The sequence below is a fragment of the Litoribacterium kuwaitense genome, from assembly GCF_011058155.1.
Classification (GTDB): Bacteria; Bacillota; Bacilli; order Bacillales; family DSM-28697; genus Litoribacterium; species Litoribacterium kuwaitense.
In genome coordinates this window covers 1-109733 of the sequence record NZ_JAALFC010000007.1, presented here as the reverse complement: position 1 = coordinate 109733, position 109733 = coordinate 1, and the positions used below count along the sequence as shown (strand labels likewise).

The window sequence follows — 109733 nt, the reverse complement described above, 5'->3', positions numbered from 1 at the left end:
GGCTACTATAATACACAACTAAAGCCATATGTTGTTTCGTATGAGGAATCAGGTGCTTAAGCTAAACATATCTGTAAATGACACAGCGACATTCTTTTTTGTCGAACTCTCTGATCGTGTGTATACTAGAGGGAGGCACTTGTCAATCATGGAATTTTTTTAAGAGTGATTGACAGCCCGCTAGGATAAGCTACGATAGGATAGACTGTATCAAGCGATTTCACGCTCAGGAGGATGTCATGTTAACATCGGCAATTGTAATTTGTACACTTGTGCTCAATATCATGTTAGCGACTTTTGTCGTTTTTCGAGAGCGGCGAGACATCAGTGCAACCTGGGCATGGCTGCTCGTTCTCTTATTCGTTCCAGTAGTAGGGTTTGTGTTGTACTTGTTTTTTGCCCAAAATTTGAGCAGGTATCGTTTATTTGACTCAGAGGATTTTAACCAAAGGGACTACGGGGATATCGTCAGTTCACAACTGAAAAAAATTAAAGAAGGACACCTCCCTTACCGCAACGTTGATATATCTGAACACCGTGACATGATTTACATGCATTTGCTACATAATCAGGCGGCTTTTTCCGACAACAATATCTTTGAGTTTTACACGAGTGGGGACAAAAAGTTTAAGCAGTTGATTGAAGATATTAAACAGGCGAAAGAGTCCATTCATCTGCAATACTATATTTATCGCAGAGATAACCTCGGGAAAGCCGTCAGGGAAGCACTCATTCAAAAAGCAAAGGAAGGGCTGCGTGTTCGCGTTCTTTATGATGCACTTGGGTCAAGAACTTTAAATAAAGGGTTTTTTAAAGAGCTGATTAAGCACGGTGGAGAAGTTGAATCGTTTTTTCCGTCAAAGCTACGGTTTATCAACATACGATTAAACTACCGAAATCACCGTAAGATCGTCGTTATTGATGGGAAAATTGGCTATATTGGCGGATTTAACGTCGGTGATGAGTATCTTGGATTAAGTGAAAAATTCGGTTATTGGCGAGACAACCACTTGCGCGTACAAGGTACTGCTGTTTATTCCTTGCAGGCACGCTTCATTTTAGACTGGAACCAAGCCTCTCGTTATCATGATATTCGCTATCACGCGAGTCTGTTTCCTGAGCCCGTTCAAACTGGAAACATAGGTGCTCAAATTGTGACGAGCGGTCCAGACTCAGAGCTAGAGCATATTAAATATGGCTATTTAAAAATGATTTCATCAGCAAAAAAGAATATTTACATTCAAACACCATACTTTATCCCTGACGCAAGCATGCTTGATGCGTTAAGGGTCGCTTGTTTGTCCGATGTGAAGGTTCATATTATGATTCCGAATAAACCGGATCACCCATTTGTTTATTGGGCGACGTTGTCTCATCTCGGCGAATTATTAAAGCTTGGGGCCAATGTATATACGTATACGAACGGGTTTATCCATTCTAAAACGATTGTTGTTGATGGTGATATTGCTTCAGTAGGTACGGCTAACATCGATGTGCGCAGTTTTAAGCTTAATTTTGAAGTCAATGCTTTTTTATATGATGTAGGAATGGCTAAGCATTTAACGCAACAGTTTCAAGAGGATATGAAGGATTCAGAGCTCTTAACACTTGAGAAGTACGAGCAGCGCCCACGGATTGTTCGGTTTAAAGAATCGGTCTCACGTTTGCTGTCGCCTATTCTTTAACGCTTTGGTTGCGATGGGGAATGAAGCTCAACGGACCACGTATCAGGTCCCTTTAGACAAGACGATTTCGTCGTAAAGGGGCTTTTTTTGTATGGATTGGGATGTCTAATTTTGGGGGGTCATTTTTGTAGACCGAACAGTCGGTTTATGATAGTGTGTGTTTTAGGTTAATTTGAATCTAGAGGTGAGAGGCATGGAAGCTGCATTGGAAAAAGAAGGGCGATTACTTCACAACCGAACCTTTATGCTTATGCTCGTCGCAGGCATCTTCGCAATTATGGGTTATAGTACGTTTTTAACAACTGTGTCGTGGTATGCGGTGAGTGAAGTCGGGTCAGCAACGGCGATTGCGCTCGTATTAATTTCTGCAACCGTTCCAAGGCTTCTTATGATGGTATTTGGTGGCGTCGTCGCGGATAAGTTTAAAAAGACGACGATCATGTTTTATTCAAACTTAATGCAAGGCTGCATGCTCCTCATTTTATATATGTTGATTGCGAACGGCGAGTTAACATTGTCTATTTTGCTCATGCTCGCGACGGTATTCGGTATGCTTGACGCCTTTTTTGGTCCTGCGAGTACTTCACTGATTCCTAAAGTTGTTCCTAAAGCTAAATTGCAACGGGCCAATGCGATGTTTCAAGGGGTCGATCAACTCGCTTTTATCATAGGCCCGATTATTGCCGGAATGATGATGGAGGCGTATTCTGTTCCTCTAAGCTTTTTTGTGGCAATGGTGCTCGTGTTCTTCTCCGCGATCTTTGTTTTTCCGCCATTTATTAAGGAAGCTGATGTCGAGAAGACGACAAAACAGACGCCTATTCAAGATTTTAAAGAAGGCGTTCAGTATATTCGTAAATCGACCTATCTCATTATAGGCATTCTCGTTTTAATCACGCTTAATTTTTTCGTATTTGGGGCGTTGCATATTGCCATTCCATTGCTTGTTGAGACACTAGGGGGCTCACCGATTCACTTGAGCTTTATGGAATCGAGTCTCGGGGTTGGCATGTTGCTTGGCACCATTTTGCTCAGTGTGTTTACATTAAGAAATAACAAAGCATCCGTCAGCGTTTTCGCCTTATTAAGTACAATACTACTATTTATCGGGTTTAGTCGAATTGACAGCTTACTATGGCTCGTTGTCCTTATCTTTTTTATTGGCTTTTCTATTGTGTTCGTGTTCGTTCCTTTTTTCACAATTGCTCAAGAAAATACAGAAGGGCATGTGATGGGACGGGTGATGAGTATTATCTTTTTGGCGATGAATGGATTTGACCCGTTGTCCTATGCGATCATTGCTGGTTTAACAGCAGTCGGACTCTCTGTGCAAAGTGTTTTATTGGGCCTTGGAATCGCAGGACTCCTTGCCTGGTTGGTCATTTTCACAAGGTCAAAAGCATACCGAGCCATGGCGTAGCTATATTCCAAGAAACTGAAGCTTGATTCGCTCAAACGATAGCGGGTCAAGTTTTTTATTTTGTGGGCGTAAGGGAAGTGAGAGTGTAACAAACAGGTCACGCCAATTATGACCTTGATTGATGACTCCTTTCACTGCCGGGGTGACTCTTTTATCAAGTACGATTAAAACACCAATAAGCAGCTTCGCCTATAGGTCTAGGTGAAGGTGAAAAGGAGCCCATATGAATGAACGTAGCGAAAAAACAGTCGGATTGGGATCTTGAATCGGTTCAGAAAGCCATTGATCGGTTATATGATTCTGCCAAACGTCGCAAGGATGTATTTTATGGACAGCCAGAAGGAGATTTGTCTGGATTAAGGTATGTGTTGCAGTGGAAAATGACTGAGGCACCGAGAGCGACAATGAATGTTCACGAGTCATGGGAGAAAGCCTGCAATGCAGCGGAAGACATGCCAAAGTGCACGAAGAGGTCATTGGCGACATGCGCTTATCGTTTTCCACAAGTTCTCGTGAGGTATTCATTAGACGACAGCCCATTTGTCGAAGTGAATAGTGAATGGGTTCTTTTTGCAGAAGAGAAGATGGATGAAAGGACGAAAGAATATAGCATATCGCCCGCTTATGCGTGGTTTAACAGAACGCAATTATGGGCTTGGGACGTCGTAATGATGCAGGAGGTCATGCGAAAGGCATTGATTTCTGCTTCAAACATTCTTTTAAAAAAAGCGCGACTGATGTGAACTTTTCTTCATACTTTTCCATTGTTGATATGGACAGCACATCACCACTTGATTCCATGGAGAAACAAGAGAGATTTAAAGCATATTGAAGCATCTTATCGATTGAATCATAAGATGCTCCTGCTACACGTTATCAAGACATGCGAAGACCAGCCGGGCGGGGGCGTTTCCGCGTTTTTGAATGGTGAGTCATTTTTTTGTGTAAGTGTGCTTTAAATAAGTGCATGACGAGTAAATGGACTTTTGCCTGGGTGTATTTATATAACGTCCATGGCAAAGAGGGCTGGAAGTCGTGTATAGCGATTAAGCCTTGCTCCGAGTGAGGAATGTGGCGGAATTCCATCCGGCCATATTGGTGCTGATCGACAGCAGCAAACAGTCCGCCACTGATTGTGTACAACGCTCTGGTGGGCGTGCTCCACTCAGCACAAAATGTAAGCGTCAGGAGTGGCTCCTTGATTCCAATGCCGTAAATCGCATATTTGTTTCCTTCGGCCTGTGTTCGCAAAAGAGGTCGTCCAACTCGAGCCAGCCAATGCATATAATCATGTGCTATCCCGCTTGCTTGACAATGATGAGAGAAAGGGACTCTTTGTACTGAACGGACGGAGGGAGTGTGACGATGACCGGGTTTTGCAATGGCATTTCCCGTTGTTTTAACGGTCGCTTGTCGAATGGCCTCGTTCAGCGGCACGTTTTTTTCTACTTGTTCGTGACTGCTTAAAAGGGGTGTTGTCAGGCTTTGGGAGCTTCCCCATCGTTTTGCCATTCGAATCGGCAGGCTGATCCAATATTTATTGACCTTCATCGATGCAGCTGTACGAAGAATCAGTTCGCGATAGGTGATGGCTTCAGAGCCTGTAAGTTGCACGTTTTTGGAAAACATATCCTTACTTCCTAAAGATGCTAAAATAGTATGAATGACTTCATCCATTGTTACAGGACAACCGTAAGTTTCTGTCGTAGATGGGAGCAAGATGAAAGGGCGAGACTGAATCCAATGTTCCACTGTGGACATGAGAGCCGACTGTCGTCCAATGATTGCCTCTGTACGTATCGTTGTGACGGGAGTGCCATATGCGCGCAGCACTTGCTCGACTTCAAGTCGGCTCTTTTCATACCGTCTTTGTTTCGCGGGGCTTTCCGGAATGTGTTCAATAAGATAAATGATTTGCTTGACGTGATGCTTCTTTGCTGCCCGGGCAAAATTGTCAGCGAGAATAAGATCCATATCCTCATATCGGGCTTGTGTCAGTGTTGCATTAGAGTTACGAGAGTGCACTAAATACACGGCGTAGTCAGCGTTCTGCAATGATCGCTCTGCATCTTTTACAGAAAACAGATCGCACGAGCGCCACGTAAGGTGAGGGATATTTCCACGGTTCAAGCCACTCCTTGAGAGTGCAGTTACATCATATAAGTTAGACAAAGGCTGAAGTAAATGCTTGCCAACGGAACTGCTTGCACCTGCGACAACAACTTGAGGTCTTGGTAAAGATTGTGCCACAAAATGATCTCCTTTCTTTAAGTGAGCTAAGGTTAGTATACCTTGAAAGGAGAAAGAGCTCACGGAAATCGCCGTGCAGCCACTTTTTTAAATGGCATAAAGATGCAAAAAAGTTGCTTAAATTGGATGTTTTTTTTCAGGCGAAACACCTTAACATATGATATAATTAATTATACACACATGAACGTTTAAAGTATGTTGAACGAAGGACGGTCTGATCTTAGCAACAGGCCGTCCTTTTTTATGGATACGGGTGGCGTGCGTGTGATTTCATCACGCAAAGGGGGATTGAGCCTCAGGGAAACCTGAAGCCTATACAGATGACAACATTACACAAACCTGGATGGTATGCGAGACATATAGCACCTCACTTGCCGAAGAAAGCGTTTAAACCTGTCCCACAAAGATTATGGGGTGGCGCCGCTTATTTGGTCATTACTTTAGCCATTGCTTTTCTGATGGGCTGGTTTGATTTGCACATTACGCTGAATCTATTAGGCGCAGCATTGCTTGGCGCATGCTTTGCAGGTCTAGGATTTCTTGGTCATGAAATTTTGCATGGAGCGATTGTCAAAAAGCGTTGGCTACGAAATTTTTTGGGAGCTGTTGCATTTTGGCCATTAAGCACTGGGCCTAAGCTTTGGAGAATGTGGCACAACCGCGGTCACCATGTTCATACGCAGCATGATGATGAAGACCCTGATTCGTGGCTCAGTTATGATCAGGTTCATAAGCGTCGATTGACGCGCTTATTGTACCGTATTCCGTTTCCGATTCGAGCGGTCATTGCGTTTGCGTCACTGGCGATTACCTTTTCTTTTCATTCGACAAAAATGTTTATCAAATACATTAAGTCCTTTAAACGGGAAGAACAAAAAAGCGTCTGGATGCAGTTTATATTACCTTGGGCTGCGTGGATCGGTCTTTTGTTCGCCCTTGGCTTTGAAAAATGGCTCTATATATACCTGATTCCGCTTCTTATTGCTAACTTTATTGTCATGGCATATATTTCTACAAACCATCGGTTAAACCCTTTAGGAGATGTGAATGATCCGCTCGTCAACAGCTTATCTGTCAATGTGCCTAAATGGGTGGACGTGATTCATTTTAATTTTTCACACCATACTGAGCACCACCTTTTTCCTGGGATGAGTGCTAAGTATTATCCGATCATTAAGCAGCACTTGAAAGAAAAGTGGCCCGATCGATACAATGAAATGCCCCTTGGAGAGGCGTTGCTCGCACTTTATCAGACGCCTAGGGTGTATTTTAAGCAAACCGAGCTCATTGATCCAAACCGTCAACACGTTTACGGGTCACTACGCAATGGGCTTGATCCGAAAAATATTAAATATAGAAACATTAAAAACGACGACGACTCGTCAAATGATACAATGAAAAAATAAATAGAACGATACAAAGGTTCGGAAATTCTTTTTCCGAACCTTTTTCTGCGCATACCGTAGGGGATGAGCTAAATAATGGACGGGGGGGCATGAGCGGATGGAAGACGAAAAATTGACAGTTTTTAATGAGCAACGTGAAGCGATCGGTACGGCTTCGAGAGAGTGTGTGCACCGTGATGGTTTATGGCACGAGACATTTCATTGCTGGCTCGTCTATGAGGAAGATGGAGTCGTGTACATTGGTTTCCAGCAACGATGTATGGAGAAAAAGGATTACCCGGGGTTGTACGACATTTCGGTAGCAGGTCATTTGCTGGCAGATGAGACAGTGGAACATGGTGTCCGAGAAATGGAGGAGGAATTAGGGCTAAAAGTTCATTTCAAGGAGCTTGTCAAGGTTGGCGTCATACCTGAGGAGCTGAATAGTAAGGAAATGACCGATCGTGAGTGGTGTCATGTGTATCTGTATCCAAAAAAAGCCGACCTGTCACAGTTCCGTTTTCAAAAAGAAGAAGTGTCTGGGTTCTTTTGGGCGAATGGAGAACATGTTGCTGCGCTTTGGAAAGGGCAAAATCACTCTATTCAACTAGTGGGTGCCGTGGTCGATGAAAAGACGAATCAAGTCGTTTCGTGTAGAAGAGAAGCTGGTAAAGAAGCGTTTGTCCAGCATTCAGAGCGTTATTTTGCAGAGCTGCTTGCAGGTATACAAGCGATCTTCTCCGTGTAAGTGGATGAAATACTTGTGAACGCTGAAGAGGCTAGGGCGGGACAGGCGAGAAGAAGCTAAAATGATTTAGGCTCCCGATAGGAGAGGGAGCCTGTCTTATTGTTTACTTCGTCTTTTCTTCAATCGATATGCCAGAAGCACAATAGTGCGTTTTTATGGTTGCGGAAAATTCTTCGACATCTGGAGCATCCACACAAACTTGCTGCGCTTTTTGCACGACGGACATCACTTCATGAAGCTCACCTTCAATGACTGTTTCCATAGGACCAATAACATAGGAAAGACCGGAGCCTTTCACGACATCGAGAATGTGATCGATCCCTCCATGTGTGTGGGCATCTTTTCCGTTCGGTAATATTTGTAGTCCAACCGTCATTGTTGCCATGCTGCTCACCCTTTCTGCAAAATAGACTTGCTTTTCGCATACCCTTAGATTGCCCGAGGTTAAACGTTTATAATCAATGAAATGTAAAAAAACCTCAATAAGATGGCAGTAGTTTAGCCTGTGAGCAAACGATCGCGTCCGCCGTTTTCGGCTGGCTCGTCCTTTCATGAATGAAGGTTTTCTTCGCACTTTTACTACCGTGACAAACGTTTACAAGCCAGGTTGAAAATATTGCTTTCTCTAAAAAAGAGTGTAGGGAAAGCCTGGAAAGACTTTGCCTACACTCTGAAACCTCACGAAAAGGAGGTTTTAGCGTTATTAGAAGCTAGCAGATTGCTTTTCAGCGATGTCACCAGCAAAAGGTACTTTCGTCCAGTTGCCTTGATAAGCTAAGACCATGAGCGCGATCCAAGCAACGAGCTGAACAAAGTAAACGATAAACCCGACAAGCGGAATAAAGCTTAGAACGGTCAGCGCACCAAAGACAACTATCGATTGCATCGCATGAAACTTGACGTACCGGCTTTCCTTTTCAATGATAAAAAAGATAATCCCCGTAATAAAGACACCGAGATAGCATAACAATCCAGCTACCTTAGGATCCAAGCCAGTGGACGATTTTGGCAAAGGCTGTTCTCCCATATTCATCCCTCCCTATATATCAAAGTGTTACTTTTTTAATTCTGCCAAGATTTTCATAAAGAAACAAGGGTAAAATGTTCGATTGATTATATTTTAATTGGCAACAGAGGTCTGACAATGTAAATGTATGCGATGAATAAGGAGAATCATTCGTTTTTTTTAAGCCGGTTAATGAAACGATTGCTACTACATGATTTAGACAGCTTGTGTGATCAATTAAAAAGGTCTGGATAGACTTCTTTTGCTAACATTTCCATACCGTCGATGGTGTTATAGCTGTAACCAAATAGATAGTTGTAATCCACACTATAGATTTGCCTGTTTTTAATGGCTTTCATGCTTGATAATTTTGGATTTGCATAAAGGGCGTCTTTGATGTCTTCAACAGCAGCTTTATTAGAGTTTAAAATGGGGAGAATGAAAATATCTGGGTCATCTTCAATGAGTGTTTCAATACTCACTTCACCGGTTTCTCCTTTGTAAATATTCTCCATATTAATCATGTTAAATGCGTCGTTGAAAAAAGTTTCATCTCCAGCTGGATATACATTTACTTCGTCGGGATTACTCATATGCAAATACACAAACGTTTTTTTCTCGTCAATACTTTCAAGTTTTGACGTAATCTTTGCTTGTTTTTCCTTTAATTTGTTCATAAATTTAGAGGCTTTATCTTGTACATTAAAAATGGTACCGAGATTTTCAATATCTTGATAGAGTGATTCATACGTACCGCCGGGAATGGAAGACTCAAGCGCGTACGTCTTAATTCCGAGATCGTTCAGGCTGTCTACAGTCCCAACACCCCATTCAGCGCTTTCAAATAAACCTCCTCGCCCGTAAACAAAGTCTGGATCTGTTCCAAGCGTGACTTCCTTACCGACATATTCTTCACTAAGAATATTTAATTTTTCGTACTCTTCTTCAACTTCTTTGTCTGGAATTCCGAAGCTCGCACCTACGCCGACGATCTTGTCGCCTAACCCTAAATGCAATAGAATTTCTGCAGCGGGTCGGGTATTCACCATAATACGCTCAGGAGCTTGTTTAAACACTTGGTCTTTTTCTTTCCAAGCATTGGCGCCTTCCGGTTTTGTATAATTTTGCATCGTTACGGGGTAGTGCGCATTAGGTTTTACGTCTGGTTCTGCTTCGGTACGGTCGTTCGTTGAGACACCACAAGCTGTTAATGTAAGAGCGATTGCAACCGCTGCTCCATAGAATAAACTTTTCATCATTGTTCTCCTGCATTATAAGCCATATACAAAACCTAAACCATGAGTAATTGGATTGACGTATGTTTGGCATTTAATTTGATATAGAGCTTCAATCGTTTCAGGTGTTAACACTTCTTCAGGTGTGCCGTGCGCATACACTTCACCATTCTTCATTGCATACACGTAATCACAGTAATGGGCGGCTGTCTCTAAGTCATGGAGAGCAGCGAGTACGCCGATATGTAGTTCCTTGACACATGTTAAAATTTCTAGCTGATAGCGAATATCTAAATGATTTGTCGGTTCATCTAAAATTAAAAATTGCGGCTGTTGGGCGATGGTTCTCGCTAAAATGACACGTTGTTTTTCACCGCCTGACAATGATAAAAAGCTCCGGTCTTTATAATCAAGGAGATTCGTTTGCGATAATGCCTGATCGATAATGTCCAAATCGTCCTGCCGATCTCGTTCAAGCATTTTTTTATGCGGCGTTCTACCAAGTAAGACCATCTGCTGAACAGTTAAGTCAAAGCTCATTTCATTAAATTGACCGACAACTCCTAACTGCTGTGATACTTTTTTTTCGGACGCCTTTAATACGTTAAGATCATCTAAATGGACGCTGCCGTGTCGAGGAGCTAAGCTTTTATAAATGCTTTTTAATAATGTCGATTTTCCACATCCATTTGGTCCGATCAGACCGACAAACTGCTGTTGTTTCACTAAAATTGAACAATTGTTGACGATGTCCTTTTTACTAATTGTGACACTCATATCTTTTGCAACTAATTCCATTGTTCACCCTCCGAAGTTGTAGCCTTTTTTCACAATCATATAGATGAATAATGGCGACCCGATCACGGATGTAATAATGCCGATGGGAAGCTCGACATTGTTGAGGGCTATTCTTGAGAGGATGTCTGCCCAAATTAAAAACAATCCTCCTAAAAACAATCCTCCTAATAACAATGCTCCCGGCATCAGACGTTTATGGTCTGAGCCGAAAATCCCTCTGCATATATGAGGAATGATTAAACCAACAAAGCCAATCATGCCTGAGAAAGCGACCATAGTACCGGTGATCAGGGCAGCACCAATCATATAAAGCTTACGGAAAGTACTTAAATTAATTCCAAGGGTAATGGCTGATTCATCACCTAGCAGCATCGTGTTGAGCACACGATATTGGAAAAGAAACAGGAAGCACCCAAGCAAAATGACAACAGTCATGATCGGCACTTTGCTCCAGGCAGCCGAAGCGAGGCTCCCCATTGACCAGAACGTAACCGACTTAATCCCTTCTGCATCGTTGGCAAAGAAGATAATCAGACTTGAAAAAGAGCCACATAAAGCACCAATCACGACCCCTGAAAGGACGAGCTTTACGGAAGTAGCCTTTCCACCGATGCTTGATAAGACAAGCACCGCAATTGAGGTGATTATCGCGCCGGCGAAAGCACCTGATGCGATGCCGATGTGGGACAGGAAAGTTCCACTGCCTATACCGACTAGGATCGCAAATGTCGCCCCAAGAGAAGCTCCTGATGAAATCCCGAGAATATATGGATCTGCCAGTGGGTTTTGCACGACCGCTTGCATGACCACTCCACATAATGTAAGCCCCATGCCGATAAGAAGGGCAAAGATCACTCGAGGCATTCTAATTTGTGCAATGATATTCATAAAGGAGTCGCTTTCGACAAGATCCATCGAGCCTAGCCAACCATTTGTTAACGTGTGCAGCACAATCTCCATCGATTGCCGGAAAGGGATAGACACTTGACCAATAGAGACAGAATAAACGGCTGATATAAGAATCGAGACGATTAAAAGAAAGATAACGGCGTAGTAAATCGCTGCCGACTCAATCATCTTTGTCGACACTTTATCCAATAACACACCTCCATTCGCAATTAATGATAATGATTATCAATATCGATTATAAGTGAAGTAAGCGATAGTTACAACGATGATTTTTGATTTTTTGTTGAAAGGTACATTTGACTTTGGGACGTAACATGTTGTCTGTGATAAATTTGCGAAAAATATTAAATTCATTCGGACTGTACAGTGGGGACGAGTATCTATAGACATATTTGCTGAGGCAGGAGCTAGAATTGTGAAACATAAAGATCTGTGGTTAGAATGATAGCAAGGGCCAGGTTGAAGTTGGTTCATCGATGAAAGCCTGTGTTTAGCGATTGATACAGCAGACAATATTAATGAATGGGTGCAGGCAATATGGTAGAACAAAAAACGGTGCGGTTGGGGGAAAAATAGCGCCAACATCAGCGTTTCATTAGGGGAAAAGCAAGGTCGTAGTGGCAACACATTTTTTGAATACAGTTGATATTGTGAGGGGATTGTATTGAAGGTTTTAGTCACGGGTTTTACTGGTAAAGTTGGCTTACAAGTGGCTTACTATTTAAAGGATCAAGATATTCCTATGGTATGTGCGGTGAGAAATGTTGAAAGGGCAAAAGCTAAATTTGGTCAATCATACAATTACGTCCATCTTGACTTTTCTGATCCAAGTACGTTTGATGAGGCACTTGAAAAGGTTGACCGCATTTTTTTAATGTACCCTCCTGGTGACAAGCTACAATTTGAGACATTCCTAGCAAAGTCAAAGGATAAAGACATTAAACATATCACCTATCTATCGTTAAAAGACGTGCAATTCATGCCGTTTATACACCATTACAAAATGGAAAAGCTAATTACAGGTTACAAGATTCCTTATACATTTGTACGCGCAGGTTATTTCATGCAAAACTTAAGTGACTTTCTTTGTCAGGAAATTAAGGAAAGGGGTCGGATTTTTGTTCCGGCAGGCTATGGAAAAACAAGTTTTGTGGATACTAGGGACCTTGCTGAAATCTCTGCTTTGTCGCTAGTGCATGAAGGGGAGCATGAAAACCAAAAGTATGTGATTACTGGAAATGAAGCCCTTGATTTTTTAGTGTCGCAAAAATAATGACTGACATTCTGGGCGTGAAAATTGAATACACAAACCCTTCCGTCAAGGAATTTAAAACGTATATGAGAAAAAAAGGTGAAGATGAAGGGTTTGTCAATGTTGTCATTGGTATTCATATGGCAACAAAGCTTGGCCTAGCAAAAGGGGTAAAGCATGATTACAAAAAAATAACGGGCAAAGATCCTACAAATATTAAGCAATATATTGCTGATTTTAAAGAGGATTGGCTATAGCTGAAGTGTGTAGTACACCTCAGTGACCGAGGAAAACTGCGAAGCTTCAAAGCGATACAAATGATAGCGATTTCAAAGAATGGCAGAGCATGGTAAGATAGACGTACAATCGTTCGGTTGGACTCAAAATAGGGGCAATATCGGCGTTTCATCCCTTAAAGAAAGGGGGTGATTGCCAATGACAGTATTCGAAACACTATTCTTAATGATCAGTTTCAGTACTTTAGTTGTAGCCATACTGTCATTTCACCAAAAGAAATAAGCCCCCTTTGAGAACCTGAGCCGGTTTTTGAGGCGGGGCTTATTTCCCTCTTAGACGCCGATCACCCATTGTAGGGAGCCAAGCGATTGGATCGACCGGTTCGTGCGACAACACGGATCGGTCTTTTTTTAGTATACGTGATCTATATGCTTAGTATACCTTAGCGGGTGAGGTGGAGACAACCTTCCATGTTGGGTAAATTTTTTATTTATTTAAGATATGGTATTGCACGACTTTAAATAAAGCACGTGCAAAGTCGTAGCTGTCATTCATATATTCTGTATGCACAATTTTGACGCCGATGTCGCGCGCGTGTTCTTGCCCTTCTATGTGAATGTCGGTCATGACTTCCATATTTTCGATGAGTGAGAGCAGGTCCATCACAACGATCGCCTCGTGTCCGTTCGCCTTTTCTTCTGTCATCACGTCTTTAAAGTCGGGACCAAGCCATCGGTCAGTCATTAAACTGCGATACGCAGTTCGCCATGTCGATAATTCAGCTTGATGCCCTATAGAAGCTGCACATTCGTTCAGTTGCTGGACATATAGAGAGTGGTTTGCAGCTGTACCAGGCTGGCTATGTGCTGTGAAGATCACCACTGGATGAGTGTCGTTTCCGAGCCATTGCAGAGCTCTTTGTAACCGATCGACCATACAGTGAATGACCGCCGGATGATGATACCAATGCTCAATATGATGTACGTTGATCTGTATGCTTGCTTTTATACTGAGCATCTGAACGCGCTTTTGGTACCAGACCAACCCTGTTTTTGAAGAAAGGGGATTTAATCCAAGTGTCCAAAGGTCTTGAATGCCCTGATGCTCAAAGCGTTGAATCGCATCTTCAATGAAGGGAAAACTATGTTTATAGGCAACCTCCACATGAAGTTCTTCCTGAAATGCATCATTCCATTGTTGTTCTATGGCTTTTGCTAACCGTTGCGAATTTGCGGCCAGAGGATGACAGCGGCCGAGCTCATCATACTTTTGCCGAATCTCCTCTACTTGCGCATCACTCGGTTTTTTACCTTGGTGAATATGTGTATAATACGTCTCTAGTTCAGCTCGATTCACAGGACCTCCGTAGCCCATGAGTAAAAGTCCCCGCACTTTTGTCATCCTTCCTGTTCTTTCAGTTGTTGGCTGAGTGATTTGACAGTATCCATGACAAATGGATTTGGCGATGAGATGTCCTTAGCATCCATTTCAATGACACGGTTTTGTTTGACCGCAGTCAACGTTTTCCAGCCGGGAGACTCAATGAGGTTTTTAAATTCATCACTCACATTTCCCCAATTGACTAAGATAATATAGTCTGGATCAACTGCAAGCATTTGTTCAATATTGATCGGAGAGGATGAATCATAACCGAGCTCATCCGATGCAGAGACGCCGCCGACGTGGGAGATGATATCATAGGCGATGCTGGAGGGTCCTAGAACGTACGGACCGGTTGTCGAGCCAACTTGTGATACGGCCATGATTGAAGGAGAGCCTTCAGCTTGCTCAATGTTGTCTTTCGTCTGCTCCATTCCTTCAATCAATGCCTGTCCTTTGTCTTCTTCGCCAATGGCTTCGGCGATGACGGTGAGCTGCTCTTGTATCCTATCAATGGTATGCCAGCTGTCAAAAGTGAGCGTCGGAATATTTGCTTCTTGGAAAAATTGCAACGCGTCTGATTCAGCACCGTGGGTCGTCGTCAATAAAATAAGGTCGGGGTTAAACGCCAGCACTTCCTCTGGATCAAGACGGGTCGCCCCTTTGACCCGTCCGTCAATTTGCTCAGCCTCATTAACAAAATGAGATAACGCTTCATTGTCAATGCTTTGCGAGGCGACGACTACACGACCAGGTTCGGTGAGAGCCAATACAGCTTGCGCGGTGTCTAAGGAAAGAGCCGCAATGTTATCCGGTTTTTCTTCTAACGTTATCGTTTGCTCACCAAAGGTAACGGTTCGTGGCGTCCATTGATCATCGATCGCTTGTGCATCTGTCGCTTTGTCAGCGTCGCTCTGTTCATTTTTTGATGCGCTCTGTGGTTCGTTTTTCCCTTGGATTGCCTGTGACTGACAGGCTGCTAAGAGTATGATCATACATAGTAATATCGTGGTATAAGAGGTTACTTTCATCAATAGATTCTCCTCGTTCGTTGTAGTTATTCGATGACTCTTAATGGGATCACAGCTGTCGTGTGATGGTCTTCGTAAATTTTCGTGTACACATGATAGGTCTCTTGTAATCTTTTTGTTGTAATGACATCTTTTGGAAAGCCGAGGTGGGTGAGCTGTCCGTTTTCCATCAGCGTCAGCCGGTCGCAAAAACGGTAGGCGTATGACAGGTCATGGATCGCTAGTAACACGAGACGACCTTCCTCAGCCAGCTCTTTCATCATATCCAATAGCTGCAATTGAAAGTAAAGGTCTAACGCTGAGGTCGGTTCATCAAGGATGAGTATTTGTGCGTCCTGTGCAATCGCCTTAGCCATTGCGACGAGTTGCTTTTGCCCTCCGGAAAGGGTCGCAACGATGCGGTCTTGCAAATGAAGAATGCCTACTCGATCCAACGCTTTCTTGACGATTTTCTCGTTTTCTAGTCTATTTGATTTGTAGGGAAAGCGGCCCATATAAACGGCATCGAACACCGTAAACGGAATGTCCAACTCAAGCGACTGAGGCACATAGGAGAGGAAACGGGCTCGCGCTTTCGCACTCATTTGTTTTAACGATTGACCGTGCCACTGAATGCTGCCTCGATAACGAACAATGTGCGATATGGCTTTGATCAGCGTCGATTTTCCTGCCCCATTTGGCCCGATAAAGCCGAGCACTTCACCAGGATAGACAGAGAAGCTGACATTTTTAATTATCGGTCGTTTATTGATGGTGACATCAACGTTTTTTACGTTTAACACAGTTACATCCGCCCCCCTTTAGATGTCAAGATGAGCAGCAGAAAAATGGGTGCACCAATTAAAGCACAGACAATACCGACTTGGAGGGTAATACCAGGGATAGTGCGTGACACTAAATCTGCACAGACGAGAAAGCTGGCTCCGCCGATTGCGCTTGCTGGCAGGAGCAGGCGGTGATCGGAACCGAGCGTCAACCGAAGAACGTGCGGGATGACGAGGCCGACGAAGCCGATGGTACCACTGACGGCGACGGCGGTGCCCGTCAAAAAAGCAGCTAAAACGAGCAATACAATCCGAATTTTCTCAACAGCGACGCCAGTCGTTTTCGCCTGATCTTCTCCGAGCATCATCATGTTCAGTATTTTGGCAAAAAGAAAGATGCACCGGTCGCTAAGAGAATAAACGGGGCAATTAAAAACACGTGTGTCCACGTTCGTGCTTCCAGTCCACCTTGCAGCCAGAAGATGATGCTGCGCAATTCTTGTTCATCAGCGGCATTGGCGACAAATACACTAACAACGGCAGATAAAAATAAATTGATGCCGAGCCCGGTTAAAATGAGCATACTCGTATTTTTTTGCAGGCTTGTATTCCAGACAGCCATGACAACGAATAGCGCTCCAAGCGCGCCGATAAATGCTGCGAGCGGCAGAATCCATGGGCTGATTGATACCCAGCCAAAAAACAGGACGAGCACTGCGCCTAAGGATGCACCGCTAGAGACGCCGAGATAACCTGGTTCAACGAGTGGGTTTCGAAACACCCCCTGCATCAGCACGCCCGATACGGACAACGCTGCTCCAACAAACGCCCCTACAATAATCCGCGGTAAACGAATGTCATTGAGAACGATCGCTGCCTGTGCGGATAATGGCGTGTTTACATCAACATTTGCCCAGGACAGCCAGCTCGTGAGCACTTGTTGCCACGTAAGCGGATAAGGCCCAAGCATGCTTGAGACGAGCATTGTCATAAAGAGGATAATCACTAAAACAAAAAGGAAAAGACGATGCTTTTGATTGACGACGCCATTCATTTAATCACCTGCAATAAAATTAACTAAAGTTAAAAAAGTTTCCTTAAGGCAACTTAAATCGTATTATAAATCAAATCAATAGATTGTCAATGGGGACGAGTGATGATCAAGTAAAATCAGCCCATTAAAAAACGGCCGTTCCCCTTAAAGTTTGAGAAAGCCGTTTCGAAAAATGAATAAGGTGATTTGTTTAGCAAAGCTCTTCTAAACGTTTTTGAGTACTCTGAGTCCGTGAAGTCCCTCGGTGTCCACCACAAAGGGAAGGGCGGATTTGGTTTGGACTTCCATGTGGAAACAGAAGCCAACGTATATGTGAATCACTATTGTTAAGAAGCTCGTCATTGAGCTTGTCCGGTTCAAAGCTTAATACACGGCTTCCGGCCGTAGCTCATGTCCATAAGGAACGACTGCTTTATGTCACAAGGAGTTCGTGAAGCTCATGTTTGCGTTCTTTAAAAAGATATGAATGCGTAGCCATGAACTTATTGATGATCGCCGATGACGACATATCCTGTTTCTCATTCTCTAACCATGTAAGGATTGGTTCCGTCTTGGATCATTTTAAGCGGTGACAAATGGACCATCTTTCATCCGCTACCTTCTATTCATCAGGCAAAACGATGGTCAGTTGCGGCCAAGTTTGCCGCCAATTTTTTCTGAGCACACGCGTTTTGTATGCAGGGGTTAAATCGGCTCGTTCACGAAATAAAGGCGTTGGTCTGACAACCCCTTGTAACAAATCGTCGATGCCGTGTGGCGCATTAAGAAGCACTTCTTGCTGCTCGTCTAAAGTGAGGCCCACGGCTGTAACGGTTTCAGGGAACTTTGCCATCGCATCCGTACTTGAAGTGTAGGGAGGGAGTTCATTTTTCAAATGCATTCTTGCTTGATTTTTAACGGACCAAGGAACTCCAGGGTGAATATGGCGGAGTCTATGTTCAAGCATTTTTTCAATCGACTCGCCAGTATTGTTTCGGTCAAAATAAATGACGTCGATATCGTCGACCGGTGTTCGCTCAGGCATGTCATACATGGTGTCCCAAATGCTGCTTCGAACCACACCAGCGCACACCCACCAATCGGGAAGGTTGAGAGATTGAACGCTATGTAGAATGTCTAGAAGCCAACGATCCTCTTTGATTTTTTGCAGAATGGAACCTTTATTATAAGCTGGCAAAAAAGCCCCTCCTTCATAGGGATATTCAGGAAAACCTTACCTCCAATTCTATCATGTTCAACAATCTTTTTGAAGCGGCCTCAGTTGACGCTGTCTTCGTTCTAACGCTATACTAGTTTTTGTGACTCGCGCGTTTTTTTAGTAGACGAAGGCGTTTTTTGAAGGGATGAACTAGATGATCGAACGAAATGAACGGATGGTTCAAGCGGCGTTAAAGCGTTTTTCAGCGCAAGGCTACGATGCGACGTCAATGGATCAGATTGCGAAGGACTGCGAAATGTCAAAGGCTTCGCTGTATAAGTTTGTGGCTACAAAGGAAGAACTGCTCATTCACGTCGTCGAATATTGTAAACGTCATATGCTTTGCAACGTGCAACAGTTTCATAGAGAAACTGAGCTGACGGGGCGTGAGCGTTTTAGAGCCTGCCTCGAAGTTGAGATTGAAAACGCGCTCTCATACCATCAGCTCATCATTTTGCAGCATCGTGAAGTGCGTTTTCAGCATAATGAAAAAGTGAAGAACCTCTTAGTTGATTCGAAGCACCGTTTGATGCGTTGGCACCGAACGTGTTTATTAGAAGCATATGAAGACCGGTTAGAGGGGCATGTGTGGGACGCGATTGTTATGCTGCAAGGGATGATACGTGAATTTCTAATGTTGTTGACATACGGACGCTTGGATTTATCCGTGCAAAAGATCGCTCACTTTATTGAACAGCGAATGTATGAGCTTGCTATGGCTGCAAAGCTGGAAGCGCCGGTGCTTGATGATCACGGGCTTGAGAAGCAGCTTGGCGGGGAACCGACGGATCATCGTGTTTCAAGTAAAAAACTGATGATCGAAAGGTTAGCGCCAATAAAACGCCATACGGCAGGCGATGAGGAATTGCAAGCAGCAGTCGCTATGGTCGAGCACGAAATAGCGGCAGACCAGCCGCGACACTTTTTACTAGAGTCACTTTTAAGCTATTTAAAAACGAAAACACAGCAGGCGACAGTCCTATGGTCACTCGATGTACTGCTCGATTTAGTAGAAAAAGAACGAATGCACGTAAGGGAGGCAGATGATGACAAACGATACGACACATGAACGGCCATTGAAAACATTTCCGATCGTGGCTGTTTTAATTATAGGCGCCTTTGTAGCGATTTTAAATCAAACCTTACTCGTCACCGCCTTGCCTCCAATTATGGATGATCTAGGTATTACGGAAAACACCGCGCAGTGGCTGACAACGGTCTTTATGCTTGTGAATGGTATTATGATCCCAATTACCGCATTTTTAACAGAAACGTTTACGACAAGGCGTCTGTTTTTAGTGGCGATGGGGCTTTTTGCTACCGGGACATTTATTGCGATGGTATCGCCTAATTTTTCAATACTAATGGTTGGACGGGTCGTTCAGGCAAGTGGCGCCGGAATTATGATGCCACTCATGCAGACGACGTTCTTTCGCATTTTCCCGCTGGAAAAACGGGGACAAATCATGGGGCTCGTCGGTCTTGTGATCGCCTTTGCGCCGGCGATTGGCCCGACGCTTTCCGGATATTTAATAGAGCACCTTCCGTGGCGGTCTGTGTTTTACGTCGTCTTCCCAATTGCTGTCATTGACTTAATCATTGCTTATTTTGTGATGAAAAATGTGACGGTGCAGACGTTTCCTAAGATTGATATTCTCTCGATCGTTCTATCAACACTTGGCTTTGGTGGTTTATTGTACGGGTTTAGTACCGCAGGTTCAGAAAATGTGTCGTTCTTGAATACAGGACTGCCTCTGATCGTTGGTGCGGTCGCGCTCGTTTGGTTTATTTACCGGCAGTTGAATTTAAAGGAACCGATTTTAGAGTTTCGTGTGTTTAAAGTGCGTATTTTTACATTATCAACGATCATCTCAATGATTGTGTTTATGACGATGATTGGTGTTGAGACGATTTTGCCGATTTACATGCAAAAGATGCTCGGGTTTTCTCCGCTCGAATCCGGCTTGATGCTTTTGCCTGGAGCGATCTTTATGGGGCTATTGTCGCCAATCACAGGTCGCATCTTTGATAAATTTGGCGCGCGACGCCTTGCCATTATTGGCTTAATGCTCGTCACTGTCGGAACCGGATTTTTGACACAGTTGACGGCGACGACAAGCTTTATGTATTTAGTGGTGTTTTATACATTACGGATGATTGGGACGGCGATGGTTATGATGCCCGTCACGACAGCCGGCTTAAATGCTATGAGCACGAAGCAGCTGCCGCACGGAACGGCCATGTCTAATACGATGCGGCAAATTTCCGCTTCGGTCGGTACAGCGATGCTCGTGACGATCATGACAACGATGGCAAGCAATGACTCTGTTGCAGGCCAAGTTCACGGCGTGTCGATGGCACTTTGGGTGGCGACCGCACTGACGTTTGTTGCCGGCATCATGTCACTTTTTATCCATGACCGTGAGCGTGCGTCGAAGCCGGTCGTGAGCGGCTCGGTGAAAAGTACGAGTTAAAGGATCTGCTTAAGGAAACGATGCATTTGAGGTAGGATTTCCTATCAGGGCAACATTTGCTATAGTAAGGTGAACTAACTATTGAATGGAGTCGTGATCGAAATGCAAAAAAGAAGAACAAGTCTGTGGCTGTATACATTACTGATCATGCTTCTTTCTGTCGGCGTGCTTGCCGGGTGCACGAGTGAAGCACCTGCACCTGAAAATAGCGAAAGCCAGAGTGAAGAAGCGAGCAATGAAGAGAATCAGAAAGAGCAGGGCGAAGAAAAGACAACTGATGAAAACAACAACAGTGAAAATGATGAGTCCGGTGAAGCTACAGTCGATACATCAGATGCAGTCAACGTGACGATGACGATGGAGGGCGGCGGCGAGGTTGTGATGGAGCTCTACCCGAACGTCGCACCAGAAACAGTGGACAATTTTACGAAGCTCGTCACGGAAGGTTTCTACGACGGGTTGACCTTTCACCGTGTCATCCAAGGCTTTATGATTCAAGGTGGCGATCCGAATGGGGATGGCACAGGGGGTCCAGGGCATTCGGTCAAGGGTGAGTTTGCGAGCAATGGCTTTGAAAACAACTTGTTGCATGATCGCGGCGTGCTGTCGATGGCGCGGGCGCAAGACCCTGACTCAGCCGGTTCACAGTTTTTCATCATGGTAGCAGAACAACCAAGTCTTGACGGTGATTATGCAGCGTTTGGCAAGGTGATTGAAGGAATGGACGTCGTCGATGAGATCGTAGCTGTCGAAACCGATGGGAAAGACAAGCCGGTTGCAGGGCAGGAGCAAGTTATTCAATCGATGGAAGTAACGTCAGGAAAGTAAGGTTTGGCTTCGGTCGCAGGGAGCGTACGAAAAATATCTGCCAAACATCAGGCACATGAACAAGCTTGGATCATTTTCAAAGGTGAATGATCCAAGCTTTTTTCTGTCGGAATTCCACTTAATATTTTCTTCTGCTAAAAATGTCTTTAACAAATGCTTCTTTAAAAGCCGCCACTTGAAGCGTGTTTGACATAAGCCCGTTTGATGTCTACATATGTCTGTCTTGCGCCTTCGTTTGAATTGAGATCATCCCTAAAGAAGATAAGGTTATGCCATAACTCTTTTTGAAAGGCTACGACATGGATAAAATGCGTTTTTTCTTCGTATGTGTCATCTGTAAATTTTGCTAGGACGATTTCTTCTGGCCTGTTCACTCTTAACCGTAAAAATCCAACCCGCTTTAACGCGCTGAAAAACGCTTGATCTACATTCTGTATATCATCAACGCCAACCATCATGTCCAAAATCGGTTTGGCAGCCATCTATCGAATGGCTGTACTGCCAATATGCTGGATCCGGCTTTCCTCAATATTGACTTGCTGCATAATGTCTTTTTTCACTCTCAGAAATTCCTCATGCCATTCGGGCGAATAATCGACTAACTTCACTTCATTTCTTTTTAACCCTAGTTTCACGAATGCAGCCCCTTTCAAGAGTGGTCACGCCTCTTTTTCAAAAACTCATCTGAGGGCACGCAATGTTATGTTGACTCATCCACAATAGAAATCCCAAGCATGCGTGCAAAGCCGACGGCCTGTTCGGAGGTCAGTTTAAGGCCGCGAAGCTGATCGATGCTAACCGTTAAGCGGTCGAACGTACACGTACTTAAATCAATCCCGTTCATATCGACTTCACTAAAATTCGCATCTTCGAGCTGGCAGTGTTGAAAGGCTGTTTTTTGCAGTGTCGCTTCAATAAAATCGCCTTGCTCCAATGAGCTGTTCAAAAATATCAAATGCTTTCCACTCATAAAATTAAACGCGACCATTTTACCCATACAATCCTCAAAGCGGACATGGCGCATTGTCGAGCCGCCAAACTGAGCACCGGTCATTTTGCATTGTTTAAACTGGACACGGTGCATGACGGCATCCTGAAAATCAACGTTCGAAAAGTCGCACCGTTCAAAAACGACGTCTTGAATATCAACGCCGTGCCAAACATTTCTGCTAAACTGAACGCTGGAAAAATACGATTGTTCAATGTATCGTTTGGATGCTTCTGTTTCAAAAATAGCGCCTTTCGTTTGTGAAACGCCATGTAACAGGAGTTCATCGTCATCGAGATTCATGTCAGGCGCGGAGAACTCGACAGGCAGGCGGGGGGTCATCAGTTTCATATTTAAGCCTCCAGACGGTGTCAGGTTATCTCACAGTGTAGCATAGACGTTTCGAAAAAGGCAGATATTTATAGCTCTGAAATGTAATATATATTCGACGTAATGTCATTTATACATTACATTTTAGTTGTTGTCAGAAGGAGGTCGGAAGGTGAGAAATCGTGTGAAATTGGCACGTATGCAGGCAGGATATACTCAAATCGAATTGGCGCGGAAGGCCGGTGTCACCCGGCAGACGATCAGTTTGATTGAAAAAGGAGAATACAACCCGTCGCTACGGCTTTGTACTGACATATGTCATGCTGTAGGTCAAACGTTAAATGACCTTTTTTGGGAAGAAGGAGGCGGTAGTTGATGTATCAAATGAAAGATGAGCGATTAAAATGGCAGCAGCTTAAAAATACGCGTACGGCATTTACGTTTCAATCGATCGCCATTCTCGGACTCGTCATTTATCGAGGTGCAGTTGACGGCGCTCAGGCAGCATTTGCTGATCCACTGTGGCTCGTGTTCGTCGGAACGATCGTCTTGCTTACGTATTTAAATATGCGCATATCCGTACAGGTTGAGCAGACCGAAACGGGGAAGCCGCCAGGACCTTATTGGGTGAAAGTAGTGGTTGCATTAGGAGTTGGTTTGATCGGCGCGTTGATTTATCTTGTGGCGACACCAGATTGGACACTTTTTCTCGTCTTTTTGATCGGAGCGGTAATCTTTATTTGTTTTCTGGTCCCGTTCTCGCTGATTCATTACTGGCGACTGAAGGAAATCCACGATGAAGACGAGTGAGCAGCATGAAAAAAAGCCCTAGGGAAGGGCTCTACAGCGTATGGACAAAGTCTATGAAGGCATTCTGCGTGTCTCTAATCGTTTTCACGGTGTACACAACGTTGATGTTAGACATCCCCAACATTTTTTCATCGCAAGAAAAGGATGGCGAGGAAACCGACGGCGAAACAGTAATAGGCGAAATACTTTAAGTTGCCGCGTTCCATGATTCCCATAAACCAGCGTAGCGAAAAGTATGAAGCAATGGTTGCCGCAATGAAGGCGAGGGAGTAAGACAGCCAAATCGAAGACCAGTCTTTTTCCATCAATGTATCAATCGACAAAATCATTGACCCTAAGCTGACCGGGATATACAACAGAAAGGAGAAGCGTAGTGACAGGTCTCGTTTCATGCCAAGCAGCATCGCGGCGACAATCGTCGCGCCTGAGCGGCTAATGCCCGGGATAAGGGCGACGGCTTGCGCCAGCCCGACAATAATCGCATCTTTCCACGTCAATTGTCCTTCGTTTCTCCGTCCGCGTAAATTACGAATGATCCACAGCGCGATCCCGGTGACGATCAACGTTGCGCCGACGAGCCAAGCTTGATCGAGCCGTTCATCGATGAAATCACCGAACACGACACCGATGACGCCGGCTGGAATCGTCGCGACGATAAGGTAGAGCACCATATCAAAATCATCCCGCTGCGCTTTGTCACGTGTCGCCACATAGCTGACCGCGTTTTTAGCTAAACGGATAATGTCGTGCCAGTAAATGATGACGACCGCGATGAATGAGCCGAAGTTTAAAAGGATTAAAAGGTCTAAGCCTTCATTTGTCAATTGAATCAAGTTCTGCAGCATCACTAAGTGTCCACTGGATGAAATCGGAATCGGTTCAGTGAAGCCTTGAAACAATCCTAGCAATACGTATTTAATAACGAGCCATAATTCTTCCATATTCCTGTTCCTTCCTCTATGTAAAATGGCAATATGATACACTAAGGGTACTCATCATTTTCCAATCAATCAACCCCCAGTTAAGGGCAGACTTATGCGAAGGTTGCGATCGTTACACAAGCCAGGTGATTGTACGGCACAAAGCAAATCGCCCCATCGCAAGTGGATTTAAGCTTTTGAGCGTCATTTCACTTGTTTTCTATCAAATTTTAATTGGAGGATATCTTTTGTTGTATCCTTCTGTCATTCACCTCATCATCGTTTCGTCATCTACATATGTAAGCATACAGACAAAAACGCAACATCCACTTATCGATTTCTTAACAATGTCTTAATTCGTTATCCTACGTAAGAAGAATGTTGACTTTTACATTTGTCTGCAGAAGTTGATGTTGGCAGTGTTAACAATGATTTGAGTGTTAAGCAGGAAGAAAAATAATCGTACACTTTATCAGATTTTCGCCTGCATGAAGGGGATGCGCAACCTGTGTATATGTATAAAAAATAGATGACAAATATCACCTAACTTTAAGAGGAGGCTCCCTACGTTGAAAAATCATAACCAAACTTACGATATGGAAGACATCACCTTTGACCTGCATACGCACCATGAACGATGCGGTCATGCCACAGGATGTATTGAAGATTATGTGAAAGCGGCGATTGACCGCGGCTTAGATTATATCGGTATCTCAGATCATTCTCCCCATTTTTATAGTGAAGAAGACCATCTATTTCCGAAAGTGACGATGCCGATCAGTGCGTTTGACTCATATATCAAGGAAGTATTGGCTCTAAAGGAGAAGTACGCTGACCGCATTCACGTCCTTCTTGGCATGGAAAGTGATTATTTGGAGCTTTATGAAGCGCCTTACCGAAAGATCATCCAACAATATCCGTTTGATTATGTCATCGGTTCAGTGCATTACGTTCATGATATTAATATTTTCGCGCGCGGGCGCTGGGACGGTTTTTCCGAAGCGGAGGCGATCCGTGAAAAAGAAGAGTATTACCGCTTAATTCAGCTGTCCGCTCGCAGTGGTATGTTCCACATTCTCGGTCATATCGATGCAATGAAAGGCTTCTATCCTGCCTTTTCAGACATCCCGGCGACGAAGGCCGTCGAAGATACCCTTCGCATCATTGGCGAGGAAGGTGTGGCGATTGAGGTGAACACATCCGGAAAAATGAAGGATGTCGGCGGCTGGTATCCGTCTCATGAGATGCTTGAACGCGCACTTTATTATAATGTCGAAGTGACGTTTGGCTCAGATGCCCACGTGCCAGAACGAGTCGGCGACGATTTTGAGAATGTAGCGATGACATTGAAAGAAGTAGGCTATCAGCATATGGTCTTTTTTGTTGGCGGGGAGAAAAGAAAGGTTCGTTTATAAGGAACGTTTCTTGATTGAAAGATGCAGGCGGGGAGGAAATCGAGATGAAGGTGAAGTCGTATCGTGGCGCAACGTCTTTTTTGCAGGACAATCAAGTGTTTTTAGAACGGGAGGAAGCGGTTAATAGCTTGATGCTTGGCTTGGCACAAAGGGCAGTTGAACAGGAAGCTGTCGGGCAGCCGTCGCTTGCTTTAGGGTGCTGGCGCGTACAAACAGATGAAGAGGCGCCGGTACTATTCATTTTGTTAAGCAGCAAAAATGCCGTTGTGGCTAGTGGTGACGCAGCAGTCACAGGAGAAGCGCTCGATCACGCCGTAAAGGTCCTTCTTCAGAGCGGTCGGGAAATCCCCGGTTTTGTCGGTCCCCGACCGTTGACAGATCAGCTTGCTGAACAATGGAAAGAGCGAACGGGGCAACAACTGTCGCTCGCGATGAACCAGCGCATTTACGAGCTAGAAACGGTCAACCCTCAGCCAGGCGCAGGCACGCTCGTCAAAGTGGGGCAGACACAATTGCCTCTCGCCGCCAAATGGACGTACGATTTTGCGAGTAAGATCGATGAGACGACGCAAAAAGAGGCAGAAGAGATTGTCCAAAGAAGCTACGAAGAAGGCGAGTTGTACTTTTGGGAAGTTGGCGGCGTCCCGGTATCCATGGCAAAGGCTGCCCGCCCGACCGCCAATAGCATCACCATCAGCCTCGTCTACACCCCGCCCGAACGAAGAAACAAAGGCTACGCGTCGTCTTGTGTCGCCGCTTTGAGTCAGAAAATGCTTGATCTCGGCTACACGTATTGTGTGCTTTACACCGACCTTGCCAACCCGACAAGCAACCACATTTACCAGAACATTGGCTACAAAGCGGTTTGTGATTCTGTGCATTATCGTTCAGGGATATAAAAAACGTGTAGGTGAGAACGATGCTATTTAACCGAGAAAACCCTCACGTTGAAGCACATGTGAACGCGTAGCCTGAAAGGCATGCATCGCTTTGGAGCGTCAGGTCGTTCAGTCGTAGGTAGCGCAATCAATGAATGTGTTCAATAAACTCGGCACAAGAAGAAGGAGGGCACGTGATGAGACTGAAAAACGTCACCTTTTTAAATGAAGATATGTCATTTGAAACGCGAGACTTTTCAATCAAAAGCAATACAATCAGTTTTGATGTAAGTCACGGAGATCAAGAGGAGTCTATGGACTGCGAGGATTATTTAGTCATTCCAGGCCTAATCAATGCCCATTTTCACAGTTATTCTCCTCTAGCCAAAGGTTTAATGAAAGAAATGCCGCTGCAAGATTGGTGTAATGATACAGATCAAGGAAAAATACAACAAGCGCTGTTTGATTACTTGGATCATGAATTGTCAGAACAAGACTTTGTGTATCTTGCGCAAAAAAGCTACATGGACATGGTTAAAAGTGGTGTGAGCTTTGTCAGTGATTCTGACCCGAAGACGCCTCAATTATTAAGTGAGGGAATGAACGAGATTGGCATTAGAGGAATCATTGATACATATGAGGACATCGGTGATTATCATCATCAAACGGATGGGAATATCTTGTTTGGGTCACACTTATTAGAAGAAGAGGATATGACTCATGATGAATTGCTTCGTGTGAAGGGCATCAAGGATCAGTATCATCCTTTGATGATGACACATTGTTTGGAAAATGAATGGAGAGCAAATATCGTTTCATCGAAATTCGGTAAATCAAGTATCGACCTTTATCATGAAATGGATATACTTGATGACAAAACAGTTCTTTTTCATTGTGTATATATGTCCGAAAAAGACATCGATGTAGTCGCTGCATCTGGGAGTTCTGTTGTCCATTGTCCCCTGTCAAACTTGGATACAGGCGCAGGGGTGGCCAATGTTCATCGTATGCTTGAAAAAGGTGTGAATGTTTGTTTAGGTACGGATTACTCGCACACAGATGTATGGGAGTTAATGAGACTAACCTACTACCTATTAAAGATCAATCACCGTGTGAACAAATATGCTGCCGAAGATATTTTTAGAATGGCCACTGTAAATGGCGCAAAGGCGTATCAATTACAGGATCGTATAGGGCAGATTAAAGAAGGTTATAAAGCGGACTTGGCTTTTATTAAAAAAGATTCAGACCTAGAGCCACTGCTGAACGATGTGAACTTTTCGACGAACCTTTATAATGTATTGTTTTACAGTAAAAGTGATTCAGTTCAGCACGTCATGATTGACGGCAAGTGGATCATGAAAGATAGAAAACTCGTGACGGTAGACGAAGAAAAGGTTGTAAGCCGTTATCAGCAAATTGCCGAAGGTTTTTTACACTATTTACACAAGTAAGCTCATGAATGTTAGTGAATTGAGAAAAGGAGATACGAGAGATTAGTCTCGTGTCTTTTTTACGGAGGAATTGCACTCGTGGAAATCTTAAGTCGTGTAAACGGGGTTGAACGCAGCGGAGACTGTCCTTGTAGTGGAGTCTCTTTTTATATAAGCAAATGCAAAAGCGATCGTCTCAGACAGATCGCTTTTTTAAACGCTTTCATTAATCGGCTTGCATACCGCCGTCAACGTTGTAAAGGGAGCCGGTGACAAACGATGCTTTATCGGAGGCCAGGAATAGGACGATTTCTGCGACTTCTTGGGGTGCGCCAAAACGGCGGAAGGGGATGCCTTGCTTGATGGCTTCGCCGGAGACGTCAGGCTGTCCTGGAGACAGATTGTTTTGAATGTCGACGAGCATTTGTGTATCAATGGCGGCAGGGGCGACGGCGTTGACGCGAATGTTGCTTCCTGCGGCTTCCAGTGCGGCGGTCTTTGTCAGTCCGGCAACGGCGTGCTTTGAGGCGATATAGCCGGCCATTCCCGGTGAGCCGATGTATGCAGCGTTGGAGGCGGTATTAATGATACTGCCGTAGCCTTGCGTTTTCATCTGGCGTATCACGTGCTTCATTCCTAAAAAAACACCCGTCGTATTAATGCTCATAATCGTGTCAAACGTCTCTTTTTCCAAATCTGTCATCTCTCTCGCCGGTCCGTTGATGCCGGCGTTGTTAAAAAAGACGTCGATTTTTCTGAAGGTGTCTACAGTCTGTTTCACGTAATTTTCAACGTCAGCTTCCTTGGTGACGTCAGCCTGGATCACTGTGACATCGTCACTCGTTCCTTTTAATGCCGCTTTGGCTTGCTCGAGCGCCGCTTCGTTAATATCGACGAGCGCGACTTTAGCACCATTGTCTAAAAACAATTGCGCCGTCGCCATACCTATACCACCTGCACCGCCTGTGATCAGAACGACTTTTCCTTCCATGTGATCGTCTTCTCCTTTCTATTATCAGTTTTTTTGATCAATTTCATTGTAGAGGCGTTATAGAGCGATGACAACGATGAGTGTGTTAGGTCAATGGACGGGCGACGAATGGAGGGGAAAGCGACAAAATACAATATAACCATTTACTTATATAAAGTTTTAGTTATATAATGAACCGGAGGAGGATTGATGCTTGTGAATACAGTTGATCAAGTCGCGAGCAGCTTAAAAGTACTCGGTGATCCGACGAGACTGCTGATGATGAAGGTCTTGTCTGAGCAGGAGTATTGTGTCTGTCAGCTGGTCGAGATGTTTCAAATGAGCCAGCCAGCGGTCAGTCAGCATTTGAAGAAGCTTAAAGCATTTGACTTCGTGACGGAGCGAAGACAAGGACAATGGCGGTTTTATCAGGTGAATCCCGCTTCAGAACAGGTCGAGCTTGTACAGAAAATCTTGTTCCACTTAGATACGAATGCACCTGAAGTTCAGCAATTGTTGGCACGGGCGCAGCCAATGAATTGTTCGTAAAGGAGTTTTTGCCTTTGAGTTCAGCCATACTCGCATGTATTATATTTTTACTCACATTGGTTTTCGTCATTTGGCAGCCGAAAAACTTAAATATTGGCTGGTCAGCGTGTGGCGGTGCAGTGCTCGCCTTACTTTTCGGCGTCGTCGATATGGGCGATGTCGTCGATGTCACCGGAATTGTCTGGAATGCGACGCTGACTTTTATCGCAATTATTATTATTTCTTTTATCTTGGATGAGATTGGCCTGTTTGAATGGGCGGCACTCCATATGGCACGTGCGGCACGGGGAAAGGGACTGTTGATGTTTGTATACATGTGTCTCTTAGGTGCGCTCGTTGCGGCTTTTTTTGCGAATGATGGGGCAGCCTTGATTTTAACACCGATCGTACTGGCGATGGTGCGGGCGCTTCGCTTTGAAGAGCGGATCGTGTTTCCGTTTGTTATCGCAAGTGGATTTATCGCGGATACGACTTCGCTGCCGCTTGTCGTCAGCAATTTAGTCAACATCGTTTCCGCAGATTACTTCGGGATTGGCTTTATTGAATATGCGACAGTGATGATCGTTCCGAACCTCTTTTCAATCGCGGCGAGTGTCATTGTGCTTTTTGTCTATTTCCGCAAGCGGCTTCCGCGAACATACGACCTATCGCACTTAAAACAACCTGCCGAAGCGATTCGCGATATTCATTTGTTTCGTCTTTCATGGCTTGTGCTGTCGTTGTTATTCGTTGGCTACTTAGCGAGCGAATGGATCGGCATCCCGGTGTCGTTCATTGCCGGACTGGTTGCCGTGCTATTTTTAGTGCGGGCACAAAGAAGCCCGACCGTTTCGGCGAAAACGGTGCTGCAGGGCGCGCCGTGGAATATTGTGTTTTTCTCCATTGGGATGTATGTCGTCGTCTACGGCTTGCGAAATGCTGGTTTAACGGACGTGCTGTCTAGCCTGATTGAAGAGATGGCGAGTGCCGGCTTGCTTGCGGCAACGGTAGGGATGGGCTTTTTGGCGGCTGGCTTGTCCTCGGTGATGAACAATATGCCGACCGTGCTCATCGATGCGATTGCGATCGGTGCGACCGATACGGCAGGGTTGACGAGAGAGGCGCTCATTTATGCGAATGTGATCGGAGCGGATTTAGGGCCGAAGATCACGCCGACTGGATCACTCGCGACGTTGCTCTGGCTTCACGTCTTGTCCAATAAAGGTGTGAAAATCTCCTGGGGGACATATTTTAAGACTGGCATTGTGATTACCATTCCTGTTTTATTGATCACATTAATTGGTCTATATCTCTGGCTTTTAGCGTTAAACGTACTTACTTAAAAAAGAGGTGTTTTGATGACGAAGAAAAAGCTGTATTTTTTGTGTACTGGCAATGCTTGTCGCAGCCAAATGGCGGAAGGGTGGGGCAAGCACTACATTGGTGCCGAATGGGACGTCTATAGCGCTGGAATCGAAGCGCACGGGCTGAACCCGAAAGCGGTGACGGCGATGCAGGAAGTAGGCATTGATATTTCACAGCAAACGTCAGATGTCATTGACACAGATTTGTTAAAAGAGGCCGATTTGGTCGTCACCCTTTGCGGCGACGCGGAGGAAAAATGTCCGATGACCCCGCCACACGTGAAACGCGTCCATTGGGGATTTGACGATCCGGCGAAAGCGACCGGTACCGATGACGAGAAGTGGCAAGTGTTTCAAAGGGTGCGCGACGAGATCGGGAAGCGGATCAAGGCGTTTGCGGAGACAGGTGAGTGACGGTATTTTTTAATTAGAAAGCCACCAACGCGTTGCACTTGGCAGCGGCGTGGTGGCTTTTTTGCGTGTTTACTTACTATATTGATCTAAAAGCTGTTGCAATGCTTCTTTTACATCCCCTTGATAAAGCCCGCCATGATAACAGATGAGCTCATCAATCTCTAAGTCGCGCAGGCGTCGGACAGAGTGGATGGCTTCCTCCATATTCATCGTGAATTGTGGGTTGGCGATGTTGAGTTCGCCAGCTTCGATCACGACGGCATCACCTGCGAGCAATGTTTTCGTTGCAGGGAGATATATCGAGATGTGATGTGGCATATGTCCTGGGGTTGGGATAATCTCGATCCCACCGCACCAAGGTAAGCGTTCGTCAGTGGAGATGGTTTGATCGACTGGTACTGGTTCAATGGCCTTTAATGATTGGATAAACTGGTCTGCCCACGGCTTCATATCTTCCGGTAACTGACCGTACGAGGCTTGCGCCTGCTCGAGGCGCAAGGACGTTGTTGTCCCGTCGAGATAAGGAGCTTCTTCTTCTGTCGCAATGATCTCAAAGTGTGGATATGCACGCTTGATGGATGCGAGTGTCCCGATATGGTCAATATCGTGATGCGTGACGATTACTTTTGTGATGGTTTGAAACGAGACGTCGTGTTTTTGTACCGCAGCTTCCAATCTGGGCAGAAAGCCGGGGTATCCACAGTCGATGAGAATGTGTTCATTGCCAGTGGAGAGCAGGACTGGTGTGATCGTCTCTAGTGCACCATTGTTTGTAAATGTGATTGGTAATAAGCGATACGGTTTCATTGATGTGTCCTCCTGAATGTTGGTTTGATCTATTAAAACGGCTTCTTTTTTGCCCGAGGCCAAAGCGGGCGTTTCACGTAATGAATCATCGTTTGGAAGACGATGTGCCACTGCTCTTCGGTTAGCTTCCCGATTGGCGTAGCAGAAGACAACCGCGCTTTTTTCGCAGCATCTTCAGCTGTGGTGGTGTGAAGATGCGGCGGAGTGCGTACTCGTACGGTGCCATTGGCTGCCGTAATGCTTCTTGAACGAGCCCAAGAAAGGGACCGAGCTGTCCTGGTGCAACGAGCTCTTTTTGCTTTCGCTGAATCGACAATAGTGCCGAATCAACGCGGGGTGGCGGTGAAAACACGTGCCTTGAAATATCACGCTCATACCTAAGATTAAATCGCATGCGCCAGAGAAGGACATCAGCATCTTTTATCATGCGCGACGTAAACCGTTTTGCCGCGCCTTTTTCCATGACAATAACACCTTTTTTAAGCTGGGTTGCCTGCGGCGCGAGCAACAGGTTCATGATCGGGGTCGTAATCGCGTACGGGATGTTTGAGACGACAACAAATGGCTTCTTTGGCGGTCGAAATTGCAAAATGTCTTGCTTGACAATTTGAAGGTTGGGCAGGTGTGCTGTCTCCTCCTTAAGCTTTTGAACGAACGTGTCATCATATTCGACGGCGATGACGCGCTGTGCTTTTTTCGTTAACGGGATGGTTAATGCGCCTGTACCCGCCCCGAGTTCAAGCACAGTATCGCCTTGTTGCACGCTTGCTTGCCGAATGATTTCACGTATGGTCGGCACATGATGCATCAAATGCTGACCCGAAAAATTAGGAGGTTCGCCTCTACTCAGCTTTTTGTTGCTGTACCGATGTTTTTTCTTTGTCATTACATGCTCTTCCTTTCTGTCTTAAAATCACAGGACTTCTGCCTGTGACAGAAGAGCAAAAAGGAAGTCAATGATGGTGTTGACGATTAAATCCCCCCATCGATCATGGGTGAGACGACATGCTGCCTCTACGCTGTCGTCGTCAATGCAATTTCGGAAAGGGTAACAATGAAACACAAAAAAGAAAGGCAGCATAAGCCACCTTTCTCTCTCATCTCATCTATAAAGTGATTGTTTGTGAGGTATCGATAAAAGGGCAGACTGATCCCGTTTGCTCTGCTAGCACAGGCAGAGCCTTTGAACGTATGAAATTACTGGTTCAAAGTAGGGAAACGCAACCGCACAGTAAACACCCTTTTTATTCCTCCTCAAATGGTTTTTTAATACAGTTATCATACGCAGAAAAAAGATAAAGCGTCAAGGGTTCTTTAGAAATTTGCGTACTTTTTTAGAGCGCTTGATCGTCCACGTGGTCAAGCCATGCTTCAATATCGCTTAAAATGGCGGACACACAGCCTTGTTCGAAAGGCGACGTCAGATCCGCCGCTTGAACGAGTTCAAGGAAGGAGCGGCTTCCGCCCAATTTACATAAGTTAAGGTAGCTTTGCCAAGCCGCGTCACGATCGTCATTCATTCGCTTCCAAAACTGGAGGGCACAAATTTGCGCCAACGTATAGTCGATGTAATAGAAAGGAATTTCGTAAATGTGCAGCTGCCGTTGCCAGAGACCGCCCTTGTCTAAGTACGCGTTGTCACCATAATCTCGGTGCGGAAGGTACGTTTTTTCCAGCTCGCGCCACGCTGCTTTTCGCTGTGCAGGTGTTAAGTCCGGCTGCCCATAGACGATATGCTGAAACTCATCGACAGCGACGCCGTATGGGATAAAAGTCAATGCTGAGGCAAGATGGCTGAATTTATATTTTTCCGTGTCTTCTTTAAAGAACAGCTTCATCCACGGCCAGGCGAAAAATTCCATGCTCATCGAATGAATTTCGGCCGCCTCCGACGTCGGAAACTGGTATTGCGGAATATTCAAGTCACGGCTCTGGAACGTTTGAAACGCATGGCCCACTTCATGAGTCAAGACGTCGACGTCACCGGCCGTCCCATTAAAATTGGCAAAAATAAACGGCGATTGGTAGTTGTTAATGTATGTACAGTAGCCGCCGCTTTCTTTCCCTTTCCGGCTTAGCACATCGAGTAGTCCGCGCTTGCGCATAAACTTGAAAAAGGTGTCCGTTTCCTCAGACAGCTCTTCATACATCTTCTCGCCATTCTGCAAAATCCACTCAGGATCGCCTTTCGGGGTCGGATTGCCGGATGTAAACTCAAAACTCTCGTCGTAAAACATCAGCGTGTCGACACCGATTCTTGTTTGCTGGCGTGCTTTTAGCTTTTGGACGGCGGGGACGATGTATTCCTTTACTTGATCTCGAAACACTTTGACCATATCCTCGTTGTAATCTGTACGTTCCATCCGGGCATAGCCAAGCTCAATAAAGTTGCTGTAGCCGAGCTTTTGTGCGGCTTTCGTCCGCACTTTGACGAGATCATCGTAAATGCGATCAAGCTGTGCTTCATGCTGCGACATAAAGTCTGTCCGCGCCTTCACTGCCGCTTGGCGTACGCTCCGGTCTTTGTCCTGTTCAATGGTGCGAGTTGGCTTAGCGTGCGCTCTTCTCCTTTGAAGGGGATGCTCGCCGACGCGATCAGCTGAGCATATTCTGTCGTCAGCTTGTTTTCCTGCTGAAGCTCGGGGATGATGTCGGGATGAAACGTCTTCGTCTTCACTTCAGCGAGGCGAAAGAGCTGTTTTCCCCATTTTTCTTCAAGCGCACGCCGATATGTAGCAGTGACGAGCGCTTGCTCATACGCGTTAAAATATTCCTCAAGCTCGGGCATGAGGTCGTCTAAGTACGCCTTCTCTTGCTTATAAAATGCATCATTCGTGTCGATCGAGTGCCGGATGTAAACGAGGTTTTGCTGGGTGTCGACATGATTGAGCAAGTCGTTCATCTCGGTCATGAGCCGATCCTGTTCCTCTAAGCTGGCCGCTTTTTTAAAGGCTTCTGTAATGCGCGTGCACGTAGTGGCAATTTTCTCTTTATCGAGTCGTTCGTACTGCATGTCTTGAAATGTCGTCATTTGTGTTCGCTCCTTTCAAAATAAACCTCTTTCCTTTTTTTCGCCTTTAGAAAGCGATTATCCTGCTCTTGCGGAAGCGTGAAGAGCTGTGTACAATAAAGATAATTCATTAGAAGGAGGTGGGGAGATGATGTTTACTGGATTTGGCATGACGGCATTTGAAGCATTTTTGTACATTCGTCGTGCGATTTTTTCAACAGTTGGTGTTCAACAGGATACGTATGCCCTTTTTGAAAACCAAATGTTGGAAAAAATCTAGTAAGAGACATCTGCCCCACGAACGGAATAACGGTCGCTTCAATGAAGTGACTCGTATGGGACGGCTGATTCTTCAGGCGTCTTTTTTGTGCATTTTTTTAGTGGAAAACTTTGTTCATATCCAACGAAGGAGCTCGGCTTGAACAAAAAAGCCGTCCTTTCGTTCTGAAGGCAGCGGTCTTTTGCTAAAAAGCAAATGGAGGAAACCGCAATGATTGCATGCAGTGTACAGAAAGTGACGCAAACCTTTGGTGCAGAGACGATTTTTACCGACCTTTCCTGTGAAATTCAGGAAGGCGAACGGATTGGTTTGATTGGACGAAATGGTGAAGGGAAAACAACACTATTACAGCTAATGGCAGGGACAGCACAGCCAGCGAGCGGCACGGTGTCGTGGAAGAAGGGGATGAGCGTCGGCTTGCTTGCGCAAATGCCGGACGAAGACGACGATACGCCTGTGTATGATGTGCTGCAGCGCGTGTTTGCGCATCTGACGAACTTGAAAAAGCAGATGGAAGCATTGGAAACGACGTTGGCGACCCCGTCTGCACAAATGGAAAAACAGCTCAAAACGTATGGTGAATTGCAGGAGCGCTTTATGCAGGAGGGCGGCTATGAAATGGATGCGCAAGTCAGACGCGTTGCCGCCGGGTTGGATATGAGTGAACTGCTTGAGAAAACGTGGGGAGCATTGAGTGGGGGAGAACGGACGAAGGTCGGCTTAGGTCGCTTACTGCTCGCGCGCCCTGGTTTACTGCTGCTTGACGAACCGACCAACCATCTTGATTTGCCGGCGATCGAATGGCTGGCTGAGTGGTTAAAAAATTACGAAGGAACGGTTGTCATTATTTCGCACGATCGTTATTTCCTCGATGACACGGTGCAAAAGATTTTTGAGATTGACCAAGGCGAACTCATTGTGTATTCGACCAATTACTCGGGCTTCGTAAAGGAAAAAGAGGCGAGGTTGCTGAGGGAATTTCAACAATTCGAAGATCAGCAGAAGAAGATAAAGAAAATGAGGGAGACGATTAAGCGTTTGAAAGATTGGGCAAACCGGGCGAATCCGCCGAATGCAAGCATGCACCGGCAGGCGAAGAGCATGGAAAAAGCGCTCGCGCGGATGACAAAAGTGAAAAAGCCCGTATTGCAAAAAGCGATTGACGGCACATTTGATCATAGCGAGCGTAGCGGGAAGGATGTGCTCGTGCTCGAAGATGTGCAGCACGCTTATGGGGACCGCGAGATTTTACGAGCAGCGTCTCTGCATGTTCGCTTCCAAGAGCGTGTCGCCATCGTCGGCGCTAACGGGAGCGGGAAATCGACGTTACTCAATATCGTTCGCGGCCGGCTTCAGCCGGACGGTGGGCTCGTTCAGACTGGCAGTCGACTACAGGCAGGATACTTGTCCCAGCACATGGATGAGCTGGATGACGACAATACGGTGCTGGCGGAATTTCGCGACAAAATCACGGTGACTGAAGGCGAGGCGCGCCATATTTTAGCCAAATTTTTATTTTACGGTCCGGATGTGTTTCAAAAGGTTGGCGATTTAAGCGGCGGTGAGCGCATGCGCCTCCGTCTCGCTCAACTCATGAACGAAAAACACAACTTGCTCGTGCTCGATGAGCCGACGAACCACCTCGACATTGATTCAAAGGAAGTACTGGAAGAGGCACTTGCCCTTTTTGAAGGGACGATCATCGCTGTCTCCCACGACAGGTATTTTCTTGAGCATATGTTTCCGGTTACGTATTGGTTGGAAGACGGCGTGTTGACACGGTATGAAGGCGGATACTCGTACGCGCGGAAGAAGCGGCTGACGTCTTAAGAAAAGAAAGAGGAATGGACAGAGAGTGCTTCGTCCATTCCGCTTTCATGTGTGTAAGGGGCTAGCGTTTTCTTGAATCCAAGTGACGATTTCATCAAAAGCTGGTTTTGCCGTTGTAAGATAAACTTGAAAATCTTCTGCATCATCGGGGTGAGGATGAAAATGAATTTGATTCTGTTTTAAAAATATGAGTGTTGCAATGAAGGCGGTTCGCTTATTTGCGTTATAAAAAGGATGGTTTTGATTTAAACTTTGTAAAAGCGCCGCTGCTTTTTCATAAATAGAAGGGTATGCATCTTGTTCAAAAGCAGTTTGCATCGGTCGGTGGATGGCTGATTCTAGCATTGCTGGGTCTTTAACGCCTATTTGTTCAGAAGGTGTGTGCTGCTTAATTAACATGGCATTGATTGTAATGATCTGTTTTGCGTTCAAATATTTGGTCATCGCTTACCTATTGGCTAAATTCCTGAGCATTTCATCATAGTCTTCAATCGCACTTTCAACATCTTTTAAGAATTCTGATGTAATTCCATCAATTTGATATGATTCGTGTTTCTTAAACGTCACTCTTCCGTTCTCTTCAAGGGAGAACGAGACCACATCACCTTTTTGCGCGTCGAGGTGATTTAACACCTCTTTTGGTAAAGAAACACCGTCGCTATTTCCAACCTGAATGATTTTCCTTTGCACTTGTTTCACCGCCAAAATGAGTCCCTCCTTAGCAGTATATTTAAAAACCAGTAAAATCATACATCCGTAATTGGTTATTACTGTTATAACGATAATAACATGAATTTTGTTCATATGTTGAGGAAATATTTTCACAGCTGAACGAAAAACACAACTTGCTCGTGCTCGATGAGCCGACGAACCACCTCGACATTGATTCAAAGGAAGTACTGGAAGAGGCACTTGCCCTTTTTGAAGGGACGATCATCGCTGTCTCCCACGACAGGTATTTTCTTGAGCATATGTTTCCGGTTACGTATTGGTTGGAAGACGGCGTGTTGACACGGTATGAAGGCGGGTACTCGTACGCGCGGAAGAAGCGGCTGACGCCTTAAGAAAAGAAAGCGGAATGGACAGGGGAGTGCTTCGTCCATTCCGCTTTCATCATTTCCCTTTGCCCTTGTTTTACCGCCTAGTGTTCAAATGAAAAATCATATCCTGTGTAGTTAAAAGTATTGACAAAGCCCATATTCTCAGCGACTGCAACGGACGGCTTATTGGCGTCCATACAATCCCAGTATGGAACCAAATGATTTTCAAAACAATTCTTTACAAAATGGTGGGCGATCGATTGCGCCAGTTTTTTACCTTGGTGAACTTCTAAAGTTTCAATATCTATGCAATGTATATTTTCAAATACAAAACCTGAAAAACAGACACTCACAATGTCGTTTTTATAAATAATACAATAGCCGTTCCCCTCCCTAAAAAAACGATCGGGTGTTGACCAAAACGCTAATATTTTTTCGTGTAGAAATGCAATGTTCTTTATTGAATTATCTTTGTTTTCATAGAGAGACTTTGTCATTTGATGAACTGTATATTCTGATTCAAGTACAGGCTCTATTTTATGTTGATCATTCTTTTCTTTTAACATATATACTTTTTGAAGCCAACTGCCTAATTGGCGATGGGTAAATAACTTTTCGATCGTGGCATTCCATTTCTCATGATTGCCGATCGCTTCAAACCATTTTAACCCTAAGCTCTTTGCTTCTGGCATGATTACATCGTCAATAAAAGCGTTGATTTCTTCGTTGAATGCCGCATTACTTTCATCGCCAATAAATATAAAGCCATCGTGATTGCCTAACCAAATCAGCCCCGATGTAGGTGTAGTCGTATGATCTACAAAGATACGCCCTGGATTGATTCCAGCAATAATTGCTCTCGCCTCTATTTGTCCTTGTTCATTGATGATTCCTAGACATTTATGAAAATCACTTTTCGTTAATTCTGAAATCATATGTTCATTACCTCCTAAAAGCTCTTATGTTCATTACCTTTTCCATAGCCTTGTGTTCGCCCGAAGTCACACGCATGGAGACGGAAGATTGCTATTGTCATAGAAGTGAGAGGTTCCCACTTTAAGCAAAGTTATGTGGTGAGATGTTCGCGCATACCTTTTTGAATTAAAAAGCTAAGCCCCCATCAAATATCAAACCTGTGGCTCTGCAAATCGACACACCCTTTGTTTGTAAAGGTCACGCCTTCTTCCTCAAGAAGGACGCGTTGTGTATACTGCCCTTCATCATCTTTGATGGCGATTTCACCTTTAATGTTAACGACGCGATGCCACGGCAAACGATGCTTTTGGCTCATGGAGTGTAGAATGCGGACGACCTGTCTCGCTCCGCGCGGTGAACCAGCTGCCTTTGCAATCTGTCCGTAACTCATGACGTAGCCTTCAGGAATCTGTTTAATGATGTTGATGACTTTGGCTGTAAATGGTGTCACAGACTGTCCCCTCCATTTTTTCGTGTTTTCTCTATTGTACTGGTTTTTGGAAAATAGGGGGAAGTTTGCAGCCAATAATAAAATGATCGTGCATCCTAAATGGTAGGGGCGAACTGGCTGTATTATAATTTGAAAAAAGGAGGTAGAGGACATGAAGGCTAGGCACATCGTTTCGTTGATGATCTTATCTGTTGCAATGGTCGCTTTTCATCCCAACGTATATGCAGCGCCAGCAGACCTTGATGGGCATTGGGCACAAGAGGAAGTCGAGCACTTAATCAATCAACAGGTTGTATCGAGTGAAGAGGCGTTTCAGCCAAATGGTGTTGTGACGCGAGGGCAGGCGGCGGTCTGGCTGTTTAATATGGTTGAAGATGTGACTCACGTCAATGGCGACAATCCGTATTCTGATGTAAAGACAACAGACCCTTTTTACGATGACGTTCGCGCATTAAGTGACGCGAAGATTCTCGCTGGTTATCCGGACGGCACTTTTCGTCCACAGGAAGTGGTCACCCGCGCGCAGGCAGTGAGTATGCTGTCTAAAGCGTTCGGAGGCGAGTTATCATACGAGCAAGAAGCTGCGGATTATGAAGATGCGTTAGAACATTGGGGCAAAGCAGCTATTCAGGCGATGTCGGAGAGTCGTATTGTCGACCGGTCGTTTGGACAACATTTTCGCCCAGATGAAGGTATCACGCGTGCTGAATTTGCTGTAATGCTGGCACGGGTAGACCATCCGGCGTTCCGGGCGGAAGAGCATGGCAATACGGCGAACAATTTACAAAATGACGGTCGAATGGCTCGGCAAGGCGAGTGGCTATATTTTTCACCCATTGTCAATTCGACCATTTCACCTGACGCAAGCCACCTCGTTCGTCAGCACATTGACACGAAGAAATACGAGCGACTAGGGGACATCGTCGCCAATGATATCAATGTGATTGGCGATCAGCTGTATTTGATTGCGATGGTCTCGGAAAACCCGCTGAACAAAGAAGAGAGATTGTATCGGATGAACGTAGACGGCAGCGAGCCGGCTGAATATACGAACCTCTCAGGCACGCCGAGCCAGCTCACTGCAATTGGCGAGTGGCTTTATTTCTTAGAAAGCTGGGAAGCCAAGCCCACCCAATTACGACGAATGAAAGCGGACGGTACTGCACTCGAAACGCTTGCTGAAGGCGTAGAAAACTACGTTCTTGCAAAGCCGTACTTGTTTTACGAAAAGGACGATCAGTTTCATCGCATGCGCATGGACGGCAGTGAAGAGACTGAACTGTTTTCCAGCAAATATCACTTAGCGGGGATGAGTGAGAACAAACTTCTGTTGCGGGATGAGGCATCTCTATATGCAGCGGACAGCACCGGGCAAATGGATTTAATATTTGACGTGAAGAACGAAGAGGAAAGAAGACTGAGTGCGGTCAATGCAAATGATGGAACGTACTACGTCGGCGATTGGTTTGGCGATTTAACGATGGCAGATCTACGTCTCTTCTCGGTGACCGAACGAGAAAAACGAACGCGTCTCGAAGGCATTGAACCTGGAGATCTGTACGTATTTGACCACGCCCTCTACTTCGGAATCAATGGCGGCGACGGAAACTTGCCGTTAGCTAAAATGAATAAAGACGGCACATTGACTGAATTGATGCCAGGTTTATAGATGTGGTAAGGCTAGCCTGCATGGGGATTCACTGTTAGATTTTTTCAAGTGAAGGCGAGTAACGGTCGTCATCCTTTTTGGTGTGATTGTTTGTAAAGGTTTTAATACAAATTTGAAGGAATCTTCTTTCGTGTAGCGAAAAGTAATAGTGGTGGATGTTTCTCTCTGGTAGCGCGTTCTTTCGGTTTAGAAATATCACGGTGACAATATTTTATGTTACATAGGAGCCCTTCTAACGCTAAAGCATTTCCGTTTTTAAAGGGTATATTTGAAAGCGGTTTATCTGACCGCCATCGCTACTCGTTCGTAACATAACGAAAAAAATACCAATAAAAAGGGTGATTGATATGAAAGTAGGATTAAGCTCATACAGTCTTGTTCGCTTGATTCGTGATGAGGAAATGACGATTTTAGACGCGGTCGACTGGGTAGCAGAAAACGGCGGCGAGCATATGGAAATTGTTCCTTTTGGCTTCACTTTGGTGGATCATTTCGCTTTAGCAGATCAAGTGAAGGAAAGAGCCGCAGAGAAAGGGATCGAGCTTTCTTGTTATTCGATTCTTGCAAATCTTCTTCACGAAGATGATGCCGCTTATGAAGAAGAGGTGGCCAGAATTAAAGAGCATGTCGATGTCGCCAATCGACTTGGCGTTAAGCTTATGCGCCATGACGTAACGGCATTTCGCATGACACCGGATGAAATGACGATCCATCATTTTAATGACTTTTTACCACGTATTGTTGAAGGGTCCCAGCGCATTGCGGATTATGCGGCGCAATATGGCATTACGACGACGATTGAAAACCACGGCTTTAGTGTCCAGCAGAGTGACCGCGTGCAGACGGTAATCCGTGCGGTCGATCGGGAAAACTTTAGATCGACGCTTGATGTCGGTAACTTCTTATGTGCAGATGAAGACCCATTGGTCGGCGTGCGCAAAAACCTTCCGCTAACAGTCAATGTTCATTTCAAAGATTTTTACATTCGTCCTTTCTATGAAAATCCAGGCGGTGGTGCGTGGATTCGCACGGTTAATGAGAACTACTTACGGGGTGCGATTGTTGGGCATGGTGACATTCCGATTCGCCAAGTCATTCGTCTCATCAAGGACTCAGGGTATGACGGTTATTTAACGATCGAATTTGAAGGCATGGAGCATCCGTTTGAGGGCTCAAAAATCGGCATGGACAACGTGCGCCGCTTCTGGAATGAAGCACCGGAAAAAGAGAGCAGCACACAGTCTGTTTAATCAAGTAAGCAATCTCACGAAAACACCATCCATATTGGAGGAAGTACGCTCCTCTTATGGATGGTTTTTAATCATGAGTTACATCGGTCGATCGTTTGAAATGTTTTGTCTTACGCCAATAGGTTTAACGGCGTGAGAGAACAAACCGGCCATAATAACAGCAGCAAGTACGAAAAACAGGGCATTCACGAGACCGATCTCATCGCCAATAAAGCCGAGAAAGGGCGGACCGACGAGAAAAGCCATATATCCAGCGCTTGAGACGGCCGCGACGCGAACAGCGAGGCCGCGCGGGTCATCTCCAGCTGCCGACAGTGCGAGCGGAAAGCCAAGCGCCGCGCCAAGTCCCCAAAATACCGCACCGATTACTGCCGTCGTACCGCTGTGCCCAAAAATCATGACCGATAATCCGATGACTGCAGATAATACTGTCGCGCGAAGCATAATGACTCTGCCGAATCGATTTAATAGCCCATCCCCTGTCAGCCGACCGATCGTCATAGCTCCTAAAAATACCCCTAAAATGATTGATCCGTTCTCTGCGGACATATTGAAGCCATCAACCATAATGAGCGGCAGCCAATCGTTCGCTGAGCCTTCAGCAAAAGCCATGCCTAAGACGACAATGCCAATCATCACCGTACGAGGGTCTTTCCAAACTTCCAGTCGTTCTTTCGCGGTCATCGGAGGCTGGTCTGCATCCGCTTTTGACTCTTTCCCTGTACCAGACGGAATATAGCGCGATAAAAAGACTGTCCCGATGAAGAGAAGCGTGGCGGTGATACCGACATGTGCAAACACAGAAATGTCGAGCCAGATGGCGAGTGCCCCGAGCAATGCCCCGGCAAGCGTGCCTAGACTGAATGCGGCATGATAACCCGTCAAAACGGATTTTTGCACCGTATGTTCAATCGCCGTTGCTTCTACATTCATCGTCACATCGGTAAGCCCATTGCCAAAGCCGAAAATCATTAATCCAAAAAACACAAGCAGGCTGTATGGGATCAAGGACCCGCCGATACCGACAACAAATAGTCCAGTCGAACAGACAATTAATCCTAACAGTAACATCGCGCGCCCGCCAAACTTGGCGATGAGCTGGCTGGCACACAGCAGACCAACCATCGATCCTGAAGACAACCCGAAAATGATCCAGCCCATTTGTGCCGTAGACGCTTCTAAAGTATCACGGATGGTCGGTGTTCTAGCGATCCATGAAGAAAAGGCGAGTCCTGGTAATGCAAAATATAAGTACATGGCGATGCGCCAACGCAGAAGTTGGCGGGTAGTCAACGTATGTTTCATCAGAAACCTCCAATACTGTTCCATATGATCGACAGATTGCTGCTTTTTCAAGTGAGCAAACAGAAAAATTAGCCTGGCAGTACCAAAACGCCGTAGATGACGCTTTGTAATATGGAATATGATAAAAATGTAATCGATTACGTGGTCGCAGGAATGACTTAAGAGTACCATAACAAGGGTATATTGAGAATCAGAAGATGTAGGAAAACAGGGCAAGTGCATGAAACTTTTTTGACAAAAGGTTCGTATGCATGGAAGAAGGATTTATTGATGGAGGGACTAAGATGATTTTATGGATTCTGCTCGGTGCGCTCGTCTGCCTGAATGTTTATCCATCGGCTTGGCAAAAGGCAATCAGCGGACGTGAGCGCTCATTTTGGAAGGCGCAGCTCGTTCGTTATGTGATTGGGCTTGTAGTTAGTTTCGTATTGATCTATCTGTTGCTGATTGATTGGACGTGGAGCGGTTTTCTCAGCTCCTTTGGATACGTTTTTGCGCTGAATTTGATCATTACACCGTTTGTGAAACTTGGTGAAGTGAAAGAAGAAGATGCGGCAGAGATGTCGCAAAAGATCGCTCATAAACTTCACAAACGAGGTATCGACGGATTTTTAAACACGTTTGGCTTTATGCTGCTGGCAGGTTTGTTGTTTATGCATCTCGTTTTCCCACTAACACAAGCCAAGGAATTGGCACAATTAGGCGGAATTGAACCGAGTGACAAGCAAATTGAATCGGTGACGGATGAAGCAGTTCGTTCCGTACCTTATTCGTACGCCCGTTATAAATCGGAAATTGTGTTTGGGAATATCGACAACTATTCTTACTATGACTTGGGCGAGTCGTCGATCCAAAAGATTGATGACGAACTTTACTGGGTGTCGCCTATCGAATATGCGAGCATTTGGCGGTGGTGGTCGGCGGATAGCTCTCCTGGCTACATTATGGTGAGTGCCGAAGATCCGAATGCTGAAGCGCAGCTTGTCAGTGACTACGACATGAAATATATCCCGAGTGCTTACTTCGGAGAGAATCTGGAACGTCACGTTCGCCAGAAGTATAAAGACGTCATTTTAATTGGCAAGAGCTTTGAACCGGATGATGACGGGAAACCGTATTACGCCTATTCGTATGCCCGTTATGAGCTGTTTCGCTCCGGTCCGAAAGCAGAAGGGGTCATTTTAGTCGATGCAGTGACCGGAGAAATGCAAGATTATGCTCTAGGAGAACAGCCGGCGTTTGTTGATAATGCGATGCATTCGAGTATTGCACTCGATTACGCCAAATGGTACGGAAAATATCGCAATGGTTTTTGGAACTCAATGTTTGCTAAAAAAGGTGTACACGAGCCGACAAGTGAAGATGAAATGATCGGTGTGCTCGGCAGCGACGGCGAATTGTACTGGATGATTGACCATATGCGCCCGAACCAAGACTCAAATACGATGGTTGGTTTTTCGATGGTGAATACAAGCACGGGCGAATTTGTTTATTACACAGGGTCGGCTGGCTTGCTCAATGCCCGTGGTGCACAGGAAGTCGTCAACAAGTCTTTCCAAAGAGAGCAATGGATTGGGCAGCAGCCAGTGCTGTATTCTGTCTATGACAATTACACGTGGGTCGTTCCCGTTGTCGACGGAAATGGCTTAATGCGTGAGATTGCGCTCGTTCATGCAGAGAGTGGAAAAATTGCGAGCGGAAAATCAAGAAAAGAAGCTTTTAATCGCTATCGACAGATGCTCGCTCAGGAGCTCGGGCAGGATGACTATTTGCCGAGTGATGTACTGGAAGAGGAAACGATTGAAGGTGAAGTGTACCGGATGAGTCAAACATTTAACAATACATTGAAGCAAATGTTGATTCGCGGCGAACAGAGAGTCATAGAAGTTGACGTCAGCAAAGTACCCGAAGCTGTCTTTATTCAAGAAGGAGACACGGTGCGTGTCAAAGCAATCGATACTGCAGAAAATGTACTCAGCGTGACTGAGTTAACAAATGTCACCGTAGAAGGCGAATTCGGTCAGGTGGAAGACTTTGCTGTACCGGAAGACGATGAAACGACCTCTGAAGGCGAAGTACCAGCAGAAGAGGAAGCAACGGAGCCAGCCCAATAAAGACATCCACCCAGCATTCCGTTGTACAGGGAATGCTGGCTTTTTGGGTGCGCTTAATTAAAAGCGAATATCTCTTGTCTGCTGCTTCACAGGGGTCTACAATATGAGAAAGCAAAGGGGCTGATGATGTTGACAAAAGTAAGGCTTATTCAACCAGATGTGTCATTCGAAAAAGCGTATCTCGAGTTTTATTACGATTGGGAAAATAGTGGCCGTCCAATGATTCCCTCGGTTATAAAAGAAAAGCCAGTCAATTTTCAAAACTATGTCAAGAAACTGAACGATCAAGCCAAAGGGTGCGGGCTCCCTGAAGGTCACGTGCCACAGTCAACGTATTGGCTGATTGACGATGAGAAGCAAGTGCTTGGCGCGGTTAACATTCGTCATGAGCTGACACCTTATCTGGAACGTGTCGGTGGGCACATCGGCTTTGGGTTGCGCCCTTCCGCGAGAGGAAAAGGGTATGCGACAACGATGCTGGCGCTTACGTTAGAAAAAGCAAAAAATTTAGGATTAAAAAAAGTGCTCATTACGTGTGACTTTGACAATGTAGCGTCTGAGCGCACTATTTTACAAAATGGCGGGCGCAGAAGCGCTGATGAACAAACAGAAGAGGGCGTAATTATCCACCGCTTCTGGATCGATCTCTAAACGGCAACAGCAGTGGTCAAAATTCTAAGTCAGGAGTTTTCTCCTTGCTTCATGGGAATCGTATACAAAAGGGTACCGTTATCGTTTGATCAAGCGTGCCAAAGTGACAACAGGAGACAAAACGGAAGGAGAGCGCCTGATGAAAACGATGGCGATGACAAAAAAGAGACAGATGCTCACCGACGTAGAGATCGAACGTTTGTTGGCTGACGATATCGAATGGTATTGGGTCGATATGGAGGCGCCCGGTACAGATGAAGCCGCTTTAATGGCAGGTGTGTTTAAGTTTCACTCCCTTGCCATCGAAGACTGCTTTAACGATCTCCAGCGACCAAAGCTTGATGCATACGACGACTACAATTTTTTCGTCCTTCACGCGCTGAATAAAAAAACGAAGGCAGCCGAGGAAGTCGATGTCTTTGTTGGAAAGCATTTTGTCGTTACGGTTCATGCCCATCCTTCGCCTGTACTCGATCGTTTGTGGGATCAGGTCAAAGGTGGAGGAAGCCTTAAAGGCGGAGGCAGCGCTATGCTGTTTTATCGCATCGTTGACCAGCTTGTCGATGCTTATTTTCCGATTTTGTACTGGATGGAAGACCGCCTCGACCAGATTGAAGACAGCGTTAATGACATGTCCTACGGGTCGTTGATCGATGAAGTGTTTGACATTCGCAATCAGCTCCTTCATCTGCGGCGTACGATTGTACCGATGCGGGATTTATTGTATCGGATGCTTCATTTAGAACGTTTGTCTCACGTTCATTTACATAAAGCGTATTTTCGCGACATTCATGATCATCTCTTAAAATTGACTGAGCTGCTCGATGCCAGCCGTGAGATGACGTCGGACATGCGCGACAGCTACCAGACGATTAGCTCCAACCGTATGAACCAAATTATGATGACGCTGACGATCGTATCGACGATCTTTATTCCGCTTACTTTTATTGCCGGAGTGTATGGGATGAACTTTGCCAATATGCCAGAATTACAAACCAACTATGGCTACTTTGTGACTTTAGCAGTCATGGTGGTCATCGTCCTAGTGATGCTGTGGCGTTTTAAGAAAAAAGGCTGGTTTGATATTTTTAAGTAGGTGCAGTGGGCTCTTAATGTGTCTGTTTTTGTATGACAAGGCTATCCTCTTAAGTGCCCTACCGTCCAAAACATTGTCAGCCGACTTGATTAAGGCAGTTCTTCACTCTCTTTTTCTAACGAGCATTGCTCTGCAAGAAGGCTAAAAAACCGTGCCAGCTTTTTTGGTACGGTTTTTTATTGAATTCATCTAACTGTTCACGATGGGCCACACGTACGACAAGGCAATGACAAAAATGGCAAGATAAAACGCGATTGGAAACCATTGCTTCGCCGTACGATTTGCTAAAGTGACGACACGGTATATTGCATAGGCACCGATAATGATCCAAGCGATGGTGACAAGAAGCTCAGGCATGACACCCCTCCTCTCACGGAGTACGACCTCTCTATAGAGTATGTCGGGGAAGGAGGAATAGAAGCCAACCTATGAATTCTGAGATTTGTGGATCTACGCTAAATGCTTACGCAGCCACGTCATAGCCATATTAAACCACGGTTCAACAGACGTATTAATATGATGAGCTTCACGTGCCGTTTGGTCGGTTGCAAGAGACAGACCGTGTGGACCATTTTCAAATACATGCAATTCATACGGCACGCCTTTTTCAGCTAGAGCGGTCGCCATTTGTAATGAGTTTTCTGCAAAAACAAGGGTGTCCTCAGACGTATGCCATAAAAAGGCTGGCGGTGTCTGATCGGTAACAAAGCGGGCTGGATTATGCGCCTCCAGCTCTTCATCACTCGGATCATCGGTTCCGATCAGCGCTGTGCTGCAATCTTGCATCACTTTCATCATCTGCGGGTCGGTCACCTCTTCGGTCATTTTCTTTTTCATATAAAGGAAGTTAATGACAGGATAGCCAAGAATTAAAGCATTGGGCTTAAAGACAGCTGCATCCGTGTCAAAATGGGTACTGAGAAGCTCGTCCTGCCAATGAACACCGAGTGTTGCTGCGAGATGTCCACCAGCAGAAAAGCCACAAACCGCGATGCGGTCCGGATCAATATGCCACTCGTCAGCGCGTTCACGTATGAGTTTCATCGAGGCAGCGGCATCAAGGAGTGGTTGAGGGTGAACGGAGCCGCCCGTTGAGCCAGTATGATAGCGTAGGACAAAGGCATGAAAGCCAGCGGCCGCAAAGCGCAATGCCAAAGGCTCCGCTTCACGGTCTGACGTGTACAAATAGCCTCCGCCTGGGCAAATTAAGACAGCGGGACGACTTTCGCTTGCTGTAATTTCTTTTGATTGCTCCAGAATGTAGGAGGTGAGTGTGATTGAAGGCTGATCGGGATCTAGTTGGAAGGTTTCTGTTAGCATTGAGCATCTCCTTTAATCAATTTCCTCTAGTGTATCAGTTTTTGGAAGTCTTTGGGCAATATCACTCTGTTCAGCTGGTGAGGGTTTTTACTTGCGTGTCACAGCAGGCGTCCGCTGTCTGAGCTTCGATGAGGAAAGGTTTCACTCGCCTTTTGCGTTTGTCTGACAAATGTATAGAATTTCTCTAAAAAAAGTGTAGACAAATAAGAATTTGCCTACACTTTAAATTTAATTGATCACTTTCGTTTTCTTTGCTTCACGCGCTGATTTTTGCGTGATACCGCTCAAAGGTTTCTTAAGCAAGAGTGCCAAAATCAGACTTAATACGATGAAAACAAGGAGCATCGCAATATCTCGATACACTGTCTCCCACAAGATTCCACCGACGCTCTCGCGGAAGAGGCTAATCGCGTAAGTGAAAGGGACAAACGGATTAAGTGCCTGGAAGAATGGAGAGGACATGCTGACTGGAAAGGTCCCGCCTGAGCTCGTAAACTGGAAGACGAGCATAATAATCGCTAAGCCTTTTCCGATATTTCCAAACACCGACAGCAATGTATACGTCATCGTGACAAATGTAATGCTCGTTAAAACGGCAAACAGGACAAACCAGAACGGTTCTGCAACGTAAGCATCTAAGAGGTACAGATGCCCAAGGGTGACAAACAATGCCTGCCCGACACCAATCGTGACAAAGGTTCCTAACCGTCCGAGGAAAAGGTGGTATGGCTTAAACGTACCTTCCTCAGGTTCTTCAGGGTCCGCTCTCAGAAGTGAAATGAGCAATGTACCGCCGACCCAGAGCGTTAAAGCAATGTAGAACGGTGCCATCGCCGAGCCGTAGTTGGGAATCGGGTACAGACGTTGCTCGTTCACTTCTACAGGGCTGGCGAGAAATGCACTTTCCTCTTCAATATCGCCGCGAATGATTTCATTTAAATCATCGAGCACACCACTTTGATCTTCAAGCTCCCTCAGCTTATCAGCTGCAAGGGTAATGCCCTCTTCCAAACGCGGCAAATCGTTCCGAACGACGTCTGCGGCTTCCTTAACACGATCTTCTAACTCAGGCCATTTCGTTTCAATTAAATCAGACAGTCGACGTAAATCATCTTCAAGACGCGGTAAATCATTCTCGACGAAAGCGACGGCTTGATTCAGTTTATCTTCAATTTGCGGTAAGTCATTGTCTACAAAATCGGCACTTCTTTGAACGATGTCTTTAATATCATCCATATGGGTGTTGAGTTCAGTCGATAGGTCGTTCACCTTGGATTGTAGTTCAGGCAGCTCTGTTTGAAATTCCTTTAAATAATCCTGACCTGTTTCTAAGCTGTCTTTCGTGTCTAAAAGGAGCTGTTCAACGTCAGGGAGCCTTTGTTGCGCGTCTTGTAACCGCTCCTCAGCAGTGCCGGACACATTTCGCAGTCTATCTAACCCATCTTCGACCGCTGGAACGATGTCACTATCGTAACTACCGAGAATAGCGTCGATCTCATTGGAAATGTGGTCTGCCGTATCTTCAAACGACTTGAGCTGATCGTTTGACGGGACTTTCCCAGACTCAATCACCTTAGCGACTCCACCCGACAAAGAGGAGAGGCGCCCAATTTTCGTCTGCAATGAATCGAGTCGTTCAAGCACTGGATTTAGCAGAGGTACAGGCAGGAAGTCGTTAATACGGGTAAGTATGGCGTCGGTTGTAGCAACGATCCGCTCTGCGGTGTTTAAGCGATCCTCTAACGTCCGCAGCTCCTTTGCGGTTGGCAAAATCGACCGATCGACACTTTGTAGCCGGTCGCTAATATCAGCGGCGCTAGAGGCAATCGATTCAACGAGCGATAAGTTTTGCTTAATCGTCGGTGAAATGGATTGGAGTGCTTCTTCACTCGTATCGATAAAATTGGTAAACTCCTCGGTAAGCTTTTCGCCGCTGACGGCCAGGTCTTGCACTTGCGGCAGTATGTCAAGAGCTGTCCCAATGACGTCTAAAGCTTGGTCAGAGCGATCAAGCGCTGTGGCAAGCACGTCTGAAGCAGATGTCAGCTGCTGGTCAATTTCAGTGAGGCGTACTGCACCGTCTTCCAGCAACGGCAAATTGTCTTGAATTTTTGGGACCCAGTCGGCCACTTCCATTACGGTCGGCCAGTGTTCTTGTATTTTCAGCAAGCTATCTGCCGCTTGATTCACTTCAGGCAGGCGCTCTTCAAGCTCGACAACTTTTAGCGCCTTTTCGTGGAAAGTCGGTAGCTTTTCCTCGAGTGTGAGAATCGATTGGCTCGCCTCGTTTATTTCCGGCAGCTTGTCTTCCAGTGTGAAAATACCTTGCTCAATTTTGCGAATGGTCGGCAGCTGATTTTCAAGCTCAATACCGAGTTCCTTTAAGCGCGAAAGCACTGTTTCGCTGACTGCTTCGGTAAAGTTTTCATTGATTTGCTGTGTAATGGCGGTGACACCTGAGTTCGTAATTTTTGGAGTAATGGCATTGATCTTTTCATTCACCGTATACTCAACCTGTGGGCGTTCAAGCTCACCATCGACAATACCAGTGATTTTTTCGGAAAAGTTTGCAGGGATGAACAGGCTGCCGTAATATGTGCCCCTCTCGACGCCGTGGCGAGCTTCCTCCTTGCTGACGAAGACCCAGCCGAGCTCTTGATTGTCTTTAAGGGTTTCGACTAATTCGTCGCCAATATTCACTGTTTCTCCAGCGATCTCAGTTCCTTGGTCTTCGCTCGTAATCGCGACTTGGATATTTTCTGTATTTGCATACGGGTCCAATTGGAGGCGATGTTCACCCAGGCATAGAAACAAGGCAGAATCATGAGGGCAATAATGAGAAAGGTCCCTGTTGGCACCTTGAAAATATTCTTCCAGTCAGTTTGATAAACTTTCCAAATCGAACGCATCGCTTCTTTCACCTATTTTTCTATGTCAAATTAATTTCTGTCAGAACACGAATGTAGAGCATATTGTAACATTCGCAAGTGAATGTCACTTTTTTCATCCACCGAGCGCATCATCGCTTCTCTAGCATACCATTCGACGCCGCAAATAAACAAAAGTCCGGCTGTAAAGAGAGCCAGACTCGTGGTGCAGAAAAATTTCTTCCAACAATATACCCATTCACCTCATCATTTTCTTCACCTAGTTAGCAGAACGCTTGGCAAGGATTCGGCAAATGTATGGTCGTAAGCGAAGTATGACTAGGACGAAGATACATCATGCACTAGTACCTTATCGCTCAGCATGGGTCTGAGGCTTACGAGTAAACGCGGCGAAAGTACCTAAAATGCCCCCAATGATTGCTGGAAGGATCCAGCCCATCCCTGCACTATATAAAGGAAGAATCGAATTAAAAAACGACTGAACTTCCGCAATGGGAACCCCCGCAGCTTTTAAGCCATCGAATAAACTGATCAGGAAAGTAAAAAACATGGCGCCTTGGTAAACTTCAGGACGAAGCGGTACGGCGGCGTGCACGAAGGTCAAGACGATCATGACGATGGCCAAAGGGTAAATTGTCTGCAATACAGGTACCGAAATAGCAATCAGCTGTGTTAAGCCAATGTTGGCAAAAACAGCACTGAATATAGATAACGATACAGCGATTGTGCGATACGGCAATGCGGGAAAGAGTTTATGAAAATAGATGGAACAAGCGGATGTCAAGCCGATGCTCGTTGTCATACAAGCAAATGTGACGACGAGCCCAAGCAAAATACTCCCAAGCACCCCTAAATAAGACTGAGATAAGGCGACTAAGATACGACCACCATTTTCCATTGGACCGATCATTTCCATACTCGTTGCTCCGATCAAAGAAAGCGATGAATAGACGAGAGCTAGCATGATCGCCGCTAGTGATGCTGCGATAAGTGATGCTTTTAAAATACTCGATTTTGTCGTAAAACCACGCTGACGTATCGCTTGAACAACAATAATGCCAAACACAAACGCTGCCAATGCATCTAATGTTAAATAGCCTTCTTGAAATCCACGGAAAAAAGGCATAGTCGCATAGGAGTCAGCAGGCGCTTGAGGCTGACCTGTGCTAGACATCAAAACGACAGTAACAAGCACAGCAATAAAAATGAGTAACAGCGGCGATAGCAAACGCCCTACCCAATCAACCAGACGTTTTGGATTCAGAGCTAAAAAGCATGTGATTGAAAAATAAGCAATGGAAAATAAAAGCAATGGCCAAGGACCAAAGGCATCCCCGATAAAAGGATGAATCGCAATTTCATAAGATGTATTTCCAGTACGTGGCATGGCAAACAATGGTCCAATGGCTAAATAGAGCACCGTCGTAAAGGCAAGTGCAAACCATGGGTGCACACGTTCAGTTAAAGCTAAAACATCTGATTTCCCCGAAATACCAAGGGCAATCACGCCAAGCAAAGGCAGACCCACTCCGGTGGTAAGAAACCCAGCATTGGCAGACCATACAGCCTCGCCAGCCAGCTGACCGAGCAAAGGCGGAAATATTAAATTGCCCGCGCCAAAAAAGAGCGCAAATAACATAAACCCTAAAACAACAATAAACGACAAGGAGCCTCGCTGTATCAAAAAATCCCTCCACAATGTATAAACTCGTAAGGTGTACAGAATCGTTCGAAAAATGAAACATCAATTCCTTTATCGTTTCTCATTGTAGCCGATCTTATGAGAGAGCAACAGATAAAAATGGTAGAAATAAATGGTGATTGTTGAAAGATGTCTATGGATAAGGAAAAATTGTAGATTTTGCAGTATAATTGGAACTATGAGGGAATAACGATGGAAGGTATGCAACGGATGAGTGATGAGTCACTTGAAAAAAAAGTAAGACAAAAATAGAATCGTTGCAACAGTCACTGCGTCGAGCAGCTTATACGAAAATGTAATGGCTTATCAGCATTTGACAAGCATCATTTTGTGTATAATAATCAACAAGTAGTTCAAAAAAGCTGACGTGTATCGTAGTTGCTTAGAAACAAAAGGCATGAAACAATAGAGTTTTCAGCATTCTTAAAAAGTAAGGGCTTTCATTTTTTGGAGCGCGTACGATCTAATGTGCAATAGGTTAAACAATATATTAACTAAATAAGGAGAAGATTGTATGTCGAGTAAGAAATTGGATCATTTTCTCGCGGAAAATTTAGATGATTTAAAAATGAAAGGGCTTTATAATGTGATTGACCCTCTGGAAGGTCCTAATGGTCCAATGGTCAAGATCGGCGGGAGAGAGCTGATTAATTTATCATCTAACAACTATTTAGGCCTTGCGACAGATGAGCGGTTGAAAGAAGCCGCCATTGAAGCTGTCGAGCAATACGGCGTTGGTGCAGGAGCCGTAAGAACCATTAACGGCACGCTTGAGGTTCATGAAAAGCTCGAAGAAAAGCTGGCCGCATTTAAGCATACCGAAGCGGCGATTGCTTACCAATCAGGCTTTAATTGCAACATGGCTGCCATCTCAGCAGTTATGGACAAAAATGATGCCATTTTATCAGATGAGTTAAACCATGCGTCAATCATTGATGGCTGTCGCCTGTCAAAAGCTAAAATCATTCGTTACAACCACTCGGACATGGAAGATTTACGTCAAAAAGCTCAGGAAGCCGTAGAATCAGGTTTATACAATAAAGTCATGGTGATTACGGACGGCGTTTTTTCAATGGATGGTGACGTAGCAAAACTTCCAGAAATTGTAGAAATTGCAGAAGAGTTTGATTTGATTACCTATGTTGATGATGCCCATGGATCTGGTGTTCTTGGTAAAGGCGCAGGAACTGTGAAGCATTTTGGCTTATCAGATAAAGTAGACTTCCAAATGGGTACGCTTTCAAAAGCGATCGGTGTCGTCGGTGGCTATGTTGCGGGAAAACAAAGTTTAATCGATTGGTTGAAAGTGAGAAGCAGGCCATTTTTATTTTCTACGTCATTATCTCCAGCAGATATAGCCGCGTCCATGACAGCGCTTGATATTTTAATGAACAGCACAGTGCTTCAAGAACAGCTTTGGGAGAATAGCGAGTATTTAAAGAAAGGTTTAAAAGAACTCGGATACAACATTGGCGAAAGTGAAACGCCGATTACTCCGTGCATCATAGGCGATGAAGTCCAAACACAGACCTTTAGCAAGCGCTTAAATGAAGAAGGCGTTTATGCGAAATCGATTGTATTTCCAACGGTTCCGAGAGGTACGGGGCGTGTACGTAATATGCCAACGGCTGCCCACACGAAAGAAATGCTTGATGAAACGATTCGTATTTATGAAAAGGTCGGTAAAGAATTAGGCGTTATTTAAATTCAACGGGAACTTCATTCTTCATATTGGGGGAATGATCATGAAGAAAATTTTAGTGACAGGCGCATTAGGCCAAATTGGCTCAGAACTCGTCATCAAACTGAGAGAAATTTATGGAATCAATAATGTAATCGCATCTGATATTCGCAAAATGATAGTCCAGTCGTTCAGTCAGGACCGTTTGAACTATTAGATGTGACAGATGCAAAAGCAATGTACGACATCGTCAAAAAGTACGAGGCAGATACATTAATCCATTTAGCCGCTTTGCTATCTGCCACCGCAGAACAAAAGCCTATGCTTGCGTGGAATTTGAACATGGGTGGACTGGTCAATGCATTAGAAGTGTCACGAGAGCTGAATGTTCAATTTTTTACCCCTAGCTCAATCGGTGCATTCGGTCCTGCAACGCCAAAAGAACAAACACCTCAAGATACAATCCAACGTCCAATGACGATGTATGGAGTGAACAAAGTATCAGGTGAACTCCTTTGTGATTACTATTTTCATAAATTTGGTGTCGATACAAGAGGATTACGTTTTCCAGGGTTAATTTCATATGAAACACCACCTGGCGGGGGAACGACGGATTACGCAGTAGAAATATATTATGAAGCGATTAAGCATGGAAAATATGCTTCCAGTATTGCCGAAGGGACGTATATGGACATGATGTATATGCCCGATGCGATCCAAGCGATTATTACGTTAATGGAAGCTGATCCTCAATATTTAGCGCATCGAAACGCCTTTAATATTACCGGAATGAGTGCAGCACCTGAAAGCTTTGCGGCTGAGATCAAAAACATATACCTCAGTTTGAATTAAGCTATGACGTTGATCCCATCAAGCAGCAAATTGCCGAAAGCTGGCCAAATGCCATTGATCCATCTTGCGCCATTGAAGAATGGGGATTTAAAACGGATTATCATTTAGCGAAAATGACCGAAGATATGTTAGAGAAACTCGCTGGAAAATTCGGATTAATCGATGTTCATAAAAAGTGAGACATGTGTGAGAAGGGGAGGGCGTTCCCCTTCTCTTTCTCTGTTTGTCGTGCGTTGAGGAGAGCAAGGATGAGGGCTTTTTGAGAGAAAATATTTTTATTTGTCAACATCTTCGTAAGCGTACGTTAAGCCACTACCTAAATCATCAAAAAAAATTGATGATTTGTAACAGAATGGCATTTTCAAAGTGAGAACAAGAATAACCATGGAATATGAAAAAGTGAGGCTCGTGCCTCACTTTTAGCGATGCGTTTTTATAGCGTACTACTTTCATTTATAACCCACTACGTTCAGATAAAACACCTTTGCGCGATGACTCCGCTTAGGTTCGTCTTTAAACTTTATAACCCACTACGTTCAGATAAAACTTCTTCGACGGCTTGGCCATACGAAACACCCCCCTCACTTTATAACCCACTACGTTCAGATAAAACGATAAGCCAATCGATCAAAGAATGGCGAGCACAGTTCTTTATAACCCACTACGTTCAGATAAAACAGTTGATAATGCTAGTTGACGCATAAGAGTTATTGCTTTATAACCCACTACGTTCAGATAAAACGCGATCTGCTATAAACTTATACATATCGTATACAACTTTATAACCCACTACGTTCAGATAAAACATCTTTCTCAAAATCCCTTTGCTTCGCATTTTTCTCTTTATAACCCACTACGTTCAGATAAAACACTTTCTTAGATTCAATAAAATCTCTTAATGATTGCTTTATAACCCACTACGTTCAGATAAAACGTAATGGCGCAGCACATAGTAGTACAAGGGGCACTCTTTATAACCCACTACGTTCAGATAAAACAAAAAATGCAACGTTTTGCTTATTTGCAGCAATTAGCTTTATAACCCACTACGTTCAGATAAAACCACCAGATTCAACATTTGCAAGATTGCGAATATCACTTTATAACCCACTACGTTCAGATAAAACTGAGTCGTTGCAAGGTGCCTGGATCATTGAGATGGCTTTATAACCCACTACGTTCAGATAAAACACAGTTTGCCTAAGGCTGAAGACGTCACACCTAAAAAATCTTTATAACCCACTACGTTCAGATAAAACGCCTATCGCTTTCGACTGTATAAACAGGCTCACCATTACTTTATAACCCACTACGTTCAGATAAAACAAACAAGCAATGAGGTTAGCTAAGTTAAATCCAACAGACTTTATAACCCACTACGTTCAGATAAAACCGACTGTCAAGATTTCCTTCGACACACCCCAACTCAACTTTATAACCCACTACGTTCAGATAAAACCCAATCACAGAGTTTAAAAAACTTGTGCTGTATGGCACTTTATAACCCACTACGTTCAGATAAAACCCTCTAAATCCACCCGGCGAAATCCCTTCTCGCTCTAAGGTTCAGCGGAGATGGGCGTTGAAACAATTCTTTTCATTTTGCAGTGAACCTTCAGTCGTGTATTTAAAATTATTCTAATCTGGTCTGTGTTCTTAGAGCGCCATGACTTTTAGCGTTTCACCCGAAAAACCGATTCGCTGCAAATTTAAACAAATTGTTACTGTTTCTAACGTTGTTTCATCTATCATACCATAAAATCCCTGTCCCTCGTTATCTTAATGAAGGATGCCTATTGTTTAAACAATCTTCGGTCACTTGAATCAGTCGGTGACAAAAGTCCTATTGATCGTCATATGAAAGTCATAAAATCGTTGCTTTAAGTCACAATTTTCTCGTTCTTAATAACAGCGTTCTTTTGTTCGTTTATAATGACAGCACTTCTGTCCAATGTGTAAGGGTGTTTGTGAAGATGATTCGAGAGGAGAGGGTTATGAAGTATCAAGTGAATGCATTAGCTCGTTATGCAATTGTTGGGCTGGCGATATTCTTATCTTTATTTAGTTTACATGCTGAGGCGAGCTCGCCATTTGCCGGAGGGTCCGGAACAATTGATGAGCCGTACATGATCGACACCGCTGAGCAATTGGATCAAGTCAGAGCGTATACTGAAGACCCAAACGTTTATTTTGAGCTTAGCGACGATATCGATTTAAGCAGCTATACGCATTGGCGTCCCATCGGTTCAGACCTAAATGATCCTATGGCAGAACCGAAGCGATTCAGCGGTCATTTTGATGGCAAGGGACATATGATTCGAAATATGGTCATTCATGTGCCAAATAATGATCCGATGTCTTGTATGCGTCCCTTCATTGGCTTGTTTGCGACGTCTGAGGGGACTTTGCAAAACATAAGAATGGAAAACATAGACATCCAAGGCTGTTCGAGTAGTCACATCGGCGGGTTGACAGGAGAAAATCATGGGACGATTTATAATGCATCCGTCACCGGAAAAATCGAAGGTGGAGAGGCGAGGATTGGTGGTCTTGTTGGTGTGAATCAAGGAACGATCGAAGACTCTTCAGCAGACGTGTACATCCGGCCAAAATCTTCTAATAATCATGGTGTTGGCGGTCTGGTGGGTTACGCGAAAGCAGGATCAATCGTTGCTTCATATGCAACAGGACATGTTGAGAATGCCTTTGAGGCAGGCGGTCTTGTTGGTATTTTAGGAACGAGAGACGAGGCAGGTGACATTATTCAATCGTATGCCCTTGGCGATATGGTGAACAGCGCGGCCAGTGGTGGTTTAGTTGGTATCATCAACTCTGGAACGGTGGAACAATCATATGCGACAGGAGATGTTGAAGGGGCTTATCATCTGGGTGGCCTCGTTTCAGAAAATCACGGAACGATTGTGGAATCGTATGCCATTGGACATATTGATGTCGTAAGCACGCACGAAGAGGCAGGTGGTTTAGTCGCCATTAATGAGGGTGACGTCATTCATTCGTTTTGGAATACAGACACTACCGGAGTCACGGAGAGCGCAGGAGGTATAGGAAAAAGCACACCGGAGATGATAGCGCGGCAAGCTTATGATGAGGCAGATTGGGACAGTACCGTATGGCAATGGTTTGGCGGGCGTTATCCAAAATTAGCGGCGATTGAAGCGGATGATTCACTTGATCTCGTCGCTTTAGAGCCTACGGTCAACATTTCCGGGGGCGTATACTCGAGCGAACAGACTGTTGCGCTGAGCGGGGAATCAGAAGCGTCCATTTATTATACGTTAGACGAAACCGAACCATCGCCTTTAAGTACGGTTTATACAGACCCAATAACGTTCTCGACTACGACAACGTTAAAAGCGATGCAAGTCGATGCCGCGGGAAACAAGTCTGATGTATTAACGGAAGTGTACACGATTGATACGGAACCACCTGTCATGACATTGAACGGTCCACCGTTGGTTCAAATTGAACGAGGAGAAAGCTATACCGATGAAGGGGCGACCGCCTTTGATCTTTTAGACGGAGATGTGACGGATGACATATTCGTCGATAACCCTGTCGATGAAGAGGTGATCGGCACGTATGACATTACCTATAAGGTGTCAGACAAGGCCGGTCATGAGGCAAGCCTCACACGCGAAGTTCATGTTCTCCCTGTGAGGGTCGATGTTGAAGGCAGCTTCGGTGCAGAACAGAGCATTACAGTTCGAGGTGCTGAGGAAAATGCAGAGCTCACTTTATATGATGCAGCCGGTGATGACATTGCCACAGCGACCGTTGATGCCAAAGGTGATTTTGTTTTTGTAAACGTGCCGTTTGGGAGCGGATATACGGTGACACAATTAGTATGTGGAATGGAAAGCTTTCCGTCGCATGCTGTGTCGGTTCTTCCGTCCAGTAATGCCAATCTGGTTGATTTGACCGTGAGCGAAAGCGAGCTGACACCCTCGTTTTCACCGGCGATCGATGCATATCAAGTAAGGGTGAATCACGATGTCGAAGATGTCACAGTGGTGGCTGAGTTAGAAGACAAGGCGGGATCTATTGCCATTAATGGTGAGGAAACGTCCGAAAAAGAGGTCCGCTTGAACGTTGGAGAAAATGACATCGCAATCGTTGTGACGGCACAGGATGGGACGGTCAAAACATATACCATTCAAGTTACAAGAGAGCTGTCGAATAACGCGAATTTAGCAACACTTCAGACCAATAAAGGAACCCTTGCGCCCAGTTTTGATCCAGGGACGAAGCACTATACCGTCGGCCTTGATCATAAAGAAAACGAAATCACTATCATTGCTGAGGCGTTTGAGTCTGAGGCAACAGTAAGCATTGGCGGCAGGACGGAAGACGAGCATACGACGAAAGTGCTTGTTGGAGAAAACACCATCCCCATCATCGTCACAGCCCCGAACGGTGAGCGAACTACGTATGTCGTGACCGTCATTCGTGAGGAGGCGCCGAATGATCATGATGATGCTTCTGAAGGTGACAAGGATAGAGAGCGTGATCGGGATGAAGCTGAAGATCATCAGTCTACCGAGGAAAGCAAACATACGAGCATGGCTTATATATACGCAGGGGAAGAGGATGATGAACGTATTGCCTTTGACGTCGTTCGTGAAAATAAAGCTGGACGTATTCAAGATCAAGTGACTGTTCATTATGATCTAATTGAAGAAGCGATAGATCAAGCAGACGGTCAAAGCGTAGATACGATCACGCTTGATCTTGTGCAAACCAATGAAGCGTCTGCCGATGACACTCTTTTTCACTTGACAGATCGGGCTGTAAAAACCTTTGTCGAGCAAGCAATCGGTGTCCGTGTCCGAATGGAAGAAGCCACACTGTCCATTCCTGTTGAAATACTAAAGGAAGAGCCCTCCGACGAAGGAATGACGTGGATGGTGACGGAAGGAATTGATGAAGAAACCGAGCAAGTATTAAGTGAGCTGACTAATAATGGACAGCGGCTGTCTTCTTCCGTTCGGATCGAAGGAGATCATGTGGCGGGTATGACCGTAACATTGTCATTTCAAAACGTTGAGTCGGTAAAAGACGTTTACGCACTTATCGAAGAAGATAAGAAAGAAGCACGACTCATCCAAGCGCGTGTCGAAAATGAGGACGCATTGACGTCCATCACGACGGAAATCGAACAACCGAGCACAGTTACAGCCGTCCATAACCCACCAGTTCATTTCACCGACATCGACGGCCACTGGGCAGAAGCAGACATCAAGGCGCTCGTGAGACAACAAGCGATCAGCGGCTATTTAGACGATCGCTTTCACCCGGATCGACCGATGACACGAGCTGAGTTTATTTCGACAATCGTGAAAGCATTAGGTATGGAAGATAAGCGTGTCGGGCCAAGTGAATTCAAAGACGTCCAAGGGCATTGGGCGGAAAAAGCGATCGCCGTTGCCGACCGGGCAGGATTTATTACAGGAAAGGACGGGCAGACCTTCGCGCCGGATGAGCCGATCACCCGAGAACAGATGGCAGTGATGCTTGTACGAGGATTAAGGCTGGAACCGATGGAAATCGCCTTGTCTTTTTCTGATCGAAACGAGATTTCGTCGTGGGCACAATCCGCTGTCGCAACAGCAGCCGCTCACAAGGTTGTTACAGGTTACCCAGACGACACATTTAAACCACAAAAAACGGCTACCCGTGCGGAAGCCGTCGTAATCATCTTAGAAATGATAGCTGAATAGAAAAAGCTCCGTACTGAAATCGAGTAACATCGGTACGGAGCTTTTTTTACAAAAACCCACGTCGTTCAGATAAAATATAGCAAATTTAGTCTTACTTTATAGCCCGCATAGTTCAGATAAATAAATACTACGATTGGAAGTAGAGACTTAACAGTCGTACGCTCCCCCTTTAGCTAGTGTGAAAAAGCTATCAATTTCTTCGGCAATGCCCTTTACAAGCAGTTTAGAGCACTTCTATATCCGTCTACTTCCAATAGTGTTATTTCAATACATCTCTACTGGCAAATTGTTCAACAATCAGTTTAGCATAATTCATCCAGCGGTGGTTCTTTTTACACGAAAACATTCATTGCTCATACATGAATAACGTCTGATGCTGAGTCCATAGGCACAAAAAGAGCGTCGTCATTATATGAAATAGTAAATGATTTGGTTAAAATCTGTTCCTAAAGTCCTCAAACGATTGTATACTTGGATCGGTGGGTGATTTTTCTATTATTGGAGATGAGTTGCTATGGGGCAAAATCGTACATTTAAGCAATTAGAAAGAATTCTCACGATTCAACGGCTGTTAACTGAACGCGAATTTATGACGAATCATGAGCTCTCCGAGTATTTTCAAGTGTCATCGCGGACAGTCATACGTGATATCAACTTGCTGGACGATGTCGGTTATCAAATTGTGTCTGATCCAAAGCTTGGTTATTCCCTCGTTCAATCGCCTGTGCCCAGTCAAAGGTTCCTTTCGGCTGAAGAGTGGCTCGCCTTGACGATTTACCCGCGTCTCTTGCAAGGGCATGTGACAGATGACGCTGCGTATGATATCTATCAATCTGGTTTAGAGAAAATGAAGATGTATACGAAGGGAACTGCTCAAGATCAGGTGGAAAGCTTGTCGCAAGGTCTCGGGGAGAGGATTCGTTTCCAAGAAGCGGGTAAAGACCGCCACGAGGGGAGTTTAATGCCGCTCATTATTCGTGGAATGACGGGAAATAAAATACTTGATGTAAGGTATTACGGCATTACTCGCGACCAAATATCAGAAAGGCTGATACATCCATACTACATTGTTCCGCGGCTTGGACATTTATATTTAGTCGCATTTTGCGAGAACAAGCAGGAGATGCGGACGTTTCGATTAGATCGTTTTAAGCACGTCCACTTGACGGACGAGACGTTTACGATGAATCCTCATTTTTCCATTGAGTCTTATCTTGAAAAAAGCTGGGGCATTTTTAATGGGGATGAGGAAGAAACGCACTTTGTTGTACGTTTTAATTCACAAACAGCACGATATATCCAAGAGTTAACCTTTTACGTCGATACTGAAGTCACCACATGTGAAGATGGTTCGGTGCTTTTGCGTGCAACTGTTAAAAGTAAGCTGGAATTTTTACGTTGGGTACGACAATTTGGCTTGAAAGCAGAGCTGTTGGAGCCAGTTGATGTGAGGGATGAGCTCGCAGAAGAGTATCGCCAGCAATACGAACAATTAAAAAAGTCGCAACAGTTTTCTATCCAGTGACAGAAGCTGTCACTTCGCGAAGTATACTAAATACATCAGGTTTTGGAGGTGAGATGATGCGCTTTGCCGTGACGTATCAAACGGATGTACTGCCTTTGAGTTACCGAATGACGGTGCTTAGTCTTGTGAAAGAGGCTTTGCGAACAGCCGATCAGACTTATTTTGAAGAGCTTTATGAAGAACGAAATCATTTAATGAAACCGTTTAGTTATAGTGTCTTTTTGCACGACTTTACATTTCAAGGTGACCAGATTCAATTATCATCATTGACGATTACTTTTAGCTCTTCAGATATGGAATTTATGCTTCATTTATTCAATGGCTTGCAGCAATTAAAAACGTTTCAGCCGGGCAACTATCCTTGGGTTCAAAAACAAATGCGGATGGTTAAAGAGACGAGCATAACGTCTTCTTCAGCGATATTCCGCACACTTTCGCCGATCCTCATCGAGTCTAAAGACGGAAAACCGGTGTCTCCTGAGGAACCGAATTATGCAAAAGAATTTCAATATTATGCACATTTGAAGATCAGGGAAGTTTTCCAAAGAGAGCCGCTGCGTCCGATTGAGATCACAGCAGGATCAATGAAGAAAATGGTCATTAAAGAGTCCAATCAATGGCTGCGTCAAAAGGAGCCGTCCGCAAAATATTTGTATTTTACTGCCTACCAAGGGCGAGTTCGCTTGCAAGGACATCCTGACGATTTGCAACTCCTTTATCAAACAGGTGTAGGGAAACGTTCTGCCCAAGGGTTTGGCTTATTAGAACTTGAGCGAGAGGAGGGATGATTAATGGAAGGGATTCACATTGAGGCGGAAGACTGGATGATGACAGCTGGCTTAATCGGCTTTACCCGGTTGTTTCCAGAAGATGAGGCTTTGGTCACCTCGACTGGTATTTTTTTGCAGGAGCATCATTTGCAAGAGATTGCTGAGCGTTTTTTTCGTTATTTGCTGGACACCTTTAATGTCATCGACCGCGATGTGCACAGCTTCTCATGGTATACCCTACAACTGCAGAAAAAACCAGAAAAAGCAAAAACGTATGCAGCTGATGTACGTAAACGCATGAATGATCAAGTGAAAAAAGTGCAGAAGTATTTTCCTGAGTCTCAGGAGTATCAACAATTAAAGCAATGGATGGAGCGGATGAAAGAGATTAAAAAGGAAGAAGACCTTCCTTTGCTTGAAGAAGCGATCACATCATATGAGAGGCTCATGTCCGTCGATTTCATCAGAGAGAAATTGACACTCAATTATGTGAAATCAGTGATTCTTGGCCCTTTCTTTGGACAAACGTCATTCTTGCAGCGTACATTTAATGCGCGCTCGACGGAGGACCATGTGCAGCAATTTCAAACGGATTTTGTTTCGCCCGCGCTTGATGAATTAAGGTTCTATGCGGTGTACCAATCAGGAGATGTGGAAGAGGTTAAGAGCTTTTTACATGAAAATGTTCATCATGACGACTTTAAGCGGTGGCAAAAGGCATTAAAAAAGATGTCCCATATGGATGAAATACATAACTTCTTTAAAGAGAAACAGCTGCCTTGTTCCTTCATTGACGAACTCGTTGGTGTTCAGTCATTTGAAGAGAAAATTTTTGGTCCACTCGCTTTTTCAAAAGATAAAGCAGTTAACTTTAGCTGGGAATTTGATAAGAAGACGCCTGTTCCGATTAGTGCCACGGCTCGCCTTCTGCTCTTTTTAGTGCCGCTCGGGCTTGCCTTTTATTCACGTAAAATCGGCACGGTATATAACAACGATTCTTTACGTTATGGCGGCTTGGTTCTATCGCAGCAATCCTTTCCAAATATCTTAAAAGAGAATGAGACGTATTACGCCATGCGGTCAAGAGAAGGGAATTCTTTTGGTGAGACCGTAGCGACCATTTTGCAAGAATCGATGCATAAGGCAGACAAGCTGATCAAGTCTTATCAAATTATTGAAGTGCATTCCAACATCGATGCGAAAAAAACGCTTCTCGATGCTTACCATATGCCAGTCTATTTAGCCCGCTACTTAGGAAACCATGGCAATGGGATTAAGCTCTTATATGACAAAACATTACGAGATCAGTTTGTGCGTACGGCTTTGAAAGGACAAGACACAAAGCAAGTGTTATTTGATTATGTCCGGCTGGCGATTGCAGAGCCGTTCCATGCGGTCGGTGCTTTTCACGCTGTGAGGGAACGCGCTTGTATTCAAGAAGCGAGAGAAGGAGTGGAGCAGTTGAGAAATCAAGACAAGCGAATTACGTTTATGTATTACCAAGGCGTTAAAGTTCGTGAGGCAATGGTACAGAGTCGGGGGCAAGGCGGAGACGAAGGTCCATACCGAGCCAGTGGGCGTAAAAAGCTTGAGAGTATCGCGTATCGTTTGCTTAACGCGCTCAAAGCTGGCAACCAACAGGCGTTTATGGATACCGTTTTTCGGTTGTATATGAACACAGATGAGGAGCTGCCGTCGATGTTTCTCGATACGTATAAAGAGGATGGGCTCGATTTTGAAACGGTTGCCGGTGCATTTATTTCAGGATTAATGGGCAATGAATCATCCAATGTAAAAGGAGAAAAACAGGGGGTCGAAGCACATGGGTAAAGCGGTCACATTTACGATTGTTTTTAAAGCCAATTCGTTGAACTATGGGGAAGGAATTGCGAATGTGTCGGAATTAAAGAAGATCCATCGCGGAAACGGCGATGTTCATACGTTCGCATCGCGCCAAAGCTTGCGTTATGATATCGTTCGCCTCGGAAACGAGTGGTTTGGGTGGAATTTAGATACCGTTGATAAAACGAAAGGCACGTTGCAGTTTAAAGATGACATGTCGATTGAGGACTCTGTCGAAATGGATTTGTTCGGTTATTTAAAAACAGGTAAAGTCTCGCAAAAGCGCCCGGCGGTTGCAAGGCTGTCTCATGCCGTGTCCCTTGAACCTTATCGTTCAGACCTTGAGTTCTTGAATAACATGGGTCTGGCGGAACGCATTGGTGAAACGCCGAACTTGGCGAATATTGAGCAGCATGAAAGCTTGTATGCGTATACTGTCACGATCGATTTAGCAAAAGTCGGCGTGGACGGCGATGTTGTGTTGTCGGATGAGGCGAAAGTTGAGCGTTTACACCAGTTATTTGACATTATTAAGATGCTTAATCGTAACATCCGCGGACGCCAAGAAACGCTGGCACCGTTGTTTATCATTGGCGGCGTGTACCCAGTGGCAAACCCGTTCTTCTTAGGACGTGTCCATTTGGAAAAGCAGACGAAAAGCTTTGATTTGAACCTTCGCGGCTTAAAAGATGTCACCGAAACGACATTTGGCAGTCATGCAATCGGTGAAAGCACGCATATCGGCCACGTCAGTGGTATTTTTGGTAATGAAGATGCCTTCAGCCAAGTTACGGAGGGGCGTATTGGGTCGGTGGAAGCCTTTTTTAAAACGATGAAAGATGACGTTCAAGCGTATTATGGAGTTCCGGTTTCATGAAGGCTTTACGATTAAAGCTTTACCAGCAAACGGCTTGTTATAAAAAGCCGTTCGCTTTTAAAGTGTCGGAAACGTATCCGTTGCCACCATACGCGACCGTCAAAGGGATGCTGCACGCGTTGTTGCAAGCGACCGAGCTCATTCCAATGAAATTGAGCATTCAAGGAAGCTACGATACGGTCATCAGCGATTATCAAACCCATTATTTCTTTAAAAAAGCGAATACAAAGGAATTTGCGCTGACAGCCGATGGTCTCGGCGTTGATCGAGACATGTCTGACGTCACGACGATGCCTATTTATACACAAATGCTCTACGACGTCGAATTGCTCATTCACGTACAAGCATCCGACGAAGTGCTTCGTCAGCTTCAAGACGTGATTGCCAACAGTGCACAACACCTCAGCCTTGGACGTTGGGAGGATTTAGTCCGTGTCGATGCGTGTGAAATGGTGGAGCTTCGTGAGCCGGAAGAAGATTACCCTTTAAAATACAACGCATATGTACCACGGGAATGGCTGGATGAGGGCGATTTTTTCCCTTATAAACTCAATTGGACGTACCGTTCGGTCAATCACGTCCGGGTATGGGATAAAATCAGCGTCGGCTATGTGCAACATGGGTTTTACCTTTCAAGCGAAGAAGCACCATTTTATGTAGACGTGCATGATGATGTCGTGCTGTTTCCAAGCCAATGAAGAGGTCACCTTTTTGTTGGCTTCTTTTTAGTCAATCATGATAGGAAAGAGGCTGGTGTGATGACATTTTATGCAAAATCAAGTCCGGTTGAGACCATTGCAGCGCATACGAATGAACTGCTCAAACGTTATGATGCGTTCAAACGTGTTTATCAACAGCGGTTGCCACTATCTGCACGGGATTGGACGTTGTTGAAAATTGCGATTCAGTATCATGACGTTGGCAAAGCAGATCCCTTTTTCCAAAACAAAATCCGGCGTGTGCTGGGCTTATCAGAGCTGCCGGCACCATCGTCCTTTGATGTCCCGCACAATTACCTATCTGTGCTGGGCATTCCATTAAAAGAGGCTGGTATTGAAAAGGATGAACAAAAACTGTTGTATCAAGTGATCGCCTACCACCATGAGCGCGATAAAAAGCCGCCAATAACAGACGAAATTAAAGAGAATTACAAGCAGAACATTGTGCCGGTCGTTCGAGAGATTGCCGAACACATGGGAATCCCCATTGAAGATAAAGTCAGGGCTGCGAAAATCAATAAAATCAGTCATCAGTCCCGAATTCAAGAAGACGACCCCGAATACTTGCGCTATGTGTTGCTCAAAGGCTTACTGCACCGTATCGACCACGCGGCGTCCGCTCACGTCCCGATCGAATTGGCCCCGGAAATGAATGTTGCTGCGTCGGTTAACGCGTTTATGGATACACAGTACGCAGGAAATAAAAAGCCGCTCCAACATTTCACTGAATCTCATCAAGACAAGCATGTCGTTGTCGTGGCCCAGACAGGCATGGGGAAGACGGAGGCAGGGTTACTATGGTTAGGTGGGGAAAAGGGCTTTTTTACCTTACCCTTACGCGTCAGCTTAAATGCGATGTACCGAAGGGTGATAGACGGAGAAGGCATACACTTTTCAAAACGGACGCATGACGAGCTAGGAGAAGAAGCGGTCGGTCTCTTACATTCATCAAGCCTTGAGTACTTTTTAAGCGATGACGCTGTCACCGGCGAAGCCAACGACGAGATGCTTGAGAAGGTCCATGCGCAAACGAAGGAGTTTGCCAATAAGCTCGTCATTTCTACGGTCGATCAAATTTTAAAATTTCCTTTTTACTATCTCGGCTTTGAAAAAGAGTATGCGACCGTTGCGACAGCGAAAGTCATCATTGACGAACTTCAAGCGTATGAGCCGAAAATGGCGGCCTTACTCGTGCGCGCCATGGTGATGATCGATCAAATTGGCGGTTCCTTTTTAATCATGACGGCGACGTTGCCAGAGTTTTATTTGAAGGCATTGCAGCGTGAACTCAAGCATTCAAACACGCCTCTCGTCTATGAAGAGTTTATCGATGACACCGTACAGCGTCATCACGTCAGTGTTTCACAAACGGCGATTCTTTCGTCCGAAACGATATCAGCGATGGTCAGTGCTGGAGAGACGAAGAAGGTTCTCGTCATCTGCAATACCATTGCGCGCGCACGAGAAGTGTTTACCGCCATTCGTGAAACAACGGAGCACGTGTGGTTGCTGCATTCCCGTTTTACCCAACAAGACCGGGCCCGTTTAGAACAAGATATTCTCGCCTTTGCCGCCGGCGAAGCGTCCGGCATATGGGTGACGACACAGCTCGTAGAGGCAAGCCTCGATATCGATTTTGACCTGTTGTACACAGAAATGTCGTCGCTCGATAGTCAATTTCAACGCTATGGCCGTTGCAATCGAAAAGGGAAAAAGTCCGTGGCAGAGCCAAATGTCTTCGTTTTCCTTGAAGACGTGACCGGTGTCAAATATGTGTACCATGAGGACATTTATCATCGAAGTGTTGCGCTTTTAGAGCAACATGAAGGCATGCTGCTCGAATCACAAAAAAATGACATGATCAAAGCACTTTACAATGAAGAGTCTCTAGAGGGCTCTGACTTTAAAACGCAGTTTGACCAAGCCTTAAAAGAGTTAAAGCAACGCGCCCTTTATTCGACGAAGAAGACCGAGGCACAGAAGCTATTGCGCGACATCAATCAAGTCCAAGTGATCCCGCGTCAATTCGTCGAAACCGAAGCTATTCAGACCGCCTTAGCCAATTGGGAAATCGCCGAGACCCGTGCTGAAAAGCGTAAAGCACGCTACGAGATCGAACAATATGCCACGAGCGCCAATCCGTATCAGGCAAAAGACATCCTTTCTGACTTTCCACTTATCAAAGGGCTCCAGATCATCGATTGCCAATACGATGAAGCGCTAGGATTGTTGATCGATCAGAAGCTTGACCCATTTTATTGATTGGTGGTGACTAGATGTGCAGGAACAGACGATTGGCGGCATTGAGTTAAACTATCTCGCCCTGTGTCCGTTAAGCTATGGCTCTACAAACGGGGCATTACAATGGAGCATGAGTCGGACCGTGTGCTTGAAGGGAAAATTTTACATGAAGAAAGTTATCCCCGGCTGCAGGAACGAGAAGTGCTAATAGACAATGCTTTTAAAATGGATCACATCGATGGTAAGTATGTTCGTGAAGTGAAAATGTCCAGTAAGATGCAAGAGTCGGATCATTTGCAAATGCTTTTTTATCTGTATCAGCTTGAACTTCGTGGGGTCCAGAAACGAGGCCTCATCAGCTATACGAAAGAAAAGAAGACCGTCGAGGTGATTTTGGACAATGATGAACGGGCAAAAGTGAAACGCGCGATTGCACAAGCATATCGGGTGATAGAACAAGCAAAGCCGCCTGTTGTGAAGAAATTACCTTACTGCAAGTCATGTGCTTACTTCGGATTTTGTTACGTGAGGGAGGCCGACGAATATGCTACGTGACCACTACGTGTTTTCGAACGGGCGTTTAAACCGAAAGCATAACACCATTTACTATACGGACGATCAACAAAAGCAAACACCACTTCCCGTTGAAAAAATCCGCAACCTTCATGTCTTTGGGGAAGTCGATTTGAATACAAAACTGCTCAATTATGTCAGTCAATTCGATATCTGTCTGCATATCTACAATTATTATGGGTTTTACGCAGGAACGTATTATCCGCGGGAAAAAACATCGGTTTCTGGGTTTCTGATTATTAAACAAGCAGAACACTATTCTGATAGGCATCGCAGAGTGTATTTAGCCAGTCGTTTTTTAGAAGGTGGTGTACATCATATGCTCAGGAACTTGCGCAGACACAAGGTTGAAAACGAGGAAAGCATGTATCTCATCCAAAAAGAGTACAACAAGAGTCAAGAAGCGTTGGATATTCAGACGTTGATGGGGCATGAGGGGGTTATTCGCAAGCATTATTATCAAGCCTTCGCCCAAATGCTCAAGCAGGATTTTTCGTTTGAACGCCGCGAAAAACGTCCGCCCAGAGACCCGTTAAATGCCTTGTTTTCCTTTGGAAATACGTTAATGTATCGCACGGTGCTGTCCGAAATCTACCGTACAACACTGAATCCAACAATCAGTTATCTTCATGAACCATCGACAAAACGCTTTTCGCTTAGCTTAGATATCGCTGAAATATTTAAGCCATTAGTCGTCGACCAAGTGATCCTTTCGTTGATTAATCGAAAAACCATAACGAAAAAACACTTTGATGTCCTCGATCATGAGATCTGTTTTTTAAATGACGAAGGCAAAAAGCGATTTATCCGAGCGTGGGAAGACCGTCTAGAAACAACTGTGAAACATAGACAGTTAAAACGAAATACATCTTATAGGTACTTGGTCAGGCTTGAATGCTACAAACTGATCAAACATTTGCTTGGCGATGATGTATACAAGCCCTTGAAAGCTTGGTGGTAACAAACATGTTTATCATCATCACTTACGATGTCGGTGAAAAACGTGTTGGTAAAGTTTGTAAGAAGCTCCGGAAGTATTTAGACTGGACGCAAAACTCAGTTTTTGAAGGAGAAATCACTCAAGGAAAGCTAAAACAATGTCTAGCAGAACTCGATCGTATCGTAGACTATGATGTTGATTCAATCTACCTATATCAAGTGGCAAACCCGAAAAATATAAAAAAGATCGTTTATGGGCATGAGAAAAGCGACATCGACTTGTTTTTATGATCTTCCAAAGGGTGTTAGGAATGGATTGCCTCATTCTGTGGCGAATCGATTTTTTGGATAAAACGATGAAAGCCATGGCGCTCTGAGGACACAAGATAGATTAGAATGATTTTAAAAACACGACTGAAGGTTCACTGCAAAATGAAAAAGATTTTTTCACCGCCCATCTCCGCTGAACCTTACAGCGAGAAGGGATTTCATCGGGTTGATCTGGAGCGTTTTATATGAACGTAGTGGGTTATAAACGCGGCTGTCAAACCCTGCACTTTATCCTGTGATCGCTGTTTTATCTGAACGTAGTGGGTTATAAACTCGCCCTTGCCATAAAAGAGCTGATGTAGAGAACCGGTTTTATCTGAACGTAGTGGGTTATAAACCTGTTCAAATATCGATGCCTAACGGTGGATTGCTTAGTTTTATCTGAACGTAGTGGGTTATAAACCTATAGACATACCCTTCACTATCTACAGCTACTGAAGTTTTATCTGAACGTAGTGGGTTATAAACTGTGGTTTATCAAGATATCTTCAACCCTGCTTTGTAGTTTTATCTGAACGTAGTGGGTTATAAAGCAGATTGTTACTCATTGCAAAAAATCTGAACGTAGTGGTTCAATCGTTTTCACCGATTTTCTAAAGGGTCGTCTCGTCTAAACAGGCTATTTAAAGTTTGTGACATGACTTTATTCTGTGAGAATTTTTAGACTTTTCAAGGAAAACATGCCAATCTCGTCCTTTGAGGCATAAATTAAGCTGTATTTCTATGAATCTATCGCAAAAATCGAATTCTTGTGATATGGTAAACATGTGTAAAAATGGAATAAATATAAGACTTTTGGCAGGGGGGATTCGATGGAGGTTTTATCTGTGGAAACACTGATGAAAGCGACTCCATTTCACTCACGAGTGGAGATTGAAGTGAACCATCAAGATGTGAGAACTCATGTTGAACCAGGTGATTGCATGCAAGAACTCAGGGCGCCTGCTGTCAAAGGGATGATGCGCTATGTTTGGCGGTCTATTCAAGATCCCCAGTGCTTCCCGGAAGAGATGAGAAAGAGAGAAGCTGAGCTTTTTGGGATGATTTTAAATAATGATACCTATAAGTCGCCTGTGTCTATGAAAATAGAATCAATGGTCAAAAAGGAGGGGCATTCAAAGGTCATTTTTGAACTTCCTAAGGGTAACAACATGTCCGAAGGTTCGCAGTACCTTGATAAATGGGTGAAAACATTTCTCCTTGTGTGTTATCTCGCAAGTGTTGGTCGGAATCCCAAAAACTATCGCCACAATAGTAACTGTACGAAAAAAAGATAGATCATGCAAACTGGTTTTTAACTGTAGTCAACGCTCCGAAGCAAGTTTCAGCTTACAACCTTAAAAAAGAAGCCTTTCGCCAGGGTGAATTTCTTCAACATCTTAAGGGGTTGATTGATCAGGTTGGCAGTGCTGAGTTTGAAATTAGAGGCAATAAACTGAAGCGAGATCTTGTAAATTCAGACCCTAAATTTCCTATTCTAAAGAGCGCTCAGTGGGAGAAAGAAGATAAAAACAATTCAAAATATATAAAGAGGGTTACAGACAAAGCATATTTCACAACAACTTTTGTATCGCAACCCAAGAAAAACAATCCATTTAATCGGGGGAATCGCCGGTGAAGCAATATCTCGCCATTATTACATTAAGCGGTGTGCAATCATTCATTGAACAATCTCGAAAAACGGGGGATCTGTGGGCGGGAAGTCAGTGGATGGCTAAGACGATGGATCAGTTACATGATGAAATCATTAAGAAGTATTCCTTTTGTAGCGTTATATTTCCACAGGGTGTTTCGTCATCAAAAGACGCATTTCGCGTTGCATTTCCAAATCGAATCGTGCTTCTTTTAAAGGGGGAACAGACTGGTGAGGAATATGAACGTGAGATCCAATGGATAATAGATAAGCTTCAAAAACAAGCCGTTGAATCGTCTGTCCGTCAGATTAAACAACAATTTCCACTGATGCCGACAGATCTTGCGGATAAACAACTGCGGTCACTCTTTAAGTTTCATTTCGTTGTGACCTCACATGGATCAAGCCTAAAAGAAACGATGGATGAAGCTGAACAGCAATTACGAACAAAGAAAAAGCAGTTCGTCTATCAAGATTGGATGTCACAACCGGAACATGGGCTTGTCTGTCCAGTGTGCCAAGAACGTACAGCGTTGACGAATACACCTTTTACGCCTCGACTTTCTATGGGGAAGATGAAACAAATCGCATGGGAAACATGGACCCAACTTTGGGAAAAAGCCCAAGAAGATAGAAAATTTGTTCTTGCAAAGGAAAATGAGGCGCTCTGTGCCGTGTGTTTGAGTAAGCGCTTACGGTTGAAGGAAAGTAAATATAAATTTCCGAGTTTGGACGTCATTGCCGAAAAAAAAGACCCATACTATGGCTTGTTAATGATGGATGGCGATCAAATGGGCGACAGAATGAAACAAAGCCTTGATGACGGGCTAGGAACTTATCAGAACCTAAGTCAAGCAATTACTGAGTTTGCGCAAGGCGTTGTGCCAGACGTTTTCTCTGATGATGAGAAGTTACTTATTTATGCTGGTGGCGACGATGTAATGTCATTTCTTCCACGAAAGAACGTGTTGCAGCTTGCTGGAAAACTTCGGTTTGCCTTTTCGCAAAGTCGGCCCAGTTTAAATACCCAAACTGCATCCATGGGCATCGTGATTGCCCATCGTCGCCAGCCACTACGGCATGTTCTGGCAGAGACGCGGAAAATGGAAGCTTTGGCCAAGGCGCAAGAAGGGAAAAACTCGCTCGCCCTCACCGTTTTCCTTCGCAGTGGCACACCGCTTCAAGCAAGTCTCCATTTCGGTTATCACGAAGAACAATATAAAGATGAAGTCGAAAAAAGCTTAGCCGTGATCAAGGTTTTGCCAAACTCATTCCTATTTGAACTGGAAAAGGCTTTATTGCCGGGGCTTCTCTCTGAAAAAGAGATGATTCGGGCAGAGTTAAAAAGGGTTCTAAATCGCTCTGAAGCGCCAAATCGTCTTGTTATAGAAGGCCAGTTGGAATTATCGAAAGACGAGGCTAATGATGTCTTAATGTCATTGTATGACAGAGTCGGACGAGGGGCTTCTGAGGAAGATCGCCTCCAACAATGGATTGCGATGCTGCATATGTTCAATTTTATCGCTAAAGACGAGATCGCGGATAAGGGGGAATCTTAGTGGGTTTTTACGAGTTAACACCGATCGATCACTTTTTCTTTAAAGGCCACCACGTGATGGAACCCGGACTTGATAATGTAGCTACCGGCCTCTTTCCCCCTAGGACGAACACGGTTTATGGAGCGATACGGTCGACATTTATTCGTGAGATGGTCGGCGGTCCACGTCCGTTCGTCACTTTTAGAGATTCAAAGGTAGGTAACGATCAGGAATGGAGGTCATGGCTTGGCACGAAAGAAACACTCGGCCATTTAAGCTTAAACCAATTTGGGGTTTTAAAAACGAATACACAAGGTCAAAAAGAATTGCTTGTTCCGGCGCCAATGGGTTTGAGTTTAGAGATGACGGATGAAAAGAAGGTCATCCTCTCACTAAAATCATCTACAAAGAAATTAAAGGGGATTACAAACGACGACGTCTGGGTTTCGCTAGTATCACTTCAGAAGCTTCTTTCAGGTGAAATTGATCAAGGGGAAATAGAGGGAATTCATAAAGACGAGATGTTGTGTGTGGAGCCAAAAGTCGGGATGGCAAGAGATGGGCTATCACGTAAAGCAAAAAAGCATTTTGTCTATGAAATGGACATGTTGCGCTTTCGTGAAGGTTACTCTTTTTATATTCATATCAACCATACAGACGAAGAACCCCTCCAGCGCAAAGTGACGTTAGGCGCTGAACAAAAGCTGTGGACAATGACACCTTTTTCACCAGCAAGAGGTTTGGAGTCTAACAACATGACGGACGAAGCGGTGCAAGTCATTTTATTCACACCTATGCTTCTCGATCAAGATCCTGTCTGTTATTTAAGGGAACACGGCTTAACACTAGAATCGGTACGCGCAGATTCATTACAAATCCTTGGAGGATGGGATATGGGGATACATGGGCCGAAGCCAAGGCAACATATGCTTCCAGCAGGGTCCGTTTTGTCTTGTAGAAATGAGGATCAAAAAGAAATCGATCCATTCATACACATCGGTTCAACTGATATGTGTAAACAAGGTTTCGGTTGGGCACTCGTCGTACCATATGACAATGAAAGGAGCAAATCACGATGAACGCATACATATTTACTCTGCAAGCAGCTACATCAATCCATCCAGGTGGGGGGACTGAGATTGGTCTCGTCGACCAACCTGTACAGCGTGAACGACACACAGGATTTTTAAAGGTGGAGGCTTCCTCAGTGAAAGGTGGCTTTCGATTTGATTATGCTAAAAAACATGAAGGTAAAGATGAACAAGTAGCGCGAATATTTGGCGCAACGCCTAAGTCGACGAATCAAGATGAGCTATCCGAAGCAGAGGCGATCATCCCGTCAAACATCTTTTTTTCAGATGCACGTATTCTCTTCTTCCCTGTTCGGTCATTACAAAACGTTTACCAAATGGTCACTTGTCCGATGGTGCTTAAGCAATTTTTACGTGATTACAAGCTTGCGCATGGTGAGTCACTCGTTGAACAAGATTTGCCAGCGTTGGAGGAAATGCACTTTGTTCCGCATACAGACAATAAAAGTATCGATGAAAGAGTTGTGTTAGAAGAATTTGCCCTTGACCGGAGTGATGAGGCAAGCCAATTTATTGATTGTGTAGAAGCCATTTTTGAAAAACTAGGACGGGAATTAAATGAAATTAAACAAAGGCTGATCATCATTGACGATGTCACCTTTACCGATTTTATGAAATTTTCTACAGAGGTCGTTCCGAGAATCCGCGTTGGGGAGCAAGGTGTAGTTGAAGATGGGGCTTTATGGTATGAGGAAAATGTTCCACCCGAAACCATTTTTTATACGGTCGTTCACACAGAAGCTAAAGAAGCAAACGACTATGCACAGCAGTATGTTGACAGTCCACAGAGCATACGGCTAGGAGGCAACCAAACGGTTGGGCGCGGGGTCTTTCGAGTGTTTGCGAAGGAGGTCACACGATGACAAAGCGTAGTCAACGGCAAATAAAAGAACTTAAGGTGGCTAAGCTGGCGTTTGAACAAGTGAACGACGTGATGCAACCAAAAAATAAAAAAGAGAATCAAAAAAATTACCGCAGCTATGCACGAAAGCTGCCCGCCATGATTCAAATGAACGGTCTAGCATCTACGATGGCGTTTTATCATGCGAAGTCCAATAAAAACGCCTATAAAAAAATGATGGAACATATTCAAGCGTTTTTCATTGAAGAAGGTTTTCTGACTAACGAAGCGAAAGGCCATGATCAAGTATTGGAAACCATTTTAAATTGTGAAAGCAGTAAACAGTACCGAGAAATCACAACAAGCCTTCTTCATTATGCATCATATTTGAGCCGGTTTGCAGAAGGATTGTATGAAGACGAATAGGAAAAGGATGATAAAGACCATGGCGAAAGGCAGTAACCAAAAGGAGACGGCCGATTGGAAAGTTCCTGAATTCTTAAAAAGAGAAATATACAAAGTAAAGGAAGAGGAAGATAAACTTGTCAATGCACATTTCTCCTATTTATTTCATACGTCTCAAACGTCTAAAAAAACTAAAAAGCCGGACTTTGCACTTTTAGGTAAATACAAACTGCTAAACATTGACTCAAAGGGTAAGCAATATAAAACACAAGTTCAACAATACAACGATCGTTTAAAGAAAAGTCTTGATGAAAAAGGGCTTGTGGTCTTGTCGATCCACACGAATGCAGCACTTCCGGGTATGGGTCACCCACACTTTCTTGAGAACGGCTTAGCGCTTCATAAAGTGTATGGTGTTCCGTATCTTACAGGCGCAAGTATTAAAGGAATGACTCGCGCTTGGGCTGAAACGTCATTGCTTTATGAGCAAGAGGACCCTCAATTTGCATTGAAACAACAATTCCTTAATCAGCTTTTTGGTACAGAAGAGAACGTCGGTGCATTGGTATTCTACGACGCACTGTTTCATAAATTCGAGTTAAAACAAGATGTGATGGCAGTTCATGCTAAACAGTATTACCAATGTGGAGGGAGAATTAACCCAGGGGAAGGCGTCAATCCAATTAAGTTTTACGCTGTACAAGGAGGTGTTGAAGTCATCTTTGAATTGCAGCCTACTCCACAATTGGAACAACTCGTGGATTTTCCGGGTGGACTGAAGGCACTTGTCGAACAATGGGTAACGCAAGCATTTCAAGACTTTGGCCTCGGCGCAAAAAAGACGAGCGGCTACGGCAGGTTCAATCATCAATAAAACTATTTTTCTGGGGGAGGCATGATCATGCACGACGTATTTGTAAGCTATGCACATGAAAATAAAGATCCTGTGATCCGTCTACAGCATGCGATTTTGGCGAGTGGGTTGACCGTTTGGCGCGATGATGACGCATTAAATCCAGGCCATTTAGAAAGTGAGATTAGAGCAAACATTCAAAGGTCATCCGCTTATTTGTTATACGTTAGTGAAGATATGTTAGCGTCTGACTGTATTTGGAACGTTGAGATTCCCGAAGCCTATCGCCAATACACGAAAGACAATCAATATGTTATTTCGTTTATCTTTCCAGAGGATGATGATAAGATAAAGGCACGTTTTGGAGAGCGTTTTCAAGCGTTGACCAACCTCAGTTACCATGAATTTTATTATTTTGATGATCATCAGACGCTAGAAACCATTTGCAAGAAGCTCGTATCCGCACTCAAGAAAAGAAAGAGCTCTTCAGATGAGTGGCGTGTTGGATTGATCACAAGACAAGCATTCTATGTTGCGAATGACAATCACGACTTTTTGATTAATGCTTCACCATTTTTCGCAAATGCAGAAAACAACTACGATCTGTTAAGAGTAGGTATGCAGGTTGTTAGAAAGCATGTGAACAGTAACGTTCGCCTTTGTCCGGTCGCTCACCTGTCTGCTTGCGTGATGCTTGGACAAGTGTTTAGTAAAACAACGGGGAAAAAAATAACGATTGAAGGTAATAAAACGATATGGTCTATCACGGAAAATGATCATCAAGTCAATGAAAGAACGATTGATTTTGCTGACTTTGCGGGAAATGCAGATTGTGAAGATATTGTTGTAGCCGTTGATTTTACAGGCAACCATTGTGTGAAGTTGGTGAAAGAAGTAGAAACGTATGTCCAAAAAAATGCTTTACCACATGCAAAAAGGTATACTTGGGAGAAAGAAGCAGGGGAGATTTCTTCTGAAGAAGCAGCTGTAGCTCTTGTGAAAGGATTCGACCGAGCATTAAGGCGAATCAGTAACTTACAAGAAACAGCAACCATTCACCTTTTTATGGCGGCACCAGCGCCATTTGCTGTTATGTTTGGCCAATTGTTGAATATCGTACCAGGTAAAGAGATTAAGCTATACGAGTATTCAAATGGAACCTATCAACCGACCATCGTTTTAGATTCCAATAAGGATGGGGAAATGATTATAGAGGAACCAATGTCAACATAAGGATAGGTCATTTATAGAAAATCTAGGTGTATTGGCCTCTGAATTGCCTCATTCTGCAGCGAATCGTTTTTTTGGATAAAACGCTGAAAGCCATGGCGCTCTAAGGACACAAGCTAGATTAGAATGTTTTTAAATACACGACTGAAGGTTCACTGCAAAATGAAAAAGATTGTTTCAACGCCCATCTCCGCTAAACCCTACAGCGAGAAGGGCTTTCGTCGGGGGAATATGGAGGGTTTTATCTGAACGTAGTGGGTTATAAAGCCGGTTTGCTTCCGCCGTTAATACGCTCAAGAACCTGTTTTATCTGAACGTAGTGGGTTATAAAGCTTCGTCGTAATCCGGTTCCCGCGCGTCGACGATATAGTTTTATCTGAACGTAGTGGGTTATAAAGCAAAACTCACCTCAAGGCGTGAGCTATAGTGACCTGGTTTTATCTGAACGTAGTGGGTTATAAAGGAGGACATTACGAAGAAGGCGTTTCTTGTTACAGTCGTTTTATCTGAACGTAGTGGGTTATAAAGGTTTCTACTTTTTGTTCTAATGCTGAAACCCTAGAGTTTTATCTGAACGTAGTGGGTTATAAAGATTGTCAAGAATGTCGCGTTCGTCTTTTCGGCAGCATCGTTTTATCTGAACGTAGTGGGTTATAAAGTCAAGACGGCACTTAAAACGGTGTCGCCGAGTCAATGTTTTATCTGAACGTAGTGGGTTATAAAGTTGTGTGACGGTGAGGGAGAGATCACCCGCAATTCGGTTTTATCTGAACGTAGTGGGTTATAAAGGTGGTTTAGGTATACAAACGGTTTCCTAAACCGCAGGTCGGGTTTTATCTGAACGTAGTGGGTTATAAAGTTTAGACTGTCGATCAAATTAAGGCATACAAAAACGTTTTATCTGAACGTAGTGGGTTATAAAGGCGATCTATTAAAAGCGACGTCGTATATGCGCGAGCGTTTTATCTGAACGTAGTGGGTGATAAAGTTTTTAGCTTAGCTTAGCTTTGTCTTTGTCGATCTCTTTTTGTTTTTCTAAACGTAGTGGAGTAAGTCTCCTGCCCCCTTAGCGCTTGAAAAAAACCCAAGTGTTCTGAAAAACCCCATGATGCAGTGTTGATTGACAAAATGTCTACTTGGAGGGAAGTCTATTGAACTCAGATATTTTAAGCGTGCTCGTTGTAGACGATGAACTCCCAATTCGCGAGGATTTAATCAATTTTGACTGGGAACGTTGTGGCGCTGTTTTAGTAGGTGATGTGAGCGATGGAATGAAAGCGCTATCTTTTTGCGAGGGTTATAAACCAGATATTGTCATTACAGATATTACAATGCCTGTCTTGGACGGTTTAAAGCTCACAAAAGCACTCAAAGAAAAATATCCGGAAACGCAAGTGATCCTTCTCACTTGTCATAGCGATTTTGATTATGCGCAAAAAGCAATCAAGCTTGGAGCACTGGACTATTTGGTGAAGGTGACGTTAGAGGATGAGGCGCTCGAGCAAGTAATTTTAAAAGCAAGGGAGAAAATTGAAAAGGAGAAAAAGTATCAGGATTATTCATATGAGGAGCAAAAGTGGCGTGAATCGCAAAGGCTCTTACAGTGGATCAACAGTCAGGAAGACAACGATTTTCAGCAGCTGAACCTTGAGTTGCGATTTCCGTTGCGAATGGTGAGGCTACATTTGCATACGAATCAAAACAATCGAATTTTCGTTAATCGAGAGGTTCAACGAGTGCTTTCGGTGTTGGAGCGATCTGCGCAGCATTGTTTTATATGGATTCCTATCGAAGTTAGTGAATATGTATTGTTCTTCTTCCAAAGGGATGCGATAGCCTTGGAGAATGTATATGCTAACATTCATAGCTTCATTGATCGGATCAACCATGGGATTGAAAGAAATCTACCCTTTCTTTTCGATGACGTTGATTCTTTTGTTGCAGTCAGTGACGTACTTAATTTTAGCGAAAGTATTAAAAAGGCGTTTGATCAGTTAGCATTGTGGCAGTCAAAACGTTTTTATTTCTATGAATCGAGAATTTGTGCAGGAAACCCACCGGAGTTCACTACACTGACGAAGCAACGTTTACAATTAATAGAAAGAAAGTTCAGTCAAAATAAACACCAGTTGGAAAAGTTAATATCATTTTTTGAAAATGACTTTGCGTGTTGGGCAAACGAGCACTTGATTTATCCATATCAATTAAAGGACCTCGTTCTGCAGTGGGTTGTGAAGGATGAGAACATCTATGAAGTAAAAGAAAGTATCGGCTTGGCAGAGAGGATTTTTCAAGCCTCTACTTTGTCGGAGCTACTTTCAGAATTAATCTTTGTCATTCAGACAATTCAACCGAATAAAGTGAGTTACCGCTATGAAATAAAGCAAGCGATCGCTTTAATTAATGAACAAATATCACAACCGATCACACTTGCCAGTATTGCGGAGGAAGTGGGGTTAAGCCCACATTACATTAGTCGGCTTTTTCGTGAAGAGGTCGGCATTTCCTTTCACGCATTTTTAACACAAGTCCGTATGGAGGCAGCCATTCAACTATTGCAAACGACGAATTTAAAAGTCTATGAAATTGCAGAAAGAGTAGGCATTCCAAGCTATCGATATTTTTCAGCTGTTTTTCGCAAATGGACTGGAATGACGCCTACCGATTATAAAAAAGGGTGAGAAAGATGTTACGTAAAGCAATGCGATGGTATAGCAAACAAAGGCTTGGAACAAAGCACTTCATTTTTCTCTTCATCGTCACATCAGTTTTATTTATCACAATTGCTTGGAACCATCTGCAAGGTTCGAAGCGGCTGTTTGAAAAACAAGTCATTCAAAATTCTCAAGAGGTGATTTCGCAAACAAATGAGCATTTAAATACGCATTTAGACAACTTGAAGCAGATGCTTCTTTTTTTGTCCACTCAACATGCTTTGTTTGATCGAGGGAATGAAAGTTTAGCGACAAGCTTTTTAAATGAATATGGAGACATTAATAGCAATTATGTAAAAACCGTTTATCTACTTGATAAAAATGGAAAAGTGTTTTCAAATCGCCAAGTTCATTATGAAATTGTAGGAAACGTGTATATTGGAAGCTTGTTAAACAAACTCCCCAGTTCAATGAACGGTGTCATTTGGAGCGATCCTTATTACACACCTTTGTCGGGACAGACTGTGGCGTTTGTTAGTGCTGTACGTGGGAGCAGCAATGAATTAAAAGGTTATGCTGTGTTGGAAATTAATTTGGATCAGCTTACGAATAAGATATCTCCGTTGTTTAAGTCAAATAATCAAACTTTTTTAGTCACGACTTCAACAAAAAAACTTGTTACATCAGAGCCTTTCTCTCATTTACTGCCAATCGATCAAACCGTATTTCCTGCGCAAATTGTTTCTTCCTTTATGAGGAAAGTAACTCAATCCGCGATAGGTGTGAACAAAATTAAACATGATGAAAAAGAGCTGGTGGCTGTAAAGTCAAACGTAAATAAGTTTGGCTGGCATGTCATTTCAATCATCGATGAAAAATACTTTTATCAAAATATATTTGCTTTATATCGAAATTTTGTTAAAGCATCAGTGTTATGGATCTTCACGTTAATGATTACCTCATTGATGATCAGTCGACATTTCACTGCACCTATTCGACAGCTGGTGCACGTCATGGATCAAGTAAACGATTTGAATTCTATGCCAAAGGTACATGTAGTTCGCGAAGATGAGCTTGGTCAGTTGGCGCGGAGCTATAATGCAATGATGGTTCGTATTCGTGAACTGTTTAACACAGTAAATGAACTGGAGGTTAAGAAAAAAGATTCTGAATTAAAGATGCTCCAAAGTCAAATAAGTCCACATTTTCTTTATAATACGCTCGCATGCATCAATAGCCTGGCGAAACAACAACGAACACACGAAGTCCGCACAACCATCCATGCTCTCATTAGTTTGCTTTCGTATAGTTTTAATAAAACGTCAGAAAAGGTTCAATTACATGATGAACTGGAAGGGCTAAAGAAATACTTGCAAATTCAGCAAGTCAGGTATGGACATCAGTTTGAACTGAAGATCGCAATTGATGACGATATTCTTGAACATAAAGTATTGAAGTTATTATTGCAGCCGCTGGTGGAAAATGCGATCTTTCACGGAATTGTTCCTAAAGGGGAGGGGACCATTTGGATTTACAATGATAAAAAAGATGACCAACTTAGACTGTATATTCGTGATAACGGCGTTGGGTTTAATAAGAACTTACAAAAAGGCTTACTGACAAAAGTTTTAAATGACAGCTCCAAGCATGGATTTAACAGTATTGGCTTAACCAATGTTGAAGAAAGGATAAAAATTCATTATGGAGAGAAATATGGGCTCCGCATGCGAAGTAAAGAAAAGGTTGGAACGATCATACGTATTGATCTTCCGCTGAAGCAAGAGTAGACCTTTATTCACAACATCGCTGACATTTTTATAACATCAATGTATATTTCAGATCAGCAGCGAGTGTTAGACTAAACAAAAAATGAAAGCGTTAACAAGAGGAGGGGAGACATGAGGTCGAAAACAGCCATAGAACAACAAACGAGTGGGAAGCAGATGACGCTTGTTCAATCTATGTTTAAGCAAATATGGAAATTTCGAACGTTTTATCTGATGCTGCTGCCGGGTTTGCTTTGGTTTGCCATCTACAAATATCTGCCGATGTACGGTGTGATCATCGCATTTAAAGAGTATGACTTCGTAGGGGGGATCTTTGGCAGTGAATGGGCGAATCCTTGGTATAAATACTTCCAGCAATTCTTTGAATCACCGTATTTTTATCAATTATTAACAAACACGTTCTTGATTAGCTTCTATAAACTGTTCTTTGGTATGGTTCCCTCAATTATATTAGCCATCTTACTGAATGAGTGCCGAGTGTCATGGTATAAGCGCTGGGTTCAGACGTTAAGCTATATGCCCCATTTTCTTTCATGGGTCATCATTTATGGAATCAGCCTTGCGTTCTTGTCGCAAAGTACAGGGTTGATTAACCGCTGGATTGTAGAGGCTGGGGGAGATGCGATTCCTTTTTTGACTTCGACGGACTGGTTTCGTTCTATCCTTGTCGGTTCTGAGGCTTGGCAAAATTTAGGCTGGGGGGCGATTATTTATTTAGCGGCGATGGCGGGGATTGATCCGAGTTTATACGAAGCAGCGAAGGTTGATGGAGCGAGCAGGATGAGAATGATTTGGCACATTACTTTGCCAGGAATACGAAATGTCATTATTTTGCTCTTTATTTTACGGCTTGGACATATGCTGGACGCGGGGTTTGAACAAATTTATATTATGTACAATATTCAAGTTTATCCTGTTGCAGATATTATTGATACTTGGGTATTCCGTACGGGTCTTGAGCAGATGAACTTCAGCTTGGCTTCAGCTGTCGGATTATTTAAATCAGTCATTGGGCTGGTGCTAGTATTAGGAGCCAATCAAGTAGCGAAAAAGTGGGGTGAGGGCATTTGGTAAAAGGGAAAGGTGATAAACTATTCGATTATGCCGTTTTTATCATCCTCGGACTTGTCGGAGCTTCGGCCGTTTTGCCATTACTTTTTGTGCTATCGGTCTCGGTCACTCCATTTGGTGAAGTGTTAAAGAATGGAGGATATATCCTTTTCCCTAAGTCGATCACATTTGATGCATATGAACAGCTCTTATCGCAGGCAAAAATTCCGAATGCTTTTAAAGTCACCGTTTTTATTACAGTTGTCGGAACATTGATCAATCTTATTTTAACGACGTTAATGGCGTATCCTTTAAGTCGTAAAAATCTTCCTGGTAGAGGCTTCTTTCTTTTCATTGTTGTTTTCACCTTATTGTTTAATGGAGGACTTGTACCAACGTATTTAATTGTGAAAGAAACGGGCTTGATCAATTCGGTTTGGGCAATGATCATTCCAAATGCGATTTGGAGTTTTAATATTCTAATCATGAAAAGCTTCTTTGAAAATTTACCCAATGAGTTGTTTGAATCAGCAAGAATTGATGGGGCAATGGAATTAAGAATTTTATGGCAAATTGTCCTTCCTCTGTCTCTACCTGTCATGATGACGATCGGGCTGTTTTATATGGTCGGCCATTGGAACGAGTTTTTTCAAGCAATTATGTATGTGACAGATCAATCTTTATACCCTCTGCAAGTGGTTGTCCGGGATATTCTAATGCAAAATCAAGATCAATTAAATGCAAATGTAGACAATATGGTGCCGACTTCAACGATGCAAATGGCGGCAGTCATTATTGCGAGTGTTCCAATTATTCTTGTCTACCCTTTTATTCAGAAGCATTTTACAAAAGGGATGCTTTTGGGATCGATTAAAGGATAAAAATACAGGAAGGAAAGGGAGGAGATTTCATGAAGTACTCAACGAGAGGTTTCATTTTTGTCATGGCATTACTTCTCACTGTCATTTTGAGTAGCTGTAATTCCGAGAGTCAAGAAGCTGGGTCGTCCGCACCAATGAACCTTGAGATTATCAGATCAGGAAATAATTTGCCGATGGCAGAAGATGATGTCATTAAACAAGCACTTGATAAGGCTCTAGGTGTCGATATTAGTTTTTCTGTCGTCTCGAGTGAATACGAAAACCAATTAAATGTCCGTATGGCTGCTGGCGATTATCCAGACTTATTCGGAGTGACCCGGACGTCTCTTGTCGAATTTGCTAATAAAGGGTTACTTCTCGACTTAACAGACTATATGGATCAATTGCAGCCAGTTGAACAGTTTATTGGCGAAGAAAATGTCAAAAAAGCAATGGTCGATGGAAAAATTTACGGGATTACAGTTCCTCCGAACATTCCGTATCACAGCTATTGGATTAGAAAAGATTGGTTAGATAACTTAGGTTTACAAGCGCCAACAACGTTGGATGAGTTTATTGAAGTGGCGGATGCTTTTACAAATCAAGACCCTGATGGAAATGGTAAGAATGATACGTTTGCGATTACTGGCGCTGTAATGAACGCTTTCCAACCTATTTTTGGGGCTTTTGGTGTTGGTATGCCTGGTAGTTTTTATATTAAGGATGATAAGTTAATCAATGCCTACCACGATCCGGCAATGAAAGATGCGCTTAGTTATATTAATACTTTAATTGATGCTGGCTTTGTTGATCCGGAGCTTGTAACAAATACGGGGCTTCAGTATCAAGAAAAAGCGTTTCAAGGTAAATTTGGCATCGTGTATATCGATTGGCCGAATATGTCTAAGGAGGAATTTGTAAAACAATATAAGACGGTAAATCCAGATGCAGAATGGATTCAAATGGCAGGTCCTGAGGGGCCAGGGGGCCAATTCGATGGCACATTGGACATTGGTACGACGAGTGGTTTATTCGCGATACCAAAAGCTTTGGAAGAAGAACCAGAAAAGTTAAATGAAATTTTTGAATTATTAAATTATGTAGCGGGTGAAGAAGGATCTAACCTCGTGCAATATGGGATTGAAGGTGAACATTTTAATATCGAAGATGGGCAGGTTGTACCAACAGAATTATTAAACGAAGAAGGAAGCTATTTTTGGCTTTATCAATTTGCAGGCCGCCCTGAAAAAGAGTATTTAAAAACAAAGTTTGCAGCGCAAACAGAGTATATCGAATTTGCCGATAAAAGACCGCGCATTGAGGCATTAGATGGATTTGTCGATATTCCGCAAGGGTACAATCCAGCCGATGCGGAGCGTTTCGCAGAAGAGGAAATCATCAAATTTGTGTACGGAAAGCGTCCACTGGATGAATATGAGGATTTCATTGAGACGTTGGAAACAACAATGAACTACCGGCTATACATTGAGGCGGCGCATGAGCAATTAGCGGAGCTAGGATTTATTGATGAAAGGGGAAACCACGATAGGAGGGCTATGGATGGATAAACATAGAATTAGGGAATGGATGAAGGCGTTTGATGATCAAGGATATTTAATTTTACGGAATGTGCTAACTGAAGATGAAGTAGCCAAACTGAACACTGCCATTGATGAAATCATTGCCGAAGAGCCTCAATCATTAAGCTACAACATATACAACAGTGTGGAAAGACACCCTGACATTCTTCGATTAATCGATGAACCGACGATTCTTCCTTTAATCGTCAATTTACTCGGTTATAACATCCAGCTTCATATTTCACATTTAACCATTCGTGAGCCAAACCCAAACGAGATCAAGACAGAGACAAATAGCTTTATCAACTGGCACCAAGACGGACCAAATCTTCCGTTCCCAAAAATAAACGGACTGACCTCAACGTATTACATTAAAACGTGTTATATATTGAGCGATATGTCACAACCAGATCGGGGAAATACGAAAGTGATTCCTGGAAGTCACAAGCGTCCAGACAATCCCAATCAACTAGACGTTCGTTACAAAAATGAAGATGAAGTACAGGTTTGTGGAAAACCAGGGGATGTCTTTATCTTTCCGCAGAACTTGTGGCATGCTGGTTCACCAAATAAATCAGAATTTACTAGGCGACAGCTTTTCTTAGGATATAGCCCGTTATGGATGCGGCCGATTGATTACCACCAAGCGAGCGAAAGGCTACTTAAAGACGCGAACCCTAATCAAAAACAACTATTAGGCGACATTAGTACAAATAAATTTCATTATTACGTACCGCAGGAATCAATGGTTCCTTTGAAAGCTTTTTATTATAAAGATGCAGTTAAAAGTGTGTATGATCACTAATTTGTTTTAAAAAAAGCCCCCAGTTGATTGCGGGGCTTATGTTGCTCGCAATGTTCACGTGAAAAGTTGAGACACCTCAAAGGAGAGATATTTTTTGAAATATGAAGTTGTGAAAAAAGATGTAACAGTCGTTGGTGGCGGATTAGCCGGGGTGTGTGCCGCTGTGGCTGCCGCAAGAGAAGGGCGAAAGGTAGCTCTTATTCAAAATCGTCCTGTATTGGGTGGAAATTCAAGCAGTGAAGTCCGTGTGTGGGTCGTTGGTGCGACAAAGCATGGGGTGAATCGATATTCAAGAGAGACTGGCATTATGGGTGAAATGTTTGTCGAAAATCAGTATCGTAATCCTGAAGGAAATCCGTATTTTTGGGACTTGATCGTTTTGGAAACAGTAAAGGCGGAGCCGAACATAGCGCTTTTTTTAAATACGGATGTTAGACACGTTGAGGCAGATGGAGGGGAACATAGCCGGACGATTCACTCGGTGACGGGGTGGATGATGGGTTCTGAACGACAAATCCGTTTTGAAAGCCCTGTCTTTCTAGATTGTACCGGTGATGGGCTCATTGGCTTTTTAGCTAGAGCAAATTATCGTATAGGACGAGAAGCGCAAGCAGAATTTCAGGAAAGTTGGGCTCCCGAAATATCTGATGATATTACGCTAGGGAGCACGATTTTGTTTTACACAAAAGATGAAGGTCACCCTGTTAAATTTGTTCCACCTAGCTTCGCTAAAGATATTACGAAGACATCCATTCCGGAGAAAAGGATTATTCGAAGTGGTGACTCTGGTTGTTTCTATTGGTGGATTGAATGGGGCGGCGAATTAGATACGGTACACGAAAATGAACGAATTAGAGACGAACTTTGGTCTGTTATTTATGGTATCTGGAATTATATTAAAAACGCAGGTAAATTTGATTCGGAGAATATGACATTGGAATGGGTCGGTGCGATTCCTGGAAAAAGAGAGTATCGCAGGTTCGAAGGTGACTATATGTTAAACCAGAATGACATTGTCGAGCAGGTTCCTTTCAAGGACAGGGTTGCTTTTGGCGGATGGTCCATCGATTTGCATCCGCCTGGGGGGATGTATGCGACTGAAAGTGGATCAAAGCATCTACTGGCAGACGGAAACTATCATATTCCGTTTCGATCACTCTATTCAAAGAACGTCAAAAACCTTCTGTTTGCCGGTCGAAATATAGGTGCCTCGCACGTCGCCTTTGGGTCTACGAGGGTCATGGCAACTTGTGCGGTCATCGGTGAAGCCGCCGGAACCGCAGCAGCGCTTTGTGTGAAAAATAATAGAGCACCAAGAGATTTATATGAACATGATTTACATGAATTGCAGCAAACACTGTTGAAAATGATGCTTCGATCCTCGGTATTGTGAATGATGACCTGGATGATCTCGCCAGAAAAGCAACAGTCAAAGCATCGAGTGTTAACAATGAGATTAAGATTGATCGTGCGGTTGAAAGACATCAGCTTAAGACGAGTGTGGCTTTTTTATTCCCTGTTGACATAGAAATGAACAGCCTCAGCCTATATGTAGATGCTGCCTGCGATACGTACTTACAGGTGGAAATATGGGATACGGGAAAACCGCAGAATTATATACCTCATCAGCTGATTGATAAAACGGAAATACACGTTCAAAAGGGAGCTAAGCAATGGATCAACACCAAACTTTCCTGGTCACCAGACAAACCGCAAAATGCTTTCGTCATTGTAAGAGCAAATGAAGCCATTTCTTTATATGTAGCTGATGAACCACTCACAGGTGTTTTAGCTTTTGAAGATAAAGGACATTCTACGAAAAATGGTTTGTCTGATCCAACGGTAAGCCCTGTATTCCAGTGGTCAATGAGACCGTTTGTCCGAAAGCCCTTCTGCTTTCAAGTCCATGGTGAGAGTCATGCTTATAAAGCTCACAAAGTCATTGATGGCATCTCACGTCCATATGGCGGACCTCATATGTGGATGTCAAAGCGAATAAAGGACGACTTGGAATGGCTACAGCTTTCGTGGGAAGAAGGGGTTACGGTCGGAGAAATCCATCTGACGTTTAATGACGATGTGAATGAAGATTTGGTCAACTTACATCACCACCGAACGTCCTTTGATGTCATACCAGAGCTGGTCAAAGATTATCGTATCCAAGTTTTTGTGACAGGTGAGTGGAAAACGTTAGTTACCATTAAAAATAACCGTAAGCGAAAAAGGGTACACAAAATCAATGAACATGTCTCGTGTGATCAGCTACGGGTCGTTGTTGACAGCACAAATGGAGGGGCGCGAGCAGAAGTGATAGAAGTCAGAGTGTACGCATAAAAAAGTATGTTTAAAAAATCGAGATGAAAAGAATGTACTAGCAGTGTCGTTACTCTGAAGCTTTACAGAGTAACGACATCATTATTTGAAAAAAGGAAATAACAAAAAAAGTTTTGTGTACAGTCAATCATAGGACTTTAGAAAACTTGTATGGTAAGCTAGAAACTAATCAGGAAACGTTCGAACGAAACGATTTGCCTCATTCTGCAGTGAATCGATTTTTTGGATAAAACGCTGAAAGCCATGGCGCTCTAAGGACACAAGCTAGATTAGAATGATTGTAAAGACACGACTGAAGGTTCACTGCAAAATGAAAAAGATTGTTTCAACGCCCATCTCCGCTAAACCCTACAGCGAGAAGGGCTTTCGTCGGGGGGATATGGAGGGTTTTATCTGAACGTAGTGGGTTATAAAGGCAAAAACCGAAGCACCGCAACGGAAGTCTTGGAAGCGTTTTATCTGAACGTAGTGGGTTATAAAGCGTAATACGGTTTATTCGTATCGTCTATTGCGTATCCGTGTTTTATCTGAACGTAGTGGGTTATAAAGAATAGAGTCGTATTTTTAGCCAACAACCCGCTATCCGAGTTTTATCTGAACGTAGTGGGTTATAAAGTTAAATTGACGTGATCGAAATATTCGTGCGCGTCTGCCGTTTTATCTGAACGTAGTGGGTTATAAAGATGAGGCGTACTGGTTGACGGCTAACGCGTTTGCTAGGTTTTATCTGAACGTAGTGGGTTATAAAGTCAAACAAAAAGCGTAAAAAATGTAAGACTCGAAAGCGTTTTATCTGAACGTAGTGGGTTATAAAGATAATATCAAGTTCTTCATTTTGCGTGTTTTCCGTTGTTTTATCTGAACGTAGTGGGTTATAAAGTTTTTATACATAAGCTCGTACACTTGGTTAAATGGGTTTTATCTGAACGTAGTGGGTTATAAAGCCCCGACACCATTAAGCCGTTACAATTGATGTATCCGTTTTATCTGAACGTAGTGGGTTATAAAGTTGAACGCTTTTTGCGCGGTGTCTTTGATCGACTCACCCGTTTTATCTGAACGTAGTGGGTTATAAAGTTGGTATACCTAAACCACATGGATAGGAGGGTAGAAGTTTTATCTGAACGTAGTGGGTTATAAAGCTGATGCGTCACTTATGGCAGGTGGTATGTCTCCAACTGGTTTTATCTGAACGTAGTGGGTTATAAAGGACCCGCGGACTTTAGTGCAAGAAGTCGACAGCTTCGGTTTTATCTGAACGTAGTGGGATAAAGCATTTCATCTACAATTTCTGACGGTCAACATCGTTTCATCTGAACATCGTGGAGGAGTACATGCATGAAGAAGCGTCGTCTCTCGGCTTTTCTTAACGCATTTACGTATCGTCCAAGTTTTAACAGCGTCCTCCTTAGGCTCCTTAGGGGTTTTTTTATGCGTGGTGTGGTTTTACACTACTGATGGGGGAATTTACGCTTTTTTACAAACATGATATTGACAATCATTCTCACTATGATAGAATGATAAACATTATCAACGGTTCGTAATTGAGGTGCCTTTATGCGTACGAGGTATTTGCTGATCGCTTTAGTGGTGTTGTCTGTTGTGTCGCTTTTTGTCGGGGTGAGTTCAATATCGCCGACTGAGCTGTTTTCGATGTCGGACCAGCAGGCGGAAATTTTTTGGTCGATTCGGGTGCCGCGTTTGCTCAGTATTTTACTGGCGGGGGCGGGCGTGAGTATTTGCGGTTTGATTATGCAGCAGCTGAGCCGTAATAAGTTTGTGTCGCCGACGACGGCAGGGACGATGGATTTTGCGAGGTTAGGTATACTCGTTTCATTGCTTTTGTTTACGACGGCAAGCCCTCTCGTGAAGATGGGGATTGCATTTTTGTTTGCGCTCGGTGGGACGTTGCTTTTTATGAAGCTGCTAGACCGCATTCAATATAAAGACGCGATTTTTATTCCGCTGATTGGTTTAATGTTTGGGAACATTGTGTCCGCGATCAGCACGTTTTTTGCGTATAAATACGATTTAATTCAAAATTTATCTGCGATGCTGCAAGGGAATTTTTCTCTCATTATGTCTGGCCGCTACGAGTTGCTGTTTATTAGCATTCCTTGTCTGCTGGCGGCGTGGTGGTTTGCGGATCGGTTTACATTGGCTGGTATGGGAGAGGATTTTGCGACGAACCTCGGACTGAAGTATAGGCAGGTGCTTTTTCTCGGTTTGACCCTCGTTGCCCTCGTCATCTCGACAGTCATTTTGACGATCGGGACAATTCCGTTTCTTGGTTTGATCATTCCGAACATTGTTTCCATTTATTCCGGAGATCACTTGCGCAAGAGCTTGTGGCAGACGGCGATTCTTGGAGCGGCGTTCGTGCTGCTTTCTGATATTGTCAGCCGTGTCATCATTTTTCCTTATGAAATATCGATTAGTTTAACGGTTGGTGTCATCGGCAGTGTGATTTTTATTATTTTGTTGTTAAGGAGACGTGCATATGGACTCGCGTCTTAAGCTGTTATTGTTGTTTGTTGTCATGGCGGGCGCGGCTCTTCTGTTTTTGTTTTATGATGCTGGGTCAGATTGGGGTTACGTGCTGCCACGTCGTGGTGAGAAGATTTGGGCGATGCTGCTCGTTGGGGCGGGGATCGCTTTATCGACAGTATTGTTTCAGACCATTACGAATAACCGAATTTTAACGCCAAGCATTATCGGTTTTGATTCGCTTTATATGTTTTTACAGACGGCGTTTGTCTTTGTTCTTGGTCAGCGCGTGCTATCAGAAGTGAGCGAAGAGCTTAATTTTCTGTTGTCCGTCCTGTTGATGGTCGGCTTTGCGCTCTTATTGTTTCTCTTTTTACTAAGATACAACGATAGTAACGTCTATCTGCTTTTATTGCTTGGAATGATCGTCGGGACTTTGTTTACAAGTATGACGACGTTTATGGAAGTGCTCATTGACCCAAATGATTTTACAATTGTGCAGTCGCGTATGTTTGCGAGTTTTAATTCGGTTGATTCAGGGTTGCTCGTGTTAAGCACTGTGTTGATGGGGCTGATTATCCTTTACTATAGCGTGTCACTTGCTAAATATATGGACGTGATTTCGCTCGGCAAAGCGCACGCGGTCAACCTTGGTGTCAATTACAACGGAGTGGTGCGGCAAGTACTGATTGTTGTAGCATTGCTCGTATCTATAGCGACGGCACTCGTCGGGCCAATTACTTTTCTTGGGCTTCTCGTAGCTAACGTTACATATCAATTAATGAAGACGTATAAGCACAGGTATGTTGTACCAGCGTCAATGCTGTTGAGTATGGGGACGTTGTTGGGTGGTCAGTTTATCGTCGAGCAGCTGTTTTCGTTTGCGACGCCTTTGGCGGTCATTATCAATTTAGTTGGCGGCATTTATTTTTTCTATTTATTGCTAAAGGAGAATCGGGCATGGTCGAAGTAGAACAGGTTACTAAATCCTATGGCTCGTCGCCTGTCGTTTCGGATGTGACGTTTCGGGTTGAAAAAGGGACGTTGACTTCTTTAATTGGTCCGAATGGTGCAGGGAAAAGTACGCTTTTGTCAATGATGACGCGTTTAAGTCCGATCGATCAAGGTCATGTCTTTATTGACGGAAAGGATGTGAGCCGCTGGAAGAGTCAGGAGCTGGCGAAAAAGGTCTCTATTTTAAAACAGACGAATCACATTAATCTTCGTTTAACCGTTCGTGAGCTTGTGGCGTTTGGTCGTTTCCCCTATTCTCAAGGGCGTTTGACGAAAGCGGATGAGGAAACGATTGATGAAGCGTTACAGTACGTGGAACTGGAAGAGATGCAAACGAAATATGTCGATGAATTGAGTGGCGGTCAGAGACAGCGTGCTTTCATCGCGATGGTGATTGCGCAAAATACAGATTACATCTTTTTGGATGAGCCTTTAAATAACTTAGATATGAAGTATTCCGTCCAGACGATGAAGCTGTTAACTCGTCTCGTACGGGAGCTTGGTAAGACGGTGATTCTTGTCATTCACGACATTAACTTTGCATCGTCGTATTCGGATACGATTGTTGCGATGAAGGATGGAAAGCTGATGGCTGAAGGGCCGACGCGTGAGATGATTCGGAGCGACGTGCTGCATCGTGTGTTTGATATGCACATTCCGGTCCATGAGGTTGAATGTCAGAAGGTATGTTTATATTTTTAATACGAGCTTAGTCTCTTGGAAGGGGGGATGCCGCTGAGGGGGCATTCTGCGATCATTCATTGAGAATGAAAATCATTATACTTAAATAAGGGGTGTATTGTTAATGAAAAAGACGTTGATGGGTTGGATGATGTTGGCGCTAGTGTTCGTGCTGGCGGCATGTGGAACGAGTGAGAGTGGTAACGAAAAAGCAGAAAGTAATGCTGCCGAAGAAGTGAACGTTGAAGCGGATGAATCATCTGAAGCAACAGAAGAAACAGCAGACGAGGAGGAAGCTGCTGCTAGTGACACGGTGACTGTGAAGCATGAGCTGGGTGAGGCCGTTGTTCCTAAGAATCCGGAAAATGTCGTCGTGTTTGATTACGGTGTGTTGGATACATTGCAGCAGTTAGGTGTTGAGCCTGCAGGTTTGCCGAAGGGTAGTACAATTCCGGAGCATTTAAGCAAGTTTGAAGAAGACGCGTATGCGAATGCAGGAACGTTATTTGAACCAGATTTTGAGCTAGTGAATGAATTAAAGCCTGAACTGATCATTATTTCTGGTCGTGCGAGCGAGGCATATGAAGATTTACAAGAGATTGCCCCTACGATTTACCTCGGTGTCGATGCGACAAATTATATGGATTCGTTTAAAGAAAACATGAGAACAATTGGTGAGATTTTTGAAAAGGAAGATGAAGTGGAGAGCGAAATTGCTGACGTCGAAGCGTCTGTTGCTGCACTAAAAGAAAAAGCGGAGGCGTCTGAGGAGAAGGCATTAATTCTCTTAGCGAACGACGGGTCTATCAGTGCGTACGGCTCGCAGTCTCGCTTTGGTCTTATTCACGATGAATTCGGCTTTGCTCTGGCTGATGAAAATATTGAAGCAGCGAACCACGGGATGAGCGTCACGTTTGAATACGTACTTGAGAAAAACCCTGAGATTCTGTTTGTCATCGACCGTGGTGCGGTTGTCGGTGGGGAGTCATCTGCAAAAGAAGTCGTTGAAAACGAGATTGTGAAGCAGACGGCTGCTTACGAGAATGGCAACATCGTTTACTTAGACCCTAATTACTGGTACTTGAGCAGTGGTGGCTTAGAAGCGATGAAAGGCATGCTTGAAGAGACGGGTTCTGTTCTCGGAGAATAATTTTATAATAAAAACAAGCTGCGTGAGGATGTTCCTTGCAGCTTGTTTTTTATTCATTAGACATGGCACATCTCCAATCGTTGACAATGCCGGTGTCCTGTTACATATGTCGCTTAGCTTTTGTTAAACATTTCTGGTGTAAAATCGACTTGTTTGTCTTCCTGCTTTTCATAGCCTTTCATATAATCCATGCGACGCTGTGCAGACGTCTTTGATACTTGCTCATCGGCATGGTATGAAGAGCGGACGAGTGGCCCTGCTTCACAGTGACTGAAGCCCTTTTCTAAGGCGATTTCTTTGAGCTCGGCAAATTCATCAGGGTGGTAATAGCGGACGACGTCTAAATGTTTTTTCGTTGGCTGTAAATATTGTCCGATTGTCATGATATCTACATCGTGTGCTAATAAATCATCCATGGCTTGAATGATTTCGTCTTTTTCTTCGCCGAGCCCGACCATAATGCTTGATTTTGTCGGTGTGTTTGGCGCGATTTCTTTGACTCTCTGCAGCAATTGCAAGGAGCGGTCATACATTGCGCGAGCCCGAACCTTTTTGGTTAACCTGCGGACCGTTTCAATATTATGGTTGAAAATATCAGGGTTGCTGTCCATAAGTGTATGAAGGCTTTCGTAATCTCCTTTCATATCAGACGGCAAAATTTCGATCGTACAACCAGGATTTGAGCGGCGGATGGCGCGAACGGTTTCGGCAAAAACCGCTGCACCGCCATCATTTAAATCGTCGCGTGCAACAGCTGTTACGACGACGTGTCTTAATTCCATGATCGCAACCGATTCGGCAACCCGCTCCGGCTCACCCCAATCGAGCTCATTTGGCAGACCGGTTTTGACAGCACAAAAGCGACAGCCGCGCGTACACGTATCACCTAAAATCATAAAAGTCGCCGTTTTCCGCTCACTCCAGCACTCGTGAATATTTGGGCAGCGCGCTTCCTCGCAAACGGTGTTTAGTTTTTTGTCGCGCATTAATTTCTTAAGTCCGCGGTACGATTGGTTTGTATTGATTTTTGTTTTTAACCACTCGGGTTTACGGATGTATTCTTCTTGTTTAGCCATTATTGCACGCTCCTTACGTATTATATAAAGTTCCACTCTAGTGAACCGTATTTTTCTTCTGCCAGCTGATAGACTTCAGCCCATTGCTCGCTCGTTAATTCAAAAGGAACGAGCTCAATATTGACACCTGTTTCAAATCCTTTTTTAAAGGCTGTTTTCATGGCGTCGACTGATACAGACTGACCAAGTTCTTGATGAATGGTCGTTGCTTTTTGGTCGAACGATTTTCTGCTTCTTTCGCGAACGCGCTCGTTTGAAAACTTGAATAGGTCGAACAGCATCGTACGATCAATGGTGCGCGGAATCGAACCGTGTTGAAGGAGAACGCCTTTTTGACGCGTTTGGGCATTTCCAGAGATTTTCTTTCCGTTGGCCATTAATTCGTACAGTGCTGGCTTTTCAAAACAGACGGCTGAGCGGTTTTTATCAAATTTTTTCGTTTCTGCATATTCGACAGACATGCCGAGGTTTTCATAGCCTGCAAAAACGCCCTTGGATAGGATGTAATAAGCTTGTCCGACCGAAGCCGGAATGTAGGGCTTATCTTCTGTAAGGGTAATACTGTATGTAAGCTCATCATCGTGCAAAACGGCGCTTCCACCTGTTAACCTCCGAACGAGTGGAACGCCATACCGATCTAAGGCTTGCTCATCGATCGCCTTATCGACCTTTTGAAAATATCCAATTGACAGGCTCGGCGCAGCCCATTGATAGAAACGCAAAATGGGTGGTATTTTCCCTTCACTATGCCAATGAAGCAGCATTTCGTCCATGGCCATATTGACTTTGGCATCAAGGATTCCGGTGTCGATAAATCCCCACGTATCACGCACAGTATCGTCTCCTCGTTTTAGTGTCTTCCGTTAAAATTCATGACATTACCAATAGTCACATGATAAACAGTCGAACGTTTTAAGTAGTTTGTCTAGATTTTACCATGTTAAATGAATTACTCCAATGAACATTTAGTCAGTAAACAAATGAAACTACTATGATAAAAACATAGAGGAAGGTAACCGGCAGAAATGAGAGGGCGTTCATGCGGTGTTGACAGGCGGTGTCTCCTCTTAATGACCATGTTCATCGGAAAAAGAGTTTTTTTCACCGAGCTTATGGATAAACGTCTCTTCAGACATGACAGCAAAGCCTTCTTTTCGCAGTAAAGCACAGGTCACACCTTCGCCGACCATTTTTGTTCCATTGAAGTTTCCATTATAAATGTAAGAGCTTCCACATGAAGGGCTATTCTCTTTCAATACGACGAACGATGCTTCGTGTTTTCGTGCAAGCTCAAGCATCTGATAGGCACCGGACAAATAGGCAGACGTCACATCTTGACCGTCTGGCGTACGTATGAAAGCTTTTCCTGATAAGACATCTTCCCCGGTTCCTCCGTGAATTTCTGCTGGAGGTCGGGGAGTAGGGAGACCACCAAGCACTTCTGGGCAAGCCATGATCGCTTTTTTCTGGTCGACAAGCTGATGAATGGCTTCTTGCCATTTGTGAGAAGCGTCGTAGCGACAGGCGACACCTGCTAGGCAAGCACTTACTAAAATCATCGAGATCGCTCCTTTCCTATACATAATGTAGCGTATTGGCAAGGTGTAGGTAAATAGAGAAAGAAAGCCCTGACTCTTTATTGATTAAAGAGACAGGGCTTTTAACGTTTTTTGCCAAGAAGTCTCCATCTTCAGCGTGTGAAGGGTGACATCCCAGGTGGAGATGAATTGGCTTTCGGTCAAGTACGTCTTTAGACGCACTAATTGACCGAACGTATGTTATCATAAAATTATGAAGTGTTCTTTGAAGGTTGCATGGAGAAACTAAACAAGCGAAAACCAAGCGAATTCTTCCATGCGTAAAATATCCAAGGTACGAAAGAAACTCCGAATCGTCGGATATCTAGGGCAGGGACTTCCCGAAGTAACGCTCATGGAGACGAAAGGTTGCTTTCGTCGAGGAAGTGAGAAGCTCCCACTTCAAATGAAGCTAAGTGGTGAGTAGTTCACTTACGCTTGAAGCGCTGATTGAATATCGTTTTCCATTTTAGCGGGAGACGTTTGCGGAGCGTAACGATCAATCACCTCACCGTCTTTGCCGACGAGGAATTTCGTAAAGTTCCATTTGATTTGCTTGGACAGCATACCAGACTTTTGGCTTGTTAAATATTGAAACAAAGGATGAGCATTTTTTCCATTGACGTCTACTTTTGAAAACATTTGAAAGGTGACGCCGTAGTTGACTTGGCAAAACTCGTGAATGTCTTCTTCAGTGCCGGGGTCTTGGCTCATAAACTGGTTGCAAGGAAATCCGAGAATGTCTAGACCTTGATCTTTATACTGATCATACAACTCTTGAAGCTCTTTAAATTGTGGCGTGAATCCACATTTACTTGCGGTATTGACGATGACGAGCACGTTGCCTTTGTAATCCGCTAAATTCTTTTCTTCGCCCATGATCGTTTTTGCCTGAAAATCGTGTACATTCATCTCGTATGTCCTCCTAAAAAGTACTTTTAGCAACTATACCCGTTTTTTTCGACGAAATCACTTTACAAGTTTAGCAATGCGAACAACCTTGCTAGAATTAAAGGAATTTTCCGTCGAATGATGAATGTCTAAACAAGACAAATCAATGAGGAGTGAATGTGATGAACGAAATGATGAAAGAGGCTAAAGCACAGTGGCCTGCACATTACGGGAGTCCAGAGTGGCTAGTGCATGATCGATTCGGGCTATTTATCCATTGGGGTTTGTATGCGCTTCCGGCGCGTCATGAATGGGTGATGACGTGGGAGAAAACGCCGCCTGAAGCGTACAAGACGTATATGAAATATTTTAATCCAGACTTGTATGATGCAAAAAAGTGGGCAAAGGCGGCAAAGCAAGCCGGGATGAAGTATGTTGTCGTGACGACGAAGCACCATGAAGGATTCGCGATGTGGGATAGCGCGTTGACCGACTATAAAATTACGAATACACCATTCGGGCGTGATGCGATCGCTGAGCTTGTTGAAGCGCTGCGAGAGCAAGATTTAAAGGTCGGATTCTATCATTCTCTTATTGATTGGCACCATCCAGATTTTCCATTGGACGGTATTCACCCATTGCGTGAAGATGAAGAAGCGAAAGCACATCGAAAGTCTGATATCGCAAATTACCGTACATATTTACACGAGCAAGTGAAGGAGCTCCTCACGAATTACGGTAAAATTGATTATCTTTGGTTTGACTTTTCTTACCCTGATAAGGATTGGGGCTGGTCTACTGGCAAGGGGAAGGACGACTGGGGATCAGAGGAGCTCGAACGCCTTGCGTTGCAATTGCAGCCGGATCTCATATTCAATAACCGGATGGATTTAGATCGCGGTGTAGTTACGCCGGAGCAGTATCAGCCGAAAGGTCCTGCGACGCGAGATGGTGTGCCGGTCATTTGGGAGGCTTGCCAAACGTTGACAGGGTCCTGGGGATATGACCGCGACAACCTTGATTTTAAGTCGCCAGAGCTTCTCGTCAAAATGCTGATTGATACTGTTTCAAAAAATGGAAACCTGCTATTAAATGTTGGTCCAAACGGTCGTGGTGAGTTTGAGACGAGAGCGCTGCATAGTTTATCTGAGATTGGTGAATGGATGAGGCTGCATGAGTGCTCGATCGTTGGGACGGGGCGAAGTGAGCTCGCTGTGCCAGAGGATTGCCGCCTGACACAGCGTGGCAGTACGGTGTACGTGCATCTGTTCTCGTGGCCTTTGAAGCATTTGCATATGCCTCATTTGGAGGGAAAAATCGATTACGCTCAGTTTCTTCATGACGCCTCCGAAGTTCGTTTTAAACAGCATGATCCGAGTGAAGCCCATTCCCATACAGATGCCGAAGTGGACCCTGGGAGTGTGACATTTGAGCTGCCAGTGCAAAAGCCTGATGTGCTAGTTCCAGTCATTGAAGTGTTTTTAAAAGAGGATGCGTAAACAGATTAGTGAATATTGCCTTGAAGCACCTTCGTATCGCAGACATCTTTGTTTTGCTGTATGGAAGGTGCTTTGTTTTTTCCTCTGAAGCTTTTAAAAAGGGTTTACAGGTAAATTAGAGAAAGAGACATGATGTAGTTATTTTTAATAAAAGAAAGGGAGCGATAGGATGGAGAGGATTAGCCTGAAGAAAGCGAGATGGGGCATGCTCATCGTCGTCGTTTTGCTTTGCTCGACCTTGTCTGTTGAAGCGAAAGAGCCGCTCCAGACATTACAAGAAAACGGTTGGGTAGACGGTCACGTTCAATCGGATGATAAGCTGACTGTCCAAGACTTTGTGGCTCTGATGAACACAATGGAAGGTGATCTTAGAGGGCAGTCTTTTTCAGCAGTCCATCGCCCTGAAGGTGTTTTGACGAGGGAAGGCGCTGCACTTTTGTTGCAGCAGCACACAGGGTGGCCGGATGCCTATGCTCCATTTACAGATGTCCCCCCAGATGCTGAAGCGGCTGGTGCAATTGGTGCGTTGGCGCAAAAAGGTGTCATGCAAGGCTTATCAAGTCAAATTTTTGGCTATGGACAACCGATGACCTTTGGTGAGGCTGCACAGCTCGTGCTTCGGTATACGGAAACGATCAAATCGAACGAGCTGATGGAAGCATCGGTCGTTGAGCTTCAGCAAATGATGGACGAAGAGCAGCTTACAGCTGCAGAGCTTGTTCATTTTTATCTTGAGCGGATTGAGAAGTACGACAAACAAGGTCCAGCACTGAATGCAATGATTACGGTAAATGACAACGCCTTGGCACGCGCGAAGCAATTAGATGAGGAAAGACATACAAAAGGTGCGCGGGGGCCGCTTCACGGTATTCCGGTTGTCGTAAAGGATAATTTTGACACAGCTGATATGCCGACGACAGCTGGTTGCCTCTGTTTAGAAGACTCCCTTCCCCCCGATGACGCGCATCAAGTCGAGCTTTTAAGGAAAGCAGGAGCCATTATTTTAGGGAAGACGAATCTCCATGAATTTGCGGTCGGATATACGACGAGCGGTTCAATGACTGGACAGACATTAAATCCGTATGCGCTTGACCGGTATCCTGGAGGATCGAGCGGAGGCACAGGCGCGGCAGTGGCGGGCAATTTTGCAGTCGCTGGACTTGGATCTGATACAGGTGGATCGATTCGCATACCCTCGTCGATGAACAGCTTAGTCGGTATTCGTCCGACTGTTGGCCTGTCCAGTCGTGACGGTATCATTCCTTTGGCACTGACGCAGGATGTAGGTGGACCGATGGCGCGCACTGTCGCGGATGCAGCTGCTCTTTTAGAAGTGACAGCCGGTTACGATCCTGAAGACCCCGTGACATCGTGGAGTGAAGAAGAGGTTCCGCGGAGCTACGTGACAGCGCTTGACGAAGACGGGCTACGGGGTGCGCGCATCGGCTTATTAACACAGCTGACCGGTGATGCCGCCGCGCCAGAGGTGAATCAAGTCATCACCGAGGCAGTTTCTGATTTAGAGGCGCTTGGTGCAGAGGTAATCCCTGTTAAGCTGCCTCATTTCGACGAAATCATGTCGTATTCAAGTTTAAGTGGATGGGAATTTAAATTTCAGTTGAATGATTATTTGACATCCCTTGGCGACGACGCTCCATACACATCTCTTGGTGAAATTATTGAGGCAGAGAGCTACGATCCAGCCATTGAAGGCTTACTTAAAGCGAGAAATAGCCGAAAGTCATTAGATGAAAAGGAATATAAAGATATCGTTTTGTATCGAACAAAATTGACGCAGGAAGATTTGTTGACAACGATGGCTGATCAGGAGCTTGATGCGCTTGTGTATCCGACATCTTCTCATCCGCCGGCGAAAATTGGTCAAGAGCAAAGGGTCGGTACGAACGTTCTGTTAAGCTCGTTCTCAGGATTTCCAGCAATTACCGTACCTGCTGGCTTCACAGATGAGGGGCTACCCGTTGGCATTGAATTGCTGGGACGGAAATTTGCTGAACCGACCTTGATACGCTTTGCCTATAGCTACGAGCAAGGGACGATGCATCGTAAAAAACCGGAAATGCTTCCTTGATGAAAGGGGGCAGTCTATAAGCTTTACTAAGCGGGTTTGGATTTTTTCCTGACCTGCTTTTTTCGTCTGCAAAAAACGCAAAAAAGCGCTCCTATTATTGTGGTCGGTTCCGGGTGTGCTGCAAATGATCGACCGACCGAAAACGTGTGGTTCAAGAGAGTGTGTAAAGGGAAGAGATCGTTAGAAGTAAAAAGACGCGAAAAAGTATACAAAAGAGTTGACGAAACAAAATTAGATCGTTAAACTATATACAGTATTAATTTATAATTATTATTAATAAACATTGTATATAAATTGAGGAGGCGTTATTGAATGACGAAGCGCATGACTACAAACCAAGGAGCACCAGTTCAAGATAACCAAAACTCAAGAACAGCTGGACGCAGAGGACCAGCGTTGCTTGAGGATTATCAGTTGATTGAGAAGCTGGCGCATTTCGACCGCGAGCGCGTACCTGAGCGTGTGGTGCACGCAAGAGGCGCAGGGGCTCATGGGGTCTTTAAAGTAACAAACAGTATGAAAAAGTATACAAAAGCGGCATTCCTTCAGGAGGTTGGCAAAGAAACACCTGTCTTTGCTCGTTTTTCAACCGTGATTCACGGTCAGCATTCACCGGAAACTTTAAGAGACCCACGCGGTTTTTCTGTAAAGTTTTACACTGAAGAGGGAAACTATGATTTCGTCGGAAACAACCTGCCTGTGTTTTTCATTCGCGATGCCATTAAGTTTCCTGATGTCATTCACTCATTAAAGCCTGATCCACGGACGAATATCCAAGATCCGAACCGTTATTGGGATTTTATGGGACAATCTCCTGAATCGACAAACATGCTCTTGCATCTGTTTACCGATGAGGGAATTCCAGCATCTTATCGTGAAATGAGAGGCTCTAGTGTCCATTCGTTTAAGTGGATTAATGAGGATGGAGATACGGTCTATGTGAAGCTGCGTTGGGTGCCGAAAGCGGGCATTCGTTCGTTAAATACGGAGGAAGCAGCTGAGATTCAAGCACAAGATTTTAACCATGCGAGCCGTGACTTATATGAAGCGATTGAGCGTGGGGATTATCCCGAATGGGAGCTTTATGTGCAAGTGCTTCGTCCTGATCAGCTCGATCAATTCACTTTCGATCCGCTTGATGCGACGAAAGACTGGCTGGAAGAGGATATTCCTTACGAAAAAGTCGGAGAAATGACGTTGAATCGCAATCCGGAGAACGTATTTGCAGAAACAGAATCTGTCGGCTTTAACCCAGGTGTCCTCGTCCCAGGAATGCTGCCTTCAGAAGACAAGCTGCTGCAAGGTCGTTTGTTCTCTTACTCAGATACACAGCGTTACCGGATCGGCACAAATTATTTGCAACTGCCGATTAACTGTCCGTTTGCACAAGTAGCGAATAACCAGCGGGATGGGCATATGCCGTTTAAACAGCAGACCAATCCAATCAACTATGAGCCGAATGGCGACGAAAATAGTCCTAAGGAAACAGGTGAGCTCGAGACGAATCTCAGCCGATCGAAGGGATGGCAGGTCGTCAGGCAATAGAAAAAATCGATGAGTTTGGTCAGGCTGGCCGCATTTGGCGAAGCTATAGCGATGAAGTGAAAGAACAGGTGATTAAAAATATCTCTGGTGACTTCAGTCAAATTAAAGATGAGAAGGTTGTACTTCTCGCCATTTGTAACTTTTATCGGGCTGATGAAGAGCTTGGGAAGAAGCTTGCTGAAAAAGCAGGAGTGGATATCTCAGCATATATTCCATCATAAATGTAAGAAAGGCGGCAAAGTAAAAGCTTTGCCGTTTTTTTGATTTGGGAATCACTTGTAAACTAGCCGATGCAACTATTGAATAGGAGCTGGACGTCCTTAGAGGTATGAACGCAGTTTGAACTTATGATATATTGAACCTATTGTAAGCAAAATGAAAGAAGAGAATGACGGCACTGTAGTTTATCAAAGAGCCGATCATGCTTATGACTTCAGTGGTGTAGGTCGTTTGAGTCGGTTAAGGTTGAGCGATGTTAAGCAACCGACATGTTCGTTTGAGGTTACAAATGAAGCCTTTAAATATAGATTTATTGTGACTTGCTGAAAATGAGCGTCGAGTTTTCGTGTGTGTCCCTCGTCGCTGTGTTTTCTTTTTACCGGCAAGCTTCGTTTCTTTTTGGAAGCACGTAGTCTGCTCGTCGTTTTCTAGTCTACGGATCATTTGAAATGGCTTGCGCTCTTAGGTGCTATTGTCGGCATCGTTTTTTTACATATCGATAGAGGTCAGAGGGGGAAAAGGATTGAAAAAGGTTGCGATTATTGGTGCGACGGGTTCAATAGGAACGCAGGCGCTTGATGTCATTCGTCAGCATCCTGAGGAGTTTGAGGTTGTTGGATTAACGGCACAAAGCCGAGTGGAGGAGCTTCGCCAATCAATTGGGGAGTTTCGCCCGAAGAAGGCGGCGATTTACTCGAAAACGCACCGAGACATGTTACAGGGGGATATTCACGATATTTCGATCTCGTATGGGGACGAAGGATTGCTAGAGGTAGCGGTTGATAGCGGAGCTGACATCGTCGTCATGGCTGTCATTGGATCGGCAGGCATTTTACCGACGATTGAAGCGTTAAAAGCAGGAAAAGACGTCGTCATTGCGAATAAAGAAACGCTTGTTGCCGCAGGCGAATTGGTGACGGAGATTGCCAGGACGCACGGCAGTCAGCTCATTCCGGTTGACAGCGAGCATTCAGCCATTTTTCAGGCATTGTCTGGTCAATCGCTTGAAGATGTGGAGCGACTCATCATCACTGCATCTGGCGGGGCATTTCGCCACAACACGAGAGAGGAGATGGCTGCTCTCACAGCTGCCGATGCGTTAAAACATCCGAATTGGGAAATGGGCGCTAAAATTACCATCGACAGTGCAACGCTCATGAATAAAGGCTTTGAGGTGATGGAAGCGCACTGGCTATTTAATGTTCCTTATGAGCGGATTGACGTGCTTGTCCATGAAGAGAGTCTCATTCATTCCGTTGTTGAATATCACGATGGATCCATGATGGCGCAGCTCGGTGCCCCTGATATGCGCGTCGCTATTCAGTATGCCCTGCATCATCCGCGTCGACTCAAAAGTGATTTTAAACGGCTGGATTGGCGTGAGGTTGCGACGATGCACTTTGCAGCCCCTGATATGGAGCGTTTTCCGTGTCTTGCCTATGCTTATGAGGCGGGGAAAGCAGGTGGCACGTTGCCTGCCGCTTTAAACGGGGCGAACGAAGTTGCCAATGCTCGCTTCCGTGAAGGGAAAATCGGGTTTTTAGACATTGAAAAAACCATTGCTCACGTCATGGAAAAGCACACAAATATCACTTCGCCAACGCTGGAAGACATTTTATCTGCCGATCTAGAAGCTGTCCGTACTGCGGAAGTGTTTATTCAGCAGGGACTATGATTCGTCATCCTCAGTAAAAAGTTCGTCAAGCAGTGTCTGCCTTCGAGTAATAAAGGCATGCGTGATGTTTACGTGATCTGTTTCTTCGTATGCAATCGGCGCGACTGGTTCGGCATCAAAATTGTATATGACCGCATCAGGATAGCCTAGCAGAATCGGTGAATGAGTCGCGATAATAAATTGTGAGCCTTCCTCCGTTAAGTCTTTCATAATTCTCAGCAGGGCAAGCTGTCGTTGTGGCGAAAGGGCGGCTTCTGGCTCGTCAAGCAAAAACAGCGATTTGCCGCTAAACTTTTCGGTGAACATGCGCATAAAGCTTTCTCCGTGCGATTGAGATAAAAGTGAGCGGTTGCCGTATTGCATAGCTAAAAGGTCAGGGTCTTGGTCAATATAACTGGCAAAGTGATAAAAACTCTCTGCGCGCAAGAAGAAGCCACGTGTATGCTTTGGTAGCCAAGAGAGTCTGATGTAATCTCCGAGACTTGCCTCGGAACGATGCACATCGTACACGTGACCTGCGCCGCCTCCTGCCGTGTTAAATCCGGCTTTATCGGCAATGGCTTCAAGCAAAGTAGACTTTCCTGAGCCGTTTTCACCAACAAAACACGTCACAGGCTGATCTAAATGAAGTTCATCAAGGCGGCGAATTGCTGGAATAGAAAAGGGATAGTCATTTGTGTTGGGAATTTGATCGTGAAGAATATAAAGGCTTTTTAATGACATATTATCACCTGCTTTTCATGATCATCAAAACCGATAGTATGTTCGGTTACCGGTAGTATAGCAGAAATATGTTGAAACTTGAATGAGGTCATTGCCGTTTTTTCTTTTGGAGCGAATGATTACGGAAAGGAGAATGCACCATTGAAGGAAATCAAAGCGAAGCTAGATGATGTAAAAAAGCGAACAGGCGCAGCAAAAGCAATCCTCTGCCTCAAACAAGGCGAACAGCAAGCTCACTTGCTGCAAGGATCTGAACAGGTCGAATTGAGTATGAACTCGAGATGGGCTATGCCAGGCTTAGAAAAACAGTTTGTCGCTTTGGCGATGCTCATGGTAGCTACAGAGGAAGGTGTACCGCTAGATATGCCGGTATACCCTTTTTACATGACATCCCTCAGCCTCAGCTCGGCGGTATTAGCTTTCGTCACCTCGCCACTGGCAAGGCACCGCTCGCGATCGGACCAGAGCGCTGGTGCCCTGAAGATATGATGGCCTGGCTGGTTGAAGCCATGAGCGGTGATACGGTCGACGTTTATCTTAAGGAGCAGTTGTTTACACCATTAGGTTTAGCGCATACAGGATGGGATTCTATGACAGACGACAGAGATGAAGGCCAATGTTTCCGCACGACACCGCAAGACGCTCTTCGCTGGTGTGAATGTTATCTGAGTGGTGATGACGCAGTTTTTTCAGCCGGACTCCGCAAGCATCTGGAAGATTTGCACGCCACTAAAGATGAGCAGGCGTCAGTGCTGGGCTGGACCTCAAAAGGAGCTTATGATGAATTGGTTGACGAAGAAGGGAATATGCTGTTCATTCAACCCGAACCCCGTCTAATCCAGGCGCGCTTTATAGACCAAGGACAAAAAGAAAATGAAACAGAACGTAGGCAATTTGTTGAAGATGTGCTTGCTTTAGTAAAGACGATATAGAGGTCGTTTTTAGGATGTCGTAAAGCTACGACATCCTCGTTGCTACAAGCATAGGCTTTCTGCTAGTGCAATATTTATGTGGATTTTCATCAGGCTAATCGATTTGGACTATGCTAATGCAACGTTACACAGAAGCACTGCACTATAACAAATTTGACATTAGCCAATAAGTTTCGTATGATTATAATTGTTCGTTGTCAATATCCGCATGGCTTTTCCCCATATAATCTTCTTCAGAATACGACTGCACAATCCCCTCCCCATTGTGTATAAACCCTGATAAGGTAAGCGATGATCGGAATAACGAAAGAACCTTTTAAAACTGGAGCAGCTACGGAGTTGCGAGTGATGGAAGAGAGGTAGGGCTTTCATCTGGCAGGTTATTTAAATTTGGCATGTACAGCGGCTGTGTTTTACATGCTATGATTGACACGTATAAAATGAGACGACGGACAAATATTAGAACGCTGAGATCTCTAATTATCTACGAGATGCTCAGCGCTTTTTCTTTGATATAAAGCCTTTCTCGAGTGTAACATCCGAAGGCTGGTATTCTTTCACATGAAAGGAAGCGCTTATATATGTCTGACGAGGTGATGGTTATGAGTAGACGTCGAGGTACTACAAGAGGAGGAAAGAATTCCTCTCAAGCTGAAGGTAGCATAACAAACGAACAAACGACAAAGTGTATATTTAGTATAAAGGTTAGTGGCATCCACCAAAGTATGTGGATGCCATGATTTTTAAATTGGCTTGTTCCACCCGGTAGCTAAACGCTATTTAGGGTGTAACAAAAAAGTTGTTTATTTAGTCTACAATCGGGTAACATGATTTATCTTATTATACTCTCAGAATATTTGCCGATAAGCTGAATATGGTAGACACTTGAATTGAATTACTTATTTATAAAGGCTTTAATTTCTTCTTCTGGCATCGATGAATCGCATTTCACATTTACTATGTCACTATTCGTATAGATTAGACCAGGAACCGTTGGAATGTCATATTCATTTCGGAAGGCTGTAATACCTTCCCAATCAGACTCTTCAGCACTATTGACATAATAGATAAGGGTATCCGTTTCTTCAGCAACTTTTTTAAGTTTTTTAACGAATATTTGACAATAAGGACATACAGCCTTGCCAATATAGATAACGGCTTCGCCTTCTCCAATGACCAATTCCTGAGCTTTAGCAAAATCAATGATAGTAAAACGGGCTACAATTTCTTCATAAGTGAATGAATTTCATAATTCTAAGGTCTTGCCACGCAAGGCTTCCGAGACATAAAAAAGGAAGTACCTCCCCAAATTCTGTATAATGGTAGTCGACGAAA

At 44.3% G+C, this 109733-nt stretch carries 88 protein-coding genes, 8 pseudogenes and 4 CRISPR repeat arrays; of the genes and pseudogenes, 63 read left to right on the top strand and 33 right to left on the bottom strand.

All coding sequences use genetic code 11. The features are described from left to right. The first annotated feature begins 239 nt into the window (after positions 1–239). The 3 genes from cls to G4V62_RS06730 all read left to right on the top strand — a co-directional run bounded on the left by cls (position 240) and on the right by G4V62_RS06730 (position 3848). Complete coding sequence (cls, locus tag G4V62_RS06740; protein ID WP_165200452.1) at positions 240–1685, top strand: cardiolipin synthase; 1446 nt, start codon at positions 240–242, stop codon at positions 1683–1685. Positions 1686–1878: 193 nt separating this feature from the next. Next, positions 1879–3105 (top strand): MFS transporter, encoded by a 1227-nt coding sequence (locus G4V62_RS06735; RefSeq protein WP_165200450.1) that lies wholly within the window; start codon positions 1879–1881, stop codon positions 3103–3105. Positions 3106–3332: 227 nt separating this feature from the next. Further along, positions 3333–3848, top strand: a complete 516-nt coding sequence (locus G4V62_RS06730; protein WP_165200448.1) for a hypothetical protein — start codon at positions 3333–3335, stop codon at positions 3846–3848. A 133-nt stretch (positions 3849–3981) separates the two neighbouring features. On the opposite strand, the gene G4V62_RS06725 is transcribed toward G4V62_RS06730, so the two are convergent. After that, on the bottom strand, positions 3982–5355 hold the full coding sequence (locus G4V62_RS06725) for an NAD(P)H-binding protein (protein WP_165200446.1): 1374 nt from the start codon (positions 5353–5355) through the stop codon (positions 3982–3984). Positions 5356–5675: 320 nt separating this feature from the next. On the opposite strand from G4V62_RS06725, the gene desB reads away from it, so the two are divergent. Both desB and G4V62_RS06715 read left to right on the top strand, forming a co-directional pair. Continuing rightward, on the top strand, positions 5676–6761 hold the full coding sequence (gene desB / locus G4V62_RS06720; protein WP_165200444.1) for a Delta(10) desaturase DesB: 1086 nt from the start codon (positions 5676–5678) through the stop codon (positions 6759–6761). A 97-nt stretch (positions 6762–6858) separates the two neighbouring features. Then, the gene (locus G4V62_RS06715; RefSeq protein WP_165200442.1) at positions 6859–7488 is read left to right on the top strand and encodes an NUDIX hydrolase; all 630 of its coding nucleotides are present in this window, start codon (positions 6859–6861) and stop codon (positions 7486–7488) included. Between the two features lie 103 nt (positions 7489–7591). Here G4V62_RS06715 and G4V62_RS06710 read toward each other — a convergent pair whose 3' ends face one another. The 5 genes from G4V62_RS06710 to G4V62_RS06690 form a co-directional block, all read right to left on the bottom strand. Beyond that, on the bottom strand, positions 7592–7873 hold the full coding sequence (locus G4V62_RS06710) for a thiamine-binding protein (RefSeq protein ID WP_165200440.1): 282 nt from the start codon (positions 7871–7873) through the stop codon (positions 7592–7594). A 318-nt stretch (positions 7874–8191) separates the two neighbouring features. Then, entirely contained in the window at positions 8192–8515 is a 324-nt protein-coding gene (locus G4V62_RS06705; protein ID WP_165200438.1) for a DUF4870 domain-containing protein, read from the bottom strand. 212 nt (positions 8516–8727) lie between these two features. After that, the gene (locus G4V62_RS06700; RefSeq protein WP_165200436.1) at positions 8728–9753 is read right to left on the bottom strand and encodes an ABC transporter substrate-binding protein; all 1026 of its coding nucleotides are present in this window, start codon (positions 9751–9753) and stop codon (positions 8728–8730) included. 12 nt (positions 9754–9765) lie between these two features. Continuing rightward, on the bottom strand, positions 9766–10527 hold the full coding sequence (locus G4V62_RS06695; protein ID WP_165200434.1) for an ABC transporter ATP-binding protein: 762 nt from the start codon (positions 10525–10527) through the stop codon (positions 9766–9768). A 3-nt stretch (positions 10528–10530) separates the two neighbouring features. After that, positions 10531–11604: a FecCD family ABC transporter permease gene (locus G4V62_RS06690; RefSeq protein ID WP_165200470.1), complete on the bottom strand. Its 1074-nt coding sequence runs from the start codon at positions 11602–11604 to the stop codon at positions 10531–10533. A gap of 496 nt (positions 11605–12100) precedes the next feature. Between G4V62_RS06690 and G4V62_RS06685 the strand changes: the two genes are divergently transcribed. The 3 genes from G4V62_RS06685 to G4V62_RS20800 all read left to right on the top strand — a co-directional run bounded on the left by G4V62_RS06685 (position 12101) and on the right by G4V62_RS20800 (position 13207). After that, on the top strand, positions 12101–12709 hold the full coding sequence (locus tag G4V62_RS06685; RefSeq protein WP_312855445.1) for an NmrA family NAD(P)-binding protein: 609 nt from the start codon (positions 12101–12103) through the stop codon (positions 12707–12709). Further along, complete coding sequence (locus G4V62_RS20535; protein WP_312855444.1) at positions 12709–12945, top strand: Rossmann-fold NAD(P)-binding domain-containing protein; 237 nt, start codon at positions 12709–12711, stop codon at positions 12943–12945. Before G4V62_RS06685 ends, G4V62_RS20535 begins: the two co-directional genes overlap by 1 nt. Positions 12946–13123: 178 nt before the next feature. Beyond that, entirely contained in the window at positions 13124–13207 is an 84-nt protein-coding gene (locus tag G4V62_RS20800) for a putative holin-like toxin (RefSeq protein WP_376768285.1), read from the top strand. A gap of 204 nt (positions 13208–13411) precedes the next feature. Here the strand turns inward: G4V62_RS20800 and hemH are convergent, their stop codons facing one another. The 5 genes and pseudogenes from hemH to G4V62_RS06660 all read right to left on the bottom strand — a co-directional run bounded on the left by hemH (position 13412) and on the right by G4V62_RS06660 (position 18331). Then, positions 13412–14326 (bottom strand): ferrochelatase, encoded by a 915-nt coding sequence (gene hemH, locus G4V62_RS06680; protein WP_165200432.1) that lies wholly within the window; start codon positions 14324–14326, stop codon positions 13412–13414. Further along, positions 14323–15336, bottom strand: a complete 1014-nt coding sequence (locus G4V62_RS06675) for an ABC transporter substrate-binding protein (protein ID WP_165200430.1) — start codon at positions 15334–15336, stop codon at positions 14323–14325. Before G4V62_RS06675 ends, hemH begins: the two co-directional genes overlap by 4 nt. A 26-nt stretch (positions 15337–15362) precedes the next feature. After that, complete coding sequence (locus tag G4V62_RS06670) at positions 15363–16118, bottom strand: ABC transporter ATP-binding protein (protein WP_165200428.1); 756 nt, start codon at positions 16116–16118, stop codon at positions 15363–15365. Between the two features lie 2 nt (positions 16119–16120). Further along, positions 16121–17070, bottom strand: a pseudogene (locus G4V62_RS06665) (FecCD family ABC transporter permease). A 685-nt stretch (positions 17071–17755) separates the two neighbouring features. Next, positions 17756–18331, bottom strand: coding sequence for a nucleotidyltransferase family protein (locus G4V62_RS06660; RefSeq protein WP_165200426.1), 576 nt, complete (start codon positions 18329–18331; stop codon positions 17756–17758). Between the two features lie 175 nt (positions 18332–18506). Here G4V62_RS06660 and G4V62_RS06655 point away from each other — a divergent pair, with 175 nt between their 5' ends. From G4V62_RS06655 to G4V62_RS06645, 3 genes are all read left to right on the top strand, one after another. Then, complete coding sequence (locus G4V62_RS06655; RefSeq protein ID WP_165200424.1) at positions 18507–19421, top strand: TetR/AcrR family transcriptional regulator; 915 nt, start codon at positions 18507–18509, stop codon at positions 19419–19421. Next, positions 19396–20826 (top strand): DHA2 family efflux MFS transporter permease subunit, encoded by a 1431-nt coding sequence (locus G4V62_RS06650; RefSeq protein ID WP_165200421.1) that lies wholly within the window; start codon positions 19396–19398, stop codon positions 20824–20826. The genes G4V62_RS06655 and G4V62_RS06650 overlap by 26 nt, the downstream gene beginning before the upstream one ends. 81 nt (positions 20827–20907) lie before the next feature. Continuing rightward, positions 20908–21654 (top strand): peptidylprolyl isomerase, encoded by a 747-nt coding sequence (locus tag G4V62_RS06645; RefSeq protein WP_246218294.1) that lies wholly within the window; start codon positions 20908–20910, stop codon positions 21652–21654. A gap of 161 nt (positions 21655–21815) precedes the next feature. Here the strand turns inward: G4V62_RS06645 and G4V62_RS06640 are convergent. Both G4V62_RS06640 and G4V62_RS06635 read right to left on the bottom strand, forming a co-directional pair. Continuing rightward, a pseudogene (locus G4V62_RS06640) lies at positions 21816–22199 on the bottom strand (GrpB family protein). 155 nt (positions 22200–22354) lie between these two features. Beyond that, on the bottom strand, positions 22355–22993 hold the full coding sequence (locus G4V62_RS06635) for a pentapeptide repeat-containing protein (protein ID WP_165200418.1): 639 nt from the start codon (positions 22991–22993) through the stop codon (positions 22355–22357). Positions 22994–23144: 151 nt separating this feature from the next. On the opposite strand from G4V62_RS06635, the gene G4V62_RS06630 reads away from it, so the two are divergent. Both G4V62_RS06630 and G4V62_RS06625 read left to right on the top strand, forming a co-directional pair. Beyond that, a complete protein-coding gene (locus G4V62_RS06630) occupies positions 23145–23348 on the top strand; it encodes a helix-turn-helix transcriptional regulator (RefSeq protein WP_165200415.1) in 204 nt (67 codons plus the stop codon). Next, a complete protein-coding gene (locus G4V62_RS06625; protein WP_165200412.1) occupies positions 23348–23782 on the top strand; it encodes a branched-chain amino acid ABC transporter substrate-binding protein in 435 nt (144 codons plus the stop codon). Before G4V62_RS06630 ends, G4V62_RS06625 begins: the two co-directional genes overlap by 1 nt. A 128-nt stretch (positions 23783–23910) precedes the next feature. Here G4V62_RS06625 and G4V62_RS06620 read toward each other — a convergent pair whose 3' ends face one another. Then, positions 23911–24723, bottom strand: coding sequence for an undecaprenyl-diphosphate phosphatase (locus G4V62_RS06620; protein WP_165200409.1), 813 nt, complete (start codon positions 24721–24723; stop codon positions 23911–23913). A gap of 575 nt (positions 24724–25298) precedes the next feature. Between G4V62_RS06620 and G4V62_RS06615 the strand changes: the two genes are divergently transcribed. The 3 genes from G4V62_RS06615 to G4V62_RS06605 all read left to right on the top strand — a co-directional run bounded on the left by G4V62_RS06615 (position 25299) and on the right by G4V62_RS06605 (position 28449). Beyond that, positions 25299–26117 carry a histidinol-phosphatase gene (locus G4V62_RS06615; protein ID WP_212508689.1) on the top strand — a complete coding sequence of 273 codons (819 nt, stop codon included), beginning with the start codon at positions 25299–25301 and terminating at the stop codon, positions 26115–26117. A 44-nt stretch (positions 26118–26161) separates the two neighbouring features. Beyond that, complete coding sequence (locus tag G4V62_RS06610) at positions 26162–27016, top strand: GNAT family N-acetyltransferase (protein ID WP_165200406.1); 855 nt, start codon at positions 26162–26164, stop codon at positions 27014–27016. Between the two features lie 176 nt (positions 27017–27192). Then, the gene (locus tag G4V62_RS06605) at positions 27193–28449 is read left to right on the top strand and encodes an amidohydrolase family protein (RefSeq protein ID WP_165200403.1); all 1257 of its coding nucleotides are present in this window, start codon (positions 27193–27195) and stop codon (positions 28447–28449) included. Positions 28450–28654: 205 nt separating this feature from the next. Here G4V62_RS06605 and G4V62_RS06600 read toward each other — a convergent pair whose 3' ends face one another. Then, positions 28655–29419: an SDR family NAD(P)-dependent oxidoreductase gene (locus G4V62_RS06600; protein WP_165200400.1), complete on the bottom strand. Its 765-nt coding sequence runs from the start codon at positions 29417–29419 to the stop codon at positions 28655–28657. 195 nt (positions 29420–29614) lie between these two features. Between G4V62_RS06600 and G4V62_RS06595 the strand changes: the two genes are divergently transcribed. From G4V62_RS06595 to arsC, 3 genes are read left to right on the top strand one after another with little or no spacing between them, the layout of a single operon-like run. Beyond that, entirely contained in the window at positions 29615–29947 is a 333-nt protein-coding gene (locus G4V62_RS06595) for an ArsR/SmtB family transcription factor (protein WP_312855443.1), read from the top strand. Between the two features lie 14 nt (positions 29948–29961). After that, a complete protein-coding gene (locus G4V62_RS06590) occupies positions 29962–31269 on the top strand; it encodes an arsenic transporter (protein WP_165200394.1) in 1308 nt (435 codons plus the stop codon). A gap of 15 nt (positions 31270–31284) precedes the next feature. Beyond that, positions 31285–31704 carry an arsenate reductase (thioredoxin) gene (gene arsC, locus G4V62_RS06585; protein ID WP_165200392.1) on the top strand — a complete coding sequence of 140 codons (420 nt, stop codon included), beginning with the start codon at positions 31285–31287 and terminating at the stop codon, positions 31702–31704. A 69-nt stretch (positions 31705–31773) separates the two neighbouring features. Here arsC and G4V62_RS06580 read toward each other — a convergent pair whose 3' ends face one another. The 3 genes and pseudogenes from G4V62_RS06580 to G4V62_RS06570 form a co-directional block, all read right to left on the bottom strand. Then, positions 31774–32511: an MBL fold metallo-hydrolase gene (locus tag G4V62_RS06580; RefSeq protein ID WP_165200390.1), complete on the bottom strand. Its 738-nt coding sequence runs from the start codon at positions 32509–32511 to the stop codon at positions 31774–31776. Between the two features lie 32 nt (positions 32512–32543). Continuing rightward, positions 32544–33397, bottom strand: a pseudogene (erm, locus tag G4V62_RS06575) (23S ribosomal RNA methyltransferase Erm). A gap of 448 nt (positions 33398–33845) precedes the next feature. Next, positions 33846–35542, bottom strand: a pseudogene (locus G4V62_RS06570) (M3 family oligoendopeptidase). Between the two features lie 127 nt (positions 35543–35669). Between G4V62_RS06570 and G4V62_RS20285 the strand changes: the two are divergent. Then, positions 35670–35801: a hypothetical protein gene (locus tag G4V62_RS20285; RefSeq protein WP_281358009.1), complete on the top strand. Its 132-nt coding sequence runs from the start codon at positions 35670–35672 to the stop codon at positions 35799–35801. A gap of 210 nt (positions 35802–36011) precedes the next feature. After that, positions 36012–37631, top strand: coding sequence for a ribosomal protection-like ABC-F family protein (gene abc-f / locus G4V62_RS06565; RefSeq protein WP_165200388.1), 1620 nt, complete (start codon positions 36012–36014; stop codon positions 37629–37631). A 45-nt stretch (positions 37632–37676) separates the two neighbouring features. Here the strand turns inward: abc-f and G4V62_RS06560 are convergent, their stop codons facing one another. Together G4V62_RS06560 and G4V62_RS06555 are read right to left on the bottom strand one after the other, a co-directional pair. After that, positions 37677–38075, bottom strand: coding sequence for a type II toxin-antitoxin system death-on-curing family toxin (locus G4V62_RS06560; protein WP_165200386.1), 399 nt, complete (start codon positions 38073–38075; stop codon positions 37677–37679). A gap of 3 nt (positions 38076–38078) precedes the next feature. Then, positions 38079–38330 (bottom strand): AbrB/MazE/SpoVT family DNA-binding domain-containing protein, encoded by a 252-nt coding sequence (locus G4V62_RS06555; RefSeq protein ID WP_376768284.1) that lies wholly within the window; start codon positions 38328–38330, stop codon positions 38079–38081. A 128-nt stretch (positions 38331–38458) separates the two neighbouring features. Here G4V62_RS06555 and G4V62_RS06550 point away from each other — a divergent pair. Further along, positions 38459–38695: pseudogene (locus G4V62_RS06550) on the top strand (ribosomal protection-like ABC-F family protein); the annotation flags it as partial. Positions 38696–38772: 77 nt separating this feature from the next. Here the strand turns inward: G4V62_RS06550 and G4V62_RS06545 are convergent. Both G4V62_RS06545 and G4V62_RS19780 read right to left on the bottom strand, forming a co-directional pair. Then, positions 38773–39606 carry a GNAT family N-acetyltransferase gene (locus G4V62_RS06545; RefSeq protein WP_165200382.1) on the bottom strand — a complete coding sequence of 278 codons (834 nt, stop codon included), beginning with the start codon at positions 39604–39606 and terminating at the stop codon, positions 38773–38775. Positions 39607–39791: 185 nt separating this feature from the next. Further along, complete coding sequence (locus G4V62_RS19780; protein WP_165200380.1) at positions 39792–40097, bottom strand: MGMT family protein; 306 nt, start codon at positions 40095–40097, stop codon at positions 39792–39794. A gap of 151 nt (positions 40098–40248) precedes the next feature. Here G4V62_RS19780 and G4V62_RS06535 point away from each other — a divergent pair, with 151 nt between their 5' ends. Together G4V62_RS06535 and G4V62_RS06530 are read left to right on the top strand one after the other, a co-directional pair. Beyond that, complete coding sequence (locus tag G4V62_RS06535) at positions 40249–41766, top strand: S-layer homology domain-containing protein (RefSeq protein WP_165200378.1); 1518 nt, start codon at positions 40249–40251, stop codon at positions 41764–41766. A 347-nt stretch (positions 41767–42113) separates the two neighbouring features. Next, on the top strand, positions 42114–43016 hold the full coding sequence (locus tag G4V62_RS06530) for a sugar phosphate isomerase/epimerase family protein (protein ID WP_165200376.1): 903 nt from the start codon (positions 42114–42116) through the stop codon (positions 43014–43016). A gap of 78 nt (positions 43017–43094) precedes the next feature. On the opposite strand, the gene G4V62_RS06525 is transcribed toward G4V62_RS06530, so the two are convergent. After that, complete coding sequence (locus tag G4V62_RS06525; protein WP_246218293.1) at positions 43095–44321, bottom strand: MFS transporter; 1227 nt, start codon at positions 44319–44321, stop codon at positions 43095–43097. Positions 44322–44605: 284 nt separating this feature from the next. Between G4V62_RS06525 and G4V62_RS06520 the strand changes: the two genes are divergently transcribed. From G4V62_RS06520 to corA, 3 genes are all read left to right on the top strand, one after another. Beyond that, entirely contained in the window at positions 44606–46435 is a 1830-nt protein-coding gene (locus tag G4V62_RS06520; protein ID WP_165200374.1) for a hypothetical protein, read from the top strand. A 126-nt stretch (positions 46436–46561) separates the two neighbouring features. Beyond that, the gene (locus tag G4V62_RS06515) at positions 46562–47086 is read left to right on the top strand and encodes a GNAT family N-acetyltransferase (protein WP_165200372.1); all 525 of its coding nucleotides are present in this window, start codon (positions 46562–46564) and stop codon (positions 47084–47086) included. A 136-nt stretch (positions 47087–47222) separates the two neighbouring features. Beyond that, positions 47223–48182 carry a magnesium/cobalt transporter CorA gene (gene corA, locus G4V62_RS06510; protein ID WP_165200462.1) on the top strand — a complete coding sequence of 320 codons (960 nt, stop codon included), beginning with the start codon at positions 47223–47225 and terminating at the stop codon, positions 48180–48182. A 189-nt stretch (positions 48183–48371) separates the two neighbouring features. On the opposite strand, the gene G4V62_RS06505 is transcribed toward corA, so the two are convergent. The 4 genes from G4V62_RS06505 to brnQ form a co-directional block, all read right to left on the bottom strand. Then, entirely contained in the window at positions 48372–48539 is a 168-nt protein-coding gene (locus G4V62_RS06505) for a hypothetical protein (protein ID WP_165200370.1), read from the bottom strand. A 93-nt stretch (positions 48540–48632) separates the two neighbouring features. Then, positions 48633–49502 carry an alpha/beta hydrolase gene (locus G4V62_RS06500; protein ID WP_165200368.1) on the bottom strand — a complete coding sequence of 290 codons (870 nt, stop codon included), beginning with the start codon at positions 49500–49502 and terminating at the stop codon, positions 48633–48635. A gap of 228 nt (positions 49503–49730) precedes the next feature. Then, positions 49731–52283, bottom strand: a complete 2553-nt coding sequence (locus G4V62_RS06495; RefSeq protein WP_246218292.1) for a YhgE/Pip domain-containing protein — start codon at positions 52281–52283, stop codon at positions 49731–49733. Positions 52284–52739: 456 nt separating this feature from the next. Further along, complete coding sequence (gene brnQ, locus G4V62_RS06490; protein ID WP_246218291.1) at positions 52740–54074, bottom strand: branched-chain amino acid transport system II carrier protein; 1335 nt, start codon at positions 54072–54074, stop codon at positions 52740–52742. A 532-nt stretch (positions 54075–54606) separates the two neighbouring features. Between brnQ and G4V62_RS06485 the strand changes: the two genes are divergently transcribed. The 30 genes and pseudogenes from G4V62_RS06485 (at position 54607) to G4V62_RS06340 (ending at position 96172) form a co-directional block, all read left to right on the top strand. After that, entirely contained in the window at positions 54607–55797 is a 1191-nt protein-coding gene (locus G4V62_RS06485) for a glycine C-acetyltransferase (protein ID WP_165200366.1), read from the top strand. A 40-nt stretch (positions 55798–55837) separates the two neighbouring features. Continuing rightward, positions 55838–56804: pseudogene (locus G4V62_RS06480) on the top strand (L-threonine 3-dehydrogenase). 272 nt (positions 56805–57076) lie between these two features. Continuing rightward, positions 57077–58150: a CRISPR direct-repeat array (repeat unit 29 nt; unit sequence CTTTATAACCCACTACGTTCAGATAAAAC). A gap of 469 nt (positions 58151–58619) precedes the next feature. Next, entirely contained in the window at positions 58620–62363 is a 3744-nt protein-coding gene (locus G4V62_RS06475) for an S-layer homology domain-containing protein (RefSeq protein WP_165200364.1), read from the top strand. A 514-nt stretch (positions 62364–62877) separates the two neighbouring features. Beyond that, a complete protein-coding gene (locus tag G4V62_RS06470; RefSeq protein ID WP_165200363.1) occupies positions 62878–63888 on the top strand; it encodes a helix-turn-helix transcriptional regulator in 1011 nt (336 codons plus the stop codon). A 56-nt stretch (positions 63889–63944) separates the two neighbouring features. Next, the gene (gene cas6 / locus G4V62_RS06465) at positions 63945–64676 is read left to right on the top strand and encodes a CRISPR-associated endoribonuclease Cas6 (RefSeq protein WP_165200362.1); all 732 of its coding nucleotides are present in this window, start codon (positions 63945–63947) and stop codon (positions 64674–64676) included. 3 nt (positions 64677–64679) lie between these two features. Then, positions 64680–66488: a hypothetical protein gene (locus G4V62_RS06460; protein WP_165200361.1), complete on the top strand. Its 1809-nt coding sequence runs from the start codon at positions 64680–64682 to the stop codon at positions 66486–66488. Further along, positions 66481–67377, top strand: a complete 897-nt coding sequence (cas7i, locus tag G4V62_RS06455; RefSeq protein ID WP_165200360.1) for a type I-B CRISPR-associated protein Cas7/Cst2/DevR — start codon at positions 66481–66483, stop codon at positions 67375–67377. Before G4V62_RS06460 ends, cas7i begins: the two co-directional genes overlap by 8 nt. Then, positions 67374–68075 (top strand): type I-B CRISPR-associated protein Cas5b, encoded by a 702-nt coding sequence (gene cas5b, locus G4V62_RS06450; RefSeq protein WP_165200359.1) that lies wholly within the window; start codon positions 67374–67376, stop codon positions 68073–68075. Before cas7i ends, cas5b begins: the two co-directional genes overlap by 4 nt. 60 nt (positions 68076–68135) lie before the next feature. Further along, on the top strand, positions 68136–70358 hold the full coding sequence (gene cas3, locus G4V62_RS06445; protein WP_165200358.1) for a CRISPR-associated helicase Cas3': 2223 nt from the start codon (positions 68136–68138) through the stop codon (positions 70356–70358). Between the two features lie 102 nt (positions 70359–70460). Next, the gene (locus G4V62_RS06440; RefSeq protein WP_212508684.1) at positions 70461–70892 is read left to right on the top strand and encodes a CRISPR-associated protein Cas4; all 432 of its coding nucleotides are present in this window, start codon (positions 70461–70463) and stop codon (positions 70890–70892) included. Next, positions 70882–71871 carry a type I-B CRISPR-associated endonuclease Cas1b gene (gene cas1b, locus G4V62_RS06435; protein ID WP_165200357.1) on the top strand — a complete coding sequence of 330 codons (990 nt, stop codon included), beginning with the start codon at positions 70882–70884 and terminating at the stop codon, positions 71869–71871. Before G4V62_RS06440 ends, cas1b begins: the two co-directional genes overlap by 11 nt. 5 nt (positions 71872–71876) lie before the next feature. After that, on the top strand, positions 71877–72140 hold the full coding sequence (cas2, locus tag G4V62_RS06430; RefSeq protein WP_165200356.1) for a CRISPR-associated endonuclease Cas2: 264 nt from the start codon (positions 71877–71879) through the stop codon (positions 72138–72140). Positions 72141–72357: 217 nt separating this feature from the next. Beyond that, positions 72358–72712: direct repeats of the CRISPR family, unit length 29 nt; unit sequence GTTTTATCTGAACGTAGTGGGTTATAAAC. Positions 72713–72991: 279 nt separating this feature from the next. Continuing rightward, complete coding sequence (locus G4V62_RS06425) at positions 72992–73456, top strand: hypothetical protein (RefSeq protein ID WP_165200355.1); 465 nt, start codon at positions 72992–72994, stop codon at positions 73454–73456. Between the two features lie 337 nt (positions 73457–73793). Further along, positions 73794–75371, top strand: coding sequence for a type III-B CRISPR-associated protein Cas10/Cmr2 (gene cas10, locus G4V62_RS20530; RefSeq protein WP_165200354.1), 1578 nt, complete (start codon positions 73794–73796; stop codon positions 75369–75371). After that, positions 75371–76429 (top strand): type III-B CRISPR module-associated Cmr3 family protein, encoded by a 1059-nt coding sequence (locus tag G4V62_RS06415; protein WP_165200353.1) that lies wholly within the window; start codon positions 75371–75373, stop codon positions 76427–76429. The genes cas10 and G4V62_RS06415 overlap by 1 nt, the downstream gene beginning before the upstream one ends. Further along, a complete protein-coding gene (cmr4, locus tag G4V62_RS06410; RefSeq protein WP_165200352.1) occupies positions 76426–77304 on the top strand; it encodes a type III-B CRISPR module RAMP protein Cmr4 in 879 nt (292 codons plus the stop codon). Before G4V62_RS06415 ends, cmr4 begins: the two co-directional genes overlap by 4 nt. Continuing rightward, on the top strand, positions 77301–77708 hold the full coding sequence (gene cmr5 / locus G4V62_RS06405) for a type III-B CRISPR module-associated protein Cmr5 (RefSeq protein ID WP_165200351.1): 408 nt from the start codon (positions 77301–77303) through the stop codon (positions 77706–77708). The genes cmr4 and cmr5 overlap by 4 nt, the downstream gene beginning before the upstream one ends. Positions 77709–77727: 19 nt before the next feature. Continuing rightward, entirely contained in the window at positions 77728–78561 is an 834-nt protein-coding gene (gene cmr6, locus G4V62_RS06400; protein WP_165200350.1) for a type III-B CRISPR module RAMP protein Cmr6, read from the top strand. A gap of 27 nt (positions 78562–78588) precedes the next feature. Continuing rightward, a complete protein-coding gene (locus G4V62_RS06395; protein WP_165200349.1) occupies positions 78589–79773 on the top strand; it encodes an SAVED domain-containing protein in 1185 nt (394 codons plus the stop codon). A 235-nt stretch (positions 79774–80008) separates the two neighbouring features. Next, a CRISPR array of direct repeats spans positions 80009–80758; the repeat unit is 29 nt; unit sequence GTTTTATCTGAACGTAGTGGGTTATAAAG. A gap of 163 nt (positions 80759–80921) precedes the next feature. Further along, positions 80922–82451, top strand: coding sequence for a response regulator transcription factor (locus G4V62_RS06390; protein ID WP_165200348.1), 1530 nt, complete (start codon positions 80922–80924; stop codon positions 82449–82451). A 5-nt stretch (positions 82452–82456) separates the two neighbouring features. Further along, entirely contained in the window at positions 82457–84211 is a 1755-nt protein-coding gene (locus G4V62_RS06385; RefSeq protein ID WP_165200347.1) for a cache domain-containing sensor histidine kinase, read from the top strand. A 174-nt stretch (positions 84212–84385) separates the two neighbouring features. Further along, positions 84386–85285, top strand: coding sequence for an ABC transporter permease (locus G4V62_RS06380; RefSeq protein ID WP_165200458.1), 900 nt, complete (start codon positions 84386–84388; stop codon positions 85283–85285). Next, positions 85279–86142 (top strand): carbohydrate ABC transporter permease, encoded by an 864-nt coding sequence (locus G4V62_RS06375; protein WP_165200345.1) that lies wholly within the window; start codon positions 85279–85281, stop codon positions 86140–86142. Before G4V62_RS06380 ends, G4V62_RS06375 begins: the two co-directional genes overlap by 7 nt. A 29-nt stretch (positions 86143–86171) precedes the next feature. Then, entirely contained in the window at positions 86172–87689 is a 1518-nt protein-coding gene (locus G4V62_RS06370) for an extracellular solute-binding protein (RefSeq protein ID WP_165200343.1), read from the top strand. Continuing rightward, the gene (locus G4V62_RS06365; protein ID WP_165200341.1) at positions 87682–88506 is read left to right on the top strand and encodes a phytanoyl-CoA dioxygenase family protein; all 825 of its coding nucleotides are present in this window, start codon (positions 87682–87684) and stop codon (positions 88504–88506) included. Before G4V62_RS06370 ends, G4V62_RS06365 begins: the two co-directional genes overlap by 8 nt. A gap of 94 nt (positions 88507–88600) precedes the next feature. Next, positions 88601–90840, top strand: a pseudogene (locus G4V62_RS06360) (FAD-dependent oxidoreductase). 386 nt (positions 90841–91226) lie between these two features. Beyond that, a CRISPR array of direct repeats spans positions 91227–92116; the repeat unit is 29 nt; unit sequence GTTTTATCTGAACGTAGTGGGTTATAAAG. Positions 92117–92397: 281 nt separating this feature from the next. Beyond that, a complete protein-coding gene (locus tag G4V62_RS06355; RefSeq protein WP_165200339.1) occupies positions 92398–93357 on the top strand; it encodes an ABC transporter permease in 960 nt (319 codons plus the stop codon). Next, entirely contained in the window at positions 93341–94300 is a 960-nt protein-coding gene (locus tag G4V62_RS06350; RefSeq protein WP_165200337.1) for an iron chelate uptake ABC transporter family permease subunit, read from the top strand. The genes G4V62_RS06355 and G4V62_RS06350 overlap by 17 nt, the downstream gene beginning before the upstream one ends. Then, entirely contained in the window at positions 94288–95043 is a 756-nt protein-coding gene (locus tag G4V62_RS06345; RefSeq protein WP_165200335.1) for an iron ABC transporter ATP-binding protein, read from the top strand. The genes G4V62_RS06350 and G4V62_RS06345 overlap by 13 nt, the downstream gene beginning before the upstream one ends. Positions 95044–95146: 103 nt before the next feature. After that, on the top strand, positions 95147–96172 hold the full coding sequence (locus tag G4V62_RS06340) for a siderophore ABC transporter substrate-binding protein (protein ID WP_165200333.1): 1026 nt from the start codon (positions 95147–95149) through the stop codon (positions 96170–96172). 113 nt (positions 96173–96285) lie between these two features. Here the strand turns inward: G4V62_RS06340 and lipA are convergent, their stop codons facing one another. From lipA to G4V62_RS06320, 4 genes are all read right to left on the bottom strand, one after another. Next, the gene (gene lipA, locus G4V62_RS06335; RefSeq protein ID WP_165200331.1) at positions 96286–97248 is read right to left on the bottom strand and encodes a lipoyl synthase; all 963 of its coding nucleotides are present in this window, start codon (positions 97246–97248) and stop codon (positions 96286–96288) included. 20 nt (positions 97249–97268) lie between these two features. Continuing rightward, positions 97269–98081, bottom strand: coding sequence for an octanoyltransferase LipM (lipM, locus tag G4V62_RS06330; protein WP_165200329.1), 813 nt, complete (start codon positions 98079–98081; stop codon positions 97269–97271). Positions 98082–98315: 234 nt separating this feature from the next. Further along, positions 98316–98807, bottom strand: coding sequence for a 2-thiouracil desulfurase family protein (locus G4V62_RS06325; protein WP_165200327.1), 492 nt, complete (start codon positions 98805–98807; stop codon positions 98316–98318). Positions 98808–99257: 450 nt separating this feature from the next. After that, positions 99258–99737 (bottom strand): glutathione peroxidase, encoded by a 480-nt coding sequence (locus tag G4V62_RS06320; RefSeq protein ID WP_165200325.1) that lies wholly within the window; start codon positions 99735–99737, stop codon positions 99258–99260. Between the two features lie 161 nt (positions 99738–99898). Between G4V62_RS06320 and G4V62_RS06315 the strand changes: the two genes are divergently transcribed. The 4 genes and pseudogenes from G4V62_RS06315 (at position 99899) to G4V62_RS06300 (ending at position 106743) form a co-directional block, all read left to right on the top strand. Then, the gene (locus tag G4V62_RS06315) at positions 99899–101215 is read left to right on the top strand and encodes an alpha-L-fucosidase (protein WP_246218290.1); all 1317 of its coding nucleotides are present in this window, start codon (positions 99899–99901) and stop codon (positions 101213–101215) included. Positions 101216–101384: 169 nt separating this feature from the next. Further along, entirely contained in the window at positions 101385–103304 is a 1920-nt protein-coding gene (locus G4V62_RS06310) for an amidase family protein (protein WP_165200323.1), read from the top strand. A 312-nt stretch (positions 103305–103616) separates the two neighbouring features. After that, positions 103617–105070, top strand: a pseudogene (locus tag G4V62_RS06305) (catalase). Between the two features lie 521 nt (positions 105071–105591). Then, a complete protein-coding gene (locus G4V62_RS06300; RefSeq protein ID WP_165200321.1) occupies positions 105592–106743 on the top strand; it encodes a 1-deoxy-D-xylulose-5-phosphate reductoisomerase in 1152 nt (383 codons plus the stop codon). On the opposite strand, the gene G4V62_RS06295 is transcribed toward G4V62_RS06300, so the two are convergent. After that, the gene (locus tag G4V62_RS06295; protein ID WP_165200319.1) at positions 106738–107466 is read right to left on the bottom strand and encodes an AAA family ATPase; all 729 of its coding nucleotides are present in this window, start codon (positions 107464–107466) and stop codon (positions 106738–106740) included. The genes G4V62_RS06300 and G4V62_RS06295 overlap by 6 nt on opposite strands. A gap of 78 nt (positions 107467–107544) precedes the next feature. Here G4V62_RS06295 and G4V62_RS06290 point away from each other — a divergent pair, with 78 nt between their 5' ends. Next, the gene (locus G4V62_RS06290) at positions 107545–107955 is read left to right on the top strand and encodes a hypothetical protein (RefSeq protein ID WP_165200317.1); all 411 of its coding nucleotides are present in this window, start codon (positions 107545–107547) and stop codon (positions 107953–107955) included. Beyond that, positions 107952–108398 (top strand): hypothetical protein, encoded by a 447-nt coding sequence (locus G4V62_RS06285; protein WP_165200315.1) that lies wholly within the window; start codon positions 107952–107954, stop codon positions 108396–108398. The genes G4V62_RS06290 and G4V62_RS06285 overlap by 4 nt, the downstream gene beginning before the upstream one ends. A gap of 895 nt (positions 108399–109293) precedes the next feature. Here G4V62_RS06285 and G4V62_RS06280 read toward each other — a convergent pair. Next, positions 109294–109578, bottom strand: a complete 285-nt coding sequence (locus G4V62_RS06280; RefSeq protein ID WP_246218289.1) for a DUF6568 family protein — start codon at positions 109576–109578, stop codon at positions 109294–109296. Positions 109579–109733 lie beyond the last annotated feature (155 nt).

What these genes read in the sequence shown, in the direction of transcription:
- cls (WP_165200452.1), top strand. Translation starts at nt 240, where the DNA reads ATGTTAACATCGGCAATTGTAATTTGTACACTTGTGCTCAATATCATG.
- G4V62_RS06735 (WP_165200450.1), top strand. Translation starts at nt 1,879, where the DNA reads ATGGAAGCTGCATTGGAAAAAGAAGGGCGATTACTTCACAACCGAACC.
- G4V62_RS06730 (WP_165200448.1), top strand. Translation starts at nt 3,333, where the DNA reads ATGAACGTAGCGAAAAAACAGTCGGATTGGGATCTTGAATCGGTTCAG.
- desB (WP_165200444.1), top strand. Translation starts at nt 5,676, where the DNA reads ATGACAACATTACACAAACCTGGATGGTATGCGAGACATATAGCACCT.
- G4V62_RS06715 (WP_165200442.1), top strand. Translation starts at nt 6,859, where the DNA reads ATGGAAGACGAAAAATTGACAGTTTTTAATGAGCAACGTGAAGCGATC.
- G4V62_RS06710 (WP_165200440.1), bottom strand. Translation starts at nt 7,873, where the DNA reads ATGGCAACAATGACGGTTGGACTACAAATATTACCGAACGGAAAAGAT.
- G4V62_RS06705 (WP_165200438.1), bottom strand. Translation starts at nt 8,515, where the DNA reads ATGGGAGAACAGCCTTTGCCAAAATCGTCCACTGGCTTGGATCCTAAG.
- G4V62_RS06700 (WP_165200436.1), bottom strand. Translation starts at nt 9,753, where the DNA reads ATGATGAAAAGTTTATTCTATGGAGCAGCGGTTGCAATCGCTCTTACA.
- G4V62_RS06695 (WP_165200434.1), bottom strand. Translation starts at nt 10,527, where the DNA reads ATGGAATTAGTTGCAAAAGATATGAGTGTCACAATTAGTAAAAAGGAC.
- G4V62_RS06690 (WP_165200470.1), bottom strand. Translation starts at nt 11,604, where the DNA reads ATGATTGAGTCGGCAGCGATTTACTACGCCGTTATCTTTCTTTTAATC.
- G4V62_RS20535 (WP_312855444.1), top strand. Translation starts at nt 12,709, where the DNA reads ATGACTGACATTCTGGGCGTGAAAATTGAATACACAAACCCTTCCGTC.
- G4V62_RS20800 (WP_376768285.1), top strand. Translation starts at nt 13,124, where the DNA reads ATGACAGTATTCGAAACACTATTCTTAATGATCAGTTTCAGTACTTTA.
- hemH (WP_165200432.1), bottom strand. Translation starts at nt 14,326, where the DNA reads ATGACAAAAGTGCGGGGACTTTTACTCATGGGCTACGGAGGTCCTGTG.
- G4V62_RS06675 (WP_165200430.1), bottom strand. Translation starts at nt 15,336, where the DNA reads ATGAAAGTAACCTCTTATACCACGATATTACTATGTATGATCATACTC.
- G4V62_RS06655 (WP_165200424.1), top strand. Translation starts at nt 18,507, where the DNA reads ATGATCGAACGAAATGAACGGATGGTTCAAGCGGCGTTAAAGCGTTTT.
- G4V62_RS06650 (WP_165200421.1), top strand. Translation starts at nt 19,396, where the DNA reads ATGATGACAAACGATACGACACATGAACGGCCATTGAAAACATTTCCG.
- G4V62_RS06635 (WP_165200418.1), bottom strand. Translation starts at nt 22,993, where the DNA reads ATGAAACTGATGACCCCCCGCCTGCCTGTCGAGTTCTCCGCGCCTGAC.
- G4V62_RS06625 (WP_165200412.1), top strand. Translation starts at nt 23,348, where the DNA reads ATGTATCAAATGAAAGATGAGCGATTAAAATGGCAGCAGCTTAAAAAT.
- G4V62_RS06620 (WP_165200409.1), bottom strand. Translation starts at nt 24,723, where the DNA reads ATGGAAGAATTATGGCTCGTTATTAAATACGTATTGCTAGGATTGTTT.
- G4V62_RS06615 (WP_212508689.1), top strand. Translation starts at nt 25,299, where the DNA reads ATGGAAGACATCACCTTTGACCTGCATACGCACCATGAACGATGCGGT.
- G4V62_RS06610 (WP_165200406.1), top strand. Translation starts at nt 26,162, where the DNA reads ATGAAGGTGAAGTCGTATCGTGGCGCAACGTCTTTTTTGCAGGACAAT.
- G4V62_RS06605 (WP_165200403.1), top strand. Translation starts at nt 27,193, where the DNA reads ATGAGACTGAAAAACGTCACCTTTTTAAATGAAGATATGTCATTTGAA.
- G4V62_RS06600 (WP_165200400.1), bottom strand. Translation starts at nt 29,419, where the DNA reads ATGGAAGGAAAAGTCGTTCTGATCACAGGCGGTGCAGGTGGTATAGGT.
- arsC (WP_165200392.1), top strand. Translation starts at nt 31,285, where the DNA reads ATGACGAAGAAAAAGCTGTATTTTTTGTGTACTGGCAATGCTTGTCGC.
- G4V62_RS06580 (WP_165200390.1), bottom strand. Translation starts at nt 32,511, where the DNA reads ATGAAACCGTATCGCTTATTACCAATCACATTTACAAACAATGGTGCA.
- G4V62_RS20285 (WP_281358009.1), top strand. Translation starts at nt 35,670, where the DNA reads ATGATGTTTACTGGATTTGGCATGACGGCATTTGAAGCATTTTTGTAC.
- abc-f (WP_165200388.1), top strand. Translation starts at nt 36,012, where the DNA reads ATGATTGCATGCAGTGTACAGAAAGTGACGCAAACCTTTGGTGCAGAG.
- G4V62_RS06560 (WP_165200386.1), bottom strand. Translation starts at nt 38,075, where the DNA reads ATGACCAAATATTTGAACGCAAAACAGATCATTACAATCAATGCCATG.
- G4V62_RS06545 (WP_165200382.1), bottom strand. Translation starts at nt 39,606, where the DNA reads ATGATTTCAGAATTAACGAAAAGTGATTTTCATAAATGTCTAGGAATC.
- G4V62_RS06535 (WP_165200378.1), top strand. Translation starts at nt 40,249, where the DNA reads ATGAAGGCTAGGCACATCGTTTCGTTGATGATCTTATCTGTTGCAATG.
- G4V62_RS06530 (WP_165200376.1), top strand. Translation starts at nt 42,114, where the DNA reads ATGAAAGTAGGATTAAGCTCATACAGTCTTGTTCGCTTGATTCGTGAT.
- G4V62_RS06525 (WP_246218293.1), bottom strand. Translation starts at nt 44,321, where the DNA reads ATGAAACATACGTTGACTACCCGCCAACTTCTGCGTTGGCGCATCGCC.
- G4V62_RS06520 (WP_165200374.1), top strand. Translation starts at nt 44,606, where the DNA reads ATGATTTTATGGATTCTGCTCGGTGCGCTCGTCTGCCTGAATGTTTAT.
- G4V62_RS06515 (WP_165200372.1), top strand. Translation starts at nt 46,562, where the DNA reads ATGTTGACAAAAGTAAGGCTTATTCAACCAGATGTGTCATTCGAAAAA.
- G4V62_RS06505 (WP_165200370.1), bottom strand. Translation starts at nt 48,539, where the DNA reads ATGCCTGAGCTTCTTGTCACCATCGCTTGGATCATTATCGGTGCCTAT.
- G4V62_RS06500 (WP_165200368.1), bottom strand. Translation starts at nt 49,502, where the DNA reads ATGCTAACAGAAACCTTCCAACTAGATCCCGATCAGCCTTCAATCACA.
- G4V62_RS06485 (WP_165200366.1), top strand. Translation starts at nt 54,607, where the DNA reads ATGTCGAGTAAGAAATTGGATCATTTTCTCGCGGAAAATTTAGATGAT.
- G4V62_RS06475 (WP_165200364.1), top strand. Translation starts at nt 58,620, where the DNA reads ATGAAGTATCAAGTGAATGCATTAGCTCGTTATGCAATTGTTGGGCTG.
- G4V62_RS06470 (WP_165200363.1), top strand. Translation starts at nt 62,878, where the DNA reads ATGGGGCAAAATCGTACATTTAAGCAATTAGAAAGAATTCTCACGATT.
- cas6 (WP_165200362.1), top strand. Translation starts at nt 63,945, where the DNA reads ATGCGCTTTGCCGTGACGTATCAAACGGATGTACTGCCTTTGAGTTAC.
- G4V62_RS06460 (WP_165200361.1), top strand. Translation starts at nt 64,680, where the DNA reads ATGGAAGGGATTCACATTGAGGCGGAAGACTGGATGATGACAGCTGGC.
- cas7i (WP_165200360.1), top strand. Translation starts at nt 66,481, where the DNA reads ATGGGTAAAGCGGTCACATTTACGATTGTTTTTAAAGCCAATTCGTTG.
- cas5b (WP_165200359.1), top strand. Translation starts at nt 67,374, where the DNA reads ATGAAGGCTTTACGATTAAAGCTTTACCAGCAAACGGCTTGTTATAAA.
- cas3 (WP_165200358.1), top strand. Translation starts at nt 68,136, where the DNA reads ATGACATTTTATGCAAAATCAAGTCCGGTTGAGACCATTGCAGCGCAT.
- G4V62_RS06440 (WP_212508684.1), top strand. Translation starts at nt 70,461, where the DNA reads ATGGAGCATGAGTCGGACCGTGTGCTTGAAGGGAAAATTTTACATGAA.
- cas1b (WP_165200357.1), top strand. Translation starts at nt 70,882, where the DNA reads ATGCTACGTGACCACTACGTGTTTTCGAACGGGCGTTTAAACCGAAAG.
- cas2 (WP_165200356.1), top strand. Translation starts at nt 71,877, where the DNA reads ATGTTTATCATCATCACTTACGATGTCGGTGAAAAACGTGTTGGTAAA.
- G4V62_RS06425 (WP_165200355.1), top strand. Translation starts at nt 72,992, where the DNA reads ATGGAGGTTTTATCTGTGGAAACACTGATGAAAGCGACTCCATTTCAC.
- cmr4 (WP_165200352.1), top strand. Translation starts at nt 76,426, where the DNA reads ATGAACGCATACATATTTACTCTGCAAGCAGCTACATCAATCCATCCA.
- cmr5 (WP_165200351.1), top strand. Translation starts at nt 77,301, where the DNA reads ATGACAAAGCGTAGTCAACGGCAAATAAAAGAACTTAAGGTGGCTAAG.
- cmr6 (WP_165200350.1), top strand. Translation starts at nt 77,728, where the DNA reads ATGGCGAAAGGCAGTAACCAAAAGGAGACGGCCGATTGGAAAGTTCCT.
- G4V62_RS06395 (WP_165200349.1), top strand. Translation starts at nt 78,589, where the DNA reads ATGCACGACGTATTTGTAAGCTATGCACATGAAAATAAAGATCCTGTG.
- G4V62_RS06385 (WP_165200347.1), top strand. Translation starts at nt 82,457, where the DNA reads ATGTTACGTAAAGCAATGCGATGGTATAGCAAACAAAGGCTTGGAACA.
- G4V62_RS06380 (WP_165200458.1), top strand. Translation starts at nt 84,386, where the DNA reads ATGTTTAAGCAAATATGGAAATTTCGAACGTTTTATCTGATGCTGCTG.
- G4V62_RS06370 (WP_165200343.1), top strand. Translation starts at nt 86,172, where the DNA reads ATGAAGTACTCAACGAGAGGTTTCATTTTTGTCATGGCATTACTTCTC.
- G4V62_RS06365 (WP_165200341.1), top strand. Translation starts at nt 87,682, where the DNA reads ATGGATAAACATAGAATTAGGGAATGGATGAAGGCGTTTGATGATCAA.
- G4V62_RS06355 (WP_165200339.1), top strand. Translation starts at nt 92,398, where the DNA reads ATGCGTACGAGGTATTTGCTGATCGCTTTAGTGGTGTTGTCTGTTGTG.
- G4V62_RS06350 (WP_165200337.1), top strand. Translation starts at nt 93,341, where the DNA reads ATGGACTCGCGTCTTAAGCTGTTATTGTTGTTTGTTGTCATGGCGGGC.
- G4V62_RS06345 (WP_165200335.1), top strand. Translation starts at nt 94,288, where the DNA reads ATGGTCGAAGTAGAACAGGTTACTAAATCCTATGGCTCGTCGCCTGTC.
- G4V62_RS06340 (WP_165200333.1), top strand. Translation starts at nt 95,147, where the DNA reads ATGAAAAAGACGTTGATGGGTTGGATGATGTTGGCGCTAGTGTTCGTG.
- lipA (WP_165200331.1), bottom strand. Translation starts at nt 97,248, where the DNA reads ATGGCTAAACAAGAAGAATACATCCGTAAACCCGAGTGGTTAAAAACA.
- G4V62_RS06325 (WP_165200327.1), bottom strand. Translation starts at nt 98,807, where the DNA reads ATGATTTTAGTAAGTGCTTGCCTAGCAGGTGTCGCCTGTCGCTACGAC.
- G4V62_RS06320 (WP_165200325.1), bottom strand. Translation starts at nt 99,737, where the DNA reads ATGAATGTACACGATTTTCAGGCAAAAACGATCATGGGCGAAGAAAAG.
- G4V62_RS06315 (WP_246218290.1), top strand. Translation starts at nt 99,899, where the DNA reads ATGAACGAAATGATGAAAGAGGCTAAAGCACAGTGGCCTGCACATTAC.
- G4V62_RS06310 (WP_165200323.1), top strand. Translation starts at nt 101,385, where the DNA reads ATGGAGAGGATTAGCCTGAAGAAAGCGAGATGGGGCATGCTCATCGTC.
- G4V62_RS06295 (WP_165200319.1), bottom strand. Translation starts at nt 107,466, where the DNA reads ATGTCATTAAAAAGCCTTTATATTCTTCACGATCAAATTCCCAACACA.
- G4V62_RS06285 (WP_165200315.1), top strand. Translation starts at nt 107,952, where the DNA reads ATGATGGCCTGGCTGGTTGAAGCCATGAGCGGTGATACGGTCGACGTT.